At 45.0% G+C, this 98,823-nt stretch carries 85 protein-coding genes and 4 pseudogenes; 49 read left to right on the forward strand and 40 right to left on the reverse strand.

From position 1 onward, the window contains the following. Window positions 1–146: 146 nt before the first annotated feature. The 3 genes from AB4133_RS12235 to AB4133_RS12245 all read left to right on the forward strand — a co-directional run bounded on the left by AB4133_RS12235 (window position 147) and on the right by AB4133_RS12245 (window position 1,377). On the forward strand, window positions 147–605 hold the full coding sequence (locus tag AB4133_RS12235; RefSeq protein WP_372224597.1) for a hypothetical protein: 459 nt from the start codon (window positions 147–149) through the stop codon (window positions 603–605). A 206-nt stretch (window positions 606–811) separates the two neighbouring features. Further along, on the forward strand, window positions 812–1,093 hold the full coding sequence (locus tag AB4133_RS12240; RefSeq protein WP_011080399.1) for a type II toxin-antitoxin system Phd/YefM family antitoxin: 282 nt from the start codon (window positions 812–814) through the stop codon (window positions 1,091–1,093). Next, window positions 1,090–1,377, forward strand: coding sequence for a type II toxin-antitoxin system RelE/ParE family toxin (locus tag AB4133_RS12245; RefSeq protein ID WP_017064044.1), 288 nt, complete (start codon window positions 1,090–1,092; stop codon window positions 1,375–1,377). The genes AB4133_RS12240 and AB4133_RS12245 overlap by 4 nt, the downstream gene beginning before the upstream one ends. Before the next feature lie 150 nt (window positions 1,378–1,527). Here AB4133_RS12245 and AB4133_RS12250 read toward each other — a convergent pair whose 3' ends face one another. Then, window positions 1,528–1,806, reverse strand: a complete 279-nt coding sequence (locus AB4133_RS12250; RefSeq protein WP_017059447.1) for a type II toxin-antitoxin system mRNA interferase toxin, RelE/StbE family — start codon at window positions 1,804–1,806, stop codon at window positions 1,528–1,530. Further along, window positions 1,803–2,087, reverse strand: coding sequence for a hypothetical protein (locus tag AB4133_RS12255; RefSeq protein ID WP_017059448.1), 285 nt, complete (start codon window positions 2,085–2,087; stop codon window positions 1,803–1,805). Before AB4133_RS12255 ends, AB4133_RS12250 begins: the two co-directional genes overlap by 4 nt. Window positions 2,088–2,272: 185 nt before the next feature. Between AB4133_RS12255 and AB4133_RS12260 the strand changes: the two genes are divergently transcribed. Both AB4133_RS12260 and AB4133_RS12265 read left to right on the forward strand, forming a co-directional pair. Further along, window positions 2,273–2,974 carry a biotin/lipoate A/B protein ligase family protein gene (locus AB4133_RS12260; protein WP_372224599.1) on the forward strand — a complete coding sequence of 234 codons (702 nt, stop codon included), beginning with the start codon at window positions 2,273–2,275 and terminating at the stop codon, window positions 2,972–2,974. 105 nt (window positions 2,975–3,079) lie between these two features. Then, window positions 3,080–4,087, forward strand: coding sequence for a LacI family DNA-binding transcriptional regulator (locus AB4133_RS12265; protein ID WP_372224601.1), 1,008 nt, complete (start codon window positions 3,080–3,082; stop codon window positions 4,085–4,087). A 73-nt stretch (window positions 4,088–4,160) separates the two neighbouring features. Here the strand turns inward: AB4133_RS12265 and edd are convergent, their stop codons facing one another. Both edd and AB4133_RS12275 read right to left on the reverse strand, forming a co-directional pair. Then, window positions 4,161–5,957 carry a phosphogluconate dehydratase gene (gene edd, locus AB4133_RS12270; RefSeq protein ID WP_372224603.1) on the reverse strand — a complete coding sequence of 599 codons (1,797 nt, stop codon included), beginning with the start codon at window positions 5,955–5,957 and terminating at the stop codon, window positions 4,161–4,163. Beyond that, entirely contained in the window at window positions 5,954–6,478 is a 525-nt protein-coding gene (locus AB4133_RS12275; RefSeq protein ID WP_017059452.1) for a gluconokinase, read from the reverse strand. Before AB4133_RS12275 ends, edd begins: the two co-directional genes overlap by 4 nt. Window positions 6,479–6,720: 242 nt before the next feature. Between AB4133_RS12275 and ascF the strand changes: the two genes are divergently transcribed. From ascF to AB4133_RS12290, 3 genes are all read left to right on the forward strand, one after another. Then, the gene (gene ascF / locus AB4133_RS12280; protein ID WP_017064040.1) at window positions 6,721–8,199 is read left to right on the forward strand and encodes a PTS cellobiose/arbutin/salicin transporter subunit IIBC; all 1,479 of its coding nucleotides are present in this window, start codon (window positions 6,721–6,723) and stop codon (window positions 8,197–8,199) included. 71 nt (window positions 8,200–8,270) lie between these two features. Then, window positions 8,271–9,701: a 6-phospho-beta-glucosidase gene (gene ascB, locus AB4133_RS12285; RefSeq protein WP_017059454.1), complete on the forward strand. Its 1,431-nt coding sequence runs from the start codon at window positions 8,271–8,273 to the stop codon at window positions 9,699–9,701. A 31-nt stretch (window positions 9,702–9,732) separates the two neighbouring features. Next, complete coding sequence (locus tag AB4133_RS12290; protein WP_372224606.1) at window positions 9,733–10,350, forward strand: bifunctional 4-hydroxy-2-oxoglutarate aldolase/2-dehydro-3-deoxy-phosphogluconate aldolase; 618 nt, start codon at window positions 9,733–9,735, stop codon at window positions 10,348–10,350. A gap of 90 nt (window positions 10,351–10,440) precedes the next feature. Here AB4133_RS12290 and AB4133_RS12295 read toward each other — a convergent pair whose 3' ends face one another. The 3 genes and pseudogenes from AB4133_RS12295 to AB4133_RS12305 form a co-directional block, all read right to left on the reverse strand. Then, entirely contained in the window at window positions 10,441–11,316 is an 876-nt protein-coding gene (locus AB4133_RS12295) for a radical SAM protein (RefSeq protein ID WP_017067570.1), read from the reverse strand. Between the two features lie 217 nt (window positions 11,317–11,533). Then, entirely contained in the window at window positions 11,534–12,355 is an 822-nt protein-coding gene (locus tag AB4133_RS12300) for an SDR family NAD(P)-dependent oxidoreductase (RefSeq protein ID WP_102320416.1), read from the reverse strand. A gap of 213 nt (window positions 12,356–12,568) precedes the next feature. Continuing rightward, window positions 12,569–12,727: pseudogene (locus tag AB4133_RS12305) on the reverse strand (enoyl-CoA hydratase/isomerase family protein); the annotation flags it as partial. Between the two features lie 274 nt (window positions 12,728–13,001). Here AB4133_RS12305 and AB4133_RS12310 point away from each other — a divergent pair. Both AB4133_RS12310 and AB4133_RS12315 read left to right on the forward strand, forming a co-directional pair. After that, window positions 13,002–13,955: pseudogene (locus AB4133_RS12310) on the forward strand (MATE family efflux transporter); the annotation flags it as partial. 9 nt (window positions 13,956–13,964) lie between these two features. After that, window positions 13,965–14,375, forward strand: coding sequence for a LysR family transcriptional regulator (locus AB4133_RS12315; RefSeq protein WP_017059460.1), 411 nt, complete (start codon window positions 13,965–13,967; stop codon window positions 14,373–14,375). A 127-nt stretch (window positions 14,376–14,502) separates the two neighbouring features. Here AB4133_RS12315 and AB4133_RS12320 read toward each other — a convergent pair whose 3' ends face one another. Then, the gene (locus AB4133_RS12320) at window positions 14,503–16,575 is read right to left on the reverse strand and encodes an alkyl/aryl-sulfatase (protein ID WP_372224608.1); all 2,073 of its coding nucleotides are present in this window, start codon (window positions 16,573–16,575) and stop codon (window positions 14,503–14,505) included. Between the two features lie 188 nt (window positions 16,576–16,763). On the opposite strand from AB4133_RS12320, the gene AB4133_RS12325 reads away from it, so the two are divergent. Beyond that, window positions 16,764–17,666 carry a LysR family transcriptional regulator gene (locus AB4133_RS12325; RefSeq protein ID WP_372224610.1) on the forward strand — a complete coding sequence of 301 codons (903 nt, stop codon included), beginning with the start codon at window positions 16,764–16,766 and terminating at the stop codon, window positions 17,664–17,666. Here the strand turns inward: AB4133_RS12325 and AB4133_RS12330 are convergent. Continuing rightward, complete coding sequence (locus AB4133_RS12330) at window positions 17,663–18,562, reverse strand: DMT family transporter (RefSeq protein ID WP_372224612.1); 900 nt, start codon at window positions 18,560–18,562, stop codon at window positions 17,663–17,665. The genes AB4133_RS12325 and AB4133_RS12330 overlap by 4 nt on opposite strands. A gap of 197 nt (window positions 18,563–18,759) precedes the next feature. Between AB4133_RS12330 and AB4133_RS12335 the strand changes: the two are divergent. The 5 genes and pseudogenes from AB4133_RS12335 (at window position 18,760) to AB4133_RS12355 (ending at window position 23,194) form a co-directional block, all read left to right on the forward strand. Further along, a pseudogene (locus AB4133_RS12335) lies at window positions 18,760–19,148 on the forward strand (VOC family protein). 51 nt (window positions 19,149–19,199) lie between these two features. Beyond that, window positions 19,200–19,724 carry a hypothetical protein gene (locus AB4133_RS12340; RefSeq protein WP_029235182.1) on the forward strand — a complete coding sequence of 175 codons (525 nt, stop codon included), beginning with the start codon at window positions 19,200–19,202 and terminating at the stop codon, window positions 19,722–19,724. A gap of 169 nt (window positions 19,725–19,893) precedes the next feature. Then, window positions 19,894–21,333, forward strand: coding sequence for a 6-phospho-beta-glucosidase (locus AB4133_RS12345; RefSeq protein ID WP_065583752.1), 1,440 nt, complete (start codon window positions 19,894–19,896; stop codon window positions 21,331–21,333). 99 nt (window positions 21,334–21,432) lie between these two features. After that, entirely contained in the window at window positions 21,433–22,431 is a 999-nt protein-coding gene (locus tag AB4133_RS12350; protein ID WP_372224614.1) for a LacI family DNA-binding transcriptional regulator, read from the forward strand. 202 nt (window positions 22,432–22,633) lie between these two features. Continuing rightward, on the forward strand, window positions 22,634–23,194 hold the full coding sequence (locus tag AB4133_RS12355) for a sugar O-acetyltransferase (protein ID WP_017059468.1): 561 nt from the start codon (window positions 22,634–22,636) through the stop codon (window positions 23,192–23,194). 81 nt (window positions 23,195–23,275) lie between these two features. Here the strand turns inward: AB4133_RS12355 and AB4133_RS12360 are convergent, their stop codons facing one another. Next, the gene (locus tag AB4133_RS12360) at window positions 23,276–24,463 is read right to left on the reverse strand and encodes an MFS transporter (protein ID WP_017062388.1); all 1,188 of its coding nucleotides are present in this window, start codon (window positions 24,461–24,463) and stop codon (window positions 23,276–23,278) included. A 281-nt stretch (window positions 24,464–24,744) separates the two neighbouring features. Here AB4133_RS12360 and AB4133_RS12365 point away from each other — a divergent pair, with 281 nt between their 5' ends. Continuing rightward, complete coding sequence (locus tag AB4133_RS12365) at window positions 24,745–25,626, forward strand: LysR family transcriptional regulator (RefSeq protein ID WP_019827078.1); 882 nt, start codon at window positions 24,745–24,747, stop codon at window positions 25,624–25,626. A 120-nt stretch (window positions 25,627–25,746) separates the two neighbouring features. On the opposite strand, the gene AB4133_RS12370 is transcribed toward AB4133_RS12365, so the two are convergent. After that, window positions 25,747–26,037 carry a putative quinol monooxygenase gene (locus tag AB4133_RS12370; RefSeq protein WP_017062386.1) on the reverse strand — a complete coding sequence of 97 codons (291 nt, stop codon included), beginning with the start codon at window positions 26,035–26,037 and terminating at the stop codon, window positions 25,747–25,749. 207 nt (window positions 26,038–26,244) lie between these two features. Next, a pseudogene (locus AB4133_RS12375) lies at window positions 26,245–26,707 on the reverse strand (hypothetical protein). A 456-nt stretch (window positions 26,708–27,163) separates the two neighbouring features. Between AB4133_RS12375 and AB4133_RS12380 the strand changes: the two are divergent. Beyond that, window positions 27,164–28,696 carry a phospholipase D family protein gene (locus AB4133_RS12380; protein WP_372224617.1) on the forward strand — a complete coding sequence of 511 codons (1,533 nt, stop codon included), beginning with the start codon at window positions 27,164–27,166 and terminating at the stop codon, window positions 28,694–28,696. A 123-nt stretch (window positions 28,697–28,819) separates the two neighbouring features. Here the strand turns inward: AB4133_RS12380 and nfsA are convergent, their stop codons facing one another. Next, window positions 28,820–29,542 (reverse strand): oxygen-insensitive NADPH nitroreductase, encoded by a 723-nt coding sequence (gene nfsA / locus AB4133_RS12385; RefSeq protein WP_372224619.1) that lies wholly within the window; start codon window positions 29,540–29,542, stop codon window positions 28,820–28,822. A gap of 279 nt (window positions 29,543–29,821) precedes the next feature. On the opposite strand from nfsA, the gene AB4133_RS12390 reads away from it, so the two are divergent. The 6 genes from AB4133_RS12390 (at window position 29,822) to AB4133_RS12415 (ending at window position 35,128) form a co-directional block, all read left to right on the forward strand. After that, window positions 29,822–31,066 (forward strand): NADH:flavin oxidoreductase/NADH oxidase family protein, encoded by a 1,245-nt coding sequence (locus AB4133_RS12390; protein WP_372224621.1) that lies wholly within the window; start codon window positions 29,822–29,824, stop codon window positions 31,064–31,066. A 236-nt stretch (window positions 31,067–31,302) separates the two neighbouring features. Next, window positions 31,303–32,286 carry an HAD family hydrolase gene (locus tag AB4133_RS12395; protein WP_372148674.1) on the forward strand — a complete coding sequence of 328 codons (984 nt, stop codon included), beginning with the start codon at window positions 31,303–31,305 and terminating at the stop codon, window positions 32,284–32,286. A 208-nt stretch (window positions 32,287–32,494) separates the two neighbouring features. After that, window positions 32,495–33,190, forward strand: a complete 696-nt coding sequence (locus tag AB4133_RS12400) for an aspartate/glutamate racemase family protein (RefSeq protein WP_065583757.1) — start codon at window positions 32,495–32,497, stop codon at window positions 33,188–33,190. A 223-nt stretch (window positions 33,191–33,413) separates the two neighbouring features. Beyond that, a complete protein-coding gene (locus AB4133_RS12405) occupies window positions 33,414–33,536 on the forward strand; it encodes a hypothetical protein (RefSeq protein WP_258182976.1) in 123 nt (40 codons plus the stop codon). A 266-nt stretch (window positions 33,537–33,802) separates the two neighbouring features. Further along, complete coding sequence (locus AB4133_RS12410; protein ID WP_004732244.1) at window positions 33,803–34,039, forward strand: YdcH family protein; 237 nt, start codon at window positions 33,803–33,805, stop codon at window positions 34,037–34,039. A 192-nt stretch (window positions 34,040–34,231) separates the two neighbouring features. Continuing rightward, complete coding sequence (locus AB4133_RS12415) at window positions 34,232–35,128, forward strand: LysR family transcriptional regulator (RefSeq protein WP_372224623.1); 897 nt, start codon at window positions 34,232–34,234, stop codon at window positions 35,126–35,128. A 253-nt stretch (window positions 35,129–35,381) separates the two neighbouring features. Here the strand turns inward: AB4133_RS12415 and glpD are convergent, their stop codons facing one another. The 5 genes from glpD to AB4133_RS12440 all read right to left on the reverse strand — a co-directional run bounded on the left by glpD (window position 35,382) and on the right by AB4133_RS12440 (window position 41,574). After that, window positions 35,382–36,941 carry a glycerol-3-phosphate dehydrogenase gene (glpD, locus tag AB4133_RS12420; protein WP_372224625.1) on the reverse strand — a complete coding sequence of 520 codons (1,560 nt, stop codon included), beginning with the start codon at window positions 36,939–36,941 and terminating at the stop codon, window positions 35,382–35,384. Between the two features lie 270 nt (window positions 36,942–37,211). Continuing rightward, complete coding sequence (locus AB4133_RS12425; RefSeq protein ID WP_004732237.1) at window positions 37,212–37,997, reverse strand: DeoR/GlpR family transcriptional regulator; 786 nt, start codon at window positions 37,995–37,997, stop codon at window positions 37,212–37,214. Window positions 37,998–38,257: 260 nt separating this feature from the next. Further along, window positions 38,258–39,778, reverse strand: a complete 1,521-nt coding sequence (gene glpK / locus AB4133_RS12430; RefSeq protein ID WP_372224627.1) for a glycerol kinase GlpK — start codon at window positions 39,776–39,778, stop codon at window positions 38,258–38,260. 59 nt (window positions 39,779–39,837) lie between these two features. Next, window positions 39,838–40,692, reverse strand: a complete 855-nt coding sequence (locus AB4133_RS12435; protein WP_004732234.1) for an MIP/aquaporin family protein — start codon at window positions 40,690–40,692, stop codon at window positions 39,838–39,840. A 450-nt stretch (window positions 40,693–41,142) separates the two neighbouring features. Next, on the reverse strand, window positions 41,143–41,574 hold the full coding sequence (locus tag AB4133_RS12440; RefSeq protein ID WP_372224628.1) for a PACE efflux transporter: 432 nt from the start codon (window positions 41,572–41,574) through the stop codon (window positions 41,143–41,145). A gap of 127 nt (window positions 41,575–41,701) precedes the next feature. Here AB4133_RS12440 and AB4133_RS12445 point away from each other — a divergent pair, with 127 nt between their 5' ends. Next, entirely contained in the window at window positions 41,702–42,592 is an 891-nt protein-coding gene (locus AB4133_RS12445) for a LysR family transcriptional regulator (protein WP_372224630.1), read from the forward strand. A gap of 89 nt (window positions 42,593–42,681) precedes the next feature. Here AB4133_RS12445 and arsB read toward each other — a convergent pair whose 3' ends face one another. From arsB to AB4133_RS12470, 5 genes are all read right to left on the reverse strand, one after another. Next, on the reverse strand, window positions 42,682–43,737 hold the full coding sequence (gene arsB / locus AB4133_RS12450; protein ID WP_372224631.1) for an ACR3 family arsenite efflux transporter: 1,056 nt from the start codon (window positions 43,735–43,737) through the stop codon (window positions 42,682–42,684). Between the two features lie 109 nt (window positions 43,738–43,846). Beyond that, on the reverse strand, window positions 43,847–44,188 hold the full coding sequence (locus AB4133_RS12455) for a helix-turn-helix transcriptional regulator (RefSeq protein ID WP_017064015.1): 342 nt from the start codon (window positions 44,186–44,188) through the stop codon (window positions 43,847–43,849). A gap of 192 nt (window positions 44,189–44,380) precedes the next feature. Then, the gene (locus tag AB4133_RS12460; protein ID WP_029235181.1) at window positions 44,381–44,788 is read right to left on the reverse strand and encodes a glycine zipper family protein; all 408 of its coding nucleotides are present in this window, start codon (window positions 44,786–44,788) and stop codon (window positions 44,381–44,383) included. Between the two features lie 31 nt (window positions 44,789–44,819). Further along, entirely contained in the window at window positions 44,820–45,482 is a 663-nt protein-coding gene (locus AB4133_RS12465; RefSeq protein ID WP_065583761.1) for an START domain-containing protein, read from the reverse strand. Continuing rightward, on the reverse strand, window positions 45,479–46,642 hold the full coding sequence (locus tag AB4133_RS12470) for a glycosyltransferase family 2 protein (RefSeq protein WP_017064013.1): 1,164 nt from the start codon (window positions 46,640–46,642) through the stop codon (window positions 45,479–45,481). Before AB4133_RS12470 ends, AB4133_RS12465 begins: the two co-directional genes overlap by 4 nt. A gap of 262 nt (window positions 46,643–46,904) precedes the next feature. Here AB4133_RS12470 and AB4133_RS12475 point away from each other — a divergent pair, with 262 nt between their 5' ends. The 3 genes from AB4133_RS12475 to AB4133_RS12485 all read left to right on the forward strand — a co-directional run bounded on the left by AB4133_RS12475 (window position 46,905) and on the right by AB4133_RS12485 (window position 49,773). Further along, on the forward strand, window positions 46,905–47,702 hold the full coding sequence (locus AB4133_RS12475) for a Cof-type HAD-IIB family hydrolase (protein ID WP_017069716.1): 798 nt from the start codon (window positions 46,905–46,907) through the stop codon (window positions 47,700–47,702). A 180-nt stretch (window positions 47,703–47,882) separates the two neighbouring features. After that, a complete protein-coding gene (locus AB4133_RS12480; protein ID WP_017060931.1) occupies window positions 47,883–48,530 on the forward strand; it encodes a DsbA family oxidoreductase in 648 nt (215 codons plus the stop codon). Window positions 48,531–48,564: 34 nt separating this feature from the next. Next, on the forward strand, window positions 48,565–49,773 hold the full coding sequence (locus tag AB4133_RS12485; RefSeq protein WP_372224633.1) for a winged helix-turn-helix domain-containing protein: 1,209 nt from the start codon (window positions 48,565–48,567) through the stop codon (window positions 49,771–49,773). A 28-nt stretch (window positions 49,774–49,801) separates the two neighbouring features. Here AB4133_RS12485 and AB4133_RS12490 read toward each other — a convergent pair whose 3' ends face one another. Then, window positions 49,802–50,659 (reverse strand): LysR substrate-binding domain-containing protein, encoded by an 858-nt coding sequence (locus AB4133_RS12490; protein ID WP_372184920.1) that lies wholly within the window; start codon window positions 50,657–50,659, stop codon window positions 49,802–49,804. Between the two features lie 106 nt (window positions 50,660–50,765). Between AB4133_RS12490 and AB4133_RS12495 the strand changes: the two genes are divergently transcribed. The 4 genes from AB4133_RS12495 (at window position 50,766) to AB4133_RS12510 (ending at window position 55,268) form a co-directional block, all read left to right on the forward strand. Continuing rightward, window positions 50,766–51,089, forward strand: coding sequence for a putative quinol monooxygenase (locus AB4133_RS12495; RefSeq protein ID WP_229648088.1), 324 nt, complete (start codon window positions 50,766–50,768; stop codon window positions 51,087–51,089). A gap of 3 nt (window positions 51,090–51,092) precedes the next feature. Then, complete coding sequence (locus AB4133_RS12500; protein WP_372224636.1) at window positions 51,093–52,067, forward strand: Gfo/Idh/MocA family protein; 975 nt, start codon at window positions 51,093–51,095, stop codon at window positions 52,065–52,067. Between the two features lie 199 nt (window positions 52,068–52,266). Next, window positions 52,267–52,605, forward strand: coding sequence for a hypothetical protein (locus AB4133_RS12505; protein ID WP_017060926.1), 339 nt, complete (start codon window positions 52,267–52,269; stop codon window positions 52,603–52,605). 431 nt (window positions 52,606–53,036) lie between these two features. Further along, window positions 53,037–55,268: a hypothetical protein gene (locus AB4133_RS12510; RefSeq protein ID WP_372224638.1), complete on the forward strand. Its 2,232-nt coding sequence runs from the start codon at window positions 53,037–53,039 to the stop codon at window positions 55,266–55,268. 43 nt (window positions 55,269–55,311) lie between these two features. On the opposite strand, the gene AB4133_RS12515 is transcribed toward AB4133_RS12510, so the two are convergent. Continuing rightward, entirely contained in the window at window positions 55,312–55,773 is a 462-nt protein-coding gene (locus AB4133_RS12515) for a hypothetical protein (RefSeq protein WP_372224640.1), read from the reverse strand. A 179-nt stretch (window positions 55,774–55,952) separates the two neighbouring features. Next, a complete protein-coding gene (locus tag AB4133_RS12520; RefSeq protein WP_010431743.1) occupies window positions 55,953–56,711 on the reverse strand; it encodes a DeoR/GlpR family DNA-binding transcription regulator in 759 nt (252 codons plus the stop codon). 280 nt (window positions 56,712–56,991) lie between these two features. On the opposite strand from AB4133_RS12520, the gene ltnD reads away from it, so the two are divergent. The 8 genes from ltnD to AB4133_RS12560 all read left to right on the forward strand — a co-directional run bounded on the left by ltnD (window position 56,992) and on the right by AB4133_RS12560 (window position 66,383). Next, entirely contained in the window at window positions 56,992–57,906 is a 915-nt protein-coding gene (gene ltnD / locus AB4133_RS12525) for an L-threonate dehydrogenase (RefSeq protein ID WP_372224642.1), read from the forward strand. 2 nt (window positions 57,907–57,908) lie between these two features. Then, complete coding sequence (otnK, locus tag AB4133_RS12530; RefSeq protein ID WP_017072297.1) at window positions 57,909–59,165, forward strand: 3-oxo-tetronate kinase; 1,257 nt, start codon at window positions 57,909–57,911, stop codon at window positions 59,163–59,165. Between the two features lie 11 nt (window positions 59,166–59,176). Further along, a complete protein-coding gene (locus AB4133_RS12535; protein WP_016784348.1) occupies window positions 59,177–59,824 on the forward strand; it encodes an aldolase in 648 nt (215 codons plus the stop codon). Beyond that, window positions 59,824–60,600: a 2-oxo-tetronate isomerase gene (gene otnI, locus AB4133_RS12540; RefSeq protein WP_016767374.1), complete on the forward strand. Its 777-nt coding sequence runs from the start codon at window positions 59,824–59,826 to the stop codon at window positions 60,598–60,600. The genes AB4133_RS12535 and otnI overlap by 1 nt, the downstream gene beginning before the upstream one ends. A gap of 178 nt (window positions 60,601–60,778) precedes the next feature. Next, a complete protein-coding gene (locus AB4133_RS12545) occupies window positions 60,779–62,233 on the forward strand; it encodes a GntP family permease (RefSeq protein ID WP_372224645.1) in 1,455 nt (484 codons plus the stop codon). Between the two features lie 113 nt (window positions 62,234–62,346). After that, a complete protein-coding gene (locus tag AB4133_RS12550) occupies window positions 62,347–63,549 on the forward strand; it encodes a glycerate kinase (RefSeq protein ID WP_372224647.1) in 1,203 nt (400 codons plus the stop codon). Between the two features lie 292 nt (window positions 63,550–63,841). Further along, window positions 63,842–65,293, forward strand: coding sequence for a catalase (locus AB4133_RS12555; RefSeq protein ID WP_372224649.1), 1,452 nt, complete (start codon window positions 63,842–63,844; stop codon window positions 65,291–65,293). A 217-nt stretch (window positions 65,294–65,510) separates the two neighbouring features. Beyond that, the gene (locus AB4133_RS12560) at window positions 65,511–66,383 is read left to right on the forward strand and encodes a patatin family protein (RefSeq protein WP_065583767.1); all 873 of its coding nucleotides are present in this window, start codon (window positions 65,511–65,513) and stop codon (window positions 66,381–66,383) included. 120 nt (window positions 66,384–66,503) lie between these two features. On the opposite strand, the gene AB4133_RS12565 is transcribed toward AB4133_RS12560, so the two are convergent. After that, a complete protein-coding gene (locus AB4133_RS12565; protein ID WP_017063995.1) occupies window positions 66,504–67,496 on the reverse strand; it encodes a 2-hydroxyacid dehydrogenase in 993 nt (330 codons plus the stop codon). 347 nt (window positions 67,497–67,843) lie between these two features. Further along, complete coding sequence (locus AB4133_RS12570) at window positions 67,844–68,644, reverse strand: ferredoxin--NADP reductase (RefSeq protein ID WP_017063994.1); 801 nt, start codon at window positions 68,642–68,644, stop codon at window positions 67,844–67,846. Between the two features lie 331 nt (window positions 68,645–68,975). On the opposite strand from AB4133_RS12570, the gene AB4133_RS12575 reads away from it, so the two are divergent. Next, window positions 68,976–69,920: an acyltransferase gene (locus AB4133_RS12575; RefSeq protein ID WP_017063993.1), complete on the forward strand. Its 945-nt coding sequence runs from the start codon at window positions 68,976–68,978 to the stop codon at window positions 69,918–69,920. Between the two features lie 105 nt (window positions 69,921–70,025). Here AB4133_RS12575 and AB4133_RS12580 read toward each other — a convergent pair whose 3' ends face one another. The 3 genes from AB4133_RS12580 to glgX all read right to left on the reverse strand — a co-directional run bounded on the left by AB4133_RS12580 (window position 70,026) and on the right by glgX (window position 74,854). Next, a complete protein-coding gene (locus tag AB4133_RS12580) occupies window positions 70,026–70,754 on the reverse strand; it encodes a tRNA (adenine(22)-N(1))-methyltransferase TrmK (protein ID WP_017069730.1) in 729 nt (242 codons plus the stop codon). Between the two features lie 131 nt (window positions 70,755–70,885). After that, window positions 70,886–72,628, reverse strand: a complete 1,743-nt coding sequence (locus tag AB4133_RS12585; protein ID WP_372224652.1) for a diguanylate cyclase — start codon at window positions 72,626–72,628, stop codon at window positions 70,886–70,888. A gap of 240 nt (window positions 72,629–72,868) precedes the next feature. Continuing rightward, window positions 72,869–74,854 (reverse strand): glycogen debranching protein GlgX, encoded by a 1,986-nt coding sequence (glgX, locus tag AB4133_RS12590; RefSeq protein ID WP_372224654.1) that lies wholly within the window; start codon window positions 74,852–74,854, stop codon window positions 72,869–72,871. A gap of 433 nt (window positions 74,855–75,287) precedes the next feature. Here glgX and lamB point away from each other — a divergent pair, with 433 nt between their 5' ends. Then, complete coding sequence (gene lamB / locus AB4133_RS12595) at window positions 75,288–76,652, forward strand: maltoporin LamB (RefSeq protein ID WP_372125834.1); 1,365 nt, start codon at window positions 75,288–75,290, stop codon at window positions 76,650–76,652. Window positions 76,653–76,817: 165 nt separating this feature from the next. Beyond that, the gene (locus AB4133_RS12600) at window positions 76,818–77,642 is read left to right on the forward strand and encodes a MalM family protein (RefSeq protein ID WP_104216187.1); all 825 of its coding nucleotides are present in this window, start codon (window positions 76,818–76,820) and stop codon (window positions 77,640–77,642) included. A 102-nt stretch (window positions 77,643–77,744) separates the two neighbouring features. Here AB4133_RS12600 and AB4133_RS12605 read toward each other — a convergent pair whose 3' ends face one another. The 3 genes from AB4133_RS12605 to AB4133_RS12615 form a co-directional block, all read right to left on the reverse strand. Then, window positions 77,745–78,074, reverse strand: coding sequence for a hypothetical protein (locus AB4133_RS12605; protein ID WP_017058851.1), 330 nt, complete (start codon window positions 78,072–78,074; stop codon window positions 77,745–77,747). A gap of 435 nt (window positions 78,075–78,509) precedes the next feature. Next, entirely contained in the window at window positions 78,510–82,208 is a 3,699-nt protein-coding gene (pulA, locus tag AB4133_RS12610; RefSeq protein WP_372224656.1) for a pullulanase-type alpha-1,6-glucosidase, read from the reverse strand. A 353-nt stretch (window positions 82,209–82,561) separates the two neighbouring features. Next, window positions 82,562–84,334, reverse strand: coding sequence for an alpha-amylase family protein (locus tag AB4133_RS12615; protein ID WP_372149695.1), 1,773 nt, complete (start codon window positions 84,332–84,334; stop codon window positions 82,562–82,564). 156 nt (window positions 84,335–84,490) lie between these two features. Between AB4133_RS12615 and AB4133_RS12620 the strand changes: the two genes are divergently transcribed. Next, a complete protein-coding gene (locus AB4133_RS12620; RefSeq protein WP_017064222.1) occupies window positions 84,491–84,880 on the forward strand; it encodes a DUF1294 domain-containing protein in 390 nt (129 codons plus the stop codon). A gap of 55 nt (window positions 84,881–84,935) precedes the next feature. Here the strand turns inward: AB4133_RS12620 and AB4133_RS12625 are convergent, their stop codons facing one another. Further along, entirely contained in the window at window positions 84,936–85,520 is a 585-nt protein-coding gene (locus AB4133_RS12625) for a LysE family translocator (RefSeq protein WP_017064223.1), read from the reverse strand. A 141-nt stretch (window positions 85,521–85,661) separates the two neighbouring features. Here AB4133_RS12625 and AB4133_RS12630 point away from each other — a divergent pair, with 141 nt between their 5' ends. After that, entirely contained in the window at window positions 85,662–86,102 is a 441-nt protein-coding gene (locus AB4133_RS12630) for an Lrp/AsnC family transcriptional regulator (protein WP_009845852.1), read from the forward strand. Between the two features lie 26 nt (window positions 86,103–86,128). After that, window positions 86,129–87,058 carry a LysR family transcriptional regulator gene (locus tag AB4133_RS12635; protein WP_017058846.1) on the forward strand — a complete coding sequence of 310 codons (930 nt, stop codon included), beginning with the start codon at window positions 86,129–86,131 and terminating at the stop codon, window positions 87,056–87,058. Between the two features lie 141 nt (window positions 87,059–87,199). On the opposite strand, the gene AB4133_RS12640 is transcribed toward AB4133_RS12635, so the two are convergent. The 5 genes from AB4133_RS12640 to dsrO all read right to left on the reverse strand — a co-directional run bounded on the left by AB4133_RS12640 (window position 87,200) and on the right by dsrO (window position 94,527). Beyond that, window positions 87,200–88,261: a c-type cytochrome gene (locus AB4133_RS12640; protein ID WP_372224659.1), complete on the reverse strand. Its 1,062-nt coding sequence runs from the start codon at window positions 88,259–88,261 to the stop codon at window positions 87,200–87,202. A gap of 9 nt (window positions 88,262–88,270) precedes the next feature. Next, the gene (locus tag AB4133_RS12645; RefSeq protein WP_017064226.1) at window positions 88,271–88,912 is read right to left on the reverse strand and encodes a c-type cytochrome; all 642 of its coding nucleotides are present in this window, start codon (window positions 88,910–88,912) and stop codon (window positions 88,271–88,273) included. A gap of 526 nt (window positions 88,913–89,438) precedes the next feature. Beyond that, on the reverse strand, window positions 89,439–92,531 hold the full coding sequence (locus AB4133_RS12650; RefSeq protein WP_372224661.1) for a tetrathionate reductase subunit A: 3,093 nt from the start codon (window positions 92,529–92,531) through the stop codon (window positions 89,439–89,441). Between the two features lie 14 nt (window positions 92,532–92,545). Continuing rightward, the gene (gene nrfD, locus AB4133_RS12655; RefSeq protein ID WP_372224662.1) at window positions 92,546–93,694 is read right to left on the reverse strand and encodes an NrfD/PsrC family molybdoenzyme membrane anchor subunit; all 1,149 of its coding nucleotides are present in this window, start codon (window positions 93,692–93,694) and stop codon (window positions 92,546–92,548) included. Continuing rightward, window positions 93,691–94,527, reverse strand: a complete 837-nt coding sequence (gene dsrO, locus AB4133_RS12660; protein ID WP_372224664.1) for a sulfate reduction electron transfer complex DsrMKJOP subunit DsrO — start codon at window positions 94,525–94,527, stop codon at window positions 93,691–93,693. Before dsrO ends, nrfD begins: the two co-directional genes overlap by 4 nt. A 221-nt stretch (window positions 94,528–94,748) precedes the next feature. Here dsrO and AB4133_RS12665 point away from each other — a divergent pair, with 221 nt between their 5' ends. The 3 genes from AB4133_RS12665 (at window position 94,749) to AB4133_RS12675 (ending at window position 98,752) form a co-directional block, all read left to right on the forward strand. Beyond that, window positions 94,749–96,620 carry a PhnD/SsuA/transferrin family substrate-binding protein gene (locus AB4133_RS12665; RefSeq protein WP_372224666.1) on the forward strand — a complete coding sequence of 624 codons (1,872 nt, stop codon included), beginning with the start codon at window positions 94,749–94,751 and terminating at the stop codon, window positions 96,618–96,620. Between the two features lie 11 nt (window positions 96,621–96,631). Next, complete coding sequence (locus AB4133_RS12670) at window positions 96,632–97,234, forward strand: response regulator transcription factor (protein WP_372224668.1); 603 nt, start codon at window positions 96,632–96,634, stop codon at window positions 97,232–97,234. 297 nt (window positions 97,235–97,531) lie between these two features. Beyond that, on the forward strand, window positions 97,532–98,752 hold the full coding sequence (locus AB4133_RS12675; RefSeq protein WP_372224669.1) for a tetratricopeptide repeat protein: 1,221 nt from the start codon (window positions 97,532–97,534) through the stop codon (window positions 98,750–98,752). The last annotated feature ends 71 nt before the right edge of the window (window positions 98,753–98,823 follow it).

The raw sequence follows: 98,823 nt of genomic DNA on the forward strand, positions 1-98,823 counted from the left end.
GCGGCTTCGTTCAACAAACGCTTCAACAAAGGACGCAAAAAGCTTGGCTTGCGCTCCTTCGTCGCTAATTATAGCCAAGCTTTTTCGCGCCTGTTAAGCGGGCGTTATATGCCTACGTGGCAAATTTAAATAGAGGAGTATGTTGTATGGGAAGACCAGTAATTCCTAATATGAGAGTTTGGCCGAGAAACCTCAGTACAGCTCAAGGCGGTGGGTTATCAACGTCACAAGGTGGCGGAATGTCTACCTCGCAATATGGTGGTATGTCTACCTCTCAGTACGGTGGAATGTCTACATCTCAATATGGCGGCATGTCAACGTCACAGTATGGCGGACTTTCAACCGCTCAATATGGTGGTTTGTCGACTGCCCAATATGGTGGGCTTTCAACGGCTCAGTATGGTGGGTTGTCTACAGCGCAATATGGTGGTCTATCAACAGCTCAAGGTGGTGGTATGTCAACGTCTTCGAGCAACGTTTACATGAGTAACATTCCCCCGTGGCCTGTCTTTGTCCGCGAACTTGAGGCAAGAGGTTATCATGGTCAAGCTAAGCTAATTCGTTCTCACCTTCCGAAAGAATTATGGCCTGAAAACTACTTTTAATTCGGCATATACAAACTGTTTAAGAGTGATTCGCAACGCGTGGCATTTTTATTATGCGTTGCGTTCAGTGTTTAAGGCGGTATACGGTAGCATCGGTATTGCGTTGCTCACACCTTAACAGGGCTATAACACAAAATCAGGCTATTGCTCAAAATTGCTATTTGAACTATTATTTGTACATTAAATTGTACCATAGGGAGTTCAACATGAGCCGCATCCATTTTGATCAAGATATTCAGCCTTTGTCTGAATTTCGTGCTGGCGTGACGTCATTTATTAAACAGATTAACGAAACTCGCAGACCACTAGTTATCACACAACGTGGTAAGGGTGTTGCGGTTGTCCTTGATGTTGCAGAATATGAAGCAATGCAAGAGAAGATCGAGTTACTGGAAGAAATGCGTACTGCTGAAGCACAATTAGCTTCAGGTTTAGGTGTTTCCAATGAAGACGCTCGTGCTCAAGTATTGGGGCGCATTAAGAAATGAAAGTAGTCTGGTCACCACTAGCATTACAAAAGTTAGGTGATGCAGCCGAGTTTATTTCACTGGATAATCCAGTGGCGGCAGAAAACTGGGTTAATGAGGTTTTTGATAAAACTGATTTACTCTCAAGTATGCCTGACATGGGGCGAATGGTTCCTGAGCTGCCTCATACCAATTACCGTGAAATTTTGTTTGGTCACTATCGCATCATATATAGCCTTAGCCATGAAATTCGCGTCCTCACAGTACGAAATTGTCGTCAGATACTAACGGAAAGTGACGTGTAGCAATTGTGTTATAACAAGCAATTTAAGAGGGATTCACAACGCTTGGCACTTTTGCTCCTACTTCAAGTTAAGTGTTTATGGCACAATGCGTTAGGTTTGGGTGGAGGCGTTGTTCACCCCTTAATTGGGCTAGTTGCCCAGAGGAAGTAATCAATCCATTGGGAACTTTTGTTTCTGGTGGAGTACGCGCATAATTCGGATAATGTCGCCTTCGATCCAATAGGAGACGATCATTGAAATCTCAGGAATTATAAGTAATCGCCCACGAATGCCGTCTCTCTGTACACCCATTAGAGGCTGCTCAAGCAAGTTTTCTACTTTTGTTTCAATGAGGTTGTCAGCGTTTTCTGCCGCATCAGGGTTGAAGTCATAGATAAACTCAAAGATTCTTTCACGATCATTGAGTGATTCTTCTTCCCATAAAATCATTGCTTACCTCGATTACGTATTCTGGCTTTGCGTTCTTCCATTCGAGATTTAGCAGTTTGGTGTTCAACGAAAACGGATTCTCCTGAGTCAAACTTCTCAAATGCTAGGTTTACTTGTTCAGTTAGCCATGCATCGTGAGATAATGTCTGTCTTTGTTGCTCAGCGAGTTGCTCAGTAAGCTCACGGCAAGCACCACTCAGTGTGCGACCTTGGCTCTCAGCCATCTGTTGAGCTAGGCGTTTTGTTTCTTCATCAACACGAAATTGAATTCTAGTGTCCATGATGTATTCCTTTATTGGTGTGTGTACAAATGTTAGCACTCACCTTTGAGATGGGCAACTGACAAGCTACTATGGCGCCAATAACTAACTTTTGGTGCTATGTTTCATCGCACATAGTCCCATATCTCGTCAACCATTGCAGAACGTTAAATGATAGGTCACCACAATCTGTAGAGGAAAGTGCATTGAAGTTAACCAATAAACTCGTACGTTACCCGCACATTGATGTTGATCGTGCGTTTGAAAAAGAAGCTGAATTATTGCAGCAAATTCAGGCGGGTGAGGTTGGACAAGCCTTAATGCTGTGGCAAGCAAAAACGCCGACACTCGTTTTGCCCGCAGGTAAGAAGTGGCCAGTGACGGTCGAGTCTAGAAAGCAACTCGCGGCACAAGGCTGGCAACTCACCTCACGTAAAACGGGTGGTGCTCCCGTTCCTCAACTGCCGGGGATCATTAACTTATCGCATATTTATCATTGGCCTCGTGATGAAGCCTACAACATCCAAAAAGCGTATCTACATCTGTGCAATGTCTTAACCCTGTTTTTTAAAGAACTGGGCATCGATGTGGATGTACACGCGACTCCCGGTTCTTATTGTGATGGTGACTACAACCTCAATATCAATAAACAAAAAATAGTGGGCACGGCGCAGCGTGTTTTGCTTAAACAAGGGGGCGGCCAAATCGTACTTTCGCAAGCTTGTATCTTGTTGGATGTCGACCTAGAGAACATCGTTGCACCCGTAAATTTTTATAATCAAGTTTGTGGAAATCCAACCGTGGTGGACGCGCAAGTTCATACTCCGTTGTCCGCACATCTGACAAATCTACCCAACGTAGACTCACTCTTTCGGCAGTTAAGCCAAGCTTTCATCAAGCATGCGTAATGCCGACCTTTCGTTAACGCCATGCTAATTTGTCGGATGGGTTGAACTTGAGGCGGTGAGAACTTTATAATGTTACTTGTAACATAATAAAGAGTTCAAATAGTTATGACAGAACAGCAGAAGAAAACTCGAACCACACTTCAAGATGTTGCAGACAAAGTGGGGGTCACAAAGATGACCGTCTCTCGTTACATGCGCAATCCCGATTCAGTCGCAGCCAAAACTCGCGTTAAAATTGCTGCGGTTATTGAAGAGATGGGATACATCGAAAACAAAGCGCCAGCTATGCTCTCTAAATCGTCGAGTAAAGCGATCGGTATCTTGCTCCCTTCGTTATCAAACCAAATCTTTGCCGCGTTTGTTCAAGGTATCGAAACGGTTACTAAAGAGAATGGCTACGAGACGTTGCTTGCTCACTTTAGCTATGATGCTGTGGAAGAAGAGGAAAAGATTGCTTCGCTGCTTTCGTATCAAGTTGATGGGTTGATATTGACGGAAAGCCACCACACCCCCCGCACGTTACAGATGATCAAGAATTCAGGTGTTTCTGTTGTTGAAACGATGGAACTCCCAACCAATCCGATCGATATGGTTGTTGGCTTGGACCATATTGATGCTTCTTACCATGTCGTGAAGCGAATGATTGAAGCTGGTAAACGCTCTATTGGTTACTTTGGCGCTCGATTGGATGCGCGAACCAAGTTGCGTTTACAAGGCTATGACAAAGCGATGTATGAGGCTGGATTAGAGCCTAAACACGTGTTGACTGAACAGCACTCTAACTTCTCTTTGGCTGAAGATCTGCTTGATCGCGCTCTTGCGGATTACCCAGATCTAGATGGCGTGTTCTGCACCAATGATGACATCGCGATAGGTACCTTGCTCATTGCCCAGCAACGTGGAATCCAAGTGCCGCAACAGCTATCTGTGGTGGGCTATAACGCGTTAGATATCGGTCAAACCATACGCCCAAAACTGACTAGCGTGGATACGCCACGTTATGAAATAGGTAAGAAAAGTGCCGAGCTACTGCTTGCCCGATTGAAAGGTGAGCCAGTCACGGAAACGGTAGTGGATATGGGCTATCGCATCACGGATGGCGAAAGCGTTTAACCAAGTATCGTGGAAACGGAAAGGGGCATCGAAATGATGCCCCTTTTGCTTTTACATTTAAGCGATGACACAGTTAGACGATAAAACTCGCCCCTTGTTCTGCACTCGAAACGCTTTGGCGCATCACGCTAAATAGGTTGCGCCCCATGGTTTGCTGGTTAGCGTCTACCTCAAACACCTTCGCTTGGCGAGACTGCATGTCGTTGAGGTTATTGAGTTCGCCACTCGCGCAATCTAAGCGCAGGATATCGCCTTCGCGAACAAGCCCAATAGTTCCTCCTCGAATGGCCTCTGGTGAGACATGAATCGCGGATGGGATCTTTCCTGAGGCTCCAGAAAGGCGCCCATCAGTAACCAGAGCCACTTTAAACCCTTGTTTCTGAACATTACCTAGAATCGGCATAAGCTTGTGCAGTTCAGGCATACCGTTCGCAGCTGGGCCATTGTTTATTACCACAACAATGCAATCTTTGTTGAGTTCACCTCGTTGATACGCGGCTTCTACCTTATGTTGGCAATCAAAAACTGCCGCAGGTGCTTCTATTACACGTTGCTCTTCTGCAACCGCTGACACCTTAATCACTGCGTTGCCAAGGTTCCCTGAAAGGACTCGCGTTCCGCCTGTGCTTTGGAATACCTGTTCTTGGCCTGCAATTACCTCTGCATCTGCCGACTGTTTGCATTTTTTCCACGTTAGCTTTCCATTTTCAAGCTCTGGAATACTCATTTGATCTTCAAACGAGCCAAAGGTAGGTGTGACATCTCGGTGCAGTAAGTTGGCTTGATCTAAACGGCGTAACAGCGCGGGAACTCCTCCTGCCGCTTGGAACGCATTCATATCTGCTGGGCCGTTGGGATAAACTCGAGCAAGTAAAGGCACTACATCGGATAGATCGCTGATGTCTTGCCAAGTCAGAATAAATCCTGCTGCGCGTGCTACCGCGACCATGTGAATGCTGTGGTTGGTACTGCCACCTGATGCGAGTAGGGCAACAATGCCATTGATTAAGCTTTTAGCGGTAAAGACTTCAGAAAGTGGGCGGAAGTTTGCGGCTTGTGGTGTCATTGAAGCAATTTCAATGGCGGCATGCTGAGTGAGTGATGCGCGCAATTCAGAGTCAGGGTGAACAAACGCTGAGCCCGGAAGCATCAGCCCCATCGCTTCAAATACCAGCTGATTGGTATTGGCTGTGCCGTAAAAAGTGCAGGTGCCCGCTGAGTGATAAGCGTTGCACTCCATATCCAGTAAGGCACTTTTCCCTACCTTACCAGCCGCGTATTCTTGGCGAATATGTACTTTCTCATCATTGTTGATGCCCGTTGCCATCAAGCCCGCCGGAACAAAAGCGGTGGGTAGATGTGCAAAAGAGAGCGCGCCCATCAGTTGTCCTGGAGCTATCTTGTCGCAAATACCAAGTAATAGGGTTGAATCAAACACGTTGTGACTCAGTGAAAGAGCGGTCGATTGAGCAATCAAGTCCCTTGAAAACAAAGACATATCCATGCCTGGTTGCCCTTGAGTTACCCCGTCGCACATCGCAGGAACACAGCCCGCTACTTGAGAGGTGTGGCCGAACTTAGCTAACGCCTTTTTGATCTGATCTGGATAGTGTTGATACGGCTGGTGAGCGCTTAACATATCGTTGTAAGAGCTGATTAACGCCACATTGGATTTAGTGAGATCAAGAATCGAGCGTTTCTCATCGGAGCAAGAAGCTGCGACAGCATGAGCCAAGTTGCCGCAAGAAAGCCCTTTACCACCTTTGCCAGCAGAGGCTTGGTGTTGGGTTCGGTTTAGAAACGCTTCATGAGTCTCTTTGCTTCGTTCAATTAATCGTTGAGTCACCGCTTGGATGGTTGGAAGGGTCATGCTGTTTCTGCCTCATCAGTCATTGAAAGCACAATCGCAGCACAGTCCACAACGTCATCAATATCGCCATCAATGCTGATGACAACCGTATCTGGCTCGTGATCGGGTCTTTCTAATGTTTCGAACTGGCTTTTAATCATGTTCTCTTTCATGAAGTGGCCTTGGCGCTGACGCATTCGATGCAAGATCAGGTCAATGTTGCCATCTAAAAAGAGAAAGGTGAGGTTTTTGTTCCCTTCGCGAATTTGGTCGCGGTACTTCTTCTTCAACGCAGAACACACAATAATGCCGTGCTCATTTTTACTTTCTAGGCTGTACGCTGCATCACGAACGCGTTCCAGCCATGGAATGCGATCATCATCATTAAGAGGTTGGCCTGACGCCATTTTTTGAATGTTTGCTCGAGGATGAAGGTCGTCACCATCAATGAACTTACGCCCAAGTTTTTTTGCCAACTGCTCGCCTATCGTGCTTTTCCCACAAGCACTGACACCCATGACGATGACACTACTACCAGCCATAACTCAATCCTCTTAACAAATTTGCGCGTGATCTCAATTTTGAACATCGCTTGTAAATATGGCTTTATCTTATAAGCGTTACCGGTAACATGTTACCGGTAACTTAAGGAAGTGTGATGAAGGACACAAAACAACAATTCACAACAATTGTGATTGTTTTTGCATCCTACTGACGGAAAATTAGTCACATCTCACTATATTCGCGTTTAAAAATCACTGGAAAGAGATCTTTGGGGGATAAAATGGCCAACGATTACCGCGCAATTGCGAAATCTGTTGTTGAGCATCTTGGGGGCAAGACAAATGTGGCTGCCCTAACACACTGTATGACTCGACTACGATTCGTTTTACACAGCCAAGATGGCGTCGATATTAACAAGCTAAAAGCACTGAAAGGTGTGATGGGTGTTGTTGATAATGGAGACAAAGTACAAGTTATCATTGGTAACGAGGTATCGTATGCATACAAAGAAGTGATGGCGCTTTGTGAGCTATCCACTGTATCTGAGTCAGAGGTTCCTGCTAAAAAAGAGAAGCTAACGGCTAAGTCAATTGGTGCGAAAATGTTGGACGCACTGGTTGGTACCATGTCGCCTCTTATCCCAGCAATCATTGGCGCTTCAATGGTCAAACTGCTCGCCATGGTACTTGAGATGCTGGGCTGGGTTGAGCCAAATGCACCTACCTTGATTATCTTGAAAGCGATTGGCGATGGCGCCTTCTTCTTCCTACCGGTTATGGTTGCCGCTTCCGCATCGATCAAATTCAAGACCAATATGTCTCTTTCCATTGCGATTGCCGGTGTCTTAATCCACCCGAACTTTATGGAATTGATGGCGCAAGCAGCAGAAGGCAAGCACGTTGATTTCTTCGGTATCCCAATCACGTCAGTGAAATACACCTACACGGTTATTCCTGTACTTGTGATGACTTGGGCTCTTTCTTACATAGAACGTTGGGTAGATAGCATTACCCCTGCTGTGACTAAAAACTTCCTGAAACCTATGCTTATCGTATTGATTGCAGCTCCGGTTGCTATCGTACTTATCGGTCCATTTGGTATTTGGGTTGGTACTGCACTTTCAGCGCTTGTTTACACAATTCATGACACATTAGGTTGGTTGTCGGTTGCTATCATGGGCGCACTGTGGCCTCTACTTGTTCTTACTGGTATGCACCGTGTATTTACTCCAACGATTATTCAAACCATTGCTGAGACGGGTCGTGAAGGTATGGTTATGCCTTCAGAAATCGGTGCCAACCTCGGTATGGGTGGTGCGTGTCTGGCTGTTGCTTACAAAACCAAAAACAGCGCACTAAAGCAGACATCATTAGCCGCAGGTGCTTCAGCTATCTTCGCCGGTATCTCTGAGCCTGCATTGTACGGCGTGCTTGTTCGTCTGAAACGTCCACTTATCGCAACAATGATTACTGGTTTTATCGTAGGTGCATTAGCGGGCATGGGTGGCCTTGCGAGTCACTCGATGGCAGCACCAAGCTTGTTTACGAGTGTTCAGTTCTTCGATGTGAATGACCCAATGAGTATCGTTTGGGTGTTCGGTCTGATCGCATTGTCTATTGTTCTGTCATTTGTTCTAACCCTAGTTTTAGGCTTTGAAGATGTTCCAGAAGATGATGCCGATGAGAAAGCAACTTCAGAGTCAGCAAACAAAGAAGCTGGTAAGGCAGAAGACAAGCCGACAGTAGTGTCCGCGTCTTAATTAGAATTGATTAATTTATTCAGTCACCTTACTTCAGCGTAAGGTGACTTTTATTGTTTCCGAGGTATTCGATGTCAAACATTCAATTTCCCGAAGATTTCTTATGGGGCGGCGCTATTGCTGCAAACCAGTCTGAAGGCGCTCACTTAGCGGGTGGTAAAGGCCTAACAACCGTAGATATGATCCCTTATGGTGAGAACCGCATGCCAATTAAGCTTGGTCAGGTTGATAAGGTGACGCTCAGCGAAGACGAGTTCTACCCAAGCCATAACGCGATAGACTTTTATCACCGTTACAAAGAAGACATCGCCTTGCTGGCAGAGATGGGATTTAAAGTCTTCCGCGTATCCATCGCTTGGAGCCGAATCTTTCCAAAAGGTGACGAGCTAGAGCCGAACCAAGCTGGCTTAGATTTTTACCGTGATGTTTTTGAAGAGTGTAAGAAATACGGTATTGAGCCGCTCGTTACCTTGTGCCATTTCGATGTGCCTATGCACTTGGTCAACGAGTATGGTTCGTGGCGTAATCGTAAGATGATTGAGTTCTTTAGCCGTTACGCGAGAACCTGTTTCGAAAACTACAAAGGCTTGGTGAAATACTGGTTAACTTTCAACGAAATCAATATTTTACTAGCGAGCCCGTTTTCTGGTGCTGGATTGTTGTTTCAGGAAGGCGAAAATCACGATCAAGTGAAGTACCAAGCAGCTCACCATGAGCTAGTAGCAAGCGCTTTGGTAACCAAGATTGCCCATGAAGTTGATGAGCAAAACCAAGTGGGTTGTATGCTGGCGGGCGGTAACTTCTATCCATATTCATGTAAGCCAGAAGATGTGCTGATGGCTATGGAAAAAGACCGCGAGAACCTGTTCTTTATCGATGTTCAATCGCGTGGTTACTACCCATCTTATGCTCAAAAAGTGTTTGATAACAAAGGTGTGGTGCTTGAAACACAAGAAGAAGATTTCGAGATTCTGAAAAATACTGTCGATTTCATTTCTTTCAGTTATTACGCTTCACGCTGTGCTTCCGCTGATATGAATGCAGGAAATACGAGTGCAGCGAACGTCGTTAAGTCCATCAAAAACCCTCATCTTCCAGCAAGTGATTGGGGCTGGGTCATTGACCCTACAGGTCTTCGAATTACGATGAACACACTCTATGACCGTTACCAGAAACCACTTTTCTTGGTAGAAAATGGCTTAGGTGCTCGTGATACCTTGGATGACAATGGAGAAGTGAACGATGATTACCGCATTGATTACCTTCGTCAGCACATTGTTGCGATGCATGAAGCAATGGAAGACGGTGTACCATTGATGGGTTACACACCTTGGGGTTGTATCGATCTTGTTGCGGCGTCGACCGGAGAGATGAGCAAGCGCTATGGGTTTATCTACGTGGACAGAGACAACCTAGGCAATGGTACGTTAAATCGTATTCCTAAAAAGTCATTCCACTGGTACAAAAAAGTGATCGCAAGCAACGGCAGCGACTTGGCTTAATTTGTCTGTTTGATAATGAGAGGAATGAACAATGAAAACAATTGAACAGCGACTCAGAGATATTCGCATCGTTCCGGTGATCGCCATTAATGACGTTGCTCAGGCTGTGCCGCTTGCGAAAGTATTGGTTGAGAATGGTTTGCCTTGTGCTGAAGTGACATTTCGTACAGAAGCGGCAGCAGAGTCGATTCGTTTGATGCGTGAAGCCTACCCTGAGTTACTGATTGGCGCAGGTACTGTGCTGACTACAGAGCAGGTGGATACTGCCATTAATGCGGGTGTTGATTTCATTGTCAGCCCAGGTTTGAATCCAACAACAGTCAAATACTGTCAGCAAAGAGGGGTTACGATCGTTCCTGGAGTGAATAACCCAAGCTTGGTTGAACAAGCAATGGAAATGGGGCTTAAGACACTAAAGTTCTTCCCAGCAGAGCCATCTGGCGGTATTCCTATGTTGAAAGCGTTGACGGCTGTTTACCCGGTTAACTTTATGCCGACAGGCGGTGTAAGCCTAGCGAACGTTGAGTCTTACTTAGCACTGAAATCAGTCGTTGCCTGTGGCGGTACTTGGATGGTACCGACCGACAAAATGGACAAGGGTGATTGGGATGGAATCGCAGAATTAGTCCGAGCGGTCGGCTCCAGGTAGTTCGATAGAGAGCGACATAACTAGAAAATGAAAGGGCCAGCTGATACTGGCCCTTTTTGTGGCTGCTTCAAACGATGTAGAGGTTACTCGTTACCAAGCAAAGGTTTTAATGACGTTTTGCTTAGTGATTGGGTTGTGAGCGATGTCTTGATTAATCTTATCAAGAAACGGCTTACGAGCCTGAGGCAACATGCCACGCATTGGTGAGATGTTATTGCCGTGGTCACCCCAGTAGTAGCAATCGAAATCTTCTAGGTTTTCGAGCAAGTATTTTTCTTCTTCCAGAATCTGCAATGGCGTTGGTAAAACAAACTCGCCACGGTTTACTTCTTTTTCCAATACCGATCCCGGTTGAACGGCTAAAGCCATCGGTGCAATCGCATCTGGCTGCATGATGTTCAACAAGCTGGTGGTATTAATCGCATGCTCTATAGAACGCTCTTTGCCGCCAAGGCCAAAGATGAAAGAAGCCAGTACCTTGATGTCTGCTTCACGGGCTAGGTTCATTCCTTCAATCGCATGCTCACGCGTCATGCGCTTTTGAATGCGTTCAAGCAAAATTGGGTCACCGGACTCCAAGCCGGAATAGGCCATGCTTAAACCTGCCGACTTAATCTCTTTTAATTCAGACAAGCTCTTACGACGGAAGTCATTGAACCCTGAATACAGAGAAATGTTCTTGATCTCTGGGAAGGTGATCTTGATGTAATCCAGAATCGAAATCAGCATCTCGGTTCTAATCGCCATCACGTTACCATCGACTAAAAAGATAGACTCAACATGCGGGTAGATTTTTCTCGCCGCATCAATATCTTCAAAGATGTCTTTGATGTCTCTTACTTTGAAACGCTTATCATCAAACATCGTGCAGAAGGTACACTGGTTATTACTGCACCCCAATGTTGTCTGGATGAGTACGCTCTCTGCTTCCATCCAAGGACGATAAACTTTACCTTCAAAACGCATAAATGCTCCTCGGCCGTAGCCTGTGTTGTTTCGACGGGGGCAAGTTTAGCAATCTGCATCTTGGGTGATAATTGGGCAAAGCGGGGAATCAGTATTAAAGAAATCTTAATAATCGAAAGAGCGCGCAGTTCTTTGTCTGTATAGATAGAACTGCGGCTTGGATTGTGTGTGTGGTGGTGGGGGGGAGTGTTAGTGGTCGTTTTTTACTAATGAATGATCAGTGCGTAACGCACAGCTTTTCTTCGAGTAATTGATTAAGCACTGTCACCAGCTTGTGGTTCTTAGTGTTGTCTAATGCGTCGGCGTGCGGGTCTTTGAACAACCCAGAATCATTATCAAAATATTGACCAGAAGCGTTGGCAAACTCATCACTGAGCGCAGCACGACAAAGAATATCGGCTCCAATCGCAAGGTCGTTGCCATCAACGCCATAAGCATCTTTCACTAATTTACTACCAAGGAAAGAAGCTGGGTTTACAGGGATAATTGCGGTGCCTTTGTCTAAAAGAGTATTGGCTAATTCGATGGACCACATCGTTAGCGCCAGCTTACTTTGCGCGTAAACCGGACCATCAAGTTCGCCCGCATTCGGACTGATTAATGCATCTAGATCTACGGGTGCTTGGGCTGCTGAAGATAGGTTGACGATACGACCTGTCGCATCAAAAAGAGGAAGCAGCTTTTGTGTCAGTAGATATGGCGCAATGGTGTTTACGACAAAACGCACATCAAGATTGTCTGGAGTGGTGATGTCCGACACCTTATACACACCTGCGTTGTTAATGAGTATATCGAGTCGTTTGTGATCGCTTTTGATTTGGGTTGCGAGCGCCTCAACTTCAGAGAGCGTCGATAGGTCTGCGATGTAGCTTTCGATGATTGCATTCTTAGACAGGCGAGACAGAGCGGTCACGACTTTATTGACCTTAGCTGGGTTGCGGCCATGAATTAGAACATGGTGCCCTTGCTGCGTTAGTGCTTTTGCGGTCTCTAAACCAATGCCATCCGTGGCACCTGTGATCAGAATTATTTTTTGCATATTCCGTCCTTCAAAAAATAGTTTGAACAACGTTGTTATAACAAAGATTAATGACACATAGTTGCATTTGGCTCACAAGCTGAAGACTCAAATGTGAGTCTATGGGGCAAATAATGACCATTTTAACACTTGGTGGTTAACCGTTGGCGTTTAACGATTAAGTAAGACAATGGGTCAGTTTGTGACTGACCCAAATTAAGAGAAGTGACCGAGTTATTTGATGTCTTGAACGTTCATAACCAGAGTTTCCCAGTTACGTTGGTTTTCCATATCGTGCTCTAGGCCTTGCTCATCGGCAATTTGGAAGCGCTTAACCGCAGGGGTTTTGCTCGTAGCTTGATACAACCAATAAGCTTCCGCTTTGAGTGCTTCGGCTTCGTCAGCATCAAAGTCTCTTGCCCTTGAACATTCACAGTACCGAAGTCAAAAGTGACGGTAAGAATTCCATCCTCGGCTTGAGCTTTAAACGTTGTATAACCTTGATATACCATTTCCATATTCCTTCTGAGAGATTTCATTTCAGCCTATTCAGTGTGAATGCGACCTAAATTCAGGCTAGCGAGGAATGTTCGAACCAACAATTAACCATTAAACGAAACACTATTAACGAATTATTAAGAGTGTTGGCGCGTTTGATAATTTCAATTTATTCAGTGCATTGATGGTGGCGGTGCTTTATCTGGCCACCTGCGTTTATCGTGCCAATGGCGATACCAAAACAACCGGAAGCATGTTCTTGGCTGCTAGCGTGATTAACCTAATTCTCGACCCTATTCTGATCTTTGGATTGGATATGGGCATCGCAGGGGCGGCGATCGCATCGAGCATTGGCTACGCTTTCGGCGCAATCTACATGCTAATCAAGTCTCGCGGCAAAGGTTGGTTTGGCTTCAATGGCGCGTGCAGTAACCGAATCAAAGGCTACAGTTTTGAGTTATTCAAGACGGTAATGCCAACCACTGCGAATCAGATATTACCTGCGGTCAGCGCGTTCTTCTCAATGCTATTGATTGCGAGAATCGGAACCGATGAGATGGCTTTTTGGAGCTTACTCGCCCGTGTTGAAAGTTTTATGCTGGTGTTTTCTCTTGCTCTGACGATGTCTATCCCGCCTATGATTGGTCGTTACCTAGGGGCGCAGCAGCGATGCAAAATCCCTGAGCTATTGAATACAACAGCGAAGTTCTTATTGGTTTTCCACACCGTGATGGCAACATTGTTGGCGCTGTTTAGTGGCTGGATTATTCCTGTTATCTCGGAAGAACAAAGCATACGCAGCTGGTTTGAAGTGACCTTGTTATTTATACCGTTCAGCTATGGGCCGCTTGGGCTTTGCATGTTGGTTGCGTCGGTCTTTAATGCCTTGGGTGTGCCGCGTAAAGCTTTGAATGTCTCTTTCCTACGCTTGTTTGTTTTCTACATTCCCGCTTTATGGATCGGCTCGATAACCGGAGACATGGTCAATGCGGTTATTGCTGCGACAGTCGCCAATGTTTTAGCGGGCGCTTTTGCATGGTTTAAGCTTAATGCCTATATTAAAACTCACATTATTCCCCGTGCCGCTGCGGCCAATAAGCAGCGTGTACTCAGCGCAGGCTAGCCATTATTGATGAACATTGAACATCTAAAGTTGTTTGTGCGACTCGCGTCTACGCACAATATAGGTCAAGCAGGACAAGAGCTTGGGTTGTCACCTCCGGTAGCCAGTATTCATATCGGAAAACTCGAAGAGAGCCTAGGTGCTATCCGCGTCGATCACGGTGAAGCGGTAAGGGATGTATGTGTCGATGGCTTGGGCATTGCCATGTGCGCGAGTTGGATAGCATACAAGCAGCTCGCGGAAGGTTCGCTGGTTGAGGTGTTGCCGGATTACCCTTTAAAGGATGAGGCGGCTATCTGGGCGGTATACCCGAGTGCTCAGTTACTTGCACCAAAGGTGCGCGTATTTATCGATTACTTTGTTCAATATTATGGTTCACCTTCTTATTGGGATTGCGACGTAAACGGGCAAACTCAATAGCGATTCAGAAGCATATATTGAGAACAAATAAGAAAGCCCCAACCAAAAGGGAGGGGCTTGTTTTTATGTTCTTTATAGAACGTTTTTCTAGCTAACTGCTGTTGTTTTTATTTAGTGTATCCGGCGTTTAATGAGCGTGTACCGCTGAATCTTGGTATAGCTCTGCATCAACTTCTTCGCCTTTACTTGGGCGCGGTACAATCTCAAAAGAGGTGTCAGCTTCTGTCAGTGAAGACAGCAGTTTGTTAAGTGATGTCTTATCACCTTTCACGCCTGCTTGTCCGTCTTCTAACAGTTTTCCAAGGCTTGTTTTCTTAAGCACGATGTCAGACACGTCAGACTTATTGATGATCAGTGTCGTATCCGCATCTTGCAGCTCTGATACTTGGATGTTGTTCAGGTTGCCGTTAGACATCTCAACGTAGTAGAACTCTTTTACATCAGGCAACTGAATATTCAATGTAAATGGTGTTTCTTGTGCTTTTAGCGAATCCACTTTTACGGCTAAGTAATCGAGTAGGTTTTCAATCGTCATGTTCGCTAACACATCCGGAGATGCAGTTTTCGGTGCGCCCGGTTGTGTGCCAATACGAAGCTCTTGAGCGCCGGTTAGGTAGATGTTTCTCCAACCTGCACCTTCTGATTGATAACCCAACTGCTCGTATGTATCTGCCAATAAGCCACGTGCAACTTTGTTCTCTGGCTCAGCTTGAATCACCTTATTCAGTGCTGTTGCAACGAAGCGGTATTCACCTTCTTGGAAATCTTGCTGCGCTTTTTCAATCACAGCATCGCTGCCGCCCATGTACTCAACAAACTTCACCGATTCTGGCTCGATTGGTAATGGATTAAGGTTAGCTGGGTTCATGTCGAAGTAACCAAGATACATGTTGTACACAGCGCGAGCGTTGTGAGAGTAAGTACCGTGGTAACCGTTGGTGTGCCAAGACTGTTGGATGCTGTCTGGCATGACCTTGTAAATCTCGTCCCCGATGTCTTGTAGAACCACACCGTTATTGGCTAAACGAAGCGTTTGGTTATGAGTAAAACCGTAAGCATCACGCTGCATTTTTAGGTAATCAGAGATCTCTTGTTCGCCCCAGATTGGCGATGAGTGAGACGCAAACAGCACCTCAGTATCTTCACCCCAAGTGACTAACATCTCGTTGATCTTCTTAGACCATTTCAAGCCGTCACGTACTTTAGCGCCACGCAGCGTGTACAGGTTGTGCATGCCTTGGTAGGTCAGTTCGCCAGTCCAAAGTGCTTTCATGCTTGGAATATATGTCACCATTTCAGAGGCCGCTTCGGTACCTGAAGCATCCATGAATTGCATTTCTAGGCCGTCGATAACCAGAGTTTCAATCTCTTCGTTATGGTTCAGCTCGTAGTCTGGCAGTACGTAAGTAATGCTACCGGTTGATAGGCCTTTCGACAGTGCAGCATCAACAATACCGTGCTCGTGTCGGTTCAGGGTTGCACCATACTGATAAGCGGTACGACGAGACATTGCATTACCCGCCAATACGTTTTCGTCGACGATCTCTTTAGTAATGTTTTTCGAACCGTACACTTTTACATCTGGGTATGCGTCTTTGATTGCTCTTGCGCCACCAAAGTGATCAGCGTGCGAGTGAGAGTAAATCATAGCAACGACGGGCAGTTCGCCGCCATCAGGCACATTGCTCTTGAAGAATTTGAGTGATTTAGCGGCCGCTTCTTTGGTAAGAAGAACGTCGTAAGCGATCCAACCGTTGTCACTACGAATGAAAGAGATAGACGCTAAGTCAGCACCTCGAACTTGGTAAACTTTACCCGGAACAACTTCATATAAGCCTTCTGCTGCTTGGTTCAATACCGCTTGGCGCCACAGTGAAGGGTTTACTGAATCTGGTGCTTGGTCTGCATTCGTCACACTTGGGTCGATAAAGTTAAAGCTATTGCGAATGATGTCGCCCGTCTCTTGGTCGAAGCTAGCAATAAGACCTTTGTTGTTATTGTCGAAAGCGCGAGTGTCGGCAAAGTTAAGTGTTTTTGCGAACTCTTGGTTTGCCTTAGTCGTCATCTCGGTTGCGCTTTTGCCACCTTGGTCGCCAATTTCGCTGAAGTGTGCGTGGTCATGGTTAGCTGCAACTGCAGGGAATGCGAGCGAGATAGCTAGGAACAGTGATGCATTTTTGAACGTGCGTGAAGTCGTCATAAGAGCCTCTTCATTTCAGAATTTTGTTTCGTTGAGGCGATTATAGGAATAAGACATATAGCAAAAAATAAAGTAAGCTTTATTTAATACATCACGATTGGCTATGTATTGAGTCATGCAATGGTTGGGGAACGAAGGCGAATCCTGACCTATGATTGATTAAGACCACATTGACAGGGAGAGTAACGGTGAGCGACGTGGAAAAGTTGGATTTAAATCTATTGAGCGTGTTCTTAGAAGTGTATCGATTAAAGTCGATCACGCTTGCATCAGAATCGCTTGGTATGACTCAGCCTGGGGTTAGCGGGGCATTGAAGCGATTGCAATCTCAGCTTGATACCGACCTGTTTATTCGTGAAGGGCGTGGGATTATTCCGACTAACGCTGCGGTGCAATTGGCAGACCGAGTAGAGCCTGCTCTAGAAGGGATAAGCAGCGCAGTAAGCACTTTAAAGACATTTGATAATCAGCAGCATCATGTGTTTTGTATCCTGGTGAATGAGATTGGATTAACCAAGCTTCAACCTCTCGTCGAGCAAGATGAGACGTTGGGCAATATCTCGATTGAATTCAATATGGTGCCGAACAACGAAGAAGAATTATTGCAAGGCTTGAGCATGCAACAAGCTGATTTAGCGATTGATATCCATTACCCGCAAGTTAACGGCTACATGAAGCAGCCGATGATTGAAGATGAGTTGGTGCTGATAGCTCGAAAGGGGCATCCGAGAATCAATGGCTCTGTGACGCAAGAGCAATATTACAACGAAAAGCATGTTACTTTTAGAATGCGTCGAACCCGTTTATACACGGCAGATTATTTTACCAAGTCGCCACTGAAACAGAGAAAAGTGAGTGCCGAGTGTGACTCGCTGATGACCATGTGTGTGCTGGTATCGGGCTCAGATTGTGTCGGCAGTACATCGCGTGATTTTGCCAATCAATTTTCCGAATCCTTCCAGCTTCAAGTCCTTGATCAGCCGTTTGAAATCTTACCTATGCAGCAATACATGATTTGGCATAAAAGAACCGATTTGAACCCTGCTCATCAGTGGCTGAGAAACAAGATTCAGCAATATATGGCTGATTAACGAGCCGCTCTTGCTGCTCGTTTCTGTTTGGCGCTCTCTATCATCTTAGAAGGCGTCATTCCTGTCACCAACATGGTGCCGGTGATAACCAGAATTGAACCAACAATCGTATTGATGCCAATTGCTTCATCTAAGAATAAGTTACCCCATAGAATACCAAATACCGGAATGATGAAGGTCACGGACAGGGCTGAAGGTGCGCCGAGTTCAGAGACGAGATTGAAGTAAAGTAGATACGCTAACCCAGTACATACCGCGCCTAATAAGACAACCGATGTAGTGATCGTAACGTCGGGTGTTTCTCTCATCGGAATAAAGAATACAAACGGCAAAACCAGCAATACCGCAGTCCACATGCTGCCATGAGCATTGTTGAATGCCTCAACTTTAGGGGCTTGTTTGGTATAGTTTGACGCTATTCCGTAGCTAAAGGCCGCCATCACTGCTGCAAAGATAGGAAGCATAGCCTCACGGCCAATGTTCATCGCATCCCAACCGACTAACACGCCAACTCCTGTTACCCCAATCCCAAGTCCCAATAGAACTTTCGCCTCGAGTGCTGTTTTGGTCCATATTGCACCAATGATTGCCGCCCATATTGGCGCGGTAGAGTTCAAGATGGCGAGTGTCGAGGCGTCAAGTGTCTGCGCGGCATAAGCGAAAAGCAAAAAAGGAAGTGTGGTGTTAAACAGGCCGAGAATGAAGAAGTGTTTTGCGTGATCATGAAAAGAGAGCTTCTTTTTTAAATAGAAAGAAACTAAAAGCAGAGTAAGTGCTGCAAACAGAACTCGCGCTTCAATTAAGACTGCGGGTCCTAATGGATTGGCGGCCATTCTCATGAAAAGAAACGAGCCTCCCCATATAGCCGCAAGTAGTATCAGTTTTAAAAAGCTCACAGTTTGAATCTCAGATTGTGTAAAACCTGACTATGGAGGAAAGATAACTATTACACAAACATAGATGCCAATACTGTGCAGTTATGGACATAAAATCGAGCCCGTTAATCAGGAACAATTTCGATGAATTTCGTTCTGTTTATTGTTCCTTATTTGATGAGTAATCTAGCGTTAGACATCAAACTTAGGCAAACAAAATGAAGATTGAACACATCGCAATTTGGACCAAACAACTCGAAGTACTGAAGCGATTTTATGAAGATTATTTCGGCGCGACATTGAACTCAAATATCACAACCCAACCAAAGGGTTTTCTTCATACTTCCTCTCATTTGAGACTGGAAGCCGACTAGAGATCATGGAAATGGACTCGGTGCCTGAATCGAAAGATGACATCTATGATCAGTTTACAGGCTTTGTTCATATGGCGATTTCACTCGGGTCGGAACAAGCGGTCGATGCACTCACTCAACGCTTGGTCGAAGACGGCTATGAGCGCTTAGATGGCCCAAGAAAAACAGGCGATGGCTATTATGAGAGCTGTATACTCGATCCAGATGGTAATCGCTTGGAACTTACCGTTTAATGTAGAGACTTAATTGAGTTACTCATCTACTAACGGAACTGAGGTATGACAATGATGAAGCTTGCTGTGACTTTCCTTTTTAGTCTTGGGCTTATGGGATGTGCTACCTCAGAACCGGTGTATGAGCAGGAGGCGGACTCAAAGCCTGAACCATCACAACCCATAGGTTACCTCGGTTTTAAAGCTCACCAAGAGTGGGCGATTCAATTCAATGATTGCACGGTCTACGATTTAATCGGTGCACAACCTTACCAGTGGTTTGATCGCACTTCAGCCTCTGTGAGCTGTTATACGTTTAAGCCAAACGATGCCATCGAGCCTTTATCTGTCTATGCCGACGCAAACTTCGACAGCAATAAGCTAGCCCCGATTAACCTATTTCAAGAGCTGCAGGTATCAGAGTCTGGCTGGGGCAAGTTTCCTGCCGTCTATGAGACCAACGGTACCAATTGGCTGAAAGTCAAAGAGGGTTGGATTCACCTCACACTAGCCGATCAGACACTCGTTCAGTTCTACCCTGGGACTCAAGACCAATCTGGCAAATCACTGCATGATCAGTATTTTGAACAGCATTGATCGTAATGCTGACTGTTGATTAGTCTTTAGATCGATCAAAAAAGATCTTTTAACTGTTGCTGAAACCGGTTTCAATCTGTATCTTTGCTTTTATTGAAATCGATTTCAGAGTTGTAATTGCAGCTCAAATTCTGATCTTTTTCACGAATAACTTGTAGTGAGTAATGGTATGAACAACGAATTTTCGAACGATTTTTTATGGGGCGGTGCAGTAGCAGCGCATCAACTAGAAGGCGGCTGGGATGCGAATGGTAAAGGTGTCAGTGTTGTTGATGTATTAACAGCGGGCGCTCATGGTGTACAACGTCGAATCACCGATGGCGTGATTGATGGCGAAAACTATCCTAACCAAGTCGCAGTGGATTTCTACCATCGCTACAAAGAAGACATTAAGTTATTCGCTGAGATGGGCTTTAAGTGTTTCCGTACCAGTATCGCGTGGACGCGTATCTTCCCAAATGGCGATGAAGCTGAACCGTGTGAAGCGGGTTTAGCGTTTTACGATGATCTGTTTGACGAGCTGTTGAAATACGACATTCAGCCTGTGGTAACACTGAGCCACTTTGAAATGCCTTACCATCTAGCTAAGGAATATGGCGGCTGGATGAACCGCAAAGTGATCGACTTCTTCGTTAAGTATTCAACTGCAGTGATGGAACGATACCAACACAAAGTGAAATACTGGATGACGTTTAACGAGATCAACAACCAGATGAACACCTCGGCAGATATTTTCGGTTGGTTATGCTCAGGCGTGAAGTTTCCACAATGCGAAAAGCCGCAAGAGGCGATGTATCAAGCGGTTCACCATCAGTTTGTTGCAAGTGCTTTGGTGGTTAAGAAAGGTCACGAGATCAATCCAGATCTTCAAATCGGCGCAATGTGTGCGATGGTGCCTTTCTATCCTCGTTCTTCTAAACCGGAAGACATTATGGTGGCACAACAAGCGATGCGTGACCGTTACTTCTTCTCAGATGTGATGGTTCGCGGTCATTACCCAAATTACGCTACGCGTGACTGGGCAATCAAAGGCTTCAACATTGAGATGCAGCCTGAAGATGAGCAGATCCTAAAAGAAGGTAAGGCTGATTACTTAGGCTTTAGCTACTACATGTCGAATACCTTGGATTCTTCTTCTCACCAATCTACAGAAGAAGCGATGGACGGCGGTCATGAAAATTCGGTCGATAATCCGTTCATCCAGTCTAGCGATTGGGGCTGGCCAATTGATCCGACGGGTTTGCGTTTCTGTTTAGCGTCTCTGTATGAACGTTATGAAGTGCCATTGTTCATCGTTGAGAACGGTTTTGGCGCTGTTGATACCATTGAAGAAGATGGCAGCATTAATGACGACTACCGTATCGCTTACCTTGGCGACCACATCAAAGAGATGAAAAAAGCCGTTGCGATTGATGGTGTTGATTTGATGGGTTACACCCCTTGGGGCTGTATCGACTTAGTTTCGTTCACCACGGGCGAGATGAAAAAACGCTACGGATTCATTTACGTAGATAAGCACAACGATCAATCTGGCTCACTAGAACGCAAGCGCAAGAAGTCTTTCGAGTGGTATAAAGGTGTGATTGCATCTAACGGTGCCACTATTTAGAATGCATTCCCCAGCGCAGTTATGTGAACTGTGAGCTGTCATTTTGCAATGAATTAGTCGGCCTATGTCGGCTAATTTTTTATAAAGGAAAAGAAGCGAATGGTAACCATGCTTGATGTCGCAAACCGCGCAGGCGTATCTAAATCGACCGTTTCTCGTGTCTTAAATGGCAAGAACATCGTGCGCCCAGATGTGGTGAAAAAGGTATTTGATGCGATTCAAGAAACAGGTTATCGACCGAACTTGTTGGCTCAGCAATTGGCGACCAAGAAGACCAACTTCATCGGCTTTGTTATCACCAATGAGTTGTTCAATGGCCCTTACTTTTCTTCCTTGATGTATCACGCGGCTTCTTATAGCGAAAAGTCGAATCACCAATTGGTGATCACCGATGGCAAACACAGCGCTGAAGACGAAATAAAGGCGATCAACTTCCTGCTGGATATGAAGTGCGCGGGCATCATCCTCTATCCGCAATGCTTAACCGAATGTGAGATTGCAAAGATCATCGACAGCACCGACACTCCGATTCTGGTACTCAACCGTGAAATGCCGTCGAAGCCCAATCATGCTATTACCACCGACCATTATCAGAGTGCTTGTTTGATGGTTGAACACATCATCGAGCAAGGCCATACAGACATTGCAGTGATTCGTGGTAAAGCCGGTTCTTCGACCGATGAGCTGCGTTACCAAGCCTATCAAGATGTGTTAACTAAACATGGTGTTGCATTGGATGAGTCCAACGTTGTTCAAGGTGATTGGACGATGGACAGCGGTTATCACGCGGCTCAGGCTTTGGCAAAAAGCAGAACCACATTCACTGCTATCTTGTCTGAAAACGATGATATGGCGATTGGTGCGATTAAGGCGTTAACCGAACTTGGGTACTCATTGCCTCAAGATGTTTCGATCGTCGGCTTTGATAACAGCAAAGTGGGGGCGTTTTTAACGCCAAGCTTAACGTCTGTGAGTGTGCCATTAGAGCAAATGACGCAAAAGGCGATCCTGCAAATTGTCGGTGAAACAGAGCAAGCGACCACCATCAATACCACTGGTAGTTTGGTGTTACGTGATTCGATAGCGAAGCTAAATTAGCACTGTTCGAATTTCATATTTTACCTACAAAAAGTGACGAGCTGCGCATCTCTTAAACCAAGCTCAAACACTCCTTATTCACTGTTATTTAGATGTGCGATATTGCGTTTTTGGTCGATGAATTGACCACCATTAGTTAAGTAATGTGAAGCTAGATAAGTAATATGAAAATAGCTAATTGATGTGAGAACAGGTAAGTAACGTGAAAACAGAAAAACAAAAAATGCTAGCAGGTGAACCTTATCAGGCTTGGGATAAAGAGCTTTATGCAGCTCGTATCGAATGTCGCAAGGTGCTTCAAAAACTCAATAACAGTATTCCTGACACACCCGAATGGGAAGCAGCAACGCAAGAGCTGATTCCGGGCTGTGAAAATGCGCATTTAGAACCTCCATTTCGTTGTGACTACGGCTCGAACATCAAGCTAGGCAAGAACTTCTACGCTAACTTTAACTGCGTGATTTTGGATGTGGCTGAAGTGACTATTGGCGACAATGTGCTGCTTGGTCCGAACGTTCAAATCCTGACTGCAGGTCACCCACTCGATGTGAAAGGCCGTGTAGAAGAAGGCGTTGAGTTTGGCACACCGATTAATGTTGGCAACAATGTTTGGCTTGGCGGTGGTGTAATTATCTGCCCCGGTGTCACCATTGGCGAAAACAGCGTGATTGGCGCGGGCAGTGTCGTAACCAAAGACATCCCAGCCAATGTGGTTGCAGTCGGTAATCCATGTAAAGTGCTGAAAGCGATCGATAACGAGTAATAATCAGATTGAATTGATAAAGCCCGAACCTAGGTTCGGGCTTTGTTTTTTCTATTCTTGCTAGATGCTAGATGCTAGATGCTAGATGCTAGATGGAACAGCTTGTTGTGCTTGCTTCTTATCTAACGCACCACTGAATCGAGTCAGAACAAGAGCGATCAGAACGATCACAGCACCTACCCAAGGGGTGTTCATTAATCCAGATTTCGCGACAATCAAACCACCGCCCCATGAGCCTAATGCGATACCGACGTTGAAGGCTGCAATGTTCAACCCAGAAGCGACATCGACTGCGTCTGGTGTGTATTTCTCAGCCAGTTTCACAACATACACTTGTAGCCCCGGAACGTTACCGAATGCGAATGCACCCCAAACCAAAATGGTAGCAACAGCTGCGTAAGGGTTTACTGCGGTAAAGTTGAATACCACCAGTACTGCGGCTAAACCAGAGAAGATAACGGTCAACGCTTTAATCGGGCCCATCTTGTCGGCCATTTTTCCGCCCCAGATGTTACCTACCGCCACTGACACACCGTAAACCAACATGATGAGACTGATAGAGCTCGAATCAAACCCTGATACATTTTCCAGTATTGGAGCAAGGAACGTAAACGCTGTGAACGTACCGCCATAACCTAGTGCTGTGATAGCGTAAACCAACAGTAAGCGTGGTTGAGTTAGAACCTTTAGTTGTGCCGAAATCTTCGCCGCAGGTGGTTGCTTAAGGTTGCTTGGAACCAAGATAGCACTACCGATAAGAGCAATAAGGCCAAGCAGAGCAACGATCAAGAAGGTCGCTTGCCATCCAAAGGTTTGGCCGATATAAGTGCCCAGTGGTACTCCAGTTACCAATGCAACCGTTAAACCCGTAAACATGATCGCAATGGCACTGGCTGCTTTATCTTTTGAAACCAAACCTGTCGCGATGGTCGATCCGATCGAGAAGAACACACCATGGGCAAGGCCAGTCAAAATTCGTGCGGCGATCAGCGTGTTATAGCCTGGAGCTTGCCACGCCAATAAGTTACCAATGACAAACAATGCCATCACGGTCAGCAGCACCGCTTTACGATTCCATTTTCCGGTTAATGCCGTTAATACTGGTGCGCCAATAGCAACGCCAAGCGCGTATAAACTGACTAATAGGCCTGCCGATGGCAGAGATACATTCAAGTCGCTCGCCATGGTAGGAATCAAGCCTACGATGACAAATTCTGTGGTTCCGATGGCAAAGGCGCTGAGCGTCAATGCAAGTAATGCTAATGGCATAATCATCTCTCTTACTGTTCTTTGTTAAATACCGAGCGCGATAAAATGGGGCAGCTTGTGACTGCAATAGGAGCGCTTCGTTTGATGGCGAGGATTATCTAGCAAAATATATTTGTGAAAAATGCCGCTATTCACAAATAACCTTTGTGAAATTTGCAATAATTAAAGAGTTAGCCGATCATTGGGTTAAGCTGATGAGATCGAAAAGACTCAGATGATTTGAGCTGTGATGAGCACAAGCGAGATGACATTAAACAAAATGAAGATAGCGAAGGAGCCTCATGTTAACCCGTTCAGATGATTTAGAAATGGTACTCACCGTTGTCGATGCTGGTGGTTTTTCTGCGGCGGCAGAGGCGCTGGATGTGCAGGTCGCCAAGGTGTCTCGTTCGGTGAGTAAGGTTGAGTCGCAACTCGGCGTCTCAATATTCAACCGAACAACGAGACGCGTGGAATTGACGGAGGAAGGACGGCAGTTTGTCGATTCAGTCAGGGTGGGATTACAGATGATTCAGAGCGCGGAAGAAGAAATCGTGTCGCGCGGAGAGTTGCCAAAAGGTCGTTTAAGAGTCGATGCCGCCAGTCCATTCGTATTCCATCAGCTAGTGCCGTTGGTGCAGTCATTCAAAGAGGCTTACCCAGACATTGAGTTGGAACTCACTTCCAACGAAGGCTTCGTTGATCTTCTCGAAAAGAGAACTGATGTTGCGATTCGAATCGGTAAGTTGTCCGATTCAACACTGCACGCTCGCCCGTTAGGAAAAAGTTTACTCCATATTGTGGCGTCACCTGATTATCTCGCTAAGCGTGGGCTGCCCACCAAACCTGAAGATTTGAGTTCGCATCAAATTGTGGGGTTTGCGGGTAACAAAGTGCTTAACCATTGGCCTTTACCAAACCAAAGTGATGTCGCGCCTACTGTGACAGCCAGTAATGGTGAAACCGTGCGTCAACTAGTCTTAGCTGGAAATGGGATTGCTTGTTTATCGGGGTTTATGGTGCAGGAAGATATGGCAGCAGGGCGTCTAATCCCTATCTTGGAACAAGACAAACTTGCCAACACAGACCGAGAGCGAGTGAATGCGGTTTACTACAAGTCGTCATCGGTCTCTAAACGTATCTCGGCGTTTATTGATTTTATTCAACCCCGTTTGAAGCTCTAACTAAGGCGGCTGACGATATCCGCATAAATGAAAAAGCCCCGCTGACGTGTAGCGGGGCTTTCAAATTGAACTCGATAGCTTGTCAGTGTGCTTTCTAGTAACAGACTACTGAAACTGTACTTAAGCGATCTTAGTCATCTCGTTAAGTGTAAATGACGTAACACTACCTTCGGTTGCTGCCATGTATTCAGCGAGGTGAGTATTACCCATGTGTGTTTGCCAAAGTTCACGAGACGTCCAGTTTTCGTAGAAAGTGAAATGTGCTGGGTTTTCATTGTCTTGGTGAAGGTCGTAGTTGATGCAGCCTTCTTCAGCGCGAGTAATATCAATCAGCTTTAGCAGCTCTGCTTTAACCAATTCAATTTTGTCTTCGTTAGCGACGATGTTTGCGACGATAGTTAGTTGAGTCATGTTGGTACCTATATTATTTTTCACCGAAATGGTGATTTGTCTGTGTTTACAGTGCCACTCTTTGTTCATTGAGCTGCAGTCTGTGTCGATGGATAAATAATAGTGGGAATATTTGAAACGATAAACAGTGCTACATTTGAATTATTGTCAAAAAATAATTGATAATAGCTTGGGTATTATGTGCTACTAGGCGTAGGTGAGGAGTATTTAGAAGCCGCCCGCCCACGCATCAAAATCGTCAATATTGTCGAGCTCTTCCTTGGTTCTTGGCGCAGGGTAATAAGGCAGTGCTAACCTTTGAACGGAAGGTTGCAGTTCCCAATCGGGTGTAATCTTGAGTCGTGTTAACTCATCGTTGAGGCGTACAAACATATAGTAACCATCAGCGTGAGTATTGGCGTAACTTGCGACTGTCGCAATATCTCCAGAGGGTAATTTTACATCTCGGCCGAGCGGGTAGAGTTGGTGTAGCGCAAAGCTGACTTTAGGGTCTTGCAGTTGAGGTCGTGCGAGGCTTCCAACCCGCGAGGAATAATCCACTCAAGCTATCTTGGAATGGTTTACCTATTCGATTGCCTTCATTACTAATGAATTGAACTGTTAGTTTATCTCCTGACTCTTCCAGAATTTCTAAAAGCTGTTCACCAGTGCGATCGACCAAGAGCTTCATAATATCCAGCTACCATCAAGAATGAGAGACGATAAAGGGTACGTAGCGTGAACAATGTTTTCGGTGTTGATCCTTACATGCCCTTAGATCAACAACAGCTTTAGCGCTTATGTAAGTAATGCGTTTGCACAATCTCATATAAGTAAGTCGACACGCCTGTTAGTGTGAAATCAAGCGGTGAAACTAGATCTCCAAACAATGGTGAAGCATCACCCAGACCGAATAGAGCTCACCATTGAAATGGTCGAAAAGCCGCTGAGTTTATATTGCTTGGCACTCACCCAACTTAAGTGATTTGTGGGTGATCTTGACCGGGCTTCGAATTTATAGTCGACAATTACCTATAAATTTCAGGCTTTAGCAGTAATAATCAATGAATAGATCGGAATAGCTTGTTCATTGAAAAGCTGTACGGAAAGTTTCTAAAGACGTCATCGTGAAAAGGAAGTCAGATACATGCCTGTGCTCCAACGCATCAGTTTAACACTAATCTTAATCGCCGTTTTAGGTGGGTGTTCTTCACTTCCTGAAGGCATCGACCACCCGACAGAACCGCCAACCTCTCCTGCACCCAGCACTTTATCGGTTCTAACCAATGAATTTCAGCCTGAAGCTTTAGAGCAAGGCACCACTGCGGTTCGTCTGCAAGAGTCTGGTTGGGATGCCTTGGCACAGCGATTAGCGCTGGTCGAAAGTGCCGAGCACACCATCGACATTCAATACTACATCTGGAACTCTGACGAATCGGGCAGTTACTTAGCCAGTCGTTTGTTAGCCGCGGCCGAGCGTGGTGTGAAGGTGCGCGTAATGCTGGATGATATCAACCTCAACGAACGTGAAGGGTTGCTGTCGGCACTGGATGCGCACCCTAATGTCGAGATTCGTATCTTCAATCCAACGCCGACACGTCGTGGTTTCAGTAAATGGCTGAGCTTTGTTGGTGACTTTTCTCGCTTAAATCGCCGCATGCACAATAAATCGTTTACCGTAGATGGTACCTTGTCTGTGGTGGGTGGCCGTAATATCGGTGATGAATACTTTGACCTTTCTGATGAAATCAATTTCCGAGACCGCGATGTATTAGTCATGGGCTCGGTAGTTAACACCATCCAAACCAGTTTTGTTGAATACTGGAACAGCCGTTGGTCTTACCCTGTCGATATGCTGGGTGATGACGAGCAACCTGATCTCTCGAAGATAGATAATATTGTCGTTCCGCATTATCAAAATTACCCGGAATTGCCACTAGATCGTAAGGCTGCTGATAGTTTACTGAAAGAGGTGGTTGGTGAGATGACTTGGGTGAATGCTCGTTTTGTTTACGATCAGCCCGTTCCTGATGATTCAGACAATACCGATGAACCGAAAGCGACCGCGATTCTTCTAGGGAAATTAGCGAGCGAATCGAAACAAGAGATCTTGCTGGAATCCGCTTACCTTGTATTCGATGATGGTCAGCTTGAAGAGTGGCAGGTATTGAACAACAAGGGCGTTGAGATAAAAGCGCTAACTAACTCTATGGCGTCTAATGATCTGGTGACTAATCACTCCGCTTATGCAGGCAGACGTTACGACATGTTGGAGAATGGCATCGACCTGTTTGAGCTAAAACCAGAATCTAAGCTGTGTGAAGCATCGACTCAAGACGTGTCTAAATGTGCGCCTGAGACGGCCTATGGCTTGCACGCTAAATCAGTCGTATTCGACCGCAGCATCGCGAGCATCGGCTCATTTAACTTCAACTTGCGTTCTACCTACTTGAACACGGAATCGGTTTTGATCATCGAGAATAAAGAGATTGCTGAAACATTAGCAGAAACCATTGAGCAAGCAATGAGCGAAGAAAACAGCTGGCGATTAGAGCTTGAAGACGGTGATGTGTATTGGTATTCAGGCGATCAAAGCTGGGACAGCGAACCAGAAACGGGTAAGTGGGAACGAATGCAGTCAGGCTTTTTGCAATTGCTACCGATTGAGAAATATCTGTAAGCTAGCCGCCTCCGGATAAATAAAAATGTCAGCGTATATTACGCTGACATTTTTGTTTGTACTGTTGTTTGCTGTGGTTTGTTGCAAGCTCTTAACGGCTTAACGGCTTAACGGCTTAACGGCTTAACGCTTGGTCAGCTGCTTGCTGTTCAAGTAAGGCAGGATATGCGGGCGAGATTCGCCAGACAGCTTTTGAGTGATCTGTTGTGACCAACTGATCTGCTTTTGGTTGCTTGAACGGCTTGCGTAGTAGCTCTGCATTGAATCATCGTAGCTGGCAATGTCATCTAGGCTCAGCGGTTGGTATTGGTTTTCGTGCATAACTACGTGAGCAGGAAGGCGAGGCTTAACCTCTGGTTGTTGTGCCGGGTGACCTAAGCACATTCCGAACAATACGGCGGTGTGTTGTGGCAGTTCTAGCAGTTCATCCACTTGTTGTGCGCTGTTACGTAACCCGCCAATGTATACGCCACCTAAACCTAGAGACTCAGCAGCCAACATGCAGTTTTGCGCCATGATGCCAGAATCTACCGCGCCAATTAGGGTCAGTTCAGTAAAGTCGGTTTTCACTTCAGGGTTGATTTGAGCGTGGCGCTGATAGTCGATACAGAACACCAAAAACTCAGCCGCATTCTCAACGTAAGCTTGGTTACCTGCGTATTCTGCTAGCAGTTTACGCTTCTCTGTGTCTGTCACTCTCACGATAGAAACAGCCTGCAGTAAGCTTGATGACGAAGCCGCGAGACCAGCCTGAATAATCACATCAAGTTGTGCTCTTTCAATCGGTTGATTTGTATATTGACGAATGGAGCGGTGCCCCAGAATAGTTTCAATCGTGCTGTTCATAACTCTCAGACAGTCCTTGTGATGATGGCGTAGAGAATCACAATAACGACAATTACCATGAGCGTAAAGGGTGTTCGAGCCTTTCTGGTTGACATATTTCAGCAGCGTCAGCCCAGTTTTTGAGATTCTATTTATAATCGATTAATGCCAGCTGCTATGCCGCTGGCATTTTATTATTGAGCGAAACTTGCTTCGAAATAGGCACTAAATGATAAAAACTGTCGGATAAAATAGGGCATACTGGACTCAATATATAAACCCAAGAAAGTAACCACGCGCATGAATCCAATCTGCCTCAACGACCCTTTTTTTCTTCCTAATGGCCAAGTGATCAAAAATCGCCTGTTCAAATCGGCAATGAGTGAACAGCTAGGTGATAAACATCATAACCCTAAGCAAGGTTTAGTCACGCTTTACCAGCGTTGGGCTCAAGGAGGAATTGGCCTATCCATGACGGGCAACGTGATGGTCGATAGAGGTGCGCTTGGTGAACCTAAAAACGTGGTGTTAGATGAGCAAAGTGACTTAAGCGTATTTCGTGAGTGGGCGAAGGCTGGAACACAAAATGGTTCGCAGATATGGATGCAATTGAACCACCCAGGAAAGCAAATCCCTAAATTCTTATGTGATAGCCCGGTTGCGCCTTCGGCTATCTCTTTAGAGCGTGGATTAGAAAAAGGCTTTAATACGCCACGAGCTCTGACTGAGACGGAAATCATCGCAATCATTGATAAATTCGCGCTGAGTGCAAAACTATCAAAACAAGCGGGTTTTACCGGTGTGCAGATTCACGGTGCTCATGGTTATCTGGTAAGTCAGTTTTTGTCTTCTAGACACAATCAACGCCAAGACAAATGGGGTGGATCACTTGAAAACAGACTTCGTTTTGTGCTTGAGGTTTATCGTGCGATTCGAAAAGAGGTCGGTGAAGATTTCCCTGTCGGAATTAAGCTCAACAGTGCTGACTTCATGAAAGGTGGCTTCACTGAAGAAGAGTCGATGCAGGTTGTACAAACTCTGAGTGATAACGGTATCGACCTGATTGAGATCTCTGGCGGCACCTATGAAAGTCCATCAATGATGGGTTCAAAGAGCAAAGCTGAATCAATCAAGTCCAGCACAGTAAAACGTGAAGCGTATTTTATGGATTACATGGTTAAGGCGAGAAAACTCGTGAGTACACCGCTGGTGGTCACGGGTGGTTTTCGAACCGCGCAAGCAATGAATGAAGCATTAAACACCTCGGCGACCGATTTTATTGGTATTGCGCGAACAATGGCGGTTGATCCTGATTTCCCTAACAAGTTAATTGAAAACCCTAGCCACGGCATGCCATTAACGGTGCCAACCACAGGAAAACCCGCATTAGACAAAGTGGCGATGGTCGGGCTGGTTTGGTATGAACATCAAATGTGGCGCATTGCCTCTGGCAAGAATGCTGACCCTAAACTTAGCGCATTAAGCGTGGTGGTAAAAACAATTCTCAGCGCTGGCTGGCACGCTTTCAAAAAGCGCAGAGTGTAAGCAGTCATGGATTGATAAAGCAGAACTTTGAGGAATTGAAGTTCTGCTTTTTTGTTTGTCTCCTTTTAAGTTCTCGATAAATACATCGCAGAGCACCCTCAGCCAGCTTAGCTGTGGTACTAATCTAATACCAACATGAGCATTGGTTATAGTGTTCATAAGTGGCAAATCAGAGTAGACCAACTAGGATGAATTGAATTAAACCCTACAATTAATTCAACAACATGGTAGTTGCTATGATGAAAATAACCCTCTTATCTGTCGCGATCTTATCCAGTCTCTCTTTCTCATCTTTTGCTAAAGATTGTGATCCCAACTTGCTGCCTTCTTGGAAGGACAGCGAGAGCAAATCCGCTATCGTCGACTTTGTTGGGCAAGCCACTAAAGCTGAGTCTGATACGTTCGTGGCAATTGAAGATCGCATTGCCGTGTTCGATAACGACGGTACGCTTTGGTCGGAAAAGCCTTATTACTTCCAATTAGCCTTTGCACTAGATCGTGTAAAAGAGATGGCGCCTGATCACCCTGAATGGAAAACCGAAGCACCGTTTAAGTTTGTACTCGAAGATGATATTGAGAGCGTTCTGGGCAGCGGTGAAGAAGGGCTATTGAAAATCATCATGGCGACACATTCTGGTATGACTGTTGAGCAATACCAGCAAGACGTTGAGCAATGGCTGACGGTAAAAAAAGATAAACGCTTCAACAAAGCCTACACAGACCTTACTTATCAGCCAATGAAAGAGATGCTGACTTACCTGCAAGAGCATGACTTTAAGACTTATATTGTGTCGGGCGGAGGCGTTGATTTCATGAGAGCGTGGGCTCCACAAGCTTATAATATTCCTACAGAGCAAATCATCGGTAGCGCGCTTAAATACAACTACAGCTACAACGATGGTAAGCCAACCGTTACTAAAGACTCGTCCATTTTGACCATTGATGACAAAGCCGGAAAGGTCACTAACATTCAGCATATTATCGGCAAGAAACCTATTCTAGCGGTCGGCAACTCAGACGGTGACCAAGCGATGATGCAATGGGCTACGAGCCAACCCAACTCAATGGCGATGATTGTTCATCACACTGATGCTGAGCGCGAGTGGCAGTACGATCGTGAGTCTCACGTTGGCAAGCTTGATAAAGCGCTAGATGAGGCGAATTCCAGAGAGGATTGGACACTGATCGACATGAAATCAGATTGGTGTGAGGTGTACTAACGCCAAGTATACCCTTGGTCAAAACTTCAAAGGCTCGGATTTTAAATTCGAGCCTTTTTTGTGAGCGGAGGTTTTGGGAATGAACGGTTTGAAAGCAATCGTTTGAAAGGAATAAGGTGTTATGGGTTCGCTTTAAGCAAGAACGTACTATAAATTTTCAATGCATGACGGTTTAATCGAGTTAGTCGGAAATTAAAGGAATAGCAAAATGAAAACGATCGGTTTGCTCGGCGGTATGAGTTGGGAGTCGACAGTGAGCTACTACAAATCCATCAACGAGGGCGTTAAAGCCACACTCGGCGGGCTCAATTCTGCAAAGGTTTGTATGTACAGCGTGAACTTCGATGAGATAGAAAAGCTTCAACATCAAGGTCGATGGGCTGAGACGGCGGATATCTTATCGGACGCGGCTTTATCGGTAGAGAAAGCCGGAGCGGACTTCATCCTGATCTGTACCAATACCATGCATAAGGTCGTTCCTGAGATCGAAGAGAAGATCACGATTCCTATCTTGCACATCGCTGATACCACAGCGCAGAAGTTGCTGGAACAAGGAGTGAAGAAAGTCGGATTACTCGGCACGGCTTTCACGATGGAACAAGATTTCTATAAAGGCCGCCTGACTAACAAATTCGGTATCGATGTGGTGATTCCTGATGAGAGTGACCGAGAGAAAGTCCACAACATCATTTATCAAGAGCTGTGTCGAGGCCAAGTAAAAGAAGAATCTCGAGATGTATACCGTCAAATCATTGAGAAGCTAGGCCAACAAGGTGCAGAAGCCGTTATTCTGGGCTGTACTGAAATCGCCCTCCTGATTCAGCAGCAACACACTGATGTTCCCTTGTTTGATACCACAGCCATTCATGCAGAAGCGGCTGTACGTTTGGCGACGAGTGACTAACTTCTAGTTCTTATTCTTAGTTCCATAGCTGTCCTATTTTCGCTCTTGTACGATTTTCATTCGTTGAAGTGAAAGTTTTTTGTACAAAAGCAGGTCGTTAGTTAAAGAAGCGATGCTTTGTTCATTAACCAAGGCCTTATCGGTAGGTAAGGTTTTAGTTAATGACTGAGGTATCCGCGCTTTTAAGCACTATGCTTTAGTCATGACCGAAAGAGGATTTATTATGAAATGGCTTATCTTATCTGTAACGCTGTTATTCGTGGCAGGATGCCAATCGACGGGGTCTCAAGAAGCACAAGTCGGTGACGACATGAATCGAGTTCATACCCAAGGGTGCAGCAGCTAATCTCTTTGTAGAAACATTTTTCAGCTGCTTCGATAACGATTGTTAACTCTACTTGTATATAGATCTACCTTATAAAGCCTTGTGTTCTTACAAGGCTTTCTTCTATGTAAAGCATCTTATTTTTTTAGGTGGATGTTGTAAATTTGTGAATCTGAACTGTCTATATTCTAGGCTGTGTACTGGATCTCATTTGTTATTTGAGTCCCTTGCTAAGGTAAATAATGAATGTGTACTACCAATCACTTTACTCAACTTAAGAGGTTTCTATGCTAGGTGAAAATCACTCTCTTGTTCACGAATTTCCTGAAATGAAAGACAAAATTGCTGAGCTTGCTAAAACTGACGATGGCTTTGCAGCAGATATGAAGACATACGACAACCTTGATAAAGAGATTCGTAAACTAGAGCTGAAAGATTCACCCATTGATGACGGCTCGATGCACCAATTGAAACATGATCGTTCTGAGCTTAAAGATTCACTGCATGCTCGTTTAACGGGCTAGTGAGTTGGTAATTTTGCTGGCTAGCTAAATGGCGAATTACAGACTTAGACAAAAACTCCTTCGGGAGTTTTTTTTCGTTTTGGCTCAATCACTTCTTCATAATTCAACTGAGTTAATACGTTGTATTGTTATGTTAATAACGCATAATGAGGGGTACTGGCACACGATTTTTAAGATTTTATTGGTAATCTCATGAATATTGAACACCTCAAATTGTTTGTTCGTTTAGCTTCCACACATAACATCAGCATGGCTGGGCAAGAGCTTGGTTTATCTCCTGCTGTTGCAAGCTCGCACATCAGTAAACTGGAAGACAATTTAGGCGTTCGCTTGGTCCACAGAACCACTCGTAAGGTCTCTTTAACCGAAGAGGGGGAAGCATTCTTACCTCATGCTGAAGAAGTGTTATCGAGCGTGGATGCTGCCAAATCGGCGGTCGGTGTGGGCTGTGATTCTCCAACCGGAACGCTGCGAGTTACCGCATCTGCGTCTTTTGGGCGTTTGCATCTTGTTCCTGCTTTACCTGGATTCTTAGAGCGCTACCCTGGGTTAAAAGTCGATCTCAGGCTATCAGATTCGATGGTGGATGTTGTTGAGGGTGGCTTTGATATCGCGATTCGTATCTCAGAGCTGAAAGACTCGACACTGATTGCCCGAAAACTTGCGACAGACAAGAGTATTGTGTGTGCATCGCCTGATTACTTAATCAAATATGGTAAGCCAGCCAAACCTCGAGATCTTAACGATCATCAATGTATTAGCTTAATTGGTTTAGAAAACTGGACCTTCAATACTGAAAGCGGGCCTAAGACGATTAAGGCATCTGGGTCGTTCAGGGCAGATAACGGGGAAGCACTGCGTGACGCTGCAGTCGGTGGGCTTGGTATTACAGTGACGTCGAATTGGTGTGCATATGAGCAACTGAAAAGTGGTCAGCTGATTCAAGTGTTGGAAGATTACCCACTCACCTCAGAACCTGCGATCTGGGCGGTGTATCCAAGTACTAGGCTGCTTGCTCCCAAAGTAAGAGCGTTTATTGATTACTTCTCGGACTACTACGGTAACCCGCCGTATTGGGAGAAAACATAGAGACAAACGTTATTAAAGCGCTGACATGGTGAGCGTTTTTAAATGTGTTGTTTCGTTGAGATAAAGAATAGCAACCTTTTGTGAAGTTGATAATCAACCGGATTAATAAAACACTATTTAGTTTTTGTTGAAAATAGAGGTGTGAATAAAGTCTCAGGCTGAGCGGAATAGTAGACAATAAAAAAGCTTAGCGTGGGGAGCGCTAAGCTTTGTCATTATTTATATTCAGGAGCGGATAGTTTTGCTAGAAGAACTAACCGACTTGAGAAAAGTTCACCACAGTGCTTTCAAGATTCTCTTTTAAGTAGCTAGAAACTGCATGCTGCTCTGTTTCACTTAAGTACAGGCCAAGTTTGGTTCTGCGCCACAAGATGTCTTCGTCAGTCATCGCCATCTCTTCATTAATCAAGTAATCGATTTCAACTTGATAAACGCCATGGGCTTCGCTTGAGAACTGGATGCCAAGGTCAGCTTCGCTATTTGCGCCTTCCAGTAGCTTCCACGTGTAAGTACCAAATTGAGTCACGTAGCGAAGTAACAACGCTTCAGATGCCCAAGGGTATTTAGTGTGGATCATCTTCGCAAGCTGCTCTCTGCTGCAACTAAAGTTACCACCTGGAAGCGTGTCGTTCGCTGTCCATGGTGCACCCATGTTGGTTAGGTGTGGTTCTAACTTTTTAAGTGCCGCTTCGCCGAGCTTACGGTAAGTGGTTAGTTTGCCGCCGAAGATCGAAAGCAATGGTGCTTGATCAAGCTCTGCGTCCAATTCCAATGTGTAGTCACGAGTGATCGCTTGTGGTGAATCCGATTCGTCGTCACAAAGCGGTCTTACGCCACTGTATGTCCAAACCACGTCTTCACGACCAAGCTGTTTAACAAAGTGTTGGTTAACAATATCAATCAAGTAATCCACTTCGACATCATCAATTGCGACGTTACGTGGGTCGCCTTTGTATTCAAGGTCGGTGGTGCCGATGATCGAGAACTTATCTAGGTAAGGGATCATGAACACAATGCGATTGTCTTTGTTTTGCAGAATGTACGCTTGTGGTTCGTCATGAATGCGTGGCACAACAATGTGTGAGCCTTTGATAAGACGAATGTTACGAGGCGAAGCCTGCTCTAATCCATCATCAAAGAACTGTTTAACCCAAGGACCAGCTGCGTTAACCAGCGCTTTTGCTTTGCGTTCAAAGCGTTGGTTTGTCATGACATCAAGGATCGTCACATGCCAAATACCACCTTCGCGATGCGCTTTTTCAACACGGCAGTAGTTACGTACTTCTGCGTTGTTTTCTTTTGCTGCCAACACGTTGAGCAATACCATACGAGCATCATCCACCCAGCAATCTGAGTATTCGAAGCCTGTCTTCATTTCTGGTTTCAGTAGCCCTGATTTTGCTAGGTTGACTGTCTTACTTCCAGGAAGAGTGGTGCGCTTACCCAAGTTATCGTAAAGGAATAAGCCACAGCGGATCATCCAAGCTGGGCGTAAAAATGGTCGATGAGGTAAACGGAAACGCATTGGTTGAGCAACATGAGGTGCTTTTCTTAACAATACTTCGCGTTCTGCAAGCGCTTCCGAAACCAAACGAAACTCGTAATGTTCAAGGTAACGTAAGCCACCGTGGATCAGTTTTGAACTTGCAGATGAAGTAGCAGAAGCAAAATCATTTGCTTCGTATAAGCCAACGTTGAGACCACGACCTGCTGCATCTGCCGCGATACCTGCACCATTGATGCCGCCGCCAATCACGATCAAGTCTAAAGTGGAAGATGTACTGTTGTTTGAATTATTTTGTTGAGCACTCATGATTTTGACCTCTTGCTGAGCGAACGAGCATTTTAGAACATAAGTGAATCCTATCTTAACTTTCGTTTGCGGTCATTTATTATTTTCGTTTATGCGCGTTTTATGTGATTTGGACATAAAAAAACCTCTGCTTATGAAAGCAGAGGTTCAAATAAATCTAATTCGAGCATAGAAGCGACACTGGTAGTGAGCAAGTTTTACTTTTTTAACTTTTCTATAAAGAATCGTGATTCGTTTAAGAAAATGGCTTCACTGAGCACTTATGTTGAGTTATTCGCTCACAGGACGAGCGGTATCAATCACTTCTAATGGTATTGCTGAATCTTTAAGGATGTTGAGAATCTCTTCCGGTGGTTGCTTATTAGTAAACACCATGTGTGCCTGAGAGATATTGCCGAGCTTAACCATCGCGTTACGGCCAAACTTAGTGTGGTCGACGGCTAAGAAGATACTGCGGCTGTTTTCGATGATGGCTTGTTTCACTCGAACTTCATGATAGTCAAAATCGAGCAGTGAGCCGTCAAAGTCGATACCACTGATCCCTAAAATGCCGAAATCAAGACGGAACTGTTTAACGAAATCTAGTGTTGCTTCACCTACGATGCCGCCATCACGGTTTCTCACTTCGCCACCCGCCAAGATAACCTTTATCTCTGGGTTTGGAAGAAGGATGCTGGCAACGTTAATGTTGTTGGTGACAACTCGTAATTGTTTGTGATTTTTATTGAGCGCGCGCGCCACCGATTCTGGCGTAGTGCCGATATCAACGAACAAGGTTGCACCATCTGGAATGTGTTTTACCAGCTCGTCGGCAATCACATCTTTTTCATTGAAGTTAAGCGCTTTACGCGTGTTGTAAGAGGTGTTTTCTGAGCTAAGAGGAATGGTTGCACCACCATGATAGCGACGAATTTTGTTGCTATCGGCCAGTTCGTTTAGGTCTCGTCTGATGGTTTGTGGGCTGACATCGAACTTTTCAACGAGCTCTTCGGTACTTACATATCCTTGTGTTTTTACCAGATCTACAATCTGCTGGTGTCTTGGTATCTGTTTCACTTAACTTACCACTCCCTGCGCGCAAAGGGCTCTAGCGCGTCAAAATCGAAAATATAAACTCACGCTATTGTGCTCGAATTGATGAAAAGAGAGAAGTAATGATGGTAAGGAATCATGTCTAAACCGCAAAAACGGTGCTCAGAGCGGAAAATTTGAGCCCGAAACGCAAAAAAGAGCACAAAACAGTGCTCTTTTTAGTTTCGTTTACTGAGGTTCGAACAATTCAATCGACATGAAAGTGATTATTCGAATGCTCGATTTTACTCTTCGTCGTCATCGTGCAGTTCAGACCAAACTTGTGCACATTTGATAGCACGCTTCCAGCCTTTGTAACGGCGGTTACGCTTCTCTTCATCGTGGTGTGGCATAAAGGTACGGTTTAGAACCGCTTTGCCTTGAAGCTCGTCAATGCTATCCCAGAAACCAACCGCAAGACCTGCAAGGTAAGCGGCACCCAGGGCCGTTACTTCCGTTACTTCAGGACGGTGAACTTCAGTATCCAGCACGTCTGATTGGAATTGCATTAGGAAGTTGTTCGCTACTGCGCCGCCATCAACACGTAGGTTTGCTAGCTTGATGCCAGAGTCCGCTTGCATCGCGTCTAGTACGTCACGCGTTTGGTAAGCAATGCCTTCCAAGGTTGCACGGATGATGTGGTTGGAGTTAACACCACGAGTTAGGCCAACGATCGTACCGCGAGCGTAAGCATCCCAGTATGGTGCGCCTAAGCCTGTGAATGCAGGAACCACGTAAACGCCGTTTGAAGAATCTACTTTAGTTGCGAAGTACTCAGAGTCTTCTGCGCCAGCCAGCAGCTTCATCTCATCACGTAGCCATTGGATTGATGCGCCGCCCATGAATACTGCACCTTCAAGTGCGTATGCAGGCTCACCTTTAGGACCACATGCTAGCGTTGTTAGTAGGCCGTTCTTTGATGTTACTTTCTCTTGGCCTGTGTTCATTAGAAGGAAACAACCTGTGCCGTAAGTGTTCTTAGCTTGGCCTGCTTCTACACACATTTGACCGTAAAGTGCAGCTTGTTGGTCACCCGCAATACCCGCGATTGGGATACGAGTACCGCCTTTACCCCCAAGGTTCGTTTGACCGTAAACCTCAGAAGAGCGCTTCACTTCAGGCATCATGATTGCTGGAATGCCCATTTCATCAAGTAGCTTCTGATCCCAGCATAGGTCGTTGATGTTGAACAACATAGTACGTGACGCGTTGGTGTAATCCGTAACGTGTACACGTCCTTGAGTCATTTTCCAAACCAACCAAGTATCAACTGTACCGAACAGTAATTTGCCAGCTTCAGCGTCTTCGCGAGCGCCTTCAACGTTGTCTAGAATCCATTTTACTTTGGTACCTGAGAAATACGGGTCAAGGACTAAGCCTGTATTGTCACGTACGTAGTCTTCTAGGCCACGCGCTTTAAGGTCTTCACAGATATCTGCTGTACGGCGACACTGCCATACGATTGCGTTATAAACAGGCTTGCCTGTCTCTTTGTTCCAAACAATGGTGGTTTCACGTTGGTTCGTGATACCAATGCCCGCTAGCTCATCGCTGCGGATGCCTGCTTTAGCAAGAGCTTCAACCAATGTAGAGCTTTGAGTCGCCCAGATTTCCATTGGATCATGCTCAACCCAACCCGCTTTCGGGTAAATCTGAGTGAATTCTCGTTGAGAAGAACTAACGATGTTTGCATCGTGATCGAGGATTACAGCGCGAGAACTTGTGGTGCCTTGGTCTAGGGCAACAATGTATTTTTGCTCGGTCATGGTAAGAATCCTTTTTCTTTCGTTATTTATATTTTAGTAAATGTAAGGTCGCTTAGGGATTAAGCTTGAGCTTGTTCAGCTTCTTCTTCTGTTTCACATTGGTTTGGAATTGTGCAGCCTTGGCCTTCTACTGGTAGGTAAGCACCGATAACACGTGGGTACAACCAACCACCAAAACACGCACCAGCAATTGGAGCAAGAATTGGAACGATGAAGTAAGGAATATCACGAGCACCGCTTAGTGCGAAATCCCAACCTGCAAAGTAAGCGAACAGTTTTGGTCCGAAGTCACGAGCAGGGTTCATTGCAAAGCCAGTCAGTGGACCTAAAGAACCACCGATAACCGCGATAAGAATACCGATCAGTAGAGGGTTCATTGCACCGCGAGACGCGCCGTTGTTCTCATCACCTAACGCTAAAATGGCAAACATCAACACTGCTGTAATCACGAATTCCACAGCAAAAGCGCCGAAGAAAGAGAGTGAAGCATGTGGGTAAGTCGAGAAGATACCAGCAGTTGATAGTGCGTCTTGGCTGCTACGAACGAAGTTATGTGCGATTTCGTAGTCAGTAAATAGGTTGCTGTACAGGCTGTAAACCAATGCTGCAGAGCAGAAAGCGCCAAGCAGTTGCGAAATGATGTAAGGCACCACTTTCGCTTTATCGAAGCCATGGAACATGGCCAGTGCAATCGTTACGGCTGGGTTGATGTGTGCGCCTGAAACGCCGGCAGTACAGTAAATTGCAATCGCAACACCGAAGCCCCAGATGATGCTGATTTCCCATTGTCCGAATGTCGCACCAGTTAATACCAGAGCGGCCACACAGCCAACGCCAAAGAATATGAGTAATCCTGTACCGATAAATTCAGCCAAGCATTGCCCAAATAAAGAAGGGTGTTTGTTTGTTGTCATGTTCGAGTCCTTTTTAGTTTTGCTTATCTAGCACGTGTATTGTGCATGTATTTGCGAACTCGAAAATAAACGAACATCAAAAGTGAGTGTTTGAGCATAAAATTGTTAATTAAAGTCACTTGAAATGTTAATCCGAACACTTTTGCTCGAAAAAGAAGCTTGTATGGACGCTATTGCGCGAATGTATGTCCCGTGAGGTCGCTAAAAGTACCTGTATGTAAGCAGATGCACAACTGGTACGAGGAGTTAATGGTTGGATTTGTGATGCTGATTCTCGAGTGGTGGTTTATTAAACTTGGATCTTGTGGACTTATCCAGGGTCTCAAATGTTGGAAAAGCGTTAACAAACAAGGATGTACTTAAGCTATGACAAAAAATGCCAGATCCATACTGAATCTGGCAATTCGTTTTGTTTATCGCTCGGTGATGATATTTGAGCGAATCGGTGAATTAATTTAAAGCGTTAACTTTGCCTTGTGTAACAAAGTAGTCTCTTACTGAATCGTACGCCCAGTTAAATCCGATAGCGTACAGCACGAAGAAGATAACAATTCCGATATCCATTACTAGTACTGTCCAGAAATCGAGTTGAAGTACCCACATCAGTAGCGGGAACGTCACCAGCATCAAACCCAGTTCGAAACCTAAGCCGTGCAGAACACGTGTTTTCTTGGTTCGTTTGCTGCGGTCAGCACCGTAAATCTTGTCGTAACCGTAGTTGTAGACGTAGTTCCACGTCATCGCAATCAGCGATAAAGACAGCGCCAAGCCTGCCATTTTTACTGCTCCGCCACCGACAATGTAAGTTGCCGCCACGGCCATCAAAATCAAAGCTGCTAATTCAAATAGCACCATGTGTAACATGCGTTCTTTATGTGACATCTTTTTACTCTCTTTATGTTTTCTAGCCTCTATGGGCTAATGACTTGTCTAGATAATATCTATTTAAGTGATAATATAAAGATAGTTAGCATCACATTTGGTGATAGTAAGTGTTGGGAGAAACTGAATGTACAACATAGAACAGCTGAAGATGTTTGTGTATGCCGTTGAATTAGGGTCATTTTCTGCCAGTGCTCGCGAGTTAGGTAAGGTACAGTCGGCGGTGAGCCAAGGTATCAGTAATCTTGAAATAGATTTTAATGTTGAGCTTTTTGATCGTTCGACTCGAAAGCCTTCACTAACCAAAGCAGGCGAGCAGTTATTTAAACAGGTGAAAGCGATCGTGCTTCAGGTTGAAGATCTGAATGTGACGGTTAGTGCGATGGGTAGCGGTGAAGAGGGGCTCATCAAAATTGCATTAGATGATTCATTACTGGTTCCGAACTTATCTAAGATCCTTAGTCAGTTCAGTCAACAATTCCCTGCTACTGAAGTTGAACTGGTTGCGTATACCACAACAGAGGTCAATCCGTTAATTATCGAAGAGAGGGCCGACATTGGATTGATGTTTACCAACTTGGCTTTTGATGTCGGTTCTGAGCCATGCTTTATCGGTCACTTACCGTTTATTGCTGTGTGTCATCCAAGTCATGCGCTCGCAAAAACAGGTGTCGCGAAACTCCCTGATTTACTCCCACATCGTCAGTTAGTGTTGAGGGGAGACAAGGGGAAGGTGATGGATCAGTTTCCGATGATTGCCGGTAAAGTGTGGTGGTCAAACAGCTTTATTGTGATCAAAGAGATGGTACTCGGCAGTGATATTGGCTGGGCATACTTACCGAAACACCTTGTTGAAGAAGAGCTTATTAAACAGCGCTTGGTAGAGGTGAATGTGTCATTTGACCATAAAACTTGGTCGCCTCCGGTTGATCTTGTTCTGTCTAAAACACGCTCAAAAGGTCCTGCATTACTTTGGCTTGAACAAGCATTGAAAGGCCTATTAGACGAAACTGAATAAAGAAAAGGCTCACCGTTTAACGTGTGAGCCTTTCTGTTCAAAGTGATGCTGCTTTTTGTTAGTTCTAGTTCTAGGTGTAGACGTAGATGCTATACGCTAGGTTTAACCGTCTGACCGTTGTAGTACTTGTCTTTCATCTTAAGCGCCACGTTCACAAGGTAAATCAGCACAGGGACTTCAATCAGTGGACCGATAACGCCTGCAAACGCTTGGTCTGAGTTGATACCGAATACTGAGATAGCCACGGCAATCGCTAGCTCGAAGTTGTTACCTGTTGCTGTAAATGCAATTGATGCGTTCTTGTCGTACTCGATGCCCATCTTTTTACCGATGAAGAAACTGATGAAGAACATCGCAGTGAAGTAGATAGTCAGTGGAACCGCAATTAATAGAACGTCCATTGGCAGTTCAACAATCATTTCACCTTTCAGGCTGAACATCAGAACGATAGTCGCCAGTAGTGCAATCAGTGTGATTGGAGAGATGCGTGGAATAAATACGTCGTTGTACCACTGCTCGCCTTTCATCGACACAAGGATCTTACGGCTTAGGAAGCCCGCTAGGAATGGGATACCTAGGTAGATAAGTACACTGTGTGCAATGTCGATCATCGAGATATCAACCATCATGCCTTCGTAACCAAATACTGGTGGAAGAACGCTGATGAATAGCCACGCCATAAAGCTGTAGCTCACCACTTGGAATGCACTGTTTAGAGCAACCAATGCCGCGCCGTACTCTTTGTTGCCGCCGCCGATGTCGTTCCAAACCAGAACCATTGCCACACAACGAGCAAGACCAATCAGAATCACGCCGACCATGTAACCTGGGTGGTCACCCAAGAAAGTCAGTGCCAATACAAACATCAGAATTGGACCAACGATCCAGTTCATGATCAAAGAGAGCTTAATGGCTTTCTTATCTTTTACCACAGTGCCTAGCAGGTTGTAGTTAACTTTAGCCAGAGGTGGGTACATCATTAAGATAAGGCCAACCGCAAGCGGAATGTTAGTGGTGCCAACAGACATTGAATCGTTCCACTGTTCGATCTGTGGGAATAGGGTGCCGAGTAGTACACCAAGGCCCATGGCAATAAAAATCCACAGTGTTAAGTAGCGATCTAGAAAACCTAACTTTGGTTTCATGATAATCTCTCTTAGTTGATATCGTAAATCGTCGAAAAACGATTGGTTGTGGCAAAAAAACACGCTTAAAAGTACAGGCTATCAAAGCCGATCATTCAAGCGTGAACTTCTATTTTAAAATGCTGTTAAATATCGATTCGAAGCGTTGAATATTGTCGCGGTCGATGCGGTAACACATCTTCGGCGGAATCGACTCAGCCGTAATAAAACCTGAGGCTTTCAATATTCTTAAGTGCTCTGATACCGTTGATTGAGCTAAACCCAATTCACTCACCAGATCACTGTTCAAGCAGCCGCCCGATTTTTCTAACGTGGAAAGGATACTCAATATACGTATTCTTGCTGGGTGAGCGAGTGCTTTCGCCAGTGCGGCCATTTGCTTTTCTGCTTTAGCATCACCGTGTTCGATGGGCAGAGAACAGCCACCAGATGTCGAGCAAGTTGAGTTCATATTGACGTCTCACTTTCATTAATCGTTAAAAGACGATTAATGATAAGCCTATTTTAAATAGGGGTCAATGCTCACTGTCTATTTGAACGAACTTTAAGGTGGCGATTCAGGGACTATGGTTGAACTCTGCTTTGACTCAGCTACGCAAAATGGCGTGAACATCGATTAAACGCCATTTTGCTCGGTTATCCGCTAGTTAAGAACGGTATAGCCTCGGTTGATCATACAGTTACGATTCACTTGAAACTTCTGCTGCTCAGATAGCTCGGCGGATTGTCTTTTTTGAGCACCGTGCTTTAAAGCGCCGCTGATAATACCGATGCCAGCACCAATTTTTGCACCATCATGACCACTCCCGCCAGAGACGGCTCCACCAACCGCACCCAGCGCTGCACCCTTAGCGGTTGAACCGACAATATCGCTGCCAAGAGAATCGACCTCTTCAGGCTTCACTTGTTGAGCGTATTGCTCACATTCATACAGATCGGCGTGATACTGTGTTTCATCAACACCTTTAGTATCGACAATGATTTGATTAGCAAATACTGAACTTGATGCTACAAGCAATATCGCTGCGATTGGAGAGAATGGAAATTTCACAATATAGACCTCTAGAGTATTCATTGCATTGTTAAAGTGACGTGTAGTTCTCGATGAAATCAAGGCGACGATCGGTGTACTCACCAGAATCCAACATCTTAGATAACCCGCGAAGCGTGTTGTAAGGCTGAGAAACGGCCACCATGTTAATGAGCCAATACGGAATATCGCCACCTGGATCACTCAATACTCGATAAGAGATATGGGTGGTGTTTTCGTCGATTGGTGTCAGGATCCAACTCGCCTCTAATTCAGCCACTCTGATGATTTTTTTATTATTGTTTGGCAGGTAATCAGGCCTACCATGCTGATCAATGGTGACAACCATCGTCTCTGGATCTTGAGTGATGACGTTCTCTACGATAGCTTCACGATCGGCAACTGGCCAAGGTGCCTTGGTATAGGTTTTGGTGATCGTGTGCGCCGCACTAAAATGCTCTATTTCTTCCATGTCATCGATGTTTTCTACCCATTGCGTGCCAACAGAGGTATCGATAAAGAGTGCGATAATAGAAGTGAGGGACGCGTTGATGTCGCCTTCTGCTCGAAATTCTTTAAAGTGACTGCCTTCAATTTTACGGTTATAAACCTCGATGCCTTTTTTATCGCGTGCCAGTGACCAGCCATCGGTGTCTGATGCAAACACCGAAACTGAACAAGCAAGAAGAAGCAAAGTAATAATCTTATTCATCATGTTAATGAGCGCCCTTTCCAGCTGATTTTATTGGTTTTAGATAAGCGGTAACTGTTCAGCACGAGTAGGCTTTGAACACAAATACCGAAGGGTACGGTTAACGCAAATTTTGCGGGAACAAACAGTTCCTTAACCAAAATGAAGTAGGTGACGATCGACACCAAGAGCATCACAGAGCTGACAATGAGCGAATAAGCATGAATGGCAGACATGTCACTGATGAAGGCGTTCGCCGATACCAGCATCAAAAGCGGTCCCGCCCATGCGATGATGTTGGCTTTGATGAAGACTTTTAAAGCTTGTGCTTGCGATTGACAATTCACAATAAGATTCATGTTTTTGGAAAAGCCAGCCCAGATTGAGTTGAAGTCTGAATACATGTGCGTACTCATTAGTTTGTCTGCAAATGCCCAGAAAATCTTAAATCCATTGACCTTCATGACTTTTGCAAAGGCGATGTCTTCCGATATCGCGTTTGCTACTGCGGCGTGTCCACCGACTGCGTCGTAGGATTTTCGGGTAAACAACATCGCCTGACCGTTAGCAATCGCTTCTTCCTTAGTCATGTCGTTCGAGTTTTTAAAGTTCATATAAGATGCGATCGATAGAAAGATGCCCGGCAAGGTCGCTTTTTCTGCCACAGACGCAAAAGTTTGTTTTGGATTAAACGATAAGAGATCAGTTTTTTGTTGGATAGCAAAGTCGATAACGCTCTGTAGCATCGCGGGTGCTGAATCGGTATCTGCATCAATGAAATACACATATTCACCGCTCGCGTTGAGTGCGCCAGCCATACATGCATTGCTCTTACCAAGCCATCCGGTCGGTAACGTTCTACCTGAAATACAGCGCGCGTTAACGTCGAACTTACTGATCAATGCTTCTACTTTTGCACGGGTTGAGTCAGTAGAAAAGTCATCAACAACAATGACTTCAAACTTGTCTTTTGGGTAGCTCTGCTTCAATAGAGAGCCAAGGCTGATTTCAATATTGTCTTCTTCATTTCGCGCAGGAATAATGACGGAAACAGTCGGCCACTCAGTTCTTTTGAACGATATTTTAGGTTCAATGTGAATACGATGGCGCTCTAAGTTCGCAAGTGTGATTAGAAACTTGACGGTAACGATGCAAAGCAAGGTCGTAATAATAGCTAAAATCATAATGACTGTGGTCGGAATAAAGTGATGGAGAGACAGGAAAGAATATAGTGGAGTGTGACCTAACGCACATCTTGTATGTAGGACTTAACCCTTCAAACTGGAATGCGCTTCTGTTAGCGTTTGCCTTGGAAAGATGTGAAACAGTGACTGACAGGCGGTAAAATAAGCATTGTATTCACCAGCGACTCTAGCGATATAATCGAACCCAGAACCGTTACTCAAGATAACGAATGATCATAATCCAATAATAGGTACGCCCGACATGCCCCAACAAAACATCAAATTTATCGCGACTGATATGGATGGCACCTTACTCGATGAGCATGGAAAGCTCGACCCTGAGTTTTTCAATCTTTATGAGCGCTTAGAAGCGCAAGATATTATTTTTGCTGCCGCGTCTGGCCGCCAGTATTACAGCTTGCTAGAAACATTTTCCCCGCTTAAAGATCGCATGATGTTTATTGCTGAAAACGGCACATTAGTGATGCACAAAGGCCAAGAACTTTACAGCTGCTTGCTTGATACCGATGCCATTAAAGAGATCATTAAAGAAGCTCGAGCTATTGAAGGCGCGCATGTGGTGCTATGCGGTAAGAAATCGGCATACATCGAAACCAAAGATGAGCGTGCTCTGGCGGAGATCTCTAAGTACTACCATCGCCGTGAGCAAGTAGAAGACTTACTGGCGGTAGAAGACGATTTCATCAAGGTGGCTATCTGTCACTTCGACGGTTCACAAGAGAAAGTGAACCCAACTATTGATGCCAAATTCGGTGAGAACTACCAAGTGGTTGTAAGCGCAAAAATTTGGTTAGATGTGATGAACGCTGAAGCGTCAAAAGGTGCGGCGATTAAACATCTACAGAACACATTAGGTTTCACTTACGAGCAGACCATGAGCTTTGGTGATTACCTAAATGACTTGGAAATGCTTAAAGAGAGCTACCACTCTTACGCGATGGAAAACGCGCATCCAAAGTTAAAAGAGATCGCGCGTTTTGGCGCGCCAAGTAACGTTGACGCGGGTGTGTTCCAAGTACTTGAGAAGTTGCTAGCGTAACGCTCTTAAGCTAGATTCGATTTTTATCAAAGCCAACTCGTGAAAATGAGTTGGCTTTTTTGTTGGCTGCTGTTGTATTGAGTTAAATTTGAACGAGTGTTCAGCTTGTTGTAGTCTAACCAGAAAGATGGGTATTCACTTTGAATTGGATACGCCTTAGTAACGATATTTGGAATGATTATGAGCAAGAAACTTCAACTTGATATTATTTCTGACGTAATGTGCCCGTGGTGCGTAGTCGGTTACAAAAACTTAGAGCTAGCCGTTGCGGAACTTGGTTTAGAAGACCAGATTGAACTTGAATGGCAGCCGTTTGAGCTTAACCCTGACATGCCACAAGAGGGCGAAAACCTGCGTGCCCATATCATGAGAAAATACGGTTCTAGCGCAGAAGAGAGCCAACGTTCACGAGAACAGCTTTCGGCTCGCGGCCAAGCGGTTGGTTTCGATTTCAATTTCTATGACAGTATGAGAATGGTCAATTCACGTCATCTACATGTACTTCTCGATTTTGCACTAGCGCACGGCAAACAGACTGAGTTAAAGCTACGCTTCTTTGCTGCTCACTTCACAGAGCAAAAAGACCTGTCCGATCTTGAAGTCATTGCACAAGAGCTTGAAGCGGTTGGCTTAGACTCAACGAAGGCACTGAAGCGCCTAAAGAACACCGACAACTTGAAGCAAATTGAAGCGCAAGAGTTTGAATGGCAACGCATGGGGATCTCTGCGGTTCCTACTGTGGTGTTCAACCGTAAGAGTGCAGTAACGGGCGCGCAGACGGTAGAAACCTACAAGCAGATTCTTCAAGAGCTTATTGCTGAATCATAAACGGATCATTGCTATCAATTAGAGTCTGAATTTCATGGAATCACTGTCACTCGCTCAAGCGCAAAAACTGGTATTGCTTTCGCAAAAGCTGCCGCCTAAGAAGTTGCCACCTAAAAAGCAACGCAATGGGGGCGCTTTGGCGAACACGTTGTCTGCGATTGAAAACCTTGGCTATGTGCAAATTGATACCATCTCTGTGATTCAGCGAGCTCACCACCACACGCTTTGGAATCGCAATCAAGATTACCAACTGAACCATCTTGATAAGCTGTTAGAGCGTCGAGAAGTATTTGAGTATTGGTCGCATGCCGCCGCGTATTTACCCATGCGTGACTTCCGATTCAGCCTACACCGCAAGAATGGCTTTGCGAGCGGTAAGCTCAAGCATTGGTATAAAAAGAATGACGCACTGATGGCTCATGTTCTCAAACGTATTGAGAATGAAGGGCCGTTGATGGCGAAAGATTTTGAAGGGGATAGGCCAAACCCCGGCGGTTGGGGCGGTAAACCGGCCAAGCAAGCATTAGAAACATTGTTCATGCAAGGCGACTTAATGGTGCCAAGCCGAGTTAACTTTCATAAGGTGTATGACCTAACCGAGCGAGTTTTACCGAGCGGAATTGATACCTCTGAGCCGACAGAACAAGAGTACATCGAGCATCTGATAACACGTTATTTAGAGGCTAACGGAGTTGGAATAGCGTCGGAAATGAGCTACCTACTCAAGAACACAAAGCCTTTGATTCAGAGAGCACTCCAACAGATGCTTGAAGATAAGCAGGTTCTGAAAGTAGATATTCAAGGCTCTGATTACTATGTCCTGCCAGGTGCTTTTGAACTGCTGAATCAACCTCTTTCCAGAACCAAGCTTAAGATACTGTCTCCGTTTGATAACCTGCTGATTCAACGAAAGCGAATGCAATCATTGTTCAACTTTGATTACCTCCTAGAATGCTATGTTCCAGAGGCCAAGCGTCAGTTTGGTTATTTTAGCTTACCGATTCTGTGGCAAGGTGAGCTGGTGGCACGAATGGATTGCAAGGTCGACAGGAAGAGTGGTTTGCTCAATATCTGTAACTTGGTTGTGGAAGAGCGAATTAAAAACCATGAGTTGTTGGTTCATGCTTTATGCGATGAACTAAAACACTTCATGGTGTTCAACCAATGTGATGAGATGATCGTCCATAACACCACGCCCTCTGATCTTGGCAAGCGCTTGATGAGCCAATGGCAAACAGTCTAGCGGTCTTTGTTGTTTAGAAAGCGCTTAGTTACTCAGCAAACGCAGCTAACAAGAACTCGACAAAGGTTCTGTTCTTCAACGACAGTTGCTTGGTTTTGTAGAGCAAGTGAATCGGCTTTGGTAACGGCGCCATGCCGGGTAGGATTTCCAACAGCGCTCCACGATCAATCTCTTCTGCGACTAAGATAGTCGGTTGCAACAACACGCCCACACCCTGCAGGGCGGCATACCGCAACACATCACCATTATTCGACATCAAGCGCACACGTTCTTTATTCGGTGTGGCGTGAGGAGCTTGGCTGCTGTAACTGAATCCAAGCGATGGGTGTTGTGCCAAGTCTTCTAATACTCTGATCTGAGCATGTTGGTTAAGGTATTCGGGCGCCGCGCAATAACACATCTCATAATCCCCTAAATACCTTGCGACCAAGCTTGAATCGGACAGGTCGCCAATTCGCACAATCAGGTCAATGTCGGATGAATAAGGGTCGACAAGGTCATTATTCAACATCAGCTCAACGTTGATGGTTGGGTGATGTGCGAGAAATTTGGCCACGATAGGGGCGAGCACCTTGTTTCCATAGGTAACTGGGCAGTTAATTTTTACCGTGCCTTGCGGTTGATTTTCTAAGGTTTGAATCAGGTTCTCTGCATTGCTGATGTCTTCGAGAATTCGCTTACACTCACGATAGTAAAGTTGTCCTGAATCGGTTAACGATTGCTTACGCGTGGTGCGGTGGATCAGCTGAGAGTTCAGACTGGTTTCTAATGAATGGACATGCTTACTGATCATGGTCGCCGACAGGTTGAAGTGGTTTGCGGCGCTGCGAAAGCTACCTTGTTCCACCACATAGACGAAGACTTTCATGCTGGTTAACTTATCCATTGAACACTCTTGGTTGATAAACAATAAACAAAAGGTGAGTTTATCAATTATTAGGGGTTAATTATATTAATGGCAAACCGATAATTAACTAAAATAAGAGTGTGCAATGCCTCAAACGAATGAAACTATCTTTGTTACTGCCGAACTTAAGATCAAAACCAACATAGAACGAGCAGCTGCGCTCGAAGCTATCGAACAGTTTTGTTTAGACATGCAAAGCGAACCGGGCTGCCTACAAGCAATTGCAACCTATGATCAAAGCCAAAGCGATCGTGTGATCTTGCTTGAGCAATACGTAAACCGCGAGGCGATCAATCAGCACTTTGTGATGCCTCATACCCAAGCGTTTATTGAGCGTGATATTACCGAGTTGGTTCAAGCATTCGAAACGCAACGTGGGCCTATCAAAGCACAAGAGCAGGAGATCTAAGACATGAAATGGGGAATCCTAGGAACCAGCTTTATCTCAGGCGTAATGGCGGATGCGATTAAAGGCGATGCTCAAAGTGAGCTGTATGCTGTTGCTGGACGCACAGAGAAAACACTCAATGAGTTTGCTGCCCAATACCAGCCAACACGAACCTTCAACAACTATGAAGCCTTGATTGAAGATGAGTCGGTCGACATTATCTACATTGCTCTACCAAACCACGTTCATCATGAGTATGTGATTAAAGCGGCTCAAAAAGGCAAAGCGATCTTGTGTGAGAAGTCTTTGTCGGTAGATATGGAAAAAACCGAGCAAGCTTTACTAGCCGTGAAAGAAGCGGGCGTATTCTTTGCTGAAGGTTTGATGTATTTAAACCATCCACTTATCACCAAGCTTCATCAAGAACTGGCAACTGGTGAGATTGGCGAAGTGCGTTCAATTCAAGGTTCCTACGTTGCGGCGATTGATCAGTTCGTGAATCCTGCGAGCAAAGGCGCGCTATACAACCTTGGCTGTTACCCAATGTCGCTGATTCACTCTGTTGCGCAGCAGCAATTTGGTGAGAGCGTGTTCGATGACGTGCAGATCTCAGCAATCGGTCGACGAGGCGAAGATGGCAATATCTGTGAATCGTCGGCGATGATGCATTTCAACGACCGTTTTACCGCACAAATCCACACTGCTGAAGACCACGGTTTAAAGCATGGTTTTACGATTCTAGGTAGCAAAGGCTGCATCACACTCGACACCAACCCATGGCTACCGACCGAAGAAAATACGTGTACGGTAGAGATCTATGAAACGTCGAAACGTGAAGTGAAAGTCGAAGCGCAAGGCGATGGCTTCCATTATCAAGTGCGTAATATTCGCCAAGCGGTTGAGCGAGGTGACACACAACTTGCTGCGCCAATGGCAACTCATCAAGACTCTCGCGTAACCATGAAGTTATTAACTGATTGGGAACAAGCGGCGAGCTAATGTTTTAGTAAATTCTATACTCGTCTCATGTTTGATCGCCTCGTAAGCTATCAAACATGAGGCGTTTCCTCTATATCTTCCAGTCGACTCTCCCCAATAAATACTTTGCATTTGAAACCGCCACAGTGTCCAATATCAGGTAGTACGAAACTGACCGAAAAACCTTATTTTTTAAGGTGTTAAATAGGACCTTTGCCGCATGCGTAAATCAGATAAGAAAATCGAGAATCAAATCAGAGACGTGTTAACTGACGTTTGTGAAGACACGCTGAAAGGCTTCGATGGTTTTTTGTGGGTGACTCACTCGGTCAACTTTTCCTCTTTTCCGCAAAGTTTGAAAATTGTCTGTGTATTCGATACCAATCAGGATAGAACGAACTTCTTAAGTGGCGAAGGTCAACAGAGTGTCTCAGGGGCTATTCAACAAGCGTTCAATCAAGTTGGAATTCAACTGAAGAATATCGATAAGCATGTTAGCTACGATACGCAAGAAAATTGCGATCGCGACCATCAAGGGAAGTGGAACAAGAGGCTTTAAGGAGCGTTGTCATCGTTCTTGTTTAGACAGCCTATCCAAATTGAGTTTCAATAGTGTGGCGCTCAAACTGAGATTCGATACAGCAAATCCAAGTCCTATTCTGAGTTCTAGGCTCTGATAACTTCTCATCTTCCAAACCGTATTATTCTCATTTTGAGAAAATCTGAGCTGATTTCTCGTTAGCCGGAGATACTTGGTTTCCAAATAAAATTAAAATCACAAAAACTTATATTTTCCTTAATGCATTGATTTTGAATCGGCATTTGCTCGTTTTACTTGCCACCGATGAAACAAGACAGACGAGCACTTGAACAATAGAGCCATGTAGTCGATACTTTTTTCGTATTTTGATTCCTAAATTGACACGTAAGTTGGCTGACTTTTCGTTTTGTGATTTAAGGCATGACAGTATCGATTAGGAAATTTGAATCATGAAAACCTACATTTCTGGGCTGCTCGCACTCATACCGTCATGTTTAATCGCTGGTTACGCTTTTGCTGTTGGTACAGCGGTTGTGCTGCCAGGGCAACATGAAGTTGGTGTTGATCTTTTGGGCTCCCCACTATCTACGAATGCCGTCATTGATTGGGAAATTTCCAACAGTGATATTGTGTTCGGAGCTTATGCCGACAAAGCCGACAATGAGCGGGCCACGACAATTGGTTATATGTACAACCAAGTCATGGCGATGAACTCGGGTTGGTTGGAGAACGATCTCCGTAACCAAGCTGAGTTAGAAGGCCTCAATTTCGAAGACTATTTCCTGCACTTTTCTGAAGATACTGTCATTGCCGAAGTTGATAAAACTCATGGCGAAAAGACCCTTTTAAACCGAAAACCTATGATCTTGGGTTATACAGCCAGTGAAGACCATGCTGGTTTTTGGTTGTATCAAGAGCCTCCGTGGGATGCCGATGTGTTTGAGAATTTCGAACAGGGTGGGGCTTTGTATGTCTATCATGCTGAACAGTTCGAACGGCTGACCTTTAAGTTCTCACAGTTTGCTGGCAGCGGTGAATTTTGGATTGAATACCCAACTGCTATTGATTCTCAGGGTAGGGTTTCACAATGGGAAAGGCTTGATGTAAAGAAAGACAAAACGCTCAATATGACCAAAAACCAATCGGTGATCTGGAACCTTCCGGATAACTGGTTAAGAGCTACAACTCATGATGGGAGCGGTGCGAGTTATGGCGGCGGCCAGTATTTTGGTTCAACCTTTTTGAGAGATGGTGGGCGCTTATACGTTGTGAGAGTTCGTTGGCAAAGTGAGAATGCCGACGACAGGCCGCGTTTAAAAGAAGTAAAACTCAAAAACAGTTTTCCAACCGTCAAGTTAACCGATGCTCCGACTTCAACCCCGGACGGCAATGCTATCAGCCAATGGCGAAAAATCCGTGGTTTTGATGTGTCTGCAGACCTAGATGGTGATAACTACTTGTCGCCAAGCGAGTATCGAAATCGAACCAATAAGAACGCGACAGCACGTTTTCGTTGGGAATCAAGAGTGGTGCCATTTGGTCGAATGTGGAGCGCTAACTCATCTTGGTCGCTAACGAACGTCGCAAACGCGGATTATCTATCTGCTATTCATCGCTACTACAAGCAAAGCTGGGCAAGCCAAGGTTTGAATGGTGCGTACAACGACGACACAAATAAGCTTATTGGTTCGAATCAGTTCTATGTTCATTCTGGCGGGCATGTTCAAGAGTTAGGAGCTGTTGCGGGTTCGAATCAAGCGGATGATCTCTATAAACAACAATTTTCAGCGTTTCTGAAAAATCTATCTGCTTTAGAAAGTGATGCGTCGATTGGGTTGAATATCGGAACCGCGAACTTACTGGGTCGAAATGGACAGTCTCATCTTAGCGAGGCGGGATCTCTGTATTTACGCGAGCACTACATTTTTCCGTCTACTGGGTTTAGTGGTTACTCGGGGATCTCTAAATTCTGGGATAATTCTGCGCTCGCCTATAATGGACAAAGTGTAATTTTTCAGGCGACAACGCGTTATGGGCGAGTTCAGTACCTTGAAAATAGTGAAGAGAATTGGAAGCAAGACCAATACTCGACCCTAGCGATCTACCACCTCAATCGACACGCTCAACATAGCTACTTTAATCAGTGGAACAATGGTTACGTCTATGGAAGTGGCAATACGACGGCTGAGATTTTCTGGCAAAGTGGTGTCCCTAAAAACATCGCCTACCAACCAAGTTCGTTATTGGCTGTTGATTTGGGAGAGCCGAGTCATCAAATCCCACATGGCTTTGCGCCGATTCCTTTGATGCTATCGACAACGACACCTCAGCCCGCTGACTACACCATCGTTGGCGATGCCTCGATGAACGAAATGGTGCATGCTGATCTGCCCAATGGCATGACTCACGTTCTACCGACGTTCACGTACTTTATGTATCAATCTGAAAATCAGGTGGTTGCTGGTGGCCCTGAGGACATGGTGTTAGCGAGAGAGTTCAGCAATGGTCGTGTGTTGTATCGCACGGATTTCCACGGTAAGAATCCGAGCTTTTATGACGCGGCAAAACTCACCATCGCGCTGAATGTTCCAATGAAACCTGTTGATGCTAACGGTAACGTTGGTGACTATGTGAGTGAAATCGAAATTGGCGGTTATGAAGGGCTGTTCTTACTTTATTAGAACTAATGCGAGTGAGCACTTTCGAACCAGAGCAGACTAGAGCTTAGGCTCGGGATATCAGCTTATTCTTTTTACACAGCTTAAACTCTTTGGCGATCCACGATTGCTCGTTTAATCCATTGTCGATTAAAGCAAAAAGGTAACCATCGACTTTGCTTGAAGCCGCAAGGTACTCCTGAAAAGCGTGCTTAGGGTAGGCGGGGTAATCCGTTTCGTATTGAGCGTCTAACTGCTTACCGAGTTGACGCCATTTTACAAATAACTCTGAAGAGGACGTTTCAACCTTATATTGGCCTAAAATGCGTTGGTGATGGGTTAACGCCACTTTAGCGCAGTGGTTGGTCTGTACGACTTTTTGTATCAATTCAACTTGTTCTTCACTCATGGTTTTCGCCAGTACATTCTCTTGTTCGATGCGTTCCATTCGCTCACTAAACGTTTCGGTGTGCGCGGAAAATACAAAAGTAACGGGTAAAACCAATGCCAAAAGGCGCTTGAAAAACATAACCTAACTCGTTGAATGGACTCATGACTATTATGCCGACCAACGACAATATTATTAATGAATAAACACGCTTAACTGTAAAAATTATTTTTATCGAGTGGATAAATAAATGTTCTTGGAATTGGGTTATTCAGGCTCTGAATGTTTGGTTGGTGAGCCTGAAAATTGATGAGGATCCGTTACGAATTAATTACCTTAATACCTTTGTCTTGAAGTTCATCAATCACACTACTCGAAAGATCAATATCGGTGATCACGCCATCAAGCGCGCTTAAATCTAAGGCGTGGAAGGTAGCGATGCGCCCGTATTTGGTTGAGTCTGAAATCAGATAGTTTGAATTAGCTGCTTGAACAATGGCTTGTTTGACTAACACCTTATTTTCACAAGGTGTCGAGAGCCCTTTTAGATTCCAAGATGAAGAAGAGATAAACGCAATATCAATATTCATCCCTGCCAAAAACTCAGCCACTTTACCCCCAATACTCGATTGATTTTCACGGTCAATCTTGCCACCAGTATGGTAAATCTCAGATTGTGTGTTGTTCATTAGGTACGCGGCAATTGCGAAGTCATTGGTGATGATAAGCAGATCATCTCGCCCTGCAAGTTGGTGGGCGATCTCCAAAGAGGTTGTTCCAGCGTCTAAGTAGATAGTCGAATACTTAGGAACCAATTGAGCCGCTAGTTGACCTATTTGAGCTTTTTCGCTTGCTTGCTGTTCTACCTTTATGTCGTGTGACAATTCGCTGTGAAGTGCTTTAGTCAGCTGAACACCGCCCGAAACTGAAATCACTTTCCCTGATGTCTCTAGCTTTACGATATCTCGACGAATAGTCATATGAGACACCTCTAAGTGCTCAACAAGCTCAGAAATACTGATCACTTCTTGGTGTGATAATAGTGACAAAATGGTTCTCTGACGTTCCGCTGGAATCATGATTCTTCTTCTATGTTCTTATTTTTCATCATCCTATCAATCTTTGGTTGTTTTGTGAATATCTGTGAATATCTGTTGTGAAATAGCAATTAGAACTGTGATTGCTGCCGAAATTACCCTTATCTAATGCCTCTAAAGGGTTAAATTACTCATTAATGTTAACTTTTGTTAAATGTGTGACTTGTCACTAAGTCGCATTCGATTGCTTCACATATAATCACAAACATAAACAAGAATTAACAAATCTAGAATTCAATAATTACGTGAAAGGCATCTTGCTATGAAAGAAGTTCAATCTGTTGGTGTTATCGGTTTAGGTTCTATGGGCATGGGCGCAGCGAAGTCATGCGTGCGTGCAGGCCTTGATGTATATGGTTTCGATTTGAATCCGCAAGCGCTTGAAAACTTGGGTGAATATGGCGCAAAAGCGGTCTCTACAAGCGCGGTTGAGTTTGCCGACAAACTTGATTCAGTTTTGGTATTGGTTGTGAATGCAGCTCAAGTTAACACGGTACTGTTTAAGACTGGTCTTGCGGCGGCACTGAGACCTAACACGCCAGTTATGGTCTCGGCAACGATCTCAGCAGAAGACGCGAAACAAATCGAAGCTCAGCTTGCTGAACATGATCTTGTGATGCTGGATGCGCCAGTGTCCGGCGGTGCAGTAAAAGCAGAAGCGGGTGAAATGACGATTATGGCTTCAGGTGCGGTGACCACATTTGAAGCACTGGCTCCGGTACTCGATGCGACGGCGGCAAAAGTTTACAACATCGGTGAAGCTATTGGCCTTGGTGCGACTGTAAAGATCATCCACCAATTACTTGCAGGTGTTCACATTGCTGCAGGCGCTGAAGCAATGGCATTAGCAGCTCGCGCGAATATCCCTCTAGATCTGATGTACGACGTTGTGACTAACGCAGCGGGTAACTCGTGGATGTTCGAGAATCGCATGAAGCACGTAGTCGATGGTGATTACTCTCCAAAATCTATGGTTGATATCTTTGTGAAGGATTTGAACTTGGTATCAGATACCGCTCAAAACCTGAAATTCCCACTCCCATTATCAAGTGCTGCACTGAACATGTTCGTTAGCGCGAGTAATGCTGGATTTGGTCAAGAAGACGACAGTGCAGTGATAAAAGTCTTCCAAGGTATTGACCTGCCGGGTGTAAACACGTCAAAGGCGGAGAAATAATCATGTTATTAGGTGTTATTGCAGACGACTTTACAGGTGCAACAGACATTGCTGGTTTCTTGGTTGAAAACGGTATGCGCACTGTTCAACTGAATGGGATTCCAACGGGAGAGTTTGACACATCAGCAGATGCTGTGGTGATCAGCCTTAAATCTCGCTCTTGCCCAGTTGACCAAGCGGTGACGGATTCGGTTACTGCGCTTAAATGGCTTCAATCTCAAGGTTGCCAACAGTTTTACTTTAAATATTGCTCAACGTTCGACAGTACCGCTGAGGGCAATATTGGTCCCGTAACAGATGCACTTTTGGCGGAACTTGGAGAATCTTTCACTATGGTTTGCCCTGCATTGCCAGTAAATGGTCGCACGGTTTACAACGGTCACTTGTTTGTTTTTGGTGAGTTGCTCAGTGATTCAGGTATGCGTAATCACCCTGTTACACCAATGACGGATTCAAGTGTGGTTCGAATGATGGACGCACAATCAGAAGGTGTTTCCGGTTTAGTTAACTTTCAAACGATTGAACAGGGCGCTGATGCGGTTACCGCTCGTTTTAACGAACTCAAAGCTCAAGGTAGTCGCTACGCCGTGGTAGACGCATTTAATGCAGAGCACTTGGTGACGTTAGGTCAAGCGGCTAAATCTCTGAAACTAATCACAGGTGGCTCAGGCCTAGCTGCTGGTATCGCTAAAAATTGGACAGGACATCTTGCTGACCAAAGTGATGCAAAACATGCCGGCAGCCCAGTCAAAGCACCAACCGTTGTGTTCTCTGGTTCTTGTTCAGTGATGACTAACCAACAAGTTGCGGTATACAAGCAGCTCGCTCCTCACTTTGCTATCGATGTGAAGGCTTGCTTAACCAATGATCAATACGCCAATGATGTGTTCGATTGGGTGATGACCAATAACCAAGGCGAGTTTGCTCCTTTGGTTTATGCAACCGCAGATGCCGCCGCACTGAAAGCCATTCAAGAAGAATACGGCGCACAAGCTTCAAGCCACGCCGTTGAACAGTTTTTTAGTCAACTCGCTATCAAACTGCACCAACATGGTGTGAAAAACTTCATTGTTGCTGGTGGTGAAACATCAGGCGTAGTGACGCAAAGTCTAGCCGTGAAAGGTTTTCATATTGGCCCTCAAATCGCACCAGGTGTGCCTTGGGTGAGGTCGGTTGAAGGTGATCTTTCATTGGCACTTAAATCTGGCAACTTTGGTGATGAAAACTTCTTCGCTAAAGCTCAATCATTCTTTTCATAAGCGAGATTCAAATGAGTAAAGTTTTGATGAACGAGCAGCAGTTAAGAGAGCAAATGGTCACGCTCGCTCGTTCAATGTTCGAGCGAGGTTATGCTACAGGTGGCGCAGGTAACCTATCTATCAAATTGCCAAATGGACATTTTCTAGCAACACCAACAGGCTCTTCATTTGGTCGCCTTATCGCTGAGGAATTGTCGGTTGTTGATATTGATGGGAACCACATTTCAGGTAAGAAGCCTTCGAAAGAAGCCGCGTTCCACTTAGCGATTTATAGAAATAATGAAGAGTGCAATGCGATTGTGCACCTGCACTCTACATATCTAACTGCACTGTCTTGCCTTGAAGGGTTGGATGGTAACAACGCGATTAAGGCTTTCACACCGTATTTCGTGATGCGAATTGGTGAGTTGCCAGTGATTCCTTACCTACGTCCGGGTGACCCAAAAATTGCTGAAGAGTTGGCAAAACGAGCAGGTGATTATCGAGCATTTTTGTTAGCAAACCACGGCCCAGTAGTCACTGGTACCGATTTTGTAGATGCGGTGGATAACGCCGAAGAACTGGAAGAGACCGCTAAATTGGCGTTCTTATTGAAAGATAAAGACATCCGTTACCTAACAGACGAAGAAGTGATGGATTTAAAAGGGAGAGGAAAATAATGGCTAAGTTCGCTGCAAACTTAACAATGCTGTTCACAGAAGTGCCATTTCTAGAGCGTTTTGAGAAGGCACACCAAGCGGGCTTCAAAGCAGTTGAATACCTATTCCCTTATGCATTTGAGGCCGAAGAGCTTTCAGAAAAAATGCAGAAATTTGGTTTTGAACAAGCGCTCTTTAATATGCCTCCAGGTGATTGGGATGCAGGCGAGCGTGGCTTTGCCGCTATTCCTGGTCGTGAAGATGAATTCAAAGCCAGTGTCGACAACGCGCTTATGTATGCCAAAGCTTTAGGCTGTAAAAAAGTACACGCTATGTCTGGTCTACTGGATGAACGTTTTACTAAAGAGCAACACGTAGAGACGTTCATATCGAACATTCGTTTTGCGGCAGACCAGTTTGCTGAGCAAAACATTGAATTGATGATTGAACCGCTGAATAGCCGTGATGTTCCTAATTACTTCGTTGCTCACCAACGTGATGCTGTCGAACTGATTAAGTTGGTCGATAGGCCAAATGTGAAGTTGCAACTCGACCTTTATCACGCGCAAATTATGGATGGTGATTTAAGTACTTTGATTCGTGAAGTTGCTGCTTATACCGGCCATATCCAAATTGCTTCTGTACCAGAAAGGCATGAACCATCGGAAGGCGAATTGAGCTACCCACACTTATTTAGTGTTTTGGATGATTCAGGTTACCAAGGTTGGATTGGTTGTGAATATAACCCAAGAGGCACGACAGAAGAGGGGCTTGGCTGGGTAAAAAGTTATTTATAGCGTGGTGTGAATGGCGTTTATATGTAACGAACCATAAAAGTAAAAACTGATTTAGATAACACGGCTTACAGGTAAGCCAACACATAACGATAAAGTGCAATAGGTGATCCCGATATCACCTATATGCACCACCCTACAATTTTCATAAAAATGAAGAAAGAGACAAAAGGAATATAAAATGGATGGAGCACTGATAGGCATCGTAATTGGCATTTTAGCCATGATGGGTATGATTATTAAAACGAGAATTCCAGTCGCACTTGCTATGATTATTGCAAGTATCATCATGGGTCTGTTTGCAGGAATGGCACCAACCGAATTGATCAACGCAATTAAAGCAGGCTTCGGTGGTGTTTTAGGCGGCATTGGCCTGATTATCGCGTTTGGCGTGATCATGGGCGCGTGTTTCGAACGTTCTGGGGCTGCGGTTCGTATGGCAAAAACCTTTGTTAAGCTTTGTGGTAAAGGCCGTGAAGATTTAGCACTAGGTTTCACTGGCGTATTAGTGGCTATCCCGGTTTTTTGTGACTCTGCGTACATCATTTTGCATTCCCTTGTTCGCGCAATCTCACGAGATACGGGTAAGTCAGCGGTTGGCCTTGGTGTGACTCTAGCACTTGGCTTGCTTATCACTCACGCACTTGTGCCACCAACACCGGGCCCAGTTGCTGTGGCTGGAATTCTAGGTGTAGATCTAGGTGAGTACATGTTGTGGGGTTTGATGGTTTCTATCCCTATGATGCTTCTTTCTATGATTTATATTCGCCGAGTAGGTAACGAGTACTACCGCGTACCAAACGGTGAAACATGGATTACGAACCAAGCTGATTGGGCAAACCTTGAGAAAGTAAAAGAAACAGATGACAGAGAGCTACCAAGTAACTTTTTATCATTCGGTCCAATTCTGCTGCCAATCGCATTCATCCTAATCAACACGCTTGTTGGTCAAGGTGACACTGCAATGCACAACGTTATTTCGTTGATTGGTAACCCAGTGGTTGCTGTTGGTATCGGTGTTCTTATGGCGCTATACGGTCTTACTCGTCATATTGAGCGCAAAGACATGGTTAGCTCTATGGATGATGCTCTGTCTATTACAGGTCTAATTCTTGTGGTAACTGGCTGTGGTGGCGCAATGGGTGCAGTACTTAAAGCATCAGGTGCTGGCCCTCAAGTAGCCGAAGCTATCGCGAGCAGCGGTATTCCACCTCTACTTGTACCACTAGCAATTGCTTCAATGCTTCGTCTAATCCAAGGTTCAGCAACGGCATCAATGATGGTTGCAGCAACGATGACGCTGCCATTGGTTGAAACGTTAGGTCTAGACCCAGTATTCGTAGCACTTGCATGTGCGGTAGGTCCGGTTGGCTTCTCTCATTTGAACGATTCATACTTTCATATCATTAACCGTACGTTAGGTATTACTGAACTTGCAGACCAAATCAAGATCTGGTCTGTGTCTTCAACTATCGCATGGGCGATTGGTGCAAGCATCATCATGGTTCTCAACCTGGTATTTGGTAAAGGCGGTACGTGGATTGATCCACTGATACCAATTGCTGTGTTAGGTGCTCTGTTTGTGTGGCTAAAAAGTAAAGAGAAATCACAAGTAAAGACAGCCGTTACTAACTAATATTGCATAGCTTTATATACTGCCCCTATTAAGTGATTAGCTTGCTGATCTTCAATAGGGGCATTTTTGGATCGGGCACTCATCAAAATTACTAATCTTTTGGATCTCTCAGTATGAAAATTGTTATTGCACCAGACTCGTTTAAAGAGTCTTTATCTGCCTTATCGGTGGCAGCGTGTATCGAAAAGGGCTTTCGTGAAATCTTCCCTGACGCTGACTATGTGACCTTGCCTTTGGCCGATGGCGGTGAAGGGACTGTGGATGTATTGCTCCAAGGGCTTTTTGGTGAAAAGCGACATAGCCAAGTCGAAGGGCCGTTAGGGCAACCAGTCAATGCAGAATGGGCAATGCTAGAACCGTCGGATCAGAATCCTAAGAAAACGGCTTTAATTGAGATCGCCGCTGCCTCTGGTTTGGATTTACTTAAATCAGAACAGCGTAACCCGTTAATAGCTTCTTCATTTGGTACAGGGCAATTGATCTTAGAAGCCATTGAACAAGGTGCTGAGAGCATTATTTTAGGATTGGGTGGCAGTGCGACCAACGATGGTGGTGCAGGTATTGTTCAAGCGTTAGGTGGACGCTTGTTAGTTAGTAAAGGGCAAGATGGCAAAGGGCAAGATAGTACTGGACAAGAGCTTGGCCGAGGTGGTGCTGCACTTGCAGAATTAGCATCAATAGATCTTACAGGTTTGGATTCGCGCTATGCAGATGTCGAGTTGATTGTGGCATGCGATGTTGATAATCCGTTGTGTGGTGATAACGGTGCTAGCCATATATTCGGCCCACAAAAAGGCGCAAGCCCAGAACAAGTTGTGATGCTTGATAAGGCGCTTGCGAATTTTGCTCAAGTCGCAGAAACGCAAGGTTGTGTAGACGGCGGTGAATCCGTTCAAAAGCGTATGGGTTATGGTGCGGCTGGTGGCTCGCCGATGGGACTTGGTTTGCTATTCAACATGCAAATTAAACCCGGTATCGAGATGGTACTGGACGTTTTGCAAGCCGATGATGTGTTGAAAGGTGCCGACCTTGTGATTACCGGTGAAGGGCAGATGGACAATCAAACTCTGCAAGGAAAAACACCTTATGGCATTGCCAAACGTGCGAGCTTACAGGGCATTCCAACCATAGGAATTGCCGGATCTTTAGGCACCGAAGTAGAAGCGCTTTACGGCGAAATGAGCAGCTTGTTTGGAACTGTAAGATCGCCACAAACTTTAGAAAAAGTATTACAAGAGGCGGAGCTTAACTTAACAAGAACGGCAAGAAATATCGCAGCGACTTTACGGTTAGGTCACAAAATATCTCAAAAATAGTGGCTTCTACGAGGTAGGCTGCGCCTAGCTTTGGTTTTCTTCGTGTTGTAAGTTCATGATTATTATATTGTAAATATTATTGTCAATATTGAATGATTATGATTATGATTTAGATCATTAATTTGATAGGTTTTATCCATGATAACGATAAATACAAACGATTATATTTTACTTTAGCCCAGGCGTATTCTATATCCTTAATTACTGCGTGGTTTTGTGTGATGAATAGCCACCATTCAGAAGTAAAGATGCAACAAAGATGGTGCATCTAAAAGGTAATAAGGAATAGATGATGAGTAAAAAATTAACTACAGCTGCGGGTTGTCCTGTTGCTCATAACCAGAATGTTCAAACTGCGGGTAAACGCGGTCCTCAACTTCTTCAAGATGTTTGGTTTTTAGAAAAAATGGCCCATTTTGATCGTGAGGTGATTCCAGAGCGTCGTATGCACGCGAAAGGCTCAGGTGCTTACGGCACATTTACCGTTACACACGACATCACAAAATACACCAAGGCAAAATTGTTCTCTGAAATAGGTAAAAAAACCGACTTGTTTGCACGTTTCACAACAGTTGCGGGTGAGCGCGGTGCTGCCGATGCTGAACGTGATATTCGTGGCTTTGCATTGAAGTTTTATACTGAAGAAGGCAACTGGGATATGGTGGGTAACAACACGCCAGTATTCTTCCTTCGTGATCCTCTTAAGTTCCCAGACTTAAACCACGCCGTTAAACGTGACCCTCGCACTAACATGCGCAGCGCGAAGAACAACTGGGATTTCTGGACTTCTTTACCTGAAGCACTTCACCAAATTACTATCGTGATGAGTGATCGCGGTATCCCTGCGACTTACCGCCACATGCATGGTTTCGGCAGTCACACGTTCAGCTTCATTAATGCTGACAACGAACGTTTCTGGGTTAAATTCCACTTCAAATCTCAGCAAGGTATTAAGAACTTGTCTGACGCAGAAGCGGCACAAGTGATCGGTGATGATCGCGAAAGCCACCAACGTGATTTGCTAGACAGCATCGATAACCAAGATTTCCCGAAATGGACGTTGAAAGTACAAGTGATGCCAGAAGCGGATGCAGCGAAGGTTCCATACAACCCGTTCGATTTGACTAAGATCTGGCCTCATGCAGATTACCCGTTGATCGAAGTGGGCGAATTTGAGCTAAATCGTAACCCGCAAAACTTCTTCGCTGAAGTTGAGCAGTCTGCATTCAACCCTGCTAACGTGGTTCCGGGTATCAGTTTCTCTCCAGACAGAATGCTGCAAGGTCGTCTGTTTGCTTACGGTGATGCACAACGTTACCGTTTGGGTGTAAACCATCAGCACATTCCAGTGAATGCGCCTCGTTGCCCAGTACACAGCTACCACCGTGATGGCGCGATGCGTGTCGATGGTAACTTCGATGGCACATTAGGTTATGAGCCAAACAACGAAGGTCAATGGGCTGAGCAACCAGATTTCGCTGAACCAGCACTGAACCTAGATGGCGCAGCAGCACACTGGGATCACCGCGAAGATGAAGATTACTTCTCGCAACCGGGTGACTTGTTCCGCCTAATGACACCAGAGAAGCAAGCGATTCTTTTTGATAACACTGCTCGCAACCTAGGCGGCGTGCCAAAAGAGATTCAATTGCGTCACCTAAGACACTGTTACAAAGCTGACCCTGCATACGGTGAAGGCATTGGTAAACTGCTTGAAATCGATGTGAGCGAATTTAAGTCGTAATCAATCATCTTGATTCGTTAATTGAAAGGCCGTTGAGTGAACTACTCGATGGCCTTTTTTGATCTCGCTGAATATCAAGCAACCCTAAGTCATTGAAAAATCTAACAATCCACATTGATAGTTTTTACCTATCGAATTGATAAATCTATCCCATTATCTTTGTAAGAGTGATGGGATTATTCTACGACTATCAGTTTATAAAGTAGAAGAGTTTGAGATGAATAAGAGCGCATTAATCGTTGAAGGTGGAGCAATGAGAGGTATTTTTGCTGCTGGAGTTTTAGACGCCTTCATGCAAGACGATTTCCGTCCTTATGATTTTGCCATCGGCGTATCTGCAGGTGTGTCGAATCTGGTTGGCTACTTATCTCATGCACCAAAACGCAGTTATGATGTGATCACCACGATGGCGACGGATAAAACTTTCTTTAATCCTGCTCGCTTTGCCAAAGGCGGTAACTTGGTAGATGTTAAATGGTTATGGAACGAATCCAATCAACGTTATCCACTCGATTGTGGTGAGTTGTTTTCAAGTATCCCACTCATTGCTGCTGTCACAAATGTCGATACGGGCAGTGCAGACTACTACCATATTAAGCCAGAAAACCTTTCTAATGTTGTTGAAGCAACAACGGCTTTACCTATCGCTTACCGTGAAACTCCGTGTTTCTCTGGTGGCTGTTATACCGATGGCGGTGTAGCCGATTCGATTCCGGTTCGTGAAGCATATCGCCGTGGCGCACGCGATATTACCGTGATTCTGTCTCACCCATTGAGCTACCGAATGAAGCCTCAAAAGCACCAATGGATGCTGAAGAAACTATTAAAGAAATTCCCGAATATTGCTGAGTCGATGGCGGTACGTGCTGAAAACTACAACCAGTCTCTGGAGTTCATTCGTAACCCACCCAAAGATGCGACTATTAAAGTGATAGCGCCACCTGAAGCCTTCGCGGTTAAGCGTTTAACTATGGATCAAAGTACTCTTAATACAGGTTACGAGATGGGCGTCAAAGCCGGTGAAGAGCACCTTGCTATTAGAAAAGGCGTTTATGGTTTAGACACTGAAGATTGTCATTTCTGCGTCTAGGAACGGTTTTAGAATACTGAATAAACGACGAAGCCACGCTGTTCACTTCAGAATAGCGTGGCTTTGTATCTGTAGACCTAGTTTGTTTTTAACTCAGCCTGCTGTTAACTCAATCTGTTATTAAACGAGTTCGTTGCCGCTGGTGTTGCCAGCAAAGAAAGCATCAACACTGGTGAGTGTTGTGTTCGCGATATTGAACAGAGCATCTTTGGTTAAGAAAGCTTGGTGACCTGTGAACAGCACGTTGTGACAAGCAGATAGACGGCGGAACACATCATCGACAATCACGTCATTTGATTTGTCTTGGAAGAACAGCTCTTTCTCGTTGTCATACACATCAAGACCAAGTGCGCCAATCTTACTCTGTTTAAGCGCTTCGATAGCAGCTGTGGAATCCAGTAGTTCACCACGGCTGGTGTTGACAATCATCACGCCGTCTTTCATCTTCTCAAACGCAGTCGCATCTAATAGGTGGTAGTTCTCTTTACTCATTGGGCAGTGTAGAGAAATCACATCAGACTCTTGGTAAAGTTCGTCGAGTTCAACGTATTTAGCGCCTAACTCAACAGCTAACGGGTTTGGATATGGGTCATAGCATAGGATATTCATGCCTAAACCCTTCAGAATTCGCATCGTCGCTAGGCCAATCTTACCCGAGCCAATCACACCGACCGTTTTACCGTGGAAGTTAAAGCCAACTAACCCCTCAAGAGAGAAGTTCGCATCACGAGTGCGTTGGTATGCCTTGTGTAGTTTACGGTTCAAACACATCATCATGCCAACCGTGTGTTCTGCTACCGATTCTGGTGAGTAAGCCGGAACGCGAACCACTTGCAGACCAAACTCTTTGGCTGCGTCTAGGTCGACCTTGTCAAAGCCCGCACAGCGCATCGCGATTAACTTGGTGCCGCCTTGAGCAAGAATCTCTAACACGTCTCGCGATAGGTCATCGTTTACAAACGCACAAACCACTTCGTTGTCGTGCGCCATTTTTGCTGTTGTTGTGGTGAGTCGAAAATCGTGAAAATGAAACTCAGCGTTGAGTTCGCCTTTTGCCAGTTCGAATGATTTTTCGTCGTATGATTTTGAGCTAAAAAAAGCAATGTTGAGCATGGCTTCCTCTCTTACCTAAAATATAAATAACCCACTAATTCATTCTCTGAGACGGGATTAAAACTAATAACTCTGTTCAGTGTGCTAGAGTTTTTTTCTCTTGTCTATCACCATTAGTCATTGTAATTGCTATGGTTATTTGATCTTTTGTCTTCACTTATTGAACATTAAAAATCACATTACGAGGTTGCTTGCTTATAAGTTCATCAATATTGAATGAATCTTACTTTCGGGTGTGGAACGTTGAATTTTCCAGTGTGACGGAATACGTAAATGACTCATATAAAACCTCTTCTCTAACTGTTCTTTGAAAGTTGTGCTTCTGTCTAACGAGTGGCGGTTGTTATTTACCAGTAGTTCTCACTGCTGAATTGACCGGGTTTTCTGCGTAAGTGCTTTTCGAAACCTAAGCTAGTTAGCGCTTCGCTTGTGTCACGAACCATTTGCGGATTGCCGCAAAGGTAGAAAAAACTGCGGGTTTGATTGAAAGCGACAGACGCGGCTTGCTCGAGGTCGCCTCCAAGTAACAAATTTGGGATTCGTCCGCGCAAAGTTCCGGTAACTGATTCTCTAGAAATAATTGGCACATATTTAAGTCTCCCTTGAAAGTGATTAACGAGTTGAGTGATACGATCTCGATAAGTCAGGTCTTGCTCTGTTCTTACAGCATGCACTAGAACCAGATTCTTGAATGAAGAGGCTTTGTCTGAAGCCAACTCATTTTGCTGTATCTGCATGCTCTCAAGTATTGAGATAAATGGGCCTACCGCGGTTCCGGTTGAAAGCATCCATAGATCGTCGGCGATCTCTGGGATCTCATCTAATGTCATAAAGCCACTTGGGTCTTTCCCGACAAAGATGTCATCACCAGCTTGCAATTCGTGAAGTTGAGGCGAGAGCTGACCGTTCTGATCCTTAATAATCAAAAACTCTAGATGCTGATGTCCTTGCTCATGCTCTGGTGCATTCACCATAGAATAAGCGCGTCTCACAAACTCACCTTCGTTATTGAGCAAGCCAAGCTTAGTAAACTGACCTGCCTGATAAGAAGAGACAGGTGCACTAACCTGGAGTGAGAACAATTGATCTGTCCATTCTGTTTTGTTTAGGACTTTGCCTGTAACTAAACCATGAGGAATATCTGTCATATCATCCACCTTTAAGAAGAGAAGTTATCTCATTAAGGATACTCAACTATTTACACTTTAGAGTTGCATGTACCACGCCAATAATGAGAATGCTTATCAATACTGATTAAAGGTTAATTATTGGGTCGAATGTTGTCAAAAAGACAACATACTATTTGAGTCCAAATGACTCGTGCATGTGTTTTGGTTTCGTTTTAATAGACTTTAGCTGGTTGAACATCGTTAACATAGGTTGAGTGGTTTGACCCCTAGGATATTCAATCAATTACTGAAGAGAATAATTTATAGATGCGTATAATGGCGGCTTTCGTTCTCATTATAACTGTGTTTTATGCTTGATAATCTTCGTATGGCCTTGAACGTATTGTTCGTGACCATTAATACTGCATTCACCGCATTGGCTGTGAGCCTGTTTGCCCTAATCAAACTTATTTTGCCAATTTCTGTCGTTCAAAAATCATGCACTCGCTTAGCTAACTTCACATTCTGGTGTTGGGCTTCTCTTAATTTATGGATGTTGAACGCCAATAACGATATCGAATGGCAAGTGGAAGGGGGGGAAGATATTTCGACCAAGCAGTGGTATTTGATGATGTCTAACCACCTAAGCTGGGCAGATATTGTGATTTTGTCTTCAATCCTAAAAGACAAAATGCCGATGACGAAGTACTTCTTGAAACATGAATTGTTGTACGTACCATTTGTTGGCTTGGCCTGCTGGGGCTTAGATATGCCATTCATGAGACGCCACTCTCGTGAGTTCCTATTACGCAACCCAGAACGCCGTAATGATGATTTTAATGCAATCAATAAAGCGTGTACTAAGTTCAAATTAGCACCGACAACATTGGTTAATTTTGTTGAAGGGACTCGTGCAAACCACGAGAAACTGGCGTCAGCAAAGACCCCTTATCGCCACTTATTGAAGCCGAAAACTGGGGGCGTGGCATTTGCTTTATCTGCAATGGGCCCAATTTTGGATGGCATCGTGGATGTGACCTTAGCTTACCCTGAAAACCAAACCTCTCCGTTTGAAGATATGCTGAAGGGCAAAATGACTAAGGTCGTTGTGCGTATTAAATTGCATCCAATGGATGAGAACGTGAACGGTAATTACTTTGAAGATAAGGCTTTTAAACGTCGCTTCCACAATTGGTTGAACAGCACGTGGAAAGAGAAAGACGTCTACCTTGATACGGTTTATGGGGTTGATAAGCCTTCTGAGGTAGAGACAGTTGACGAGCCTGATGTGGCTTATAAGAAACAAGAACAGTAAGCTAAAACTGAATCGATAGCATTAATAAAGCCGATAGCTCATTGAACTATCGGCTTTTTTATTAATTTGACTTTCTTAATATTCAAACCATTAAGTTAGTACTTACTATGGCTTAACCGCCTGGTAAGCATCAATAATATGCTTTACTTGGCTAGGTTTGCCTTGCTTCTCTTGTCCTTGATGGATACGTAAGTAGTGCTGCAATGTTTTGGCTTTGTATTGCTGTGATACCTTCACTTGTTCATCACAACTTGGTGTCCAGATCTTGTCACCGACGTTTGATATCTCGCTAACGGTTTGGCTCTTTTCTGAATCACCGCGACTATTACTCACCAATAAAATCTCGTAGTAACGACGGTTCTCTTCAATCAACACTTCATCAATAAGACCAAAATGGATCGCCTTTAAATGGCTTCTCAACTCGAATTGCTGATGCACCGGACAAAGCAAGAAATCGATCGCTTTGTCTGGGTGTTGACGATGAATATCATCGACGAGCTTTTGAGTAAGATCGCCACCGACGCCCGCAATAATCACCAGGTGTTTGCCAGTATGTTTCTCAAGCGGGATAGCGGCGACATCCATACAGTAGACTTGCCATTGGCTAGTCACTTTCTGTTCTGCTATTGCACCTTGCGGAAAGTAACGCGTAAGTTTGCTTTCCAAATCGCTCATAAGAGACGGGACAATATCGACAAAGTGAAGCTGAGGTGCTTTGTTATCCGACAACAGTTGAACACCCAAGAAGCCGTGATCACAACAACAGTCCCAAATATGTTGGTAGTCATTGCTGACAAGGGAATGGAGAGTTTGCAGTCGGTTACTTAGCTTCATAAGGCTCGTGTCGTTAGAAAAGGGGTATTGTCGTGTTGAACGCGCATTGTAATGACTTTCCATAAAAACAAAAGCACCTAGGGTATGAATCCTAGGTGCTTTGTAGTGGCTACAGAAATGTAAGTATAGGTTTACGATGCTTTGGCAACGGCTCTGATATGGCCTTCCACTCGGTTCTTACCAAGTTGTTGCGCGATAAGTTTCGCTTGTTCCGCCAGCGCTAAAGCTGAGTCTGTTTCACCCTCTATTTGCGAGTATCCCACGCTAACCCCTAGCGATAAGGTGATATCTGGAGTGACGATGGTTTTCTCCGCGATTGCGACTCTGCACTGGTCTAGCTGGAATTTGGCATCTTTCACATCATTGGCTTTGAATAATACTGCGAACTCCTTTCCTCCAACACGAGCCAAGCAAAGTCCCTTTGGCTTGGGGAAGTAACTGCGTATCGATTCTGCTGTCAGCTTGATCATCTTGTCACCCACAGCTTCACCATAAGCACGGTTCACGTGGTCAAAATTATCGATATCGAGTAGAGCTATATAGGTTTCAGGCTGGTTGGCGTAGTTTTCCAGTGCAATATTAAAGCTACTTTTGTTGTCTAATTGCGTCATCAAGTCCTTGCTACTCAACTGGTGCTGAAGCAGTAAGTTGGACAGTGAGACTTCCGTGTAATCTCTGATCATACGCAGAATACTCTGGCTGATCGGTAAGTTTGCGTTTACGTACAACACTGCGATCAACTGCTTGCGAGAGTGCAAAGGAATACAGTAATGGCGTTGGTGTATTTTGAGTTTACACGCTAATGGGTCTGCGTACTTTCCGCTTCGGTAAGCCATGGTGTCCGGTGTAAATCGTTCGGCAAGGGCTTTGTCACAATGTACCGTTGATTTGTTTCCGTGATAGTCGATGGTACTGAATGCGTGGTTCTCAGGCTGATAGAGACAGAATTGAATGCCTTTTTGGTAGGTGAAACTATCCAGTATGGATTTTAATTCTCGTTTAAAGCTTACAAGGTCATCGACTTTATTCAGTTGTGACAAGGACACGTTCAAACGATAAGCCAGATAGTTGGCACCAATCCACAATAGCAGGAGTGAGCCCAGTACTAAGCCCGTCAACGTAAATTGATGTGAGCTGGTTAAGATGTCATGGCGGTCAGTGCCCGCAATGAACACCCAATTTAAGCTGTTGTCTGCGTCAAATACCGATATTTTGAAGTTATCTTGATAGTAATATTCGTGCTTACCAACGGTTTCACCTTGTGAGAGTTGGTGGCTGATCCCTGCATGGAAGCTGATGGATTTAGAACCGATACGCTGTGGATCCGGGTGGAATACCAGTCGCTCTGTTGCTCTGTCTACAACAAATACATAGCCATTATTAAGCGTTTTTAAATCTCTTAAACCTTGCGTGGTATGCATTAAATCAAACTCAATCCATATTTCCTCGTTCAATCTTTCTACCGTGTGTTTTACCGCAAATACCCAACGCCCATCAGGCTTTTGATAAACGGAAGAAATGTAGAAATCCTCAACGACGTTGTCTATTGAATGCCATTGTATTACGGCGATTTGTTCGCTCGAAAGTGGAAGACCTCGAGTGGAAATATAATTTTGAGATTGCGGTTTGTATCGAACGATATCTGAGAAATTGGGTGTTCTTTTTAGGATATTATCACTGATTTCGCGAAATTTTTTGTCATCAAAGCTGGATGCCTTAGGTAAGCCTAAACTGGTCTCAAGAAAGTAAAGCTTGCCGAAAACGGCTTCGATATTTGAGCGAATAGTGGAACTAGCGATACGAATATTTGATGATGATTGTTCTGTTGCTGCTGTTTCTACTTTTTCAAGCTGAGTCATAGCAAGATAGAGCATCCCTCCAGTTAATAAAATAATGTATGGTTTAAAAAGCCGAATTAATGTTTTAGGTAAAGCCATGATATCCAAAGACGTTATAGATTCATTTTTATAGTACGGCAATACTAAACAGTTTCATTAACCACATCAATGCAAATGATTCCATATGGATGAATGATTTTTGTGATATTCAGCTAACAAAAAAGCCAGCTGTAAATATAACTGGCTTCTATGGTTTTCGGTGTTTTATTAAGCTGACTAAGCTTTTGCTTTAATCAAATCAGCCTGATCTGGCGAATAGTGCAAAATTGCCATCGAAGTTGGCGACAACAACATTTCACCTTCTGCATGACCGGGTTTAACGTTTCGCAAGTTGGTATCACAGATGGTTACCCAGTTTTGTTCACGGTCATTCGGTAACGAGAAACGTGCTGGCGCATTGGTTTGGTTGATAAGATAAATTAACTCGTCGCCATCTTTACCAATACCTAAATGCAAAGCGACTGAGCTTAAGCGGTTCCAGTCGTCATGCTCCATAAGTGTGCCATCGACACGGCTCCAGAAGATGCGGTTAGAGTTACGCTTTTCGCCACTGAATGCCTTAATAAACGGCACCATGTATTGCTGACGAGCAGAGATCATTTCAGATAACCAAGTCTTGAAGTAAGTCTTGCGCTCTGAATCTTCCCAGTTAAGCCAGCTGGTCACGCCATCTTGGCAGTAAGCGTTGTTGTTACCTTTTTGAGTATGAGATAACACATCGGCCGTCAAAATATGAGGAATACCAAAAGCAAACAGCAGGCTCGCCATGAAGTTGCGTTTCTGCTTTTCACGTGTTGCGATAACTAACAGGTTTTCGGTTTCACCTTCAACACCGTAGTTTTCAGAACGGTTATCACCATGCCCATCGCGGTTGTTCTCACCATTCTCTTCGTTGTGCTTATGCTTGTAAGACACAAGATCCTGCATGGTGAAGCCATCATGGTAAGTGATGTAGTTGACGGTTAATTTGTAAGGCCAGTGCGCTGCACTGTAGATATCACGAGAGCCCATTAGGCGTGTAGCAAACTCTTTTAGGTACCCCTGATCACCGCGCCAGAAGCTACGTGTGATGTCTCTCAGCTTGTCATTGCATTCATTCCAACCAAGCGGGAAATTACCCACTTGATAACCATTAGGACCAATATCCCACGGCTCTGCGATTAACTTAGTTTCTTTAAGTACAGGGTCTTGAGCTACGGCTTTAAAGAAAGCAGCCTCAGGGTTGTAGTTGTCACCTTCGCGCCCCAGTGTCGCTGCCAAGTCAAAACGGAAGCCGTCGACTTGGAATTCGCTTACCCAGTAACGAAGCGTATCCATTACTAAGTTGAGTGTTGGCTGGTGGGTAAGGTCGACGGTGTTTCCACAGCCAGTGAAGTTCGCGTAATGGCAGCCATGTTTAATGTAGTAGCGGCTATCGAGTGCTTTTAGGTTGAAGGTGGTTCCGCCTTCCCCACCTTCTGCTGTGTGGTTGTACACCACGTCTAGAATGACTTCGATGCCATTGCGGTGCAGTTCGCGAATCGCAGTCTTTAACTCGTTTACGGCATCTTTCTCTGCGTAGCGAGGGTCAGGCACCATAAACAAGTATGGGTTGTAACCCCAATAGTTCACTTTACCCATGTCTAATAGGTGTGGTTCATGCATGCATGCGGCAATGGGCAAAAGCTGTAGAGAGTTGATATTTTGCTGTTTGTAGAACGCAAGCATTTCAGGGCTCACTAACCCTAAGTAGCGTCCTTTAGTATTGGCAGCCACTTCTGGGTGCAGTTGAGATAGACCTTTTACATGCGTTTCAAAAAGAACGGTATCTTCGCGGCTAATGCGTGGCTTTTCTACATCTTGCCAATCGAAGGTGTCATCAACAACGACACATTTCGCCATAGCAAAGCTTTTTTCATTGGTATATGGCGTGACGTAATCGAGCGGTTCGCTTATTGCTTTGGCATACGGGTCTGAAAGCAGGATAGGGCCATTGTCCGTTTCGGCAATGAAGCCGTATTTTTGCCCCGCTTTAATACCATCAATAAAGACATATCTGATATCAGCGTATTCATTTTCCAATTTATAAGTGGTGAATTCGTCGTTCTCGTCAAAAAGAGCGAGTGAAAGAGATTTACAGTCAGGAGAATAAATAGAGAAGTTGCAGCCAGTGTTACCTAGCGTTGCGCCTAGCGGATAAGGGCGAGCGAGCGTTCTAGTCATTGCTTGATTTCTTGTTCGTTTATCAACATCAGTGAACTATTAGTAAAAGGCTTTGTCACAGTAAGGTCAAGCAACTTCACAGATTAATTACGGTAAAAAAATAATTCATCGATGAAGTTCAAATTATATATTTGAGCTAGATCTCACTTATGTTGAATAATTAGATCTGTGTGCTGTCTACTCCTCCTATATTAAGTGATCTACCTCTTTAAAACACCATTCTGTATATTTTCTACTCCCCTCTAGTCCCCCTTAATTAACTTAGGGGCGGAGGAAGTCAAACTTGTCATCCCCTCTTAATATTGACCCCGTTGAAACGAATCAGGGGAAACCCTAAACCTCTCTATCTTACGACTACCATTACTGCCTTTGGTTGCCGCAAGAGAGCAAAAATATAAAAACCTAAAATAAATCGTCCTTAATGGAGTTAAGAATGAAAAAAGTAAGTTTGATTGCTGCAGCAGTGGCAACTACATTAGCTGCTGGCTCTGCGTTCGCTGTAGATTTTAATGGTTACATGCGTGCTGGTACTGGTATTAGCGGAAATTCTGGCGGTGACGTATCTGTAAACAAAAATGGTGTTGGTCGTCTAGGTAACGAAAATGACAACTACTCTGAGTTTGGTTTTGCAGAAGAGCTAAAAACTGGTGAGCAAACGTGGCGTCTAGAGTCAATGATTGCTTCTGGTGCAGACGGCGCAAATGGTTGGGAAGACGGTGACTTCAACGTTGCACAATTTGCTGTTAAAGCCAAAGGTGTAATCGCTTCAGATAAAGAAGCAACGCTTTGGGCTGGTAAAACATACTACCAACGTAAAGATATCCACATCACTGATTTCTATTTCCTGAACACATCAGGTACCGGTGGTGGTATTGAAAACTTATCTATTGGTGACCAGAAGCTTTCTGTTGCTCTGATTCAAGATAATGGCTCTCAAAATGTTGAAAATGGTACAACTGCTGTATTAACAGCTGCAGGACAAGCGAAATTGAAAGCTTGTAAAGGTAGCGCAACTTGTGAAAAAGCAGTACTAGATGACGCTAGTAACTATGAAGACGCAACTGCTTATAAAGGCGAAACAGTTAATGGTTATATCGCAGATGTTCGCTTAGCAAACATTGGCCTGTGGTCTGATGCGTCTCTAGAAGTTGCATTAGCTTACAACTTTGCGACTGAATCAAGTGGTCAAGATGTTCAAGCTGATGATGGCTTGATGGTTACTGGTATCATTCACCAAGGTATGGACAATGGTTTTAACCAAACTGTTCTTCAATACGGTACTAACGGTTACGGTGCTCAAATGTCTAGCTTCGGTGGTTCAGGCGCATGGTATGACCGCTCTGGCGCTCAAAATGACGCAACTGGTTACCGCTTGATTAACTGGGGTGTAATGAACCTTGGCGAATCATGGGAAATGGGTCACCAACTAGCTTATCTAGCGGGTAGTGACATCGGCGGTAAAGATAGCAGTGGTAACTACACTGGCCAAAACTTTGATATTGACCAGTACTCTGCTGTAGTTCGTCCAATGTACAAGTGGAACGACACAATGCGCACAGTATTTGAAGCTGGCTACAATGCTGGTGAGAAAATTTCTGATGGCGGCCTAGCGAAAGAAGATTTCGGTAACGCTAAATTCACGGTAGCTCAAGCTTGGGCTATGGGTGACAGCTTCTGGGCTCGCCCTGAAATCCGTGTTTACGGTTCTTACATCCTAGACACTGAAAATGATAACGCATTTGGTACGAATGAAGATACTGAATATGTATTCGGTATCCAAGCTGAAGCTTGGTGGTAAACACTTAGCTTAACAAATCCTAAACTGTCCTAATTCATAGCCGGCTTGCGTCGGCTATTTTTTTAAGGAATGTACAATTAAGTTGATCGTTCTCTAGGTGAATAGTTTTCTTTGTGGTAATTAAAGTTAGTAAATTTCTTAAAAAAATAACAAAAAGGAAGGGGTATGTATTTTAAAGCTCTAATGTTGAGTGGCTGTGTTGCGTTGGCCGGTTGTCAATCTGCACAAGTAGTTGAGCAAGTGCAAGTGGCACAAGCTGAACAAGTTAACTCTATTGCTGCCCTTCAATTTGCAGCAATGAAACTACCTAGTTCTGTAGTTTTTGATGTAACGCCAGAAAGCCAACACCTAAACTATCAATCTATTAATAGCCCTGTGGTTGCTGTTGAACTTCCAGCAAATCGTGGTGAGTATTCATTAACAATTTCAAGTTTGATTGGAGATACAGCATTTGTCCCACGTGCAGTGATCTTTGATAAAAACGGTAAAGAGTTAGAAAGTTATGGTAAAGATGACTTTGAATATAAGAAACCTAGAATGCATCTGGGTAATCGACTTGTTGCCGAAAAAGAGTTCTTCCCTCCTCGTACTGAAGACTCTGTTTTCTTAATTGTTTATACAGACCAGAAAGATATCGGTGGCTTTACTGATGTGATTCACCCTGCTCGTTTAGATGCAGAAGGGCGTGGTAATTATCTACCTGAAGTTAAAGATATTCCACTTCCAAACGCTAGTGTTGGTAAAGTAGAAGTTACGATTGATAAACCAAGCTTCTTCTCATTTGGTTCAAGCAGTGAATCTAACGCTAAGCCAGCGGCTGCTAAGATAGATACCATTCAACCAGAAACACAAACTTACTACCACAATGCAATTCAAACAGCAGTAAGTGAAGATAATATTCCTAAAGCTCTTAGCTTATTAGATGAAGCAAAAGCCCTTGGTATTGAAGGTGCACAAGAAGCCTTTGTGCGAGCCGTCAACGCCAAGTAATATAGATAAAGGGTTCCTTTAAAAGTGCAATGCTTGTAAGTTAAGCATCGGTTAGCATCTTCTAAGGAACCCTATCGAATACCGCTTTAATGTATATGCTTTTTATTTGCAATGTTCAGCAACTTTCTCGCCTAAAGGGACTTCTGTATTTTCGCATTTTGATACGTGACCAGTAGTCGTTTCCCCTGCTTTATCCGTTTCCATATATTGATCAACATTACCGTTGCTTTCAAGTGTTTGCAGTGCCTGTTTGTGCGCGGCATTTTCAGCTTGTATTTGTTGCGTTGTTGCAGTGCTAGGAGTATGTGCCAGGGCGCGAGCAGCGTCGGTAGATTCTACAAGATCAGTGGTATTAGCCAAAGCCATCCCGCCCATCAATGCTGTAGTCACGATGCCCATTTGGATGGTTTTGATGATATGTTTACGGTTCATGGAAGTTTTCCTAATCAAAATTTAACGACACCGCAAACAACTGCGGTGTTTTGCTGTTGATAGAATATTACATCGAGAATTGAATGTATTTTAATCGTAATTGTAGGGCGTAACCCTTCAAAAAAGGCTGCCAGGATTAATTCTGTTCACTTAAGGGAGAGCGGCATTCCTACTATGATATATCGTTAAGATCTGGTTTTAACGGTTCTAAGGAATATCCTTTCCCTTTAGTTCTAAGTTTTCAGCCATGTAATCGAATGTAGGGGCTATAAAGTATGGTTGGAAATGCCCCGAATTTTAATGGGCGATGCAGTTGTTTATTATTTGCTTAAATCTGCTGGGTTCAATAGTTGTAAAAAAGGGAGACTGACGTCTCCCAAAGGCTAGCTTGCACTGGTTTTATTATCTTTTTATTAGAATTCCAAGCTTTAAGACTTAGTTCTTGGTTACTGAAACAACTGGGCCATCTACGTCGTCATCCAGCTCGTGAATCGCATTCAGAGTGAATGTATAGCTACCAGCTTCTGTTACGCTTAGTTGGCAGTTACCATCAGTACCTAGGTCGATTGATCCATCAGCAAGTTCAACGGAATCACAACCAAAGTTAGGTGATACCCAATCAGCATCAGCAAACTTGAAGCCATAGTTACCCGCTTCCAAGTTGCCTGTCACAGAATAAACACCATTAGCGACAAAGCTCATTGCCCAATCATCCGTTGCGCCCCATCCATTCATGTCACCTTTAACGTAGACGGTTGTTTGACCGTACGGAGGAATGCTAGATACATCCTTGTCTGAGTTATCAACCGGCAAACCAGCGCCTTGAGCACCGTTTTGTGCTTGTACAAACACAGCTGTCGTTAGTGCAGGGACTGTGAAGGTTTCAGCGGCGAAGCTTGCACCTTTCACTGTGTCGTCAGCCGAGTTTTGTTGAACGTCATGAAGTGTAAAGCCGGTTGCTCCTGTGATTTTGAATGATTGAGATTTATTAGTTGAGTTTACAACTGCCACAATCGCATCATTTGCAGGGTCAAGATCGTCGCCCGCAGACACGCCATCATCGATCGACATGACAATCAGGCCTTCGACTTGATCTTCGCCAACGTTACGGAAGTCGACACGCTTCATAACTTCGTCAGCTGTATCTAAGCGGAACAGTTCGCTTGAGCTACGGATCTTTAATAGCTCTAGGAATTGCTGCTTAGTCAGTTCAATGTCGTCTGAGTCTGGTTTAGCCGCGCTGTCAGCAATGATTGTTTTGATCAGATCCCAGTTGGCACCATCTTTATCTTCACGAGGTAAGCCAACATTCCAGTTGTTGTCCGTCCCATCAAACATGACGCGGTTGTACCAGTCACCAGAATCGTAAGAATCGCGCTGCATAGACTTAGATCGTAGCAGTTCAGAACCCATATGGATGAATGGTATGCCTTGGCCTAGCATCACGGTAGAAAGCGATACAGACTGCATACGCGCACGCTCTGCAGAGCTAGTACCAGTGGCGATCTTGTAAGCGTTGTTATCCCAAAGTGTTTGGTTATCGTGTTTGGAAACGTAAGAGATGTTCTCGGAAGGCATCTTGGTGTAACCAGCTGGCGCGCCGTTGTAATCAACGTTTTTACCCAGTTTGGTATCGCCTTTGTAATCAATCAGTACGTATTCTGCGAGGTTACCTGCCATACCTAAACGAACAAGGTCTTGGTTATGTAAACGACCATTGATCGAATCTTGATCAACTTTGGTTTCTTCGTTGGCAATCGCTGCGTTACCAAAGCCTTGGTTAAAGCGAAGTGGGTGGTTCCCTTCTGAGTCGACACCACCATCGAATGGGCTACCACCACGAACGGCGTCACGCAAACGGTCTGAGAAGGTACCGATTTCTGTACCTGCCATATTGATTTGGTTTGCTTGATCGAAGCGGGCGTTGTTGGCGACTTCACCAAAGTCCCAGCCTTCCCCGTAGAACAGAGTATTCGGGTCGATTTTGCGCACTTCTTCCAATGCTTCGACCATTACATCTTTTGGCTGGTGGCCCATCAAGTCAAAACGGAAACCATCCACTTTGTAGTCGTCAGCCCACACCTTAAGTGAGTCGACCATCAATTTACCCATCATCAGGTTTTCGGTCGCAGTGTTGTCACAACAAGTCGAGTTTTCTACGCCACCAGTGTTGACGTTAAGACGGTGGTAGTACCCAGGGACAATCTTATCCAGTACCGACTTATCGTTCACACCAGACGCGTTGGTGTGGTTGTATACCACGTCCATGATCAGCTTAAGATCCATGTCGTGCGTAGCTTTGACCATCTGACGGAATTCGAGAATACGCTTAGATCCGTTTGGATCCGTCGCGTAACTTCCCTCAGGCACTGTGTAATGGAACGGGTCGTAGCCCCAGTTGAAGCTGTCGAGCATACGCAGGTCGTTCATTAGCGCTTGCGCATCGCCTGTTGAAGGGTCATAACCATCGAGTACATCTTCGATGACTTTATTTTCGTCTTCGCTTCCACATAAGGTAGTTGTCGGTTTTACATCACACAGTTTTCCTACGGTGTCGGTGATATCAACACGGCTCGCGGCATCTTCATCGACGGTAGCGATATCAAATGCTGGTAAGATATGCAGCGTAGTTAAACCTGCTTCTTGGAGAGCTTGTAGGTGTTTGACCGACTCACGATCGGCTTCTGTAAGAGCGAGGTACTTGCCATTTAGGCTAGCTGTGCCGAGCTTATCGCTGAAGCTAAAGTCACGTAGGTGTGATTCGTAAAGTACGTGGTCTTCGTCTTTTTCTACGGTTGGTCGTTGGTAGTTGTCCCAGTTCGCTGGTTTCAAGGTTGAATCATTTAGGTCAATCACTTGAGAGTATGCCGAATTCTTCGATAAGCTGAGAGAATATGGGTCTGTCACTAGGCGAGTCTCAATGTTGCCTGTGGTTGGGTGGTAAACCTTCACTTGGTAGCGATAGTAACTGTTGACAGCGTTAGGTACCGCGTCAGTCGCCCAAATACCCGTCTCAGTGCTTTCTGTCATTGGAAAAACTTGTGAGCTTTTCAGGTCTTCGCTGTAAAGAACTAGCTCTACATCTTGCGCTGTTGGTGCCCAAAGCTTGAAGGTAGCGGCACTGCCTTCAACAATCGCACCTAATTCTTCTCTCATTGCATTACCAGCATCTTCGCTAGCAAATACTGCATCAAGCACACCAGGTTTTTGAACCTCAGTTGAAGAGGTAACATCGCCATTGGCATTGTAAGCAACAAGAATTATCTGAGATTTTAAAATAGTGCGAAGTGTGCTGTCGTCAACGTCGATAGCCATGGCAGGTAAGCTTGCAAGGTGGCGGAAACGCTCTTTCAATTCAGAAGACAGCTCTCCATCTTTGCTCAGTTCAATTGCAGTGCCACCGACAATCTCTTTGTCGTCGTTCATCGTGATGCTGTTATCGAGTGCGTAGAACAGCTTCACAGAGTCGGCATTGCTAGCGGCTTCCCAAGCAATGGTGGTCGCATCTAACCAATGTGCTTTTTGACCATCAATATTGACTGGGCGCTCTGAAATTGGGTCGTAATATAACTCGCTGCTGCCATGGAACCCGAATACACCTTGTGAATCGCCAAGCTTAGTTAACTCGACTTTTGAGTTCGCACTGCCAAATGCTTTCTCATCACCATTGTGCAAGATGAAGTTCATGCATTTGTGTGGGTCAGAGGCATCTGGGTCAACTTTCAACACATAATAGGCACCGTAAGTATCGCTGATACCATCATATTCGTAAGGGCTGTTCCAGTCGGTTCCGGTTTCACTTAATCCCATGCCGACTAAATCTGTGCTGGTACAGCCTTCACCATTCCAAAGGTGCAGCCCCCAACCGTCGTAAGTTGAGCCAGATGAGCTGGCAGCGGCAACATCGCGTTTGTAGTAAATAACGACTTCGTTTTCAGCTGCAGGGTATAAACCACTGTTGCCAGGGGCTGTACCGTTGTCGCTATCATTATCACTACCACAACCCGCGATCAAAGTAGCGGTGAAGAGCGGTAACATTGCTTTGGCCAATGTAGAGCGTTTGAAGCTCTTCTTTTTGGTATTGTTGAAGGTATTTCGTAGAGAGATAATTTTATTAATATTTATGTTGTTCACGTTTTGATATCCATATTTCACTTTTTATGAAGATGAATATCCTAGCTTTAACCAAGGTCAACTATTTGTGATGGCAATGTATAAAGTTATTTTAAATTCGTAAATATAGGAAACCTAGTGTCAATGTCACGCTTTGTATTTGGTTATTGTTAAATTAATTGGATCAATGACTCATTTGCATAATATCAATAATGTAAGGCGTAGAGGCTAGGCGTAGTTAATAAGGATGAGAGCTCATCCTTATTATTGTGAGTAATATATCGAATTGAGAGAGTGTTAATTTAATGTGGAAATTAAGTTATTTATCAATTAGCTAAAAGCGAGCTGTTCGGTAATTTATATTGATAGGTATATCATCCATTTAAGGATAACACCCAAGCCAAAGACGCCAGCGGTTTCAATTCAATATTAAAACTGCCAACACTGTTCTCAATGTCGAGCACTTGTTGCGCTATGCCTTCAATATATTCATTGAGTATGTGACGACCATCAACTAATTTGAGTTTTTGGATTACATCACTTGGAATCTTTAAGTGAATATTTTCAGTGGTATGTTGGCTGAAATTAGCTGCAACAATGGTTAGCTCTTGGTGGTCAGAGCGCAGAAATGCGTAGACTGAATCACTTAAGTTACAGCACTGGTGTAAGTCTTGGTAATCACCTGTTATCGATGAGTGCTCTAGCGAAAAGTTCATTACCTTTTGATAGAAGTGACGCAGCTGCTTTTCGTTTTCGTCTAATAGCCCGCCATCGAATGCGCCGTGGTTCATCCATTTTTGATGCTGTGGGACACCGATGTATTCGAAGATGGATGTACGAGAGGGTTGTCCAAAGCCAGCGTTCTCCGCACCGGGTTCGCCGACTTCTTGCCCAAAGTAGATCATGGTTGGAGAACTACTCAATAACGCGCTGACTAGCATTGCAGGCTTCGCTATATTTGGGTCACCTACAAATTCAGGAGACGCGATGCGTTGTTCATCATGGTTATCCAAGAAGTGCAGCATGTGATGTTCAATATCCATCATTTGATGTTGGATTTTGGGGATGATAGCCGTGGAAGTATTGCCTAGCATGATGTCTTTTAGACCGTCGTACAGATCTACTTTGTCATAGAGGTAGTCCATTTTGCCTAAGTGGATATAGTCGCGATATAAGTCCGGTTGGTACACCTCAGCCATTAAAAAGGCATCTTGGTTTTTCATCTTTATAGATGAATTAAGGTAGCTCCAAAATTCGACTGGAACCATCTCAGCCATATCGTAGCGAAACCCATCAACACCTTTATTCAACCAAAACAAGGCGATATCTCGGAATTTAGCCCAAGAGTTAGGCACATAAACAGATTCCCAGAAACGGAAATGATCCATGTAATTGCGTTGAGCATAGTCACTCGGTAGTTCAGGGAAGTCTTTTGAACCGTCTGGTCGCATGCCATAATTGATTTTCACCGTTTCATACCAATCATCGAAACTAGGCTTGGCTAAACGTGAGCCGTTACCTGTCCATTTGGCGGGCGTCTCTATAAACGGGGAGTTTAGGTTGGGATGCTGTTCACCACCTAGCGGCGTAAAGGCGGGCTCTATGTCTGGCAATTCAAAGGTGCTGTTGGGAATGTAGTAGAAGTTATTGTCTTTGTGGTATTCCAGCGTTGTGTCATCTTGAGCGCCGAAGTCACTGACACCTTCTGGGTTGTTTAAGCCTTTATAATGACGCGCAACGTGATTCGGTACGATATCGATAATCACTTTTAAACCATTGTCGTGACTTCTTTTGATTAGTGCCTCGAACTCCTCTAGTCGGCATTCAGGGTTGTCTGCGAGATCTGGGTTTACGGAATAGTAGTCTTTGACGGCATATGGTGATCCCGCACGGCCTTTTACCACGCTAGGGTGATCGTCTGAAATACCAAGGTGCTTGTAGTCATTGATGAGCGCATGATGTGGCACTCCGGTATACCAAATATGAGTCATACCGAGTTTGCGGATTTCAGACAGCGCTTTGTCGGTAAAATCACTGAACTTACCGACGCCATTTTGCTCGATTGTGCCCCATGGAACATGTTGGGTGTTTTTATTGCCAAATAAACGCGTAAAAACTTGGTAGATGGCGTACTTTTGGTTGTACATATTTATAATTCCTTTAACTTCCATCATGTTATGTAGGGATGAAAGGGCTTGTTTATTCTTTGCAGGCTAACCGAATTACAATATGCCTTACTCATCCTTATCAAAATCTACAGGGCGTAATTGCTACAGTATGTGAGCTGTTGCTCAAAAGGAGTCATGTTGTCTTCATCTATTCAAATCGTTATCACTTATTTGGTTCTGGTGGCGGTGTCTGTGTTGTTTGCGGAAAGTTCTAAAGCGCTGTTGGTGTGGTATTTGGTTATCGGTTTCGTGACGTTTTTTGTGTACGCGAAGGACAAGCGAGCAGCGATCAATGGCAATTGGCGTGTGCCAGAGAAAACTCTGCATATTTTTTCTGTTGCTGGTGGCTGGCTAGGGGCGTTGATTGCTCAAGATAAGCTGCGTCATAAAACGCAGAAGCAGCCGTTCAGAGCCATATATTGGGTGACAGTGGCAGTGAATGTTGCGGCGTTTGTGTGGACGTTAACGCCGAGCGGGCAGACGATGTTTGGTCGTTGGCTTAGTGAACTTGTGGGTTATTTATAAAGAGAATAACGGTTAGCACAGGAGTACCAACCGTTAAAATACAGAAGTTATTCGACTAGAGCATCGGAATGGTCGATGCTAGAAGCAAGCCAGCCATACCGTAGTTGAAGCTTTTAATGCGGACTGGTGTTGTTAACCAGTGTTGTAGTTGCTTGCCTGCTGCCGTCCAGAAGGTCACAGAAGGCAAGTTGGCTAGCGTGAAGATACCTGCGATGATTGCAAGCTCCCACCATGAACTGCCGCTGCTATAAACTGAAATCGCAGTCAGCGCCATTGACCAACCTTTAGGGTTCACCCACTGAAAACTGGCAGCGCCGAGGAAGGTCATTGGTTTAAAAGCTTCAGTACTTTTCGCTTTGCCGCTCAATGCTATCTTGATTGCAAGGTACACGAGGTAAGCAAGGCTCAGGTATTTCAGTATTTGGTGAGTAACTGGGTACGCGTTGAAAATGCCCATTAAACCGAAGCCAACCAGCAGCAACATGGCTGCAAACCCTAGAGCAATGCCAAGCATGTGTGGAATAGTACGGGCAAAGCCAACATTTGCTCCTGATGTCATGAGCATGATGTTATTTGGACCTGGTGTGAAGGTCGAGACAAACGCAAACAAGGCAAGTGCGCTAAGTTGTTCTAAAGGCATTATGGTTCTCCAGCAGTAAAATGAACGAAGTGACTGACCGGTCATGACTTTCACGTGTTGAGAAACATAGTAGGTGGAAAGTGAGGCAATTATGTGCTTTTATTTCCTCAATTATCACTTAATGCACAATAATAAGTACTTATGGATAGATTTGACGAAAGGATATTGCAAGAGCTTAAATTGGACGGCAGAATCTCCAATATTGAGCTTTCTGAACGAATTGGTTTGTCGGCTTCAGCGACCTTAAGGCGAGTACAAGATCTCGAGCGTAAAGGGATCATTCAAGGTTACCGTGCAGTTCTGGATAATGGCCTGATGGGCGTTGGCTTTATTGCTTACGTTTCGATTGGTTTATCGAGCCACAGCAAAGCGGCTCAACTAGAGTTTGAACAGCATGTCAGTATGGAAAAAGAGGTGGTGGAGTGCCACAACATTACCGGTGCCAACGAGTACTTGCTAAGGGTAGAAACCAAAGATCTACCGGGCTATAAGAAGTTTCATGCCGATGTGCTTGGGGAATGTGCTCAGGTGCAATCTATTACGACTATGGTTGTGATGGATACCCCTAAAGACGAACGCTAGTCGAGTTTTATTTCAGGAGAGGCGCAGTGCCAAATACCAATCAGTTGTTATTGTTCTTAGATGTGGTTCAACAAGGGTCGTTTACCAAAGCGGCAACCTTGCACGATATGGACAACTCATCACTCTCTAAACAGATCAAAAAGCTCGAGCAAGATTTAGGTGTTCAGCTGCTTAACCGCTCTACACGCTCGTTTTCGTTGACGTCGGCCGGGGAAGATATTCTCGCACAAACCTATGTGCTGAAAGACACTATCAATCAGATCCAAGGAATTGCAGATTCATACCAGTCTGAACCCAAAGGTGTGCTACGAATTACTTCACCGATCTATTTTGGGCAGCAATATTTGCAACCTATCATCACTCAGTTCATGAGAAAGTATCCGGATGTTCAGATTGTACTTTCACTAGACGATAAGATCGCCAACATCATTGCAGGGCAGTTTGATATCGCGTTTCGCTTCAGCAAGCTTGTTGAATCGAATTTGATTGCCAAGAAGATTGCCGACAGTAACTTTATGTTGGTCGCCTCGAACGACTTTGTGAAGGAGCACGGAGAGCCGAAGACGCCACAAGATCTACTCGCGCTACCCGCGGTGATTTATACCAATGGCGATATGACAGTCGATCACTTGCGTATCAGTGAAGAGCCGCATGGTAATACCTTTCAAAGCCTGACGATTCGTGGCAACTATAAGGTGAGTGATGTTCGCACTATGGTGTCTTGCGTAAAAGATGGCTTAGGCTATGGCTTCCTTGACCAATCAAACCTGTATGCCTCAATGAAAGATCTGGGCTTGGTTACGTTGCTTCCAGATTACCCGATTTCAACGATTGATACTGCAATCTACGCTGTGTATCCGCACCGTAAACAGACCAAGCTGGTCAAAGAGTTCATTACGACGGTTCAAGACTATATCGGCTCTCCGACGATTTGGGAGAAGATGCAGCAAGGTTAGTTGTGTTTCTAATAGTTCAAACTAAAAAGGAGCCAGATCGTCACACGATCTGGCTCCTTTTTAATTGTTCCGGCTATCACTGATTTACAATGTAAAGCTTAGCTATAGCTGGCGTGAACGGCTCATATTCACTAATACCTATTAATGCTCATGAATCACTTCTTTACCACTCGGATAAGCTTTGGTACCTAGTACATGACCATCAACTTCTTTGCCATAGTAACCTTGGTGATTGTGGTAGCGCTTAGCATTGCTATCAACATCACCCTTGTATCGAGGATCTTGTGGGCGTTCATGACTATTCACAAATGCAGCCACATCCCATGCATCTTGAATCGAAAGTTGCTGGCTCTTTCCAAGCGGCATGTTTTCATAGATGAAATAGGCAGCGGTGTTCACCCGGTGCATACCCGCGCCCCAGTTATACGCGTTTTCGCCCCACAATGGTGGAAAGTATGAACGTCCGTCAGCCCCTTTAATACCTTCACCATTTTGACCATGACAGGTTTGGCAGTTGGTTTGGTAAACCTTTTCACCACGCGCTATCGATGGCTCTTGTTCAGGATTATCAATCTTAGGATAGCCACGCCCTGCCAACTTACTGCGGCCATCGATTGGGTATTTGCTTAACAGCTCTTCAGGGAGAGGGAAGCTTTCCGCTTTACCACCGACTTGTAAATCAGCATCGCTGATCTCAGGAACGGGTGTATCTTGCATGCCGTTCTTGTCTAAGATGCCGCCCATCGCCAGCCAGTATGAATACGCCGTCAGTGCGACCATCTCTTTTGAACCCTCAGCCGGTGGCAGACCATTCATTGAGTAGGTGAAGCAACCTTGGATACGTTCTGCGTAGCTGTTTACCTTGTCATTCTTAGAACGATACGCAGGGTAGGCCATGTACGCACCCCAAAGAGGGGCAGCGTTAGGCTTCATGCCCGCTTGCATGTGGCAGTTGACACAGTTTTGTTCATTGCCGACGAACGTACCACGCATCTGTTGTGAATCGACAAACAGGGAATAGCCCAGTTTTACTTTGTCACCAAATTCCCCATCAGGAATATCTACCAAGTCGCGTGGCACCAGATATTTATTATCTTGTGGTTTTTCAACGGCGGGCAGTTCGGTTTGGCGATCGGGCAACTCACCTTCGGCATAAGCGATTCCAGAGGCAAGGGTTGCGGTAATTAGAAGTAATGTTTTCATGCGAGCCCTTTAGTATCGGAAAGATGCGAAATAGTAAGAGAGGTTTTTGATCTCATCGTCGGTCAACTTGCCGGCGATATTGCCCATCATGTTTAAATCATCACCCTTACGAGTGCCGTTTTTCCAAGCATTGAGCTGAGTCTGAATGTAGTCGGCATGCTGGCTTGCTAGGCGCGGGAATTTGTCTACGCCCATACCGCTTGGCCCATGACAGGTTGCACAGGCTGGAATGTTTCTATCCCAATCGCCTTGGAATACAAGTTTACGATAGGGGTTATCGATATCAGCCTGTGAGCCGCGCTGCTCTAAATCGGTAAATTCGTATGAAGGTAGTGATGCAAAGTATTCTGCGACCTCACGACGAACTGCGGGATCAGATACACCGTCAGCCATTCCCTTCATGATCGCGCTTTGACGCTCACCACTTGAGAACAGAACCAGTTGATGTTCTAGATAGTCAGCATTGAGCCCTGCAAGCATAGGGGCAATGTTGGGCATGCCTTTACCGTCGGCTTGATGGCAGCCGCTACAAGTTTCTGCGGCTTCTGGCATTGGATTAGGTGCTGCTTGTGCAAAAGCGGATAAAGAAAGGCTTCCTAGAGCAGCGATGCAAAGCGTTAGAGTTTGAGTTTTAATTGTCAGCTTAGTCATGAGGCGTCGCTATTGGTTGTAATGCATGCATTTTCGACATAATTGGTTGTTCGCGCTATTGTGGATTTCCACATTAATTCACTTGGAACTTGAGGTGAGTCTCACATTAATAACCTCAATCACCATAATGGTATTGATGTGAACTTCTATAGGTTGATCCAACTGCCGTTTATGAAATGCAAGGGAACTGCCATGTTCGCCTCGGTATAACTGCTTGTTAAGGCTCTTTTATGGCACCGATTGTATAAGCATAGCTGCTTTATGGATGCGGGCTAAAAAAGTTGTGGTGAAATGAAGATTACCTAATGGCTTTGGGTTGATTACTCTATCTAGAGCGGATGCTTTATCTAGATTGGGTACTTTATGTAGATTGGACGTTTATCCAAATAGGCTGCTTTTCTAGATCAAGGGGACGAAAAAGCAGAGCAACCTCGAATGACGAAGTTGCCCTGTTGTGTTCTCATCTGCAAATCAGATAAGGAAGTGTTTTGAATGAGTGATTAAGTTATAGCTTGCTGAGTTTAAGCTAGACCTTGTAGATCTTAGCCGGAAGCGCTTGCCTTGCTGCTGCCCCCACAACCCAATCCAACATGACGCCTTTGCCTTCTCTCGTCGGGTCGATCAAGCCTATATCATTAATGTTAACGCCATCGTTCGACTTCATCTTCACCGGTTGTTGTGTATTACCGATCCAGTGCGCACGCTCACCGAGTTCTTTATGACCAAAGCCGTGTTCAAAGCCTAATGTGCCCGGTTTGATGCCATCAATCACCATCGCCAACGCATGTGTGGTTGAGCTCGGTGTTTCAATAGCAAACACGTCACCGGTTTTGATACCCACAGAAGAGGCGTCTTGCGGGTGGATGTAAACAGGGTTTACTCCTTTAATCGATTCCAAGCGTGGTGACAAATTAGAGACCGCACTGTGAATGTTGGATTTAAAGTTGGTCAGAGTAAATGGCCAATCTTTGGTCGGGAACTGCTCTGCTAAAGGTGTGCCGTCTGCCAGCTTCTGTGGATACCATGTCGGGCAACCCATGTACTGTTCGCCACTGATGGTGTTGCGAGAGGTCCCCAGCTTCTCATTCCAGATAGCCAAAGGTTTGGTCCATTTGTACTTCATGGTTTCATTGGTGTAGGCATTGGTTGCGTCTTCAAAACGACCGCCACGCGCAAAAATGTACGCTACTTTGAGCATCTCTTCAGGCTTGAGCGTTTTGTTCATCACAGGCACTAGGCGCTCAAGACCAGACCAAACAATATCTTCCGCATCCACATTCGGCACGCCACCTTTTACGAACGCTAAGTTAGCAGCCGAGCGCAGGTAGAAGTCTTCAGCGCTATGAATACCGTGCCAGTTACCTTGATTGTCTTTGATTACGTTGTCGCCGAAGCCACCTAGGCCAAGCGTTTTCGCTAGATCAATAAAGAAGTTCTCTAGGTTGATGGCACGTCCGTCTTGAGTGCGGGAAGTTTTAGGCTCAACAATCGGCCAACGAGCGGTGATCGCTTTGGTCGCGACACCATGCCAAGGTGTTGCCATGCCCCAGCTCTCGTAGGTCACTGTGTCTGGCACTAGGTAATCCGATAAGGCAGTCGTTTCATTGATAAAGGCATCGATAGACACGATCAAGCCAAGCTGTTTGGGATCTTTAAGCTTCTCGCCTAGCAGGTTGTCTAAGCCTGGGACACCATATAGTGGGTTCGCCATGTGGTTGATCCACGCTTTTGCACGGTAAGGGTAGCCATCAATCGCCGCTGATAAATGCTCGGTTAACAGCGGTGCAGAGATTGGGTACCAAGGCGCGCGTGTTGGGTAAGGTGATTCACCTGCCGCAACGCGACGTTTGTATTCGCTGGTCTTGTGATATGGGAATTTGCTGCGAGATAAGAACACGCCCTGTGGCTTGGTCTTGCCTTTAAACTTTGTAAAGTCGTAACGAGGACCTGCAACCGAAGTCGGGTAGCCACCCGCTTTCGCCATCGCACCGCCTTTCGCGTTGATGTTACCGATCAGCGCGTTCAGCATTAAGATAGAGAACGAGTTGTAGAAGCCGTTGGTGTGCATGTTGCCACCGTGAGTATCCACGACTGCTTTCGTCCCGTAACTGGTAAAGCGTTTCGCTAGCGCAATAATTTGGTCCTGCGGGATCTCACACTGCTCACTGTAGTATGCAAGGTCATATTTGAAGGCTTCTTCCTTCAATCTTTGTAGAGAAGACTTAACACGAACAGTCTGACCATCAACTTCTACGTCTTGATCGACGAACAGAGCCGCTTCATTCACCTGAAGATATGATGCTAATAGTGACGTTGTCACATCAAGTGCGATAAATCCGTCATCGTCAGACATCGGTTCGCCTGTTTCTAGCAACCCTATATCCGATGCACGAAGCATACGCCCATTTTGTGGGTGCGACTCGTCACTGATCACAAGGTGAGATGCATTACACCAGTGTGTGGTGCCTGCTTGCTTCATCGCTTGCGCACTTGGGCGAGACAAGAAGTCGTGATTGTAGCGCTGGTTGTCGATGATCCATTGGATCATGCCCAGAACTAATGCTGAATCGGTGCCCGGTTTGATCGGTAGCCAGTTGTTGCGATCGCCCGCCGCAAGGCTTGACGATCCTGCCGGAAGGCTTGGAGTCACAATGGTGTAGCTCAGTTTTCCGTTGGTACGAGCCTCAGCCAATTGTCTCGCTTGGCGCTTAAACGGGTTACCCGCTTGAGCTGGAGACATGCCGATGAAAAGAATGAACTCTGCGTTGTTGAAGTCGGGTTTTAGGTGCGAGAACTTGTCTAGATCGTTCATGATCGCGCCAGAACCTGCACGGAATGCGTAGCCACAGTAAGAGCCGTGGTGACCGAAGTTTCGTGTACCATAGCTGTTGAATGCAAAGCGCTTCAAGATGTCATCACGGCCTTCATTACCAGCATTCGTCACCAACAATTGGTTGGCTTTTGGACCGTATTCAGGGTTATTTGGATCAAGTGGTGTTTCGATATCGCGAATCGATCGTAAGCCTTCCACTTCGCCTTCACCGAACAAGTCACCACCTTCGGTGATCTCAGTGATTAGTTGCTCGTAGCTGATCGGTTCCCACTTGCCTTCACCACGTTTACCGACACGTTTGAGCGGTTGAGTGATTCGGTATGGGCTGTTTTGAATCTCTAACATGCCATTACCACGGGCGCAGGCTGTCGAACGATTATTGATACCGGATTCTCCAGACAAGCCAATGTAGGCGTCTTTTACCGGTGTTTTGAACGGGATCTGCTGATCACTTGATAGTGGGTGATACGGATTACCTGAGATACGCAAGATCTCGTCATTGCGATTATCGATACGTACACGCAAGCCACACAGTGTCCAGCAACCAAAACACATTGATGGTGCAACGCGTTGGTTTGGATTCGGCGAGATCTTACCTTGCTCATCGACACTGTATTCCGTCTCTAGCGAATTACCGTGATGGATGTGGTTGGTTTTCTTACCCGCGGTGCCATCGATAGCACCGTGAACCATGTGTTTTGTGGTTGTCGCATAACCTGCAGCAAAAGCTCCAACACCACCGGCAGCAAGGCCTGTTTTCAAAAATTGACGACGTTTGTTATCCATGATGATTCCTCAGACTACAAGCTATGTGAGCGGTTAAGTGGTGAAGGTGTATTTTGGTTTGGCTTCGATGTTGTCTTTGGTGCAGAACCAGTTGTTCGTGTAGAACCAGTAGACACGATCTCAGAGGCGAACAACGCAAGTGCTAACCAAAGACCACACATACCAACAATGCCGAGTAATCCTGCGCTACCCATCGGCAGTTCATAAGGGAATGGGCCAACATCGAAACGTGGAATGGTTTGAACTTCCATCATGGTGACCCAACGTACCGCCCATGCAGAAACTATGGTCGCAAGCGCAACACAGATAATTCCTAGCTTACTTTGCGATAGGCGTTGCAGTGGTAGAACCAAGATCATGCACAGCAAAATGCTGGTGGTCATGATGCCTAAATTGATGCCCCAAGCGTCATTCTCATACAGGCTGAAGTGACCATGGTTAGATGCCCAAATCGACGTGAGAATGATGGCAAGGCCACCCGTTAAGGTAATGGTTCTTTGTATCAGAGCTAGGTCTGTTGGTTTTAAGCTTGGCTTGCTTGAAGGTAGAAGAGCCCAAATCAACAGCGTTAAACCCGTTGCAGCAAAGAATGCGGTCGTGAACCAAAGTAGTGGAGAAGCCGGTTGATGCCAAAGCGGTCGGCTCGCCAAAATCGCAATCTCTGCGCCTGTATAAAGCGCGATGCTTAGGCCCGAAATAGCCGTCACAGCAGCGAGTGCAATCATCAGCTTTGATGATATTTGCCATTTACCTAGCGTCAGCCAAGACAAACGTTTTAGAAGTGGGTTTTCACTCTCTTTGAGCTGTGCGATGTCATCACGCAGGTAAACCCAAGCAGTCGCAACAGCCAGACCAGAAAACAAAGGTAGAAACAGAGAGCCCAATGACATCCATGACCAAGGTGTGATGTGAGCATAGAAGTGCCACGCACGTCCGGGTTGATGCAAGTCACCAGTAAGTGCTAATGGCCCAACAATCGCGCCGATGGCCATCACAAGCACAAGGGCAGAACGAAATTGGTGGCTGGTTGAGTTCTTGAATATCAGTGCAATCAAAAACAGAATAGCGGCCGCGTAAGTCGAACCAATGTAGAAGAAATATTGAACCGCCCACGGTAGCCAAGCGATCTCTTGAGCGGGAACTAACACCTCAGTGATATTCATGCTGTCTCTCCTTGTTTGCCTTGTGTCGCGATTGCCAATTCTTGTTTGCTAGAGGATGAGTTATCGATGGCGGCTGGATCATAAATCGCAGGTTGGCCTTCAATGTAGCTAACGAATCGCTCATTCATGCCGATATAGAAAACATGTGGGTTGGTATTCTGCTCTGGTTTAAGCACTTTTATGTCGTCTTGGTTTTCATTGAGCAGGCGGTTAATTTCGCTGTTTGGGTCTTTGAGGTCACCAATCACACGAGCACCACCAACACAGGTTTCGACACAAGCGGGCAGTAAACCGTCTTCAAGGCGGTGTGCACAGAAGGTGCATTTGTCTGCGGTAAGGGTGTCGTTGTTGATGAATCGAGCGTCGTAAGGGCAAGCTTGAACACAGTAAGCACAGGCTACGCAGCGTTCGTTGTCGACCATTACAATGCCGTCTTCACGTTGGAAGGTCGCTTGAACAGGACAAACCTTAATGCACGGAGCATCGTCGCAGTGGTTACACAGACGAGGCAACATGAATGACTTCACCTCTTGTTGAGTAGTCGAACCATCATCAAGGGAGACTTCATACTGTTTTACGGTGGTTCTGAACTGGCCAATTGGCGCTTGGTTTTCAACGCTACAGCCAACGGTGCACGCCTGACAGCCAACGCATTTACGTAAATCAACCGCCATGGCGTAGCGTTTATCTACTTCGCCTTTGCGGTCAGGTTGGTTGTTATTGCGAATGGCTGTGCTTGCGACTACGGTGTTGATTCCGGTGATGGGAATGAGCGCAGCACCAGCGGAAACCTTGCCGAATTGGCTGAGAAACCGTCTTTTCAATGAGTCCATGTTGGTACCTATAAATGGGTATTCTATCTGTTGGGCTCATTGTCAGATTTTGGGCGTACGCGGGGTATTGTGGATTTCCACATACCCAGATCAAAGTTGATCTAGAACAAATGTGGTTTTACCAATCTAGCTGTTATGCTTTGTTTAAAGGCTCTATTTAACGTGTCGTCAATGCGTTATTCGAGTGTGAACATGCCATCAGTGTGGAGAAAGAGATTTTAGTGACAGTCCGAAACCTAATATCAATCGTTAGCCTTTGTTGGTTGAGTCTAACTGCAGGAATCTGTTTAGCCGCTCAAGCGGAGCAAGAGATTACAACATCAAACACTGTTGAGTCGGAACAGGTGATTGAGGTCGGTGTGCTGGCTATTCGAGGCAAGCTTTCCGCGCAGCAGCGTTGGCAGCCGACGATGGATTGGTTGTCGGAGCGCATTCCCGGCAAACACTTTGTTCTCAAGCCTTTCAACTTAGAAGAGATGGCTGATGCGGTAAAAGGTGTTGAGGTCGACTTTGTCATCACCAACCCCGGTCAGGCGGTTCGATTAGGACGCCAGTATGCGCTTTCTTGGATGGCAACCATGACCAGTCATAACTTTGAAGCTCAAGACACTAGTAATACACGCAGCATTGGTTCCGCCTTGGTGGTGAGAAGAATGTCGCCTTATATCTCTCTCGAACAACTCAGCGGTAAGCCGATTGCGGCAGTATCTGAAAATGCTTTTGGTGGTTACCTCACTATGCGTTACCAAGTGATGCAACAAGGGCTTAATCCCAACCACTTTTTCTCTAACACCCAATTTTTAGGTTTCCCGATCGACGCCAGCTTGTATCAACTACGTGAAGGGCACATTGAAGCGGCTGTCGTACCAAGCTGTTTAGTTGAGAACATGATCAGTGAAGGTTTGCTGGTGGCTGGGCAATATCGAATCATCGGTAATCAAGCGCCTGAAGGCTTCCGATGCCAAGTGTCTACACCTCTGTATTCTAATTGGTCGTTTGCCAAAACAGAACGAGCCTCTTCGGCACTGGCTAAACAAATGAGTCAGGTGCTGTTTTCGATGCCAAAGAGCAGTGCACCAGCCATTGCAGCGAATGCATCGGGCTGGACTTCACCGACAAGCTTGCTGTCGATCGACAAGCTATATCAACAACTCGACATGCATCCACTGCAACAACCTTGGTGGAAAGAAGCGTTAATCTGGCTCAAGTACAATCAACAGTGGGCATGGGCGTTCTTTATTCTCGTGGTGTCTCTGAATGCTTACCACTTCTGGCTAGAATACAAATTCAGTCGCAGCAAAAAGCAACTAGAAGCGACGCTGTACAAGCTGAAAAGTAAGAGTGAACAGCTAGAGCACTCACAACGTATCGCGGTAGTTGGTGAACTGGGAAGTAGCTTGGCACACGAGATTAATCAGCCTTTGGCAGCTATTCGGAATTATAGCGAAGGTGGTTTACTGCGGATTTCGAAGAACAAACCGCTGACTGACATAGAGCCTGTATTTGAGAAGATCCAGTCGCAAGTGGACCGTGCTGATGCGATTATCCAGCGATTAAGAAACATGATCAAAAAACGCTCATCAGATAAATCTCAAACTGATATAGAAGTGCTTCTTACAGATACCATCGAGCTACTGCAATTTCGATTAGAGAAACACAAGATAACCATTGAACGTTATGTCGTGGGTAAACCTATCACGCTACATGTTGACCCTGTCGGATTGCAGCAGGTGGTTGTAAATTTGATCAACAATGCGACGGACGCGTGTAACGCACAACAGCATCGCGAACAAAGCGCTGCGTCTGATATTGATAACAAAAACAGCGAACCACCAACAATTAAAGTGATTACCGAGTATCAACCGGATAAAATGATGCTGTCGGTTATCGATAACGGCACGGGCTTAGATTTCACTGAGCAGCAAGTCACTCAAGCCTTTGTGAGTAGCAAAGAAAACGGTTTGGGGTTAGGGCTTGCGATTTGCGAGGACGTGATTGAAGACCACAGCGGTCAAATGACCATTAAGTCACTGATTCCTCATGGCTGTCACGTTGCAGTGACGTTACCTTTTTCTCTTTCAAATGATTCATAAGGAATCTTGTTATGCCTGAACTTCATCAAACGTTGCCGGTTTATGTGGTTGATGACGATGAGTCGATGCGTGACTCGCTGGTGTTCTTATTGGAAGAGCATGATTTCACTGTGTCAGCTTTTGAAGATGGCCCGAGTTTTTTGGACTCGGTGGATTTGAGTGCACCGGGTTGTGTGGTTTTAGACAGCCGCATGCCAGAGATGAGAGGGCAGCAAGTTCATGAGTTGATGGTGAAAGCGCAGAGCCCACTGTCGGTGATTTATCTGACGGGTCACGGTGATGTGCCAATGGCGGTTGAAGCCTTACAAGCCGGCGCGGTGAATTTCTTTCAAAAGCCAGTTAAAGGTAATGAGTTAGCTGAGGCGATCAAACAAGGTTTGGACGCTTCTGAAAAGCACTTACACATGAACGTGTATCGCCAAGCGTACGCATCATTAACCGAGCGTGAGATAGGCATTCTCAAACAAATTATCGACGGTAAGCGTAACCAGAAAATAGCCGATGAATTGTGCATCGCAATGAGAACCGTGGAAGTACACCGAGCGAGTTTGATGAAGAAGTTTTCTGCGAAAACGGTCGCTGAGTTGGCATACATTTATGGGCAGCTTACCTAACCATAAGTGTAAGAGATAGAGAGTGGAAAATCATTCCCTTTACTACTGATTTTTTGGTGAAAGGTAGTCTTCATAAGTAATCGATATTGAAGCAAGATCACACCATTTATGGAGTGCATACGGATAGGTCTAAGTAGACTTTTTATCGTTATGTATTCCTGAGATACTGAACTGAGTTCATTTTAGGGCGGAACGTTTTAATAACGGCGCTTTTCCCTGTAATTCGAAACATTCACTATAGGTTGATAACTCCTCGACACCGAGGCTGGTATCAACCGAGTTAGGTTAAAATATTTTATGAGTACAATGGGAATCGCAATTGGTGCGACGGCTCTTTCGTTAATACTTGTCGCCGTGTGGCTGATCTCTTTATCGCTAAGAAAGCAGCGCTTGGAACAAGAACGTAAGGCTCGTGCTGTCGCTTACCGAAAAGCGATTGAAAAAGCGCGCATACAAGAGCAAAAAGAGCGTCACTTCAAAGCCGAAACTGGGCATGTACCGTCGATACTGTATTTGGCAAAAGAAGCTGAACGTAACAATATTAAGGAAGCTCTGTATTGGTACGACAAAGCAGCGCAACTCGATAATATCAATGGCATGTACGGCATTGTGCGCCTAAGCATGAAGCGTAAAGAAGACCTGATTTTAAGAGAAAAAGCCAACTTTTGGCAGCTTGCGATATCCGCATTGGACAATGACGTGTCTGCGAAATTTGAGATGGGCAAAGCGCTTGTCTTTGGTCGCGGAACCGATAAGAACATCCCTAAGGGTTATACCTATATTGAAGAGTCTGCGGCTGGTGGTAATACTGAAGCGATGCTGTTCATTGGTGACTGGTGTCTAGATAAAGAAAACCCAGACTACTCTGCCGAAAGCTCTGTCGAGTGGTACCAAAAGGCCGCGGAAAAGAATAGCTTAGACGGCAAGATCAAACTTGGTATGAGTTATTTGAACGGTGTGGGTGTTGAACCGAATCACGGCGAAGCGGTGTACTGGTTTGAAACTGCCGCAGAAAAGAACAGTGCAGAAGCCATGTTTAGAGCTGGTGAAGCTTGGATTGACCATGGTGAACACGGTAACGCTATCGCTTATATCTGGCTATTTCTATCGGCTCATTTTGGTTACTCAGAAGCCAAGCACTTGAGGGATAAAGTCGGCGGGGAACTTGGTGTGGATGCTGTCGTAGGCTTACAGGCTCTGACTAAACCGATAATGACTAAGCTGACACAAGAAGCAATCACTAAGCACTCAATCATTAAGGCGCTCAACAAGCTCTACAAACGCAATGTCCCTGTCCCTAAGAAGGTTAAAGAAGCGTCCGATGAAGAAGGTGAGGCATTAAAAGTAGATGCGAGCCATCTAGATACTCAAACGGCGAGTGCTCAAGATACGAATGTTGATTACAGCCAACAACCTAATTCCGAGCAAGCATCAACAGAGAGACAAGCGACCCCAAATAGTGACCCTCTAGATTTCAGTCAGGCAGCCGTGGATCCAAGCTGGAAAAGCAACCACTAAAACGTGTTGGTTAGCTTTGATGAGTTAGACAAGAATGACTGAAGCTGTGAAGCTATAAATCTATAAATCTA

This window comes from Vibrio sp. 10N.286.52.F8, assembly GCF_041468745.1.
GTDB lineage: Bacteria > Pseudomonadota > Gammaproteobacteria > Enterobacterales > Vibrionaceae > Vibrio > Vibrio crassostreae_C.

Bases quoted from the DNA above. Each gene is read 5' to 3' on its own strand.
- AB4133_RS12290 (WP_372224606.1), top strand. From the start codon at position 9,733: ATGAAAACAATTGAACAGCGACTCAGAGATATTCGCATCGTTCCGGTG.
- otnI (WP_016767374.1), top strand. From the start codon at position 59,824: ATGGCTAAGTTCGCTGCAAACTTAACAATGCTGTTCACAGAAGTGCCA.
- AB4133_RS12565 (WP_017063995.1), bottom strand. From the start codon at position 67,496: ATGCTCAACATTGCTTTTTTTAGCTCAAAATCATACGACGAAAAATCA.
- AB4133_RS12410 (WP_004732244.1), top strand. From the start codon at position 33,803: ATGCTAGGTGAAAATCACTCTCTTGTTCACGAATTTCCTGAAATGAAA.
- AB4133_RS12475 (WP_017069716.1), top strand. From the start codon at position 46,905: ATGCCCCAACAAAACATCAAATTTATCGCGACTGATATGGATGGCACC.
- AB4133_RS12455 (WP_017064015.1), bottom strand. From the start codon at position 44,188: ATGAACTCAACTTGCTCGACATCTGGTGGCTGTTCTCTGCCCATCGAA.
- AB4133_RS12630 (WP_009845852.1), top strand. From the start codon at position 85,662: ATGGATAGATTTGACGAAAGGATATTGCAAGAGCTTAAATTGGACGGC.
- AB4133_RS12445 (WP_372224630.1), top strand. From the start codon at position 41,702: ATGTACAACATAGAACAGCTGAAGATGTTTGTGTATGCCGTTGAATTA.
- AB4133_RS12395 (WP_372148674.1), top strand. From the start codon at position 31,303: ATGATGAAAATAACCCTCTTATCTGTCGCGATCTTATCCAGTCTCTCT.
- AB4133_RS12490 (WP_372184920.1), bottom strand. From the start codon at position 50,659: ATGGATAAGTTAACCAGCATGAAAGTCTTCGTCTATGTGGTGGAACAA.
- AB4133_RS12495 (WP_229648088.1), top strand. From the start codon at position 50,766: ATGCCTCAAACGAATGAAACTATCTTTGTTACTGCCGAACTTAAGATC.
- AB4133_RS12570 (WP_017063994.1), bottom strand. From the start codon at position 68,644: ATGACAGATATTCCTCATGGTTTAGTTACAGGCAAAGTCCTAAACAAA.
- AB4133_RS12390 (WP_372224621.1), top strand. From the start codon at position 29,822: ATGAATCCAATCTGCCTCAACGACCCTTTTTTTCTTCCTAATGGCCAA.
- AB4133_RS12670 (WP_372224668.1), top strand. From the start codon at position 96,632: ATGCCTGAACTTCATCAAACGTTGCCGGTTTATGTGGTTGATGACGAT.
- AB4133_RS12620 (WP_017064222.1), top strand. From the start codon at position 84,491: ATGTTGTCTTCATCTATTCAAATCGTTATCACTTATTTGGTTCTGGTG.
- nrfD (WP_372224662.1), bottom strand. From the start codon at position 93,694: ATGAATATCACTGAGGTGTTAGTTCCCGCTCAAGAGATCGCTTGGCTA.
- arsB (WP_372224631.1), bottom strand. From the start codon at position 43,737: ATGAAACCAAAGTTAGGTTTTCTAGATCGCTACTTAACACTGTGGATT.
- AB4133_RS12575 (WP_017063993.1), top strand. From the start codon at position 68,976: ATGCTTGATAATCTTCGTATGGCCTTGAACGTATTGTTCGTGACCATT.
- AB4133_RS12470 (WP_017064013.1), bottom strand. From the start codon at position 46,642: ATGATTTTAGCTATTATTACGACCTTGCTTTGCATCGTTACCGTCAAG.
- AB4133_RS12625 (WP_017064223.1), bottom strand. From the start codon at position 85,520: ATGCCTTTAGAACAACTTAGCGCACTTGCCTTGTTTGCGTTTGTCTCG.
- AB4133_RS12520 (WP_010431743.1), bottom strand. From the start codon at position 56,711: ATGATTCCAGCGGAACGTCAGAGAACCATTTTGTCACTATTATCACAC.
- AB4133_RS12315 (WP_017059460.1), top strand. From the start codon at position 13,965: ATGAACATTGAACATCTAAAGTTGTTTGTGCGACTCGCGTCTACGCAC.
- AB4133_RS12340 (WP_029235182.1), top strand. From the start codon at position 19,200: ATGATGAAGCTTGCTGTGACTTTCCTTTTTAGTCTTGGGCTTATGGGA.
- AB4133_RS12360 (WP_017062388.1), bottom strand. From the start codon at position 24,463: ATGCCATTAGCATTACTTGCATTGACGCTCAGCGCCTTTGCCATCGGA.
- AB4133_RS12615 (WP_372149695.1), bottom strand. From the start codon at position 84,334: ATGTACAACCAAAAGTACGCCATCTACCAAGTTTTTACGCGTTTATTT.
- AB4133_RS12345 (WP_065583752.1), top strand. From the start codon at position 19,894: ATGAACAACGAATTTTCGAACGATTTTTTATGGGGCGGTGCAGTAGCA.
- AB4133_RS12465 (WP_065583761.1), bottom strand. From the start codon at position 45,482: ATGATGAATAAGATTATTACTTTGCTTCTTCTTGCTTGTTCAGTTTCG.
- otnK (WP_017072297.1), top strand. From the start codon at position 57,909: ATGTTATTAGGTGTTATTGCAGACGACTTTACAGGTGCAACAGACATT.
- ltnD (WP_372224642.1), top strand. From the start codon at position 56,992: ATGAAAGAAGTTCAATCTGTTGGTGTTATCGGTTTAGGTTCTATGGGC.
- AB4133_RS12365 (WP_019827078.1), top strand. From the start codon at position 24,745: ATGTTAACCCGTTCAGATGATTTAGAAATGGTACTCACCGTTGTCGAT.
- AB4133_RS12435 (WP_004732234.1), bottom strand. From the start codon at position 40,692: ATGACAACAAACAAACACCCTTCTTTATTTGGGCAATGCTTGGCTGAA.
- AB4133_RS12350 (WP_372224614.1), top strand. From the start codon at position 21,433: ATGGTAACCATGCTTGATGTCGCAAACCGCGCAGGCGTATCTAAATCG.
- AB4133_RS12235 (WP_372224597.1), top strand. From the start codon at position 147: ATGGGAAGACCAGTAATTCCTAATATGAGAGTTTGGCCGAGAAACCTC.
- AB4133_RS12550 (WP_372224647.1), top strand. From the start codon at position 62,347: ATGAAAATTGTTATTGCACCAGACTCGTTTAAAGAGTCTTTATCTGCC.
- nfsA (WP_372224619.1), bottom strand. From the start codon at position 29,542: ATGAACAGCACGATTGAAACTATTCTGGGGCACCGCTCCATTCGTCAA.
- AB4133_RS12485 (WP_372224633.1), top strand. From the start codon at position 48,565: ATGGAATCACTGTCACTCGCTCAAGCGCAAAAACTGGTATTGCTTTCG.
- AB4133_RS12415 (WP_372224623.1), top strand. From the start codon at position 34,232: ATGAATATTGAACACCTCAAATTGTTTGTTCGTTTAGCTTCCACACAT.
- AB4133_RS12605 (WP_017058851.1), bottom strand. From the start codon at position 78,074: ATGAACCGTAAACATATCATCAAAACCATCCAAATGGGCATCGTGACT.
- ascF (WP_017064040.1), top strand. From the start codon at position 6,721: ATGGCCAACGATTACCGCGCAATTGCGAAATCTGTTGTTGAGCATCTT.
- glpD (WP_372224625.1), bottom strand. From the start codon at position 36,941: ATGAGTGCTCAACAAAATAATTCAAACAACAGTACATCTTCCACTTTA.
- AB4133_RS12535 (WP_016784348.1), top strand. From the start codon at position 59,177: ATGAGTAAAGTTTTGATGAACGAGCAGCAGTTAAGAGAGCAAATGGTC.
- AB4133_RS12405 (WP_258182976.1), top strand. From the start codon at position 33,414: ATGAAATGGCTTATCTTATCTGTAACGCTGTTATTCGTGGCAGGATGC.
- AB4133_RS12480 (WP_017060931.1), top strand. From the start codon at position 47,883: ATGAGCAAGAAACTTCAACTTGATATTATTTCTGACGTAATGTGCCCG.
- AB4133_RS12515 (WP_372224640.1), bottom strand. From the start codon at position 55,773: ATGTTTTTCAAGCGCCTTTTGGCATTGGTTTTACCCGTTACTTTTGTA.
- AB4133_RS12240 (WP_011080399.1), top strand. From the start codon at position 812: ATGAGCCGCATCCATTTTGATCAAGATATTCAGCCTTTGTCTGAATTT.
- AB4133_RS12265 (WP_372224601.1), top strand. From the start codon at position 3,080: ATGACAGAACAGCAGAAGAAAACTCGAACCACACTTCAAGATGTTGCA.
- AB4133_RS12675 (WP_372224669.1), top strand. From the start codon at position 97,532: ATGAGTACAATGGGAATCGCAATTGGTGCGACGGCTCTTTCGTTAATA.
- glpK (WP_372224627.1), bottom strand. From the start codon at position 39,778: ATGACCGAGCAAAAATACATTGTTGCCCTAGACCAAGGCACCACAAGT.
- dsrO (WP_372224664.1), bottom strand. From the start codon at position 94,527: ATGGACTCATTGAAAAGACGGTTTCTCAGCCAATTCGGCAAGGTTTCC.
- lamB (WP_372125834.1), top strand. From the start codon at position 75,288: ATGAAAAAAGTAAGTTTGATTGCTGCAGCAGTGGCAACTACATTAGCT.
- AB4133_RS12505 (WP_017060926.1), top strand. From the start codon at position 52,267: ATGCGTAAATCAGATAAGAAAATCGAGAATCAAATCAGAGACGTGTTA.
- AB4133_RS12245 (WP_017064044.1), top strand. From the start codon at position 1,090: ATGAAAGTAGTCTGGTCACCACTAGCATTACAAAAGTTAGGTGATGCA.
- AB4133_RS12275 (WP_017059452.1), bottom strand. From the start codon at position 6,478: ATGGCTGGTAGTAGTGTCATCGTCATGGGTGTCAGTGCTTGTGGGAAA.
- AB4133_RS12370 (WP_017062386.1), bottom strand. From the start codon at position 26,037: ATGACTCAACTAACTATCGTCGCAAACATCGTCGCTAACGAAGACAAA.
- AB4133_RS12580 (WP_017069730.1), bottom strand. From the start codon at position 70,754: ATGAAGCTAAGTAACCGACTGCAAACTCTCCATTCCCTTGTCAGCAAT.
- AB4133_RS12255 (WP_017059448.1), bottom strand. From the start codon at position 2,087: ATGGACACTAGAATTCAATTTCGTGTTGATGAAGAAACAAAACGCCTA.
- AB4133_RS12295 (WP_017067570.1), bottom strand. From the start codon at position 11,316: ATGCGTTTTGAAGGTAAAGTTTATCGTCCTTGGATGGAAGCAGAGAGC.
- AB4133_RS12645 (WP_017064226.1), bottom strand. From the start codon at position 88,912: ATGACTAAGCTGACAATTAAAACTCAAACTCTAACGCTTTGCATCGCT.
- ascB (WP_017059454.1), top strand. From the start codon at position 8,271: ATGTCAAACATTCAATTTCCCGAAGATTTCTTATGGGGCGGCGCTATT.
- AB4133_RS12380 (WP_372224617.1), top strand. From the start codon at position 27,164: ATGCCTGTGCTCCAACGCATCAGTTTAACACTAATCTTAATCGCCGTT.
- AB4133_RS12560 (WP_065583767.1), top strand. From the start codon at position 65,511: ATGAATAAGAGCGCATTAATCGTTGAAGGTGGAGCAATGAGAGGTATT.
- AB4133_RS12300 (WP_102320416.1), bottom strand. From the start codon at position 12,355: ATGCAAAAAATAATTCTGATCACAGGTGCCACGGATGGCATTGGTTTA.
- AB4133_RS12400 (WP_065583757.1), top strand. From the start codon at position 32,495: ATGAAAACGATCGGTTTGCTCGGCGGTATGAGTTGGGAGTCGACAGTG.
- AB4133_RS12555 (WP_372224649.1), top strand. From the start codon at position 63,842: ATGAGTAAAAAATTAACTACAGCTGCGGGTTGTCCTGTTGCTCATAAC.
- edd (WP_372224603.1), bottom strand. From the start codon at position 5,957: ATGACCCTTCCAACCATCCAAGCGGTGACTCAACGATTAATTGAACGA.
- AB4133_RS12250 (WP_017059447.1), bottom strand. From the start codon at position 1,806: ATGATTTTATGGGAAGAAGAATCACTCAATGATCGTGAAAGAATCTTT.
- AB4133_RS12640 (WP_372224659.1), bottom strand. From the start codon at position 88,261: ATGAAAACATTACTTCTAATTACCGCAACCCTTGCCTCTGGAATCGCT.
- AB4133_RS12545 (WP_372224645.1), top strand. From the start codon at position 60,779: ATGGATGGAGCACTGATAGGCATCGTAATTGGCATTTTAGCCATGATG.
- AB4133_RS12600 (WP_104216187.1), top strand. From the start codon at position 76,818: ATGTATTTTAAAGCTCTAATGTTGAGTGGCTGTGTTGCGTTGGCCGGT.
- AB4133_RS12500 (WP_372224636.1), top strand. From the start codon at position 51,093: ATGAAATGGGGAATCCTAGGAACCAGCTTTATCTCAGGCGTAATGGCG.
- glgX (WP_372224654.1), bottom strand. From the start codon at position 74,854: ATGACTAGAACGCTCGCTCGCCCTTATCCGCTAGGCGCAACGCTAGGT.
- AB4133_RS12320 (WP_372224608.1), bottom strand. From the start codon at position 16,575: ATGACGACTTCACGCACGTTCAAAAATGCATCACTGTTCCTAGCTATC.
- AB4133_RS12585 (WP_372224652.1), bottom strand. From the start codon at position 72,628: ATGCTCTATCTTGCTATGACTCAGCTTGAAAAAGTAGAAACAGCAGCA.
- AB4133_RS12440 (WP_372224628.1), bottom strand. From the start codon at position 41,574: ATGTCACATAAAGAACGCATGTTACACATGGTGCTATTTGAATTAGCA.
- AB4133_RS12510 (WP_372224638.1), top strand. From the start codon at position 53,037: ATGAAAACCTACATTTCTGGGCTGCTCGCACTCATACCGTCATGTTTA.
- AB4133_RS12650 (WP_372224661.1), bottom strand. From the start codon at position 92,531: ATGGATAACAAACGTCGTCAATTTTTGAAAACAGGCCTTGCTGCCGGT.